Below are 115,067 nucleotides of genomic sequence, written 5' to 3'. Positions count from 1 at the left end.
GCTACGTAAGATCGCTGACCGCGACGAGAAGTCCTGGGTCGACGAACTGGCCCCGCGCAACGACCCGGTGGGCCGGGCCGCGTTCGTGCACGCGCACCCGCGCTGGATCGCCCAGGCCTTCACCGACGCGCTGGGCGCCGACGCCGGTGAACTCGAGGCGGTACTGGCCGCCGACGACGAACGTCCGCTGGTCCATCTGGCCGCCCGCCCCGGGGTGCTGACCGCCGACGAACTCGCCGCACAGGTCAACGGCACGGTCGGCCGGTTTTCGCCGTACGCGGTGTATCTGCCGGGCGGGGACCCCGCGGCGCTGCCGTCGGTCCGCGACGGTCAGGCCCTGGTTCAGGACGAGGGCAGCCAGTTGGTGGCGCGGGCGCTGACCCTGGCGCCGGTCGACGACGACGCCGGCCGCTGGCTGGATCTGTGCGCCGGACCCGGTGGCAAGACCGCACTGCTGGCCGCACTGGGCGCGCAGACGGGGGTCACGGTGACGGCGGTGGAGCCCGCCCCGCACCGGGCGGACCTGGTGGCGGAGAACACCCACGGGTTGCCGGTGGAGGTGGTGCGGGCCGACGGGCGCGAATCCGGCCTGCAACCGGGCTTCGACCGGGTGCTGGTCGACGTGCCCTGCACCGGACTCGGCGCCTTGCGCCGACGGCCGGAGGCCCGCTGGCGGCGACAGCCGTCCGACGTTCCGGCGCTGGCCCGGCTGCAACGGGAGCTGCTGGCCGCCGCGATCGCGCTGACCCGGCGCGGTGGCGTGGTGCTGTATGCCACCTGCTCCCCGCACCTGGCCGAGACGGTCGGCGTGGTCGCCGACGCGCTGCGCCGCCACCCGGTGCAAGCCATGGATACCCGAGCGTTGTTCGAGCCCGTCGAGTTGGGCGAGGGGCCCTACGTGCAGCTGTGGCCACACCGACACGGCACCGACGCGATGTTCGCGGCTGCTCTGCGCCGCCAGTAAGGTGTCGCTCATGCCTGCTACGGGGGGGCCGCTGATCGCGCCGTCGATCCTGGCCGCCGACTTCGCCCGACTCGCCAAGGAAGCCGCCGCCGTGGACGGCGCCGACTGGCTGCACGTCGACGTGATGGACAACCATTTCGTGCCGAACCTCACGATCGGCCTGCCGGTGGTGGAAAGCCTGCTGGCCGCCACCGAGATCCCGATGGATTGCCATCTGATGATCGACAACCCGGACAAGTGGGCCCCGCCGTACGCCGAGGCCGGCGCCTACAACGTCACCTTCCACGCCGAGGCCACCGACAACCCCATCGGCGTGGCCCGCGACATCCGGGCCGCGGGAGCCAAGGCCGGCATCAGCGTCAAACCCAAGACCGCGCTCGAGCCCTACCTGGACATCCTGCCGCACTTCGACACCCTGCTGATCATGTCCGTCGAACCCGGCTTCGGCGGGCAGAGCTTCATCCCCGAGGTGCTGAGCAAGGTACGCATGGTCCGCAAACTGATCGACGCCGGGGAGTTGACGATCCTGGTCGAGATCGACGGCGGCATCAACGAAGACACCATCGAGGAGGCCGCCGAAGCCGGCGTGGACTGTTTCGTCGCCGGATCGTCGGTGTACGGCGCCGAGGACCCGGCCGAAGCGGTCGAAAAGCTGCGCCGGCAGGCCGCGGCCAAGTCACCTCATCTGAGCGGCCGATGACCGGCCCGAACCTCCCCGAGCAGGTCAAAAGCATCGACGAGGCCATGCGGCTGGCCATCGAGCACTCCTACCAGGTCAAGGGCACGACGTATCCGAACCCGCCGGTCGGAGCCGTCATCGTCGACCAGGAAGGCCGCGTCGTCGGGGTCGGCGCCACCCAGCCGGCCGGCGGCGACCACGCCGAGATCATGGCGCTGCGCCGGGCCGGCGGTCTGGCCGCCGGCGGCATCGCGGTGATCACGATGGAGCCGTGCAACCACTACGGCAAAACACCGCCGTGCGTCAACGCGCTGATCGAGGCGCGGGTCAGCACGGTGATCTACGCCGTCGACGACCCGAACGGCATCGCGGGCGGCGGCGCCGGGCGGCTGACGGCGGCCGGGCTGCAGGTGCGCTCCGGCGTCCTGGCCGACGCGGTCGCGGCCGGCCCGTTGCGGGAATGGCTGTTCAAGCAGCGCACCGGGCTGCCCCACGTGACGTGGAAGTACGCCACCAGTATCGACGGCCGCAGCGCCGCAGCGGACGGGTCCAGTCAATGGATCTCCAGCGAGGCCGCCCGCGCGGACCTGCATCGTCGCCGCGCGATCGCCGACGCGATCGTGGTCGGCACCGGCACCGTCCTCGCCGACGACCCGGCGCTGACCGCGCGGCTGCCCGACGGCTCGCTGGCCCCGCAGCAGCCGCTGCGCGTGGTGGTGGGACGACGCGAGATACCGCCGGAAGCCAAGGTGCTCAACGACGACTCCCGCACCATGGTGATCCGCACCCGCGAGCCCGTCGAGGTGCTACGGGCACTGACCGACCGCACCGACGTGCTGCTCGAAGGCGGTCCCACCCTGGCCGGGGCGTTCCTGCGGGCCGGCGCGATCAACCGCATCCTGGCCTACGTGGCGCCGATCCTGCTCGGCGGCCCGGTGACCGCGGTCGACGACGTGGGAGTGTCCAGCATGGCCCAGGCGCTGCGCTGGCAGTTCGACAGCGTCGAGCAGGTAGGGCCCGATCTGCTGCTCAGCCTGGTAGCTCGGTAGCCGCCGGGGCTTCTTCGGGTTCGAGTGTCTTGCGCTCGGGCGCGGCCGGCGGCTCCTCGGCCTGCTCCTGGCGGCCGCTGATCAGCAACCCCAACAACGCCCCGACCACACAGATCACCACGGTGACCTTGAAGATGTCGCCGTACATCAGCGCGAACGCCTGCAGGTAGGACCCGGCTTCGCGCGGCAGGCCGGCCAGGATCTGGTTGAACCGGTAGAGACCCCACGCGCTGAGCGCGGCCACCCCGATCAACATGCCCGTCATCCGGGCCACCACCACCGCCGCCGAGGCGATGCCGTGCTGAGCCGCCGGCACCACCCGCAGCGCGGCCGAGGACAGCGGCCCGATCACCAGGCCCAACCCGAACCCGGCCACCAGCAGGTCGCTGTGCACCGACGGCACACTGACCAGTCCCAGAATGTCGTGGTGACGCGTCGCCAGGTCGGCTCGCCAATACGAGATCAGCCAATAGCCGCCACCGGCGATCAGCAACCCGACGAACACGACAATGCGGTCACCGACCCTGGTGGCAACCCACCCGCCGAGCAGCGCCCCGACCGGCAGGGCGATCAGGAACCACAACAGCATCGCCGCGGCTTCGTTCTGGGTCTTCCCCAGCACGCCCTGGCCGAACAGCTCCACGTTGACCAGCGTCACCATCAGCGCCGCGCCGGCGCAGACCGACGAACCCAGCGCGGACAGGAACGGCCGGAAGTGCACCCCGGCAGGCTCGATGAGCCGGGTGCGCGCGAAGCGCTCCCACACGAAGAACAACGCCGCGGCCACCACCGCGCCGATCACCAGCGGTAATCCGTAGCTGGGCAACACCTGCTTGCCGTCGGGAGTGGGGTTGTACAGGCCGATCACCGCAAGCCCGAGCGACAGGGCAAGCAGCAGACCACCCACCACGTCGATGCGTTCGGGTTTCGCATCGCGATCGTGCGACGGCAGGCTGAAATGGATCATCAGCATGGCGATCAGGGTCAGCGGCACGTTGACCCAGAACACGTCGCGCCAGTCATGGAACAACCACACGATGAAGATCCCGTACAGCGGACCCAGCACGCTGCCGAGTTCCTGCGCGGCACCGATACCGCCGAGCACCCCGGCCCGGTTCCGCTCTGCCCACAAGTCGGCGCCCAGCGCCAACGTGACCGGCAGCAAGGCGCCGCTGGCGACGCCCTGAATGGTGCGGCCGGCGATGAGGATGTGGAACGCGCGGTTCGGATCGGGATTGACCATGTAGTCGCCGAACTCCGGATTCCAGTTGCCGAGCTTCACCGACAGCGCGGTCACCACCGAACCCACGATGAACAGGGCCAGGCTGGATTGCAGGACGAACTTGCGTCCGAACCGGTCCGAAGCCCGGCCCAACAGCGGCATGGCGGCGATGTAGCCCAGCAAATAGAGCGTGACGATCCAGGTGATCCGTTGCAGCTGGTTCACCGGGATGCCGACGCTGTTCATGATGTCGCGCATGATCGTCACCACGACGTAGGTGTCGAGGGCACCCAGCAGAACTGCGAGACTGCCCGCGCTGATCGCTACTCGTCGTCCCGTACGCATTTGCATCATCGGGTCAGCTCCCCGGCTTCGTGACCTGGACGGTCTGGTTCCAGTTCGACAGGGTCATCTGGACCGAGTTGCCCGAGCCCTTGTCGAGCAGTACCTGCGCCAGATGGTGCTCACCGGCCTCCTGAATCCAGACTGTCGTCGGGATCGGTTCTTTCGCGTTCAGCGGTGCGAGCTTGTTCACGGCCTCGGGGCTCACCTTGCCGCTGATGCGGACCGCGGTCTGCCCGTTGATCGAGTCGCGGCCCTCGGCCTTGGGGTCGCTGAGGTTCGCCAGCAGGTTGGCGACGCCGGTATCCGGGCTCAGAATCGCCGACGGGTCGTAATGCAGGAGGTCGTCGATCTTGCCGAAGTTGGTCCATTGACCCGGCGACAAGGCGGTGGTGTACAGCTCGCCGTCCAGGATCACGAAATCGGCCTCGACCTCGTTGCCGAAGACGATGATCCGCGCGTTGCCCTTACCGGCCGTCGTGGGTGTGGTGGTGAGATCGCCGCTGAGCGTCTTGAGGGGGAGTTCGGCGATTTTGCCGTTCACCGTCAGGACCAGGTGCGCGCTCTTGACGCCTTTGGTGACTTCGACGGACTGGTTGACCAGTGTTTTCGCGTCGGGAAGGGGACCGCCCTTGGGTTTCTTGCTGATCGTGCACCCCGAGACGAGCGTGACGGCGACGCTCAGGACGGCGAGGACGGCTAACAGTCGTCGGGGGGTTTGCATAACGTGCATCGTAGAGGGTGACGATCGGCTGCCCGGGGAGCCAGGCGGGTGCGGGTGCCGGCTCACAGTCATTAACCTGGTGCGATGTTCACCGGAATTGTCGAGGAACTCGGGGAGGTGACCGGCCGGGATGTCCTGGCCGACGCCGCGCGACTGACCATTCGCGGCCCGGTTGTCACCTCCGACGCCGGGCACGGCGACTCGATCGCCGTCAACGGGGTGTGCCTGACGGTGGTCGAGGTACTGCCCGACGGGCAGTTCAGCGCCGACGTGATGGCCGAGACGCTGAACCGTTCGAATCTGGGCGAGCTGCAGCCCGGCAGCCGGGTGAACCTGGAACGCGCGGCCGCGGTCAACAGCAGGCTGGGCGGGCACATCGTGCAGGGACACGTGGACGGCACCGGGGTGATCGTCGGCCGCACGCCCTCTGAGCACTGGGAAGTGGTGCGGGTGGAGATGCCGGCGACGGTGGCCCGGTATGTCGTGGAGAAGGGCTCGATCACCGTGGACGGGATCTCGCTGACCGTGTCGGGCCTCGGTGCGCAACCCCGCGACTGGTTCGAGGTGTCGCTGATTCCCACCACCCGAGAGCTGACGACGTTGGGGTCCGCCCCGGTCGGAACCCAGGTGAACCTCGAGGTCGACGTCATCGCCAAATACGTCGAGCGGCTCATCGCGAAGTGACGCGGCTCAACTGCCGTCGCGAATAACGGGGACCCGCCGGTGGTTCATACTGAGTGCAGGCGAACGCTCCTATCAGCAAGGTGACAACGATGACGAGGTTGGACTCCGTCGAACGGGCGGTTGCCGACATTGCGGCGGGCAAGGCCGTCGTCGTCATCGATGACGAGGACCGCGAGAACGAGGGCGACCTGATTTTCGCGGCGGAGAAGGCCACCCCCGAGCTGGTGGCGTTCATGGTCCGCTACACCTCCGGCTACCTGTGCGTGCCGTTGGACGGCGAGGTCTGCGACCGGCTGGGTCTGCTGCCGATGTACGCGGTGAACCAGGACAAGCACGGCACCGCCTACACCGTTACCGTGGATGCGAGAATCGGTGTGGGAACCGGCATTTCGGCATCGGATCGGGCCACCACGATGCGGCTGCTGGCCGACCCGGCCAGCATCGCCCAGGATTTCACCCGCCCGGGGCACGTGGTTCCGTTGCGCGCCAAGGACGGTGGCGTGTTGCGCCGTCCCGGCCACACCGAGGCGGCGGTGGATTTGGCCCGGATGGCCGGTCTGCAGCCCGCAGGCGCCATCTGCGAGATCGTCAGTCAGAAGGACGAGGGCTCGATGGCCCAGACCGACGAACTGCGGGTCTTCGCCGACGAACACGGCCTGGCGCTGATCACCATCGCCGACCTCATCGAGTGGCGGCGCAAGCATGAGAAGCACATTGAGCGGATCGCCGAAGCCCGGATCCCGACGCGGCACGGTCAGTTCCGGGCCATCGGCTACGCCAGCATCTACGAGGACGTCGAGCACGTCGCGCTGGTGCGCGGTGACATCGCCGGACCCACCGGTGACGGTGACGACGTGCTGGTGCGCGTGCACTCGGAGTGCCTGACCGGCGACGTGTTCGGGTCCCGCCGTTGTGACTGCGGGCCGCAGCTGGACGCGGCGATGGCGATGGTGGCCCGTGAGGGCCGCGGCGTGGTGCTCTACATGCGTGGCCACGAGGGCCGCGGCATCGGCCTGATGCACAAACTGCAGGCCTACCAGCTGCAGGACGCCGGCGAAGACACCGTGGACGCCAACCTCAAGCTCGGATTGCCCGCTGACGCACGCGATTACGGGATCGGCGCGCAGATCCTGGTCGACCTGGGTGTGCGCTCGATGCGGCTGCTGACCAACAACCCGGCCAAGCGGGTCGGTCTGGACGGCTACGGGCTGCACATCATCGAGCGGGTGGCGCTGCCGGTACGGGCGAACGCCGAAAACATCCGCTACCTGATGACCAAGCGTGACAAGATGGGCCACGACTTGGCGGGTCTGGACGATTTCCACGAATCCGTCCATCTGCCAGGTGAATTCGGCGGTGCGCTGTGACGCGCCGGCGCCTATGCAGTGGGTGCGCCGCCCACTTGCGGGGGACGCAGCGATGCTGAGGAGCGGCGCAAAATGAGTGGTGGGGCCGGCATCCCGGACATTCCGGTGCTGGATGCGTCCGGTGTGCGGTTGGGCATCGTCGCCAGCACCTGGCACGGCACCATTTGCGACGCGCTGCTGGCCGGCGCGCGCAAGGTCGCAACCGAGTCCGGCGTCGACGACCCGACGGTGGTACGCGTGCTCGGTGCGATCGAAATCCCCGTCGTGGCACAGGAACTGGCCCGCAATCACGATGCCGTCGTCGCACTGGGCGTCGTGATACGCGGTCAGACACCGCACTTCGACTATGTCTGCGACGCCGTCACCCAGGGGCTGACCCGGGTCTCGCTGGACGCCGCCACCCCGGTGGCCAACGGGGTGCTGACCACCAACACCGAAGCGCAGGCGCTGGATCGCGCCGGGCTTCCCTCGTCCGTCGAAGACAAAGGTGCCCAGGCCGCCGCGGCCGCGCTGAGCACCGCACTGACCCTGCGCGACTTGCGCGCCCGATCATGATGGCCAAACCCGAACCGGGCGAGTGGGAACTGGTGTGCCGTCCCCGATTGACGCCGTTGTTCGCCTACGGCGCGGCGCTCGTCATCCTGGTGACCCACATCGGCGGCGGTCTGATGCTGAAGCGGGGAACCAGCGGGGTGGTCTTCCAGACAGCCGACCAGGTGGCGATGGCGCTGCTCGGGACGGTGCTCGCGGGCGCGGTGTTGTTGCTGACACGGCCCCGGCTACGTGTGGGAGCTGCCGGCCTTTCGGTTCGTAATGTGCTGGGCGACAAGCTGGTTCCGTGGTCCGACGTCGTCGACGTGTCGTTTCCCCTCGGCAGTCGGTGGGCGCGCATCGACCTTCCGGACGACGAGTACATTCCCGTGACGGCAATTCAGGCGGTGGACAAGGAGCGCGCAGTCGCTTCGATGGACGCCGTCCGCGCGCTGCTGGCCCGATACCGTCCCGACCTGGTCCGCTCGCCGGACTGACGCGCCGAACCGCCCGAACGCCCCGGCCGAGCACGGGTGACCCGCCTATTAGCCTGGATGGGTGCCAGATCCCGCCACCTATCGCCCCCCGCCCGGGTCCATCCCGGTCGAGCCCGGCGTGTACCGGTTCCGGGATACGCACGGCCGGGTCATCTACGTCGGCAAGGCCAAGAGCCTGCGCAGCCGCCTTACCTCGTACTTCGCCGACGTCGCCGGCCTGCACCCGCGCACCCGGCAGATGGTGACCACCGCCGCCAAGGTCGAGTGGACGGTGGTCAACACCGAGGTCGAGGCGCTGCAGCTGGAATACAACTGGATCAAGGAGTTCGATCCCCGCTTCAACGTCCGCTACCGCGACGACAAGTCCTACCCGGTGCTGGCCGTCACCCTCAACGAGGAGTTCCCGCGTCTGATGGTCTACCGCGGCCCGCGGCGCAAGGGTGTGCGCTATTTCGGGCCGTACTCACACGCGTGGGCGATCCGGGAAACGCTGGACCTGCTCACCCGGGTGTTTCCGGCCCGAACCTGCTCGGCCGGAGTTTTCAAGCGACACAGCCAGATCGACCGGCCGTGCCTGCTCGGGTACATCGACAAATGCTCGGCGCCCTGCATCGGCCGGGTCAGCGCGGAGCAGCACCGCCAGATCGTGATGGACTTCTGCGATTTCCTGTCCGGCAAGACCGACCGCTACGCCCGCGAACTCGAACAGCAGATGCACGCGGCTTCTGACGAGTTGGACTTCGAGCGCGCCGCCCGGCTCCGGGACGACCTGGGCGCCCTCAAGCGGGCCATGGAGAAGCAGGCGGTGGTGTTCGGCGACGGCACCGACGCCGACGTGGTGGCCTTCGCCGAGGACGAACTGGAAGCGGCGGTGCAGGTGTTCCACGTTCGCGGCGGGCGGGTTCGTGGTCAGCGGGGTTGGATCGTGGAGAAGTCGGCCGATCCCGGCGACACCGGCGCCGAGCAGTTGGTCGAGCAGTTCCTGACGCAGTTCTACGGCGAACAGGCCGAATTAGGTGGTGCCGCAGACGAATCCGTCAACCCGGTGCCCCGCGACGTGCTGGTGCCTTGTCTGCCGTCCAACCACGACCAACTGACCGACTGGTTGTCGGGCTTACGCGGCGCCAAGGTCTCGTTGCGGGTGCCGCGCCGCGGCGACAAGAAGGCGCTGGCCGAAACCGTGCACCGCAACGCCAAAGATGCGCTGCAGCAACACAAGTTGAAGCGGGCCGGCGACTTCACCGCCAGATCCGCTGCGTTGCAGAACATTCAGGAAGCCCTCGGCTTGGCCGAAGCCCCGCTGCGCATCGAATGCGTCGACATCAGCCACGTGCAGGGCACCGACGTCGTCGGCTCGCTGGTGGTCTTCGAGGACGGCCTGCCCCGCAAATCGGACTACCGGCACTTCGGGATCCGGGAAGCGGCGGGGGAGGGCCGCTCGGACGACGTGGCGTCCGTCGCCGAGGTCACCCGGCGACGGTTCTGGCGGCACCTCAGCGAGCAGAAGGACCCGAATCTGCTGTCCCCGGAGGGCAAGTCGCGGCGCTTCGCCTACCCGCCCAACCTCTACGTCGTCGACGGCGGCGCCCCGCAGGTCAACGCCGCCAAAGCCGTGCTCGACGAACTCGGCATCACCGACGTCGCCGTCATCGGGCTGGCCAAACGGCTCGAAGAGATCTGGGTGCCCGCGGAGCCGGACCCGATCATCATGCCGCGCAACAGCGAGGGCCTCTACCTGTTGCAGCGGGTGCGCGACGAAGCCCACCGGTTCGCCGTCGCCTACCATCGCAGCAAACGATCCAAGCGGATGACGGCCTCGGCACTGGACTCCGTGCCCGGCCTCGGCGAGCACCGTCGCAAGGCGCTGGTCACCCACTTCGGGTCGCTGGCCCGCCTCAAAGAAGCCACCGTCGACCAGATCACCGCCGTTCCCGGTATCGGCGTGGCGACCGCCACGGCGGTCCTGGAAGCTCTGGCGCCGACACCGCCGGCACCGCAGCCGGAATCCCGATCGGACGAGGAGGGGCCCCCGAATTGACCACTGACGACGCGCCGGCCGGCATCGACGTCGTGCTGGTGACCGGGCTCTCGGGCGCCGGGCGGGGCACCGCGGCCAAGGTGCTGGAGGACCTCGGCTGGTACGTGGCCGACAACCTGCCGCCCCAATTGATCACCCGGATGGTCGATTTCGGGCTGGCCGCCGGATCCCGCATCACCCAACTCGCGGTGGTGATGGACGTGCGGTCCCGCGGCTTCACCGGCGACCTCGACGAGGTGCGTAACGAACTGGCGACCCGCAACATCACTCCGCGGGTGGTGTTCATGGAGGCCTCCGACGACATGTTGGTCCGCCGCTACGAGAACAACCGGCGCAGTCATCCGCTGCAGGGGGAGCAGACCCTGGCCGAAGGGATCGCCGCCGAACGCAGGATGCTGGCTCCGGTGCGCGCCAACGCGGACCTGATCATCGACACCTCGACGCTGTCGGTGCGAGGTCTGCGGGAAAGCATCGAGCGCGCGTTCGGCAACACCACGGCCGCGACCACCAGCGTCACCGTGGAATCCTTCGGATTCAAATACGGGCTGCCGATGGACGCCGACATGGTGATGGATGTCAGGTTCCTGCCGAACCCGCACTGGGTGGACGAACTGCGCCCGCTGACCGGCCAGCACGAGGCGGTCCGCGACTACGTCTTGCGCCAACCCGGCGCGGCGGAGTTCCTGCGGACCTACCATCAGTTGCTGTCGCTGGTGGTCGGCGGCTATCGGCGGGAGGGTAAGCGCTACATGACGGTCGCGGTCGGTTGCACGGGCGGCAAGCACCGCAGCGTGGCGATCGCCGAGGCGCTGATGGGATTGCTGCGGTCGGATCCACAGCTGGCGGTGCGGGTGCTGCACCGGGATCTGGGCCGCGAGTGAGCGCCCCGATAGCGCAGAGCATCGTCGCGCTGGGCGGCGGGCACGGCTTGTATGCGACCTTGTCGGCGGCCCGCCGGCTGACCCCGTACGTCACCGCCATCGTGACCGTCGCCGACGACGGCGGCTCGTCGGGCCGCCTGCGCAGCGAGCTGGACGTGGTGCCGCCGGGTGATCTGCGAATGGCGTTGGCGGCGTTGGCTTCCGACAGTCCGCACGGACGGCTGTGGGCGACCATCATGCAGCACCGCTTCGGCGGCAGCGGCGCGCTGGCCGGGCATCCGATCGGCAATCTGCTGCTGGCCGGGCTGTCCGAGGTGCTGGCCGATCCGGTGGCGGCGCTCGACGAGATCGGACACATCCTCGGCGTCAAGGGCCGGGTGCTGCCGATGTGCCCGATCGCGCTGCAGATCGAGGCCGACGTGTCCGGCCTGGAGTCCGACCCGCGCATGTTCCGGTCGATCCGCGGCCAGGTGGCGATCGCGACGACCCCGGGCAAGGTGCGCCGGGTGCGGTTGCTGCCCGCAGATCCGCCGGCCACCCGGCAGGCCGTCGACGCCATCATGGCCGCCGAGCAGGTGGTCCTGGGACCCGGTTCCTGGTTCACCAGCGTGATCCCGCACGTGCTGGTCCCCGGTCTGCGGGAGGCGTTGCGGGCCACCGCCGCCCGCAAGGCCCTGGTGCTCAATCTGGTGGCCGAACCGGGGGAGACCGCCGGGTTCTCGGTGGAACGCCATCTTCATGTGCTCGTCCAGCACGCCCCGGAGTTCACCGTGGACGACATCATCATCGATGCCGAACGGGTGCCGAGCGATCGGGAGCGCGACCAACTGCGCCGCACCGCGACGCTGCTACAGGCGGAGGTCCACTTCGTCGACGTCGCCAGACCTGGTACACCTTTACATGACCCGGGCAAGCTGGCGGCAGTCCTGGACGGGGTGCGGGTGCGCGGCAAGGCTCGTCTCGAGGACCCCACGGGGCTCGGAGTGGCGGCCACGACAGAGCTGCCGATTGACGGTGACCGTCGGGAACGAACCAAGGGGTGACGACGCGTGGCGATGACGACCGAAGTCAAGGACGAGCTGAGCCGTCTGGTGGTCAAGTCGGTCAGCGCGCGCCGTGCCGAAGTCACGTCGCTGCTGCGGTTCGCGGGCGGGTTGCACATCGTGGCCGGGCGTGTGGTCGTCGAAGCCGAGGTCGACCTGGGCAGCATCGCGCGCCGGCTGCGCAAGGACATCTTCGACCTCTACGGCTACAACGCCGTCGTGCATGTGTTGTCGGCCAGCGGGATTCGCAAGAACACCCGATACGTGCTGCGGGTCGCCAGTGACGGCGAGGCGTTGGCGCGCCAGACCGGTCTGCTGGACATGCGCGGGCGTCCGGTACGCGGGCTGCCGGCGCAGGTGGTCGGCGGCAGCGTCGCCGACGCCGAAGCAGCTTGGCGGGGAGCGTTCTTGGCGCACGGGTCGCTGACCGAGCCGGGTCGGTCCTCGGCGCTGGAGGTCAGCTGCCCGGGGCCGGAGGCGGCGCTGGCGCTGGTCGGTGCGGCGCGCCGGCTAGGGGTCAGCGCCAAGGCGCGGGAGGTGCGCGGCGCCGACCGGGTGGTGGTCCGCGACGGCGAAGCGATCGGCGCGCTGTTGACCCGGATGGGGGCTCAGGACACGCGGCTGGTCTGGGAGGAACGCCGGCTGCGCCGCGAGGTCCGGGCCACGGCCAACCGGCTGGCCAACTTCGACGACGCCAACCTGCGCCGTTCGGCGCGTGCGGCGGTGGCGGCGGCCGCCCGGGTGGAACGCGCCCTGGAGATCCTGGGCGACACCGTTCCCGACCACCTGGCCACTGCCGGGCGGCTGCGTGTCGAGCACCGGCAGGCCTCGCTGGAGGAACTCGGCCGGCTGGCCGACCCGCCGATGACCAAAGATGCTGTGGCGGGCCGTATTCGGCGGCTGCTGTCGATGGCTGACCGCAAGGCGAAAGTGGACGGCATCCCCGACACCGAGGCGGCGGTGACGCCGGACCTGCTCGAGGACGCCTGACCGACGGTTCGCGTCGCGCGAGCGTCCCCAAAATGCCAGAAAACCGGTGCTTTGCCGTACATTTTGGGGCCCCTCGCGGGTATCGGCGTGCTCCACGCCTTCGGTGCGTGACACCGGAAGCCCTCGGACTGACACCGGAAGCCCACGGACTCACGCGAGAGATAAAGTCCGACGCGCTGTGAGATTTGCCGAGGTTGCTGGCTTCGGCGGGTGGCTGCGGGCTACGGTCGTTGGATGAAACGGCTCTCGAGTGTTGACGCGGCGTTCTGGTCGGCAGAGACCGCCGGCTGGCACATGCACGTCGGTGCGCTGGCGATCTGCGACCCAAGAAAAGCGCCTGACTACAGTTTCCAGCGTCTGCGGGAACTGCTCATCGAGCGATTGCCGGAGATCCCGCAGCTGCGCTGGCGGGTCGAGGGTGCACCGCTGGGTCTGGACCGGCCGTGGTTCGTCGAGGACGAGGAACTCGACATCGACTTCCATGTCCGCCGTATCGGTGTCCCGGCGCCCGGCGGGCGGCGCGAGGTCGAGGAGCTTGTCGGCCGGCTGATGTCCTACAAGCTGGACCGCTCCCGGCCGCTGTGGGAACTGTGGGTCATCGAAGGCGTCGAGGGCGGCCGCATCGCGACGTTGACCAAGATGCATCACGCCATCGTCGACGGGGTCTCGGGAGCCGGGCTCGGCGAGATCCTGTTGGACGTCTCGCCGGAACCGCGCCCGCCGCAGAAGGAGACGGTCGGCTTCGTCGGGTTCACCATCCCCGGTCTGGAGCGCCGCGCGCTCGGCGCCCTGGTCAACGTCGGCGTCATGACCCCGTTCCGCATCGCCCGGTTGGTGGAGCAGACGGTGCGTCAGCAGATCGCCGCGCTCGGTGTCAGCACCCGACCGCCCCGCTATTTTGACGCGCCCAAGACCAGGTTCAACGCGGCGGTGTCACCGCATCGGCGTATCACCGGCTGCCGCGTCGAGCTGGAGCGGGCCAAGAAGGTCAAGGATGCGTTCGGCGTCAAGCTGAACGACGTCGTGCTCGCGCTGGTGGCCGGGGCGGCGCGGGAATACCTGCAGAAGCGTGACGAGCTGCCCTACAAACCGTTGATCGCCCAGATCCCGGTGTCCACCCGCACCGAGGAGAACAAGTCCGACGTCGGCAACCAGATCAGCTCGATGACGGCGTCGCTGGCCACCGACATCGACGACCCGGGTGAGCGGCTCCTGGCGATCCACGAAAGCACCCGCAGCGCCAAGGAAATGGCCAAAGCGCTGTCCGCGCACCAGATCATGGGGCTGACCGAGACCACGCCGCCGGGCCTGCTGCAGTTGGCCGCGCGCACGTACACGGCTTCGGGCCTGTCGCGCAATCTGGCGCCGATCAACCTGGTCGTGTCGAACGTGCCCGGTCCGCCGATCCCGCTCTACATGGCCGGCGCCAAGCTCGACTCGCTGGTCCCGCTCGGGCCTCCGGTGATGGACGTCGCGCTCAACATCACCTGCTTCTCCTACCAGGACTGCCTGGACTTCGGGTTCGTCACGACGCCGGAGGTGGCCAACGACATCGACGAGATGGCCGACGCCATCGAACCGGCGCTGGCCGAACTGGAGCGGGCCGCGGGCCTGTAGCTGCCCAGCTAATCCTTCGCCGAGTTCTTCGTCACGTACACCCAGGACAGGAACCGGGCGACCGCCTCGGCGGACTTGTTCGCCCGCGGGGACTCGAAGATGTCGAAGGCGTGTTGTGCGTTGGGTAACTCCGCGTAGGCGACCGGCGACTTGGACACCGCACGCAACTCCTCGACGAACTCGCGGGCCTCTTCCACCGGGATCAGCGAGTCGTCGGTTCCGTGCAACACGAAGAACGGCGGCGCGTCCGGACCCACGTAGGTGATCGGGGACGCGTCGACGTAGATCTGCCGGTGCGTGCTGAGTTTCTTCTTGACGACCAGTCGCGCCAGCACTTCCAGGAATTCGCCCCGTCCCGGCTCGTCGATGGAGAACCAGTCGTAACGGCCGTAGAACGGGACCGCCGCCACCACGGAGGTGTCTGCGTCTTCGAACCCGGGCTGGAACTTCGGATCGTTGGGCGTCAGGGCGGCCAGCGCCGACAGATGCCCGCCGGCCGAACCACCGCTGATCGCAACGAAATTGGGGTCGCCACCGTAGTCGGCGATGTTCTCCTTCACCCACGTCAGCGCCCGCTTGACGTCGACGATGTGGTCCGGCCAGGTGTGCAACGGCGAGACGCGGTAGTTCATCGACACACACACCCAGCCGCGCGAAACCAGGTGTCCCATCAAGGGATACGCCTGCGGACGGCGCCACCCGATCATCCAGGCGCCGCCGGGCACCTGTAGCAGCACCGGGGCCTTGCCGTCCTTGGGCAGGTCGCGGCGACGCCAGATGTCGGCCAGGTTGGCCCGCCCGTGCGGCCCGTAACGCACGATGTTCTCTTTGTCCACATAGCGTCGCCGGGCACCGGTGGACCGAAGCGGCGGATTGCGGCGGCCGGATCGCTCGGCGATCTCGGTGGGCAGGTCGCGAAGTTCGTCGGCGTAATCGGCTCCGAGTTCTTCGGTCAGCGCGGACTCCAGCACCGGTCCGGGAGTCTTGACGCCGCGGTAGCCGATCACGCCCAGCATCACCCAGGACGCGGCCGTCAGCGCCAACGCCAGCTTCCCTTTCGGTCCGGCGAAATCACCGCGACGGCCGCGACGCACCGCGTCCAATGCCGACACTGCGCCGTACAGCGCCGGCACCTCCGAGGTCGGCCAGCCGAACCAGAACACCGTCGGGGCGGCCCAGGGGTTGCGGGTGATCGGCCGTAAACCGTTGGCGGCGTTGACGAATTCGACCGCGCCGCGGGTCAGCGGCCGCGGGCGGCGCAGTTGGGTCAGCAACGGACGGAGGTTCACGAGCCGCTCGCTTTCTCCTTGAGTTCGTTGCGCAGGATCTTGCCGGTGCTGCCGCGTGGCAGTTCGTCGAGCACGGTGATCTCGCGGGGCACCTTGTAGTTGGCCAGGTTGTCCCGCACGTGCTGTTTGAGGGTTTCGACGTCGGCGTTGGCGCCCGGCTCCAGGACCACGAAGGCCGCCAACCGCTGGCCGTACTTTTCGTCGTCCACGCCGATCACCGATGCTTCGGCCACCTCGGGATGGGTGGCCAGCGTCTTCTCCACCTCGATGGGATAGATGTTCTCGCCACCCGAGACGATCATCTCGTCGTCACGGCCGACGACGAACAGCCGGCCGTTCTCGTCGAGGTAACCGACGTCGCCCGACGACATGAACCCGGCGTGGAAATCTTTGGTCTTGCCGGATGTGTACCCGTCGAACTGGGTGTCGTTGTGTACATAGATGGTGCCGGTTTCGCCGGTGGGCAATTCCTGAAAGTCGTTGTCCAGGATACGAATTGTGGTTCCGCCGGCCGGTTTGCCCGCGGTGTCGGGGGCGGCGCGCAGGTCCTCCGGCGTCGCGGTGGCGATCATGCCGGCCTCGGTGGCGTTGTAGTTGTTGTAGATCACGTCGCCGAACTGGTCCATGAACGAGATGACGACGTCGGGTCGCATCCGGGAACCCGACGCCGCGGCGAACCGCAACGAGCGGCCGCTGTACCTGTTGCGGACCTCGTCGGGCAGCTCCATGATGCGGTCGAACATCACCGGCACCACGGCCAGGCCGGTGGCCTGGTGGCGGTCGATGAGATCCAGCGTCGCTTCCGGGTCGAATTTGCGACGGGTGACGATCGTGCAGGCCAGCGACGCGGCGAAGATCAACTGCGAGAAGCCCCATGCGTGGAACATCGGGGCGACGATCACGATCGTCTCCTCAGCCCGCCACGGGGTGCGGTCCAGAATCGCCTTGAGCGTGCCTACTCCGGCGTTTCCGCCAGATTGCTTGGCGCCCTTCGGTGTTCCGGTGGTGCCCGAGGTGAGCAGGATGATCTGGCCCTTGCCGCCGTCGCGCCGTGGTTGTTGACCGATGTGCGCTGTGATCAGTTTCTCGACAGTCACGTCGTGCTCGGAGTCGGTCCACGCCAGGATGCGGACGGTGTCCGGCCGGTCGGCCACCGCGCGGTCGACCGTCTCGGTGAACTCCTCGTCGTAGATCACCGCGTCGACGCCCTCGCGGTTCACCACTTCGGCGAGTGCCGGTCCGGCGAAAGACGTGTTGAGCAACAGCACGTCGGCGCCGATCCGGTTGGCGCCCACGACCGCTTCGACGAACCCGCGATGGTTGCGGCACATGACGCCGACGACCTTGGGCCGGCCCGACGGCAGCTGCTGCAGGGCCGCGGCCAGCGCGTTGATCCGCTCGTCCAGTTGCCGCCACGTCAGCGTGCCCAGCTCGTCGATCAGGGCGGGACGGTCCGGACAGCGCTGCGGTGCGCCGGCGAAACCCGTCGTCATGCCCATGCCCTCGCGACGCATGGCAAGAATCATCTTCACGTAGCGGTCGGGGCGGATCGGCGCGATCATTCCCGCGCGCGTCATGGTGCGGACGACTCCGAGGACCTCTTCGATTCGAGATGCCATGGCTCAGCCCAGGATCGGGAATCGACGCTTGGCGGCGAGCTCGTTGAGACCCGCTTGCATCACCGACCGCACGTGCTCGTCGACGGCCTCGATGTCGGGGTCTTCGCCGAACTCCTTGGTGATGTCGATCGGTGCCAGCACCTGCGTCACGATCTTGGACGGTAGTGGCAGGTTGGGCGGGATCGGACTGGTCAGGCCGAACGGAAAGCCGATGGACAGCGGCAGGATGTCGCTGCGCAGCAGGCGCTTTAACCCGAGTCGCTGGGCCAGCCAGGTGCCACGGGTCAGATACAGCTGGGTCTCCTGGCCCCCGATGGAGACCATCGGGATGATCGGGACTCCGGCTTCGATGGCGGTGCTGACGTATCCCTTGCGGCCGTTGAAGTCGATGACGTTCTCGGCAGCCGTCGGCCGGTAGGCGTCGTAGTCGCCACCGGGGAACACCACCACCACGCCGCCCGAACGCAACGCCTTGGCGGCATTCTCCCGGTTGGCCCGGATGTAGCCGACCTTGCGGAAGAAGTCGCCGGTCGGGCCGGTGAACAGGATGTCGTGGCTCAATGTCAACACCGGACGGTCGTAGCCGAACTTGTCGTAGAAATCGACGCTGAAGATCGGCACGTCCATCGGGAACTGACCGCCGGAATGATTCGCCACCACCAGGCCGCCACCGGGGGGGAACGAATCCAGGCCATGCACCTCGCTACGGAAGTACGTCTTCAACATCGGGCGCATGACCGAGATCATCCGCTGGGTCATGCCAGGGTCGAATTTGCCGATGTCGTCTTCGCTCACTGAGGCTCCTTTGCCGACGAGTTCCTAGATCGTAGCGAGCGCCCCGAGGCACCGGCAGCCACGTCACCGGCATCCCGACGAGCGCGGCGCGCTGGTCACCGCAGCGGGCGGAGCTGCGAGCGGCGAAAACCTTCCCGTCGTGCGCCCGGTGCGGGCACAGTGGTGGTGACGGTTCTGCGGAAGGGGCCCAGAGATGGCTGATCCGGACACCGAATCCCACGGTCAGCTGTCGGTGATCGCGCGGCAGATGGAGATGATTCGCGACGAGTTCGTCACCGAGTTGTTCGCCACGATGAAAAAAGAGATCCCCGGCCTGGACTACGACAGCCGAATGCTGGCGTTGTGGCGGGGGAGCCTGACCGAGAACATGGTTGCGGGCATCCACTACCTGGAGCGAGATCCGCCCGAACCGTTCCTGGAAGCTCCGGCGGCCGCTCTGGCCTACGCGCGGGCCGCGGCACAACGCGATGCCCCGCTGTCGGCTCTGGTTCGAGCGCACCGCATCGGGCACGCACAGTTCCTACAGCAGGCGATGCAGTTCGCTGCCCTGATGGAACCCGCCCAGCGGATGCCGGCGGTGATCGAGCTGGTCAACCGCTGCTCGCGCTTCGTGGATGTGGTCGGTGACCAGCTGATCGTGGCCTACGAGCAGGAACACGACCGCTGGGTGAGCCGCCGTAGCGGACTGCAGCAGCAGTGGGTGACCGACGTGCTGTCCGGCACCCCGATCGACGTCCAGCGCGCCGAGATGGTCTTGGGGTACCCGTTGCACGGCGCGCACCTTGCGGCGGTGCTGTGGGCGGACGCCACCGTGACCGCCCACGACGTGGCGGCGATGTTCGACAAGGCCGGGTCGATGATGGCGGGTGAAATGGGTGCCGCGGGACGCTACCTGATGGTGCCGACCGACGAGCGCGAGGCCCGCCTGTGGTTTTCGCCGCTGCCCACCGGGGAAACCGTCCCGGCCGACCCGGTGCGGCTGCGTGCGGCGTTCGAGTCGGCCCGCATCGATGCGAACCTCGCGTGCGGGCGGGTCGAGCACGGACTGGACGGCTTTCGGACCTCGTTGCGGCAAGCCGAACGTGCCAAGACGGTGGCGCTTGCCCGTGGTGACCATCCCCGCCAACGGGTCGTCTGCTACGGCGACGTCGCGCCGATCGCGTTGATGGCCAGCGACCCAGAAGAGCTGCAACGGTTTGTCGCCGACGCGCTGGGCGCCCTCGACACCGACGACGAACGCAACCGCTGGTTGCGCGAGACGCTGCGCGAATTCCTGGTCCGCAACCGCAGCTATGTGGCCACCGCTGAGGCAATGACCCTGCACCGCAACACAATCCAGTATCGGGTCAGCCAGGCGATGAAGCGCTGCGGACAGGACTTCGACGACCCCGTTGCCGTGTTCAGGGTGCAGATGGCGCTCGAGGTCTGCCGGTGGATGGGTCCGACGGTGTTGCGCGGGTCCACGTCGTGAGCACGTTCGTGCTGCGCGCACAAAAGAGGTGGTGAGCTTCGGCGTCGCGACACATGGTATCGGCACGATAATGGACGTTATCGTTCCTTCGTGGACGTCTCGGCTCTCCTGCGCGCGCACCAGCCCGGTGCGCTGTTCTCGCGGAACGTGGGCGTCCATCAACGCCGGGTCGGTGACGAAAACAATTACCATGCAGAGAATTTCGTGCCGTCACCGCCGCCGCAACCGCCCGGGCCGGCCGCCCCCCGATATGCCGCCGAGCCGCTCGTGGGGGATCGGCGTCAAGGCGAGTATTTTCTCGCCCTGTTCAGGCTGAACCTGCGACGCATCGACTACCGGATCGAGAAATGCCGCGCCGCGATCACCTATTCACAGGCCGCCGGCGACATCGAGAACGTCATCGGATTCCGCGACCTGCTGCGGCTCGAGCAGCAGGAGCGGCGGGCGGTCGAAGCGATGATCGTGAATCTGCAGCGACGCTTCCCCGGCCCACACTCCGAAGCTCCGTGATCTGCCCGGCCGGCCGGTAGTTCCGCCGATCGGGCCGCCGCCGGTCCGAGTAGGCATTGCCCGGCCCGATACATTTGGACCCACTGCGTGCTACCTCGGAATTGGAGCCGTCATGGGATTCATGTCACCAGACCTTCCAGACGTCGATCGCGACACCTGGCCAAGCCTGCCGCGGGCCGAACGCCTGCAGGTGGTGACCCGGCACTGGGCCGAGAACGGCTTCGGCACACCGTATGCCGTGTACCTGATCTACCTGCTGAAGATCATCCTGTACGTCGCCGTGCCCGCCGCCGTCATCTCCCTGACTCCCGGCCTGGGCGGCCTGGGCAACATCGCCCAGTGGTGGACGCAGCCCATCGTCTACCAGAAGTTCATCGTGTTCACCCTGCTCTTCGAGGTGCTGGGTTTCGGTTGCGGGTCCGGGCCACTCACCGGTCGCTTCATGCCACCCATCGGTGGATTCCTGTATTGGTTGCGTCCCAACACAATTCGTCTCCCACCGTGGGGCGACAAGGTCCCGTTCACCCGCGGTGACTCCCGTTCCATCGCCGACATCGTGCTCTACGTTGTCGTACTGGCCAGCGGGGTGTGGGCGATGCTGGCACCCGGAGACGGGCCGATCGGCAACGACGGTGATGTGGGTCTGCTCAACCCCGTCCTGGTGATTCCGATCATCGTCGCGCTGGCACTGTTAGGGCTGCGCGACAAGACCATTTTCCTGGCCGCGCGCGGCGAGCACTACTGGCTGAAGTTGTTCGTGTTCTTCTTTCCGTTCACCGACCAGATCGCGGCGTACAAGCTCATCATGCTGTTGCTGTGGTGGGGAGCGGCGACCTCGAAGCTCAATCACCACTTTCCCTACGTCGTGTCGGTGATGACGAGCAACAACGCCCTGCTGCGCAGCAAACTGTTCACCCCGCTCAAGCATCGGCTCTACCTCGACCCTGTCAACGACCTGCGGCCCACCGTGATACCGAAACTGATGGCCCATGTCGGCGGCACCACCGCGGAATTCGTGGTCCCGACGATTCTGGTTTTCGTCGCCGGTGATCAGCCCTGGCGCTGGTTCCTGATCGGGTTCATGGTGATCTTTCACCTCAACATCCTGTCCAACCTCCCGATGGGAGTTCCGTTGGAATGGAACGTGTTCTTCATCTTCTCGCTGTTCTACCTGTTCGGTCACTACGGCTCGGTCCGGGCCACCGACCTCCACTCGCCGCTGCTGCTGGCGCTGGTGCTGACCGCGGCCGCGGTCGCGGTGGCGGGAAATCTGTTCCCGGCCAAGATTTCCTTCCTGCCCGGCATGCGCTACTACGCCGGGAACTGGGCCACCAGTGTGTGGTGTTTCGGCCCCGGCGCGGAGGAAAAGATCGACGCCGAAGTCGTGAAAAGCTCTGCGCTGGTGGTGAATCAGTTGGCCAGGCTCTACGACCCGGCGACCGCTGAGATCATGGCGGACAAAACCGCCGCGTTCCGTGCCATGCACACCCACGGTCGGGCGCTCAACGGGCTGCTGCCCCGCGCGATCGACAACGAGGCCGACTACAAGATCCGCGAAGGTGAGATCGTGGCCGGCCCGCTGGTCGGCTGGAACTTCGGCGAGGGCCACCTGCACAACGAGCAACTGCTCGAGGCGGTCCAGCGTCGGTGCAACTTCGAGGAGGGCGAGGTCCGCGTCGTCGTCCTCGAAGGTCAACCGATCCAGCATCAGAAGCAGTGGTATCGGATCTTCGACGCCAAGACCGGTCTGATCGAGGCGGGTTACGTCAACGTCGCGGACATGCTCACCCGCCAGCCGTGGCCGGAGCCCGGCGACGAGTTCCCCGTCCACGTCACCACCCAAACATCCTCTCCCGCATGACTTCCGCGGTCGTCGTCGGCGCCGGGCCCAATGGGCTGGCCGCCGCGATACAGCTGGCCCGTCAGGGCGTGGACGTGCAGGTGCTCGAGGCCGACGACACCATCGGCGGGGGAGCGCGCTCTGGTGAGTTGACGGTGCCTGGGGTCATCCACGATCACTGCTCGGCGTTTCACCCGCTCGGCGTCGGTTCACCGTTCTGGCAAGAGATCGACCTGCAGAGTTACGGCTTGACGTGGAAATGGCCGGAGGCCGACTGCGCCCATCCGCTCGACGACGGCACGGCCGGTGTGTTGTACCAGTCGATCACCAAGACCGCCAAGGGACTTGGACCCGACCGCAGACGGTGGCGGGCCGCGATCGGCGGTCTGGCGAAAGGTTTCGACAGCCTGGCCGAGGACCTGCTGCGCCCGGTGCTGCACGTGCCGCGCCATCCGCTGCGCCTGGCGCTGTTCGGTCCGCGGGCGGTGCTGCCCGCGACGGCGGTGGCCGGCTGGTTTCGCACCGAGCAGGCGCGCGCCCTCTACGGCGGCGCGGCCGCGCACGCCTACACCCGGTTGAACCGCCCGCTGACCGCTTCGCTGGGGCTGATGATCCTGGCCAGCGGCCACCGGTACGGCTGGCCGGTCGCCGAAGGCGGGTCCGGTTCGATCACCCGCGCGCTGGGGGCGGCGCTGCAGGCGCACGGCGGTCGGGTGACCACCGGCGTGACGGTGACCAGCCGCCGCGACATCCCCAACGCCGACGTCGTAATGCTCGACCTGAGCCCCGCGCAGGTGCTGCAGCTCTACGGCGATGCGATGCCCACTCGGATCAAGCGGTCGTATCGGCGGTATCGGGAAGGGTCGTCGGCGTTCAAAGTCGACTTCGCGATCGAAGGCGACATCCCCTGGACGAACCCCGACTGCGGGCGGGCCGGCACGGTCCATCTGGGTGGCAGCTTCGACGAGATCGCCGACACCGAACTGCAACGCGCGCAGGGCACCATGGTGCCGCGACCGTTCGTCCTGCTCGGCCAGCAGTACCTGGCCGACCCGTCCCGATCGGCGGGCAACATCAACCCGATCTACGCCTACGCCCACGTGCCGTTCGGCTACACCGGAGACGCCACCGCGGCGATCGTCGACCAGATCGAACGATTCGCGCCCGGATTCCGGGAGCGCATCGTCGCCACCGTCAGCACCGGCACCGCCGAGCTGCAGGCGCACAACCCCAGTTTCATCGGCGGCGACATCATCGGCGGCGCCAACGACCGGCTGCAGATCATCTTCCGGCCGCGGATCGCCCTCGACCCGTATGCGATCGGTGTCCCGGGCATCTACCTGTGTTCACAATCCGGCCCACCGGGCGCCGGCATACACGGATTGTGCGGCTATCACGCCGCCGAATCGGCGCTGCGGTGGTTGCGGCAGCGACACTGACGTTCGCGGTGGCCGAATTGTAACTAATCTTCGGTCGAAAAACACGGGGTGCGCGCTTTTCGAACGGTTCGGCCAACCAGCATCGCTATTGTAAGCCCGCCGAATTGACGCGCAATTGCGACGGTAATGTGATCAATCGCGGTATTGCGCTGCATTTCCGGATGCGCATTTCTTCAGCGCACGCTTCGGCGCGCGAATATGCCGCGACGGCAATTTCTGCGCCTGGTGCAAAAACGGCGGATTTATGTCAGCCGTTAGGTCCGGGCGATAAAGGCTGACCGGGCACCGGTCCACCAGTCGGCGCCGGACGGCTCGGGTCGCCCTTGCCGGTCCTGGACATGTCGGTGATCGGCGCGGTTGCCGCTCCACCCTCCGGACCCAGGGCGATCAACGGGGTACCCGCCGGGATAACCGGGGCGACAGGTGCGCCCACCGGAACCGGGGCGCCCACCGGGACGGGTGCGCCCACCGGAACCGGGGCGCCCACGGGCACGGGTGCGCCGACCGGCACGGGTGCGCCGACCGGGACGGGTGCGCCCACCGGGATGGGGCCACCTATGGGCACCACCGCACCGCCGGGACCAGGCACGACCACCGGAACACCGGCCATGCCGGTGATGGGAGCACTGGCAGGACCGCACACACCGGTGGGCGTGGCGCCGGCCGGTGCCGGGCCGCCACCCGGTGCCGGGCCGCCGGCCGGTGCTGGTGCACCACCGGGAACCGCGCCACCCGCGGCCGGGCCGCCTGCGGCTGCGGGCCCGCCCGCTGCTCCCGCGCCGCCGTATGCACAGCACGCCGCGGCCCCGCCGGCACCGGCAAGCGCCGCGCCGTCGGCTGTGCCCGCCATGCCCTGGATGCATCCGTAGCCGCCTGTTTTCAGCGGGACCGCGGCCGCGGCCGGGCTCAGCGAGAGGGCGGCCCCGCACAACCCGGCGCCGACAGCAATAACTTTGATGTTGAATCGATCAAAGATCGTCATCAACGCCAACTCCTTTATCCGTGCTCACATATTTCCTCGTGGTCCCGCAGAACCGCATAGCCGAAGTCTCCGAACGACCGGCCCAATTGTCAGCCGCCGTTGTTCAACACATGACACACCGCGCCGCGCCGTTTCCAAATGGTGACGTTCGCTCGGATTCAGCCCCCGGGACAGTCTGCAAAGAGAATGGCGCGGACACCGTCAAATCCGCGCTGCCTCCCACCGACAGCATCGCCAGGATTGGAGATGAATGCCGCCGAAACGGCGCCAGTCGCCCGCCGGGTAGGTGAGCCGGCAGTCTTACCGGCCCCAGCGACCCCGGTTGCACTGATCTAGGCTGGCCACGAGCGCTTATCAGCGGACACGAAAGAAGACGAGGAGAGACACCGTGACGGTCCGAGTAGGCATCAATGGGTTTGGTCGAATCGGACGCAACTTCTACCGCGCCCTTTTGACCCAGCAGGAGCAGGGCAAAGCCGACGTCGAGGTGGTGGCCGTCAACGACCTCACCGACAACGCCACGCTGGCGCATCTGCTGAAGTTCGACTCGATCCTGGGCCGCCTGCCTGCCGACGTCAGCCTCGACGGCGACGACACCATCGTCGTCGGCGACCACAAGATCAAGGCCCTGGCCGTCAAGGAGGGTCCGTCCGCGCTGCCGTGGGGTGACCTGGGTGTCGACGTCGTCGTCGAGTCCACCGGTATTTTCACCAACGCCGCCAAGGCCAAGGGTCACCTGGACGCCGGGGCCAAGAAGGTGATCATCTCCGCGCCGGCCACCGATGAGGACATCACCATCGTTCTGGGCGTCAACGACGACAAATACGACGGCAGCCAGAACATCATCTCCAACGCCTCGTGCACCACCAACTGCCTGGGACCGGTGGCCAAGGTGCTCAACGACGAATTCGGCATCGTCAAGGGCCTGATGACCACCATCCACGCCTACACCCAGGACCAGAACCTGCAGGACGGCCCGCACAAGGACCTGCGCCGCGCCCGGGCCGCCGCGCTCAACATCGTGCCCACCTCCACCGGAGCGGCTAAGGCCATCGGCCTGGTGCTGCCGGAGTTGAAGGGCAAGCTGGACGGGTATGCACTGCGGGTGCCGATCCCGACCGGATCGGTCACCGACCTGACCGCGGAGCTGTCGAAGTCGGCCAGCGCCGACGAGATCAACGCCGCGTTCAAGGCCGCGGCCGACGGACCGCTCAAGGGCATCCTGAAGTACTACGACGCCCCGATCGTGTCCTCCGACATCGTCACCGACCCGCACAGCTCGATCTTCGACTCCGGCCTGACCAAGGTCATCGACAACCAAGCCAAGGTCGTGTCCTGGTACGACAACGAGTGGGGCTACTCCAACCGCCTCGTCGACCTGGTCGAGCTCGTCGGCAAGTCGCTCTAGCCGTGAGCATCCCGACCCTCGAAGACCTTCTCGCCGAAGGTGTTTCAGGTCGCGGTGTGCTGGTGCGCTCCGATCTGAACGTGCCTCTCGACGATGACGGCAACATCACCGACCCCGGCCGCATCACCGCTTCGGTGCCCACGCTGCAGGCGTTGCTCGACGCCGGCGCCAAACTGGTGGTCACCGCGCACCTCGGCCGGCCCAAGGACGGGCCGGACCCCAAATACTCGCTGGCGCCGGTCGCCAAGGCGCTGGGCGAACAACTCGGTCGGCACGTCCAGCTGGCCGGGGATGTCGTCGGTACCGACGCGCTGGCCCGGGCCGAGGGTCTGACCGACGGCGACATCCTGCTGCTGGAGAACATCCGCTTCGACAAACGTGAGACCAGCAAGGACGACGACGAACGCCTGGCGCTGGCTAAACAACTCGCCGAATTGGTCAGTCCCGGAGGGGCTTTCGTCTCCGACGGGTTCGGTGTGGTGCACCGCAAGCAAGCCTCGGTGTACGACGTCGCCACCCTGCTGCCGCACTACGCGGGCAAACTCGTCGCCGACGAGATCAAGGTGCTCGAGCAGCTGACCAGTTCCACTGAGCGGCCCTACGCCGTGGTGTTGGGCGGCTCGAAGGTGTCCGACAAGCTCGGTGTCATCGAGTCGCTGGCGACCAAAGCCGACAGCATCGTCATCGGCGGCGGGATGTGCTTCACATTCCTTGCCGCACAAGGTTATTCGGTCGGCAAATCGCTGCTCGAAGAGGAGATGGTCGACACCTGCAGCAAGTTGTTGGAGACCTACCACGACGTGCTGCGACTGCCGGTGGACATCGTGGCCACCGAGAAGTTCGACGCCGATTCGCCGCCGCAGACCGTGGCCGCCAACGAAATTCCCGACGACCTGATCGGCCTGGACATCGGACCCGGTTCGGTGAAGAGGTTCACCACGCTACTGTCCAACGCGCAGACCGTCTTCTGGAACGGCCCGATGGGGGTGTTCGAGTTCCCGGCCTACGCGGAAGGCACGCGCGGAGTTGCCGAAGCGATCGTCGCGGCGACCGGCAAAGGCGCGTTCAGCGTCGTCGGCGGCGGCGACTCCGCAGCGGCGGTCCGCGCGCTGGGCATTGCCGAGGACGACTTCTCGCACATCTCCACCGGCGGGGGCGCGTCGCTGGAATATCTCGAGGGCAAGACACTTCCGGGCATCGAGGTGCTGGGTCAGGCCCAGCCCGAGCAAGACTAAGAAGGGCAAACAGTAGTGAGTCGCAAGCCGCTGATCGCCGGCAACTGGAAGATGAACCTCAATCACTTCGAGGCGATCGCGCTGGTCCAGAAGATCGCATTCGCGTTGCCGGACAAGTACTTCGACAAGGTCGACGTCACCGTGATCCCACCGTTCACCGATCTGCGCAGTGTGCAGACCCTGGTCGACGGCGACAAACTACGCCTCACCTACGGGGCGCAGGACTTGTCGCAACACGACTCCGGTGCCTACACCGGGGAGATCAGCGGGGCCTTCCTGGCCAAGCTGGGCTGCACGTTCGTCGTCGTCGGACACTCCGAGCGGCGCACCTATCACGACGAAGACGACGCGTTGGTGGCCGCCAAGGCCGCCGCCGCGCTCAAGCACGAACTGACCCCGATCGTCTGCATCGGCGAGCACCTCGAGGTCCGCGAGGCCGGAAATCACGTGTCGCACAACGTCGAACAGCTCCGCGGCTCGTTGGCCGGGTTGTCGAACGAGCAGATCGAGAAGGTCGTGATCGCCTACGAGCCGGTCTGGGCGATCGGCACCGGGCGGGTGGCCAGCTCGGCCGACGCCCAAGAGGTGTGTGCGGCGATCCGCGAGGAGCTGGGAAAGATCGCTTCACCGGAGATCGCCGAGGTGGTGCGGGTGCTCTACGGCGGTTCGGTGAACGCCAAGAACGTGGGCGACCTTGTCGCGCAACAGGACATCGACGGCGGCCTGGTGGGTGGGGCGTCGCTGGACGGCGAGCAGTTCGCGACGCTGGCGGCGATCGCTGCCGGGGGCCCGCTGCCCTGACCCCGCTGCCCTACGGCAGCGGGACCCGCCCTACCGGTGCGCGGTCAGCCTGCCGTATTTCCCGGCCCGGACTATGGCGTGCGATCGCCACAATTGGCGCTGCATCGAGTCGAACACGTGGTCCGCAATGGATTTCGCGAGCTGCAACTGCTCGCTGGTGAGCGGCCCGGGCGCGCTGATGACGACACTGTCCCCGTCCGATCCGGTCGGCGGGTCATGCCGGCCGGCCAGATAGTCCAACCGGCCGCCGGTCTCGCTTTCCGCCGCCAACGCCAGCGGGCGCGTCTGGGCGAAGAATTCTTCGCCGGTCGATTCCAGCGCCACCAGCATCCACCAACGCAGTACCGGATCTTCTTGTTGCAGAGCGATTTTGGCGAACTCGATCATGTTCTGCCGGTGCACGTCCATGTCTGGATCGAAGAACAGCCACTCCAGCGCGTCACTGGCGGTGTGGTCGAGTAGGTCGTCGAGTCCGAGCGCATCCCAGTCCGACAAGAAGAGCTGGCTGTGCTCGGACAGTCGCGAAGCCCACGCGTTGACCTCATGCTGCGCCGCGGACGACGGTTCGTCGAACGTCATCGCGTATTTGGTCAGGTCGCGGTAGCCGAGGATGTCCATCACCCACATCGGGATGAATTGACGAAGTTTGTCCGCGGGACCGTGTTGGTCGCTGCGCAGCCAGTCGTAGAACGGGTGCGCGCGCAATTTGTTCTTGTGCTCTTCGATGTAGGACACCAGCTCGGCGTCGCGGTCGTCACGGGGGGCGACGACCAGCGCGGGTGCTGTCCAGTCGTCGCGGGCCAGCGCGGGCGGTTCCGGACGACGCGGGACGGTGCCGTTGTCGAGGTAGGCGTTCGCGTAATGCAGGAATCCGTCGAAGATGTCGTCGAAGATGCCGAACATGCGCTGGCAGGCCTCGGCCGCACGCTCGCGGCGCCCAGGGTCCAGCGAGACCGTTTCGAAGATGCCTTCGGTATTCCCGACGTGCCCCGACTCCAAATCCAGGTGGTACGGGCCGAAATAGCGGTATTCCAGTCCGGTTTTGCTCGACAGCGTGGCCGCGACCCGGGCCGTATTGCTGAGCATGACGTGACCCGTCGCTTCTCCGGCCTCGGAGTGCCCGAACCGGATCAACGCATCGTCACCGTCGTCGACGACCAGCCTGATGAACTCGATTCCACTGCGGCGGAACGGTTCCTGATCCGGAGACAGAAACAACCACCACAGCGTGTCGCTGGTGCGCCAGCCCAAGCGTGTGTCCAATTCGAGCTTGCGCCAATCCTCGAGAAACATCTTGGAATGCTTCTCGTCTTCCAGGGTGCCGAGATTGATCACCCATTCGTATTCGGTGTGCGGCTCGGGGAACCGCAGCACCCACCGGTTCATGTCCCGGAACTGCATGATGAACAGTGCGCCCGCCGGACCGATGGACAACCGGTCCTGGGCTGGGACCCGATCGCTGGTCAGCCAGTCGAAGAACGCGTGTCCTCTGACCGCTTGTTGCCCTGCATCCCGCAGACGCATCACATGTTTCATTGCGAGGTCATTCCTTCGCTGACTTCATCCACCGATTGTTGAACCGCTACGCGCCGCGGACCTTTCGCAAAAGGTGCGGCAATTGTACGTCCGCGCAACGCGAGCCGAACATCGGACAGGAGTCACCCGCGAACGCGGCGGGAACTCGTCGATTCTGTTTACCCCAATTCGCCCATTTCTATGTGTTGCATGAGAAAGTAGCTGTGCAGCGGGCAGCGCTGATCTGGCTTTCTCGGTAGCAACCCGGGGGAGGAGGTGGACTCGGTGGTGATGATCGACCACGACGACAGGCGCGAAGATTCCGCGGGCGATGTGCCCGCCGAGACCAGCCAGCCGACACCTGACGAAAACTGCGCGCTCGAGTCGATGCTCGCCGGACGCGCGAGCGGCCGCGATGCCGAGCTGTTACGCGCCGTGTTCGCGCAGGCCGGAATCGGGGTCGGCCTCTCCGACATGGCCGGCAAGATCCTGGTGGTCAACACCGCATTTGCCCGCATGTTCGGTTACGAGGTCGAAGAATTCGTCAAACTGCACATCACCGACCTCAACCACCCGGACGACACCTCGGAGACCTGGCAGCAGTACGCGGCGTTGATGCGCGGTGACGTCGACCGGGTCAGCCTGGAGAAACCGCACCTGCATCGCGACGGACACACCATATGGAACAGCGTCAACGTCTCGCTGGTCCGGGACGCCAACGGCGTCCCCATCCACACCGTGGCGATGTTCGAGGACGTCACCGATCGTCACCAGCTCGAACAGCAACTGCGCCACCAGGCTCTCTTCGATCCGCTCACCGGTCTGCCGAACCGGGTGCAGTTCTTCGAGCGTCTCGGTGCCGCGTTCGACAATCCGCATTCGCGGGTCGGGATCTGCTACATCGACCTGGACTGCTTCAAGGATGTCAACGACACCCTGGGCCACGACATCGGCGACAAGGTCCTGGTCAAGGTCGCCGACCGACTTTCGTTGTGCCTGCAGCGATCTGAACAGATGGTCGCGCGGCTGGGCGGCGACGAATTCGTGTTCTTCGTACCAGAACCCAGTGGCACCAACGAGGTCACCGAGCTGGCCGACTCGGTGCTGCGGGTCCTGGAGTCGCCCTTCGACATCGACGGGCACCTGATCAACATCTCCGCCAGCGTGGGCGTCATGGAGCAGGAAGTCTCCGAGATGTCCCAGGTCGACCTGATGAAGGGAGCCGACATCACGCTGGCGCGGGCCAAGCAGGCCGGCCGCAACCGATGGGCGCTGTATGACCGCGACCACGACAACACCCCGATCTACAAGGCGCTGGACCGCGGTGAGTTCTTCCTCCTGTACCAGCCGATCGTGCGGCTGTCCGACAACGCCATCATCGGCGCCGAGGCCCTGCTGCGGTGGGCGCACCCCACGCTGGGCACGCTGCTTCCCGAGCGATTCATCAATCTGGCCGAGCGGAACGGGATGATCGTGCCGCTCACCACGTTCGTCGTCGAACAAGCCTGCCGCGACCTGCGTGCCTGGCATGCGGGCGTCACCGCCGACCCGTTGCCGTTCGTCAGTGTCAACGTCTCCGTGCGCAGCATCTGCGCTGCCGGCTTCATCTCGGTGGTCAAGAATGCCGTGCAGGACAGCGGGCTGCCGTCACACGCGTTGCAGCTGGAACTGACCGAGAATGCGATCCTCGGCAAAGACGAGACGTCGGTGACGCGGTTGCAGCAGCTGTCGGCGATGGGCGTGGCGATCGCCATCGACGACTTCGGCACCGGCTTCTCCAGCCTGGCCTACCTGCGCAACCTGCCGGTGGACGTGGTCAAGCTGGCCGGTGAGTTCATCAAGAACATCGGTGGCAACATCCACGGCAGGCTGGCCGACGAGCAGATCACCCGGGCGATGATCGACCTGGCTCACACGCTGGGCCTCAGCGTCACCGCGGAGCAAGTCGAGACCGCCAGTCAGGCCGCCCGGTTGCGGGCCTTCGGCTGCGACGCCGCGCAAGGCTGGCACTTCGCCAGGCCGATGCCCGCCGACGAATTGTTCGGACGCTGAGCGGCGGCGCCGCGAACGTGTCGCTACTGCGAATATCCGGCCCGATTTTCGCAGCCGCAACACACTCGGCGAACCTGCCTGTGGCCCCCTTCGCCGAACGTGTAACCGTTGCCAAATCCAGGCCGAAATTTCGCAACAGCGACACGCTCGGCGCTCACCACCACGCCATGTTGTCTTGACCACTTGACAATGGGGGCCTGATTTTCGCAGCGGCAACACACTCGGCGAGCGGTTGCCGCTAGCTCACTTGTATTTGATCAGCAGCGCCATGCCGATGATCGACACCAGCCAGATTCCGGTGATGAACAGCGTCAACCGGTCCAGGTTCTTCTCGACGACGGTCGAACCGGACAGGCTGGACTGCACTCCGCCACCGAACAGTGTCGACAGGCCGCCGCCCTTGGCGCGGTGCAGCAGCACCAGCAACACGACCAGCACGCTGGTGACCACCAGGGTGATCTGCAGGGCCAACTCCATAACGGGCAGCCTACCGAACGTGGCCGGACGGGCCGCGACCGCCAGGCTCAGTTGGGCGGACCAACCACCAGCGTCACCGGCACGGTGCGACTGACCTGCCCGCCGTCCAGGTAGGTGACCATCACGGTTTCGTCGGGACGACGCCGGTCCAGCACGTCGGTGAGGACGGTTGCGTCGGGCACCTGCGTGCCGTCGATCGCCGTGATGACGTCGCCGCCGTCCAGGCCCGCCGCCTCGGCGGGTGAGCCGCGCAGGACGCCTTCGACGGGGACGCCCCCGCCGCGGCTGTTGCTGACCGCCACACCGAGGATGGCCGTCGGGCCGACATGGATCGACCCGGCAGGCGTGCCGGAGCGGACGGCGTCGGCGATCCCCAGCGCGCGATTGAGCGGGATGGCAAAGCCGCCGGTGCTGACCATCTGGTAGGTCTCCGAGGCGGCGGTGACGATTCCGACGACCTGGCCGTTGCGGTCGACCAGGGGGCCGCCGGAATTGCCGGGCCGGACGTTGGCGCCGAACTCGATGAGGTCGCTGAGTTGCTCGCTGCTGCCGGTGGTTCGATCGTTGGCGACGATGCTCTGGCCGAGCGCCCGGACAGCCCCGCCCGCCGGGGTCAATCCGCCGCCCTCGGGGAATCCGACCGCGGTCACCGGGTCGCCGACTCGCACGCTCGAGGAATCCGTGGTGGGAGCGACGGGCAAGCCGGCCGCACCGCGCAGTTGCAGGACGGCGATGTCACTCTTGCGGTCGTACCCGAGCACGTCGGCCGCGTAGGCCTGCCCGTTGCCCACGTTGGTCACCGTGATGTCCGTGGCGCCCCGGATGACGTGGTTGTTGGTCAGCACGACGCCGTCCGGGCTCAGCACGATCCCGGTGCCGGTGCCGGTCGCCCGTTCGAACGGGATGTTGGTATCGATCCGCACGACGCCCGGCTCGACGCGGGTGGTGTCGACGACGAGGCTCGGTGCCGTCTTGATGCCGTCGTGCGGTCGCCCGCCCGACGACACGTCGGCGGAAGCCTCGGGTGTGGCGGTAGTGAGTCCGGCGGTGGTGAGAACCAGGACGAGCATCAGCAGGTAGCGGCTGATCCGCGCGCGCAGCGCCCCTGCTGGGTGACGCCCATTGGTCGAAAGCATGTCTGGTTCCTTTGGTTACTGGGTCAAAGCGACGGTTGGCGTCCTTTACCCAGGCCCGAGCTGGCTAAACTCCGCGCCAAATGGCCGAGTCGACAGCCGGCACCGATACTTGGACGCATGGTCGAGGTCTCAGACACCGCTTTAGAGCCGATCGGCGACGTCCATCGGACCGCGTTGGGTCGCGAGGCGACCGAGCCGATGCGCGCCGACATCAGGCTGCTGGGCGCCATCCTCGGTGACACCGTGCGCGAGCAGAACGGCGAAGAGATCTTCGACCTCGTGGAGCGGGCCCGGGTGGAATCCTTCCGGGTGCGACGCTCGGAAATCGACCGCGCCGAGGTGTCGCAAATGTTCGACGGCATCGACATTCACCAGGCCCTGCCCGTCATCCGCGCGTTCACCCACTTCGCGTTGTTGGCCAACGTGGCCGAAGACATCCACCGCGAACGTCGCCGTAGCGTCCACGTCGCCGCCGGGGAGCCGCCGCAGGACAGCAGCCTGGCGGCGACCTATCTGAAACTCGAAGAGGCTCAACTCGATTCGCAGACGGTGGCCGACGCGCTGCGGGGGGCGCTGGTGGCTCCGGTGATCACCGCCCATCCCACCGAGACCCGCCGGCGCACCGTCTTCGTCACCCAACACCGGATCACCGAACTGATGCGGCTACACGCGGAAGGACACACCGAGACCGACAGCGGGCGCAGCATCGAACTCGAATTGCGCCGCGAGATCCTCACGCTGTGGCAGACCGCCATCATCCGGTTGTCCCGGTTGCAGATCAGCGACGAGATCGCCGTGGGTTTGCGGTATTACCCGGCCTCGTTCTTCGAGGTCATCCCGAAGGTGAACGCCGAGGTCAGGGCGGCGCTGCGGGCCCGCTGGCCGGACGCCGAGCTGTTGTCCGGGCCGATCCTGCGGCCGGGCTCCTGGATCGGCGGCGACCGCGACGGCAACCCCAACGTCACCGGCGAGGTGGTGCGGCTTGCCACCGGCAGCGCCGCTTACACCGCACTGGCTCATTACCTGGCCGAACTCGACCACCTCGAGCAGGAACTGTCGATGTCCTCGCGATTGCTCACGGTGACACCCGAACTCGCCGAACTCGCCGGCGGGTGCGAGGACAAGGCCCGCGACGACGAGCCCTACCGGCGGGCGTTGCGGGTGATCCGCTCCCGGTTGAGCGCCACCGCCGTCCAGATCTTGGACCGGGAGCCACCGCACCTGCTCGACCTGGGCCTACCGGCCTACGACGCGCCTGCCGAGTTGCGTGCCGATCTGGACATCGTCGATGCTTCGCTGCGCCGCCACGGCAGTGCGGTGCTGGCCGACGACCGGCTGGCGCTGCTGCGAGAAGCCGTGCACGTATTCGGATTTCACCTCAGCGGATTGGATCTGCGGCAGAACTCAGACGTGCACGAGGAGGTGGTGGCCGAACTGCTGGCCTGGGGCGGAGTGCACCCCGACTACGCCTCGCTCCCGGAAGAAGAGCGGGTGGAATTGCTGGTGACCGAACTGGGCACCCGGCGTCCTTTGGTGGGGGACCGGACGCAACTGTCCGATCTCGCGCGCAGCGAACTGGAGATCGTCGGCGCCGCCAGGCACGCCGTCCAAACCTACGGCCCCGCATCGGTTCCCAATTACGTCATCTCCATGTGCCGGTCGGTGTCGGACATGCTGGAGCCGGCGATCCTGCTCAAAGAAGTTGGCCTGCTGGACGCTTCGGGTGACGAACCGTACTGCCCGGTGGGTATCTCCCCGCTGTTCGAGACGATCGACGACCTGCACAACGGCGCGTCGGTGCTGCAGTCGATGCTGGAACTCCCACTCTACCGGGCCATGGTGGCGGCCCGCGGCGACGAGCAGGAGGTGATGCTGGGCTACTCCGACTCCAACAAAGACGGCGGATACATGGCCGCCAACTGGGCCGTCTACCGTGCCGAGCTGGCCTTGGTCGAAACGGCCCGCGACAACGGAATCCGGTTGCGGCTCTTCCACGGTCGCGGCGGCACGGTGGGCCGCGGTGGGGGCCCGAGCTACCAGGCCATCCTGGCGCAGCCGCCGGGGGCGGTGAACGGGTCGCTGCGGCTCACCGAGCAGGGCGAGGTGATCGCGGCCAAATACGCCGAACCCCGTACCGCCCGGCGCAATCTGGAGAGCTTGGTGGCCGCGACCCTGGAGTCCACGCTGCTCGACGTCGAGGGGCTCGGTGACCGCGCCGAGCCCGCCTACGCAGTGATGGACGAGATAGCCGACCTGGCGAAGCGGGCATACGCCGAATTGGTGCACGACACAGAGGGTTTCGTCGAATACTTCAAGGCGTCCACGCCGGTCGGGGAGATCGGTTCGCTGAACATCGGCAGCCGGCCCAGCTCGCGCAAACCCACCGAGTCCATCGCCGACCTCCGCGCCATCCCGTGGGTACTGGCTTGGAGTCAGTCGCGGGTGATGCTGCCCGGCTGGTACGGCACCGGCACGGCCTTCGAGCAGTGGATCGGCGCCGGGCCGGAAAGCGAAGAGGACCGGCTTGCGGTGCTGCACGAACTGTATGAACGGTGGCCGTTCTTCAGCAGTGTGCTGTCCAACATGGCGCAGGTGCTGGCCAAGAGCGATCTCGGGCTGGCCGCCCGGTATTCGGAGTTGGTGGACGACGAAGCGTTGCGGCGCAGGGTGTTCGACAAGATCGTCGACGAGCATCGCCGGACCATCGCGATGTACAAGCGCATCACCGGCCAGGACGACCTGTTGGCCGACAACGCCGCGCTGGCGCGTTCGGTGTTCAACCGGTTTCCGTATCTCGAGCCGCTCAATCACCTTCAGGTGGAACTGCTCCGGCGCTACCGCTCGGGTGAGGACAACGAATTCGTGCAGCGCGGAATCCTGCTGACGATGAACGGTTTGGCCAGCGCGCTACGGAACAGCGGCTGAAACGGCGGCTCACCCCGGAGCGTCAGACTGAACAAGGTGCTCACGACGCGGTGCGGCGGCGGGCTCGGCGCGCAGTGACTTCCATTTTGGTGTTGATCGGTTCGACGGCCGCGGCCAGGCGCGGATAGGCGATCGCCGGCCCGACCCAGCGGGCCAGGAAGCGGCGCAATTCAGCCGGACCGCGCGAATCACGTTCGGTGAGAAACGAATACAACACGCGGATGCTGAACTCGGAAAGTTCGTCCAGCGCCGCTTCGTCGAAACCGTGTGCCTCCCAATCGACGTCGAACCTATGCAACATGGAGCGACTGAACGTCAACGCGGTGTCGGAGGCCAGCGAGGTGGTGACCTTGCCGCCCGGCCGGTTCGTCAGGATGAAGTTGATCCGCTGGTCGTCGGCCAGCGTCTCCACGGCGAATGCCATGCCTTCGACGATCGCGTCGACCGGTTCGGTCAATCCGCGCACGCGCGCGGCCAGTCGCTCCAGGAATCCGTCGCCGGAGCGCATGGAGGTGGTCAGGATGAGCTGTTCGGCATTGGGGAAATAGCGATACACGGTCTGGCGCGTCACGCCGAGTTTTCGCGCCACATCGGCGATGCGCAGCGAAGGACCGCGTTCGACGAGCAATTGTTCGGCTGCGTCGAGGATTCGGCTGATCGCTTCTTCGTCAGATGCCGGGGTATCGCCTGACCACCCGTGGCTACGCATCGCTACCCAGCCGCTTCTGCAGACATATCCGGATCATAAAGGGTGCTGTCGCCTGCGACTTGAGTCGTTGACTCAGCGCAGAATCATCACGTTCTAGTGGACGGTGCGATTCCGCAGCCGGTCCAGCACCCCGCGCATCACGTGCTCGGTCGCGTTGATCGGCGTCATCATCGTCTCGCCCCAGCTGACGATGTTGTCCATCCGCTCGAGAATGGCTTCCACCGGCTGCAGCACTCCCAGCAGGCGTTTCGCCAGATCGTCGAGGCTGGACAGGGTGCGGTCCAGATGGTTGAGGGCGTCTTCCATCCGTTCCACGGTGGTGTTGAGCGCCTCCAGCGACGTGTTGAGTTGCTCGAGGGAACTGCTGAGCCCGTCGAGGACATCCTCCACCTGCTCTACAGTCTTGTCGGCATTCAACGCCGCTTGGGTAAGCGTCTTCACCCTTTGCCTAGCGGGCGGGCGGCCACCGCTTCTGTCTGCCATGTTGGTCATTATTACCAGCTGGCCAGTCAGCTTCCTACCCTCGGGAGAGTTTGCTCGCGGCGCCCTCGTCGAGTAGCCACAGCGTAGCCTCGCGACCGACGGCCCCGGCGGCCGGCAGCGACACCGGTTCGGCACCGCCGATCGCCGTCGCCACCGCGTCGGCTTTGCCTTCCCCCGACACCATCAGCCAGACCTCGCGGGAACGCTGAATTGCGGGCAACGTCAACGTGATTCGCAGCGGCGGCGGCTTGGGGCAGTCTTCGACCGCGACCACCATGCGGTTGGTCTCGCGCACCGCCGGAGTGTCCGGGAACAGCGAGTTGACGTGGCCCTCGGGTCCCATTCCCAGCAGGTGGACGTCGAAGGTGGGTGCCGGTTCTCCGTCGGTGGCGTTGGCGGCCAGGATCTGCTCGTAGGCCAGGGCGGCGGCGTCGATGTCGGAACCGAATTCGCCGTCGCCGGCGGCCATCGGGTGCACCTGGCTGGCCGGGATCCCGACGTGGTCGAGGAGCGCCTCGCGGGCCTGTTTCTCGTTGCGTTCGTCGTCGTCCTCGGCGACGTAGCGCTCGTCGCCCCAGAAGACGTGCACCTTCGACCAGTCGATCTGTCCGTCCCGGGTCGCCAGATAGCGCAGCAGCCCGATCCCGTTGCCGCCGCCGGTCAGCACGATCAGGGCCTGACCGCGCGCCGCTACCGAGTCCTGCACGACTTTGATCAGCCGCTCGCCGGCGGCTTCGACGAGCTTGTCGCCGTCGGCAAACGTCTGGATTTCGGTGCTCATGCGTACTGCACTTTCTTGATGCCCTCCAGTGCCGACAGATAGATCTCGTCGGCGTCGAGTCGGCGCAGGTCTTCGGCCAGACATTCCCCGGTCACCCTGCGCGGCAACGGGACCAGTGCGTCGGGCTTGGCGGTGCGGCTCAGGGTTGCGGTCGTTCCGTCCTGCGGGCGGCTGAGCGAGATCGTCTCGCTGTCACGCACCAGTTCCACCTTGAGGTCGCCGACCTCACGGCGCACCGGACCGTCGATGCGGCTGGCGAGCCAGCCGGCCAGCACATCGAGCGCGGGTTCGGTACGTAACCCGGAGATCAGCGCCGATTCGATCGGTTCGTGCGGCGGCAGATCGACGGCTGAGGTCAGCAGCGCTCGCCAGTAGGTGATGCGGCTCCACGCCAGATCGGTGTCCCCGGCGGTGTATCCGGCCAGCCGGCTCTTGATCGCCGACAACGGGTCGGCACCGTTGGTGGCGTCGGTGATGCGACGAATCGCCAACTTGCCCAATGGGTCTCGAGCCGGCACTGCCGGGGCGATGTCGGGCCACCAGGCCACCACCGGGATGTCGGGCAACAGGAAGGGGACGACGACGCTGTCGGCGTGACCGGACAACGCACCGGACAGACGCAGGATCAACACCTCACCGGCACCCGCGTCGCGACCCACCCGGATCTCGGCATCCAAGCGTGGCTTGTCCGCGTACGGGTCTCCGCGCATGGCCACGATGATCCGGCTGGGGTGTTCGTGGCTGGCGTCGTTGGCGGCCTGGATGGACTCTTCCAGTACGGCGTCGCTGTCGGGCGCGATGATCAGTGTCAGAACCCGGCCCATCGTGACGATGCCGGCCTCTTCGCGAAGCTGGTCCAGCTTCTTGTTGATCGCGGTCGTGGTGGTTTCCGGTACGTCGACGATCATCTGCGCCGCTTCCCTCCGCGAGCCGGTGGTGCCTGCATCGTCGCGGCGCGGATCACGGCCGCCGCCATTCCCGGCCGGTGCGGCGCAGCATCTCGAACGCCGAATCCGGACCCCAGGTGCCGGCCTCATAAGGATCGGGTTTGCCGTGGGCTGCCCAGTTGTCGAGCACCGGATCGAGTATCTGCCAGGCCAATTCGACCTCTTCGTTGACCGGGAACAGCGACGGCTCACCGAGCAGCACGTCGAGGATGAGCCGCTCGTAGGCCTCGGGTGACTCTTCGGCGAAAGCCGAACCGTAGGAGAAGTCCATGTTGACGTCGCGGACTTCCATTGCGGTGTCAGGGACTTTGGACCCGAACCGCAGGGTGATGCCCTCGTCGGGCTGCACCCTGATGACCATGGCGTTGGCTCCGAGCTCGTCGGTCATGGTGGCGTCGAACGGCAGATGCGGGGCGCGCTTGAACACCAGGGCTATCTCGGTGACCCTGCGGCCGAGGCGCTTTCCGGTGCGTAGGTAGAACGGCACCCCCGCCCAGCGGCGGGTATCGACCTCGAGGGTGATCGCGGCGAAGGTCTCGGTGGTGGAGTCTTTGGCGAACCCCTCCTCCTCGAGCAGGCCGACCACCCGTTCCCCGCCCTGCCACCCGGCGGTGTACTGGCCGCGGCTGGTGGTCTCGTCGAGGGGTTCGGCCAGCCGTACCGCCGAGAGCACCTTGATCTTCTCCGTCTGCAACGACTGCGGGGTGAAGCTGACCGGCTCTTCCATCGCGGTCAGCGCGAGCAGTTGCATCAGGTGATTCTGGATCACGTCGCGGGCGGCGCCGATGCCGTCGTAATAGCCTGCGCGACCGCCCAATCCGATGTCTTCGGCCATCGTGATCTGCACATGGTCCACATAGTGCGCATTCCAGATCGGGTCGAACAACTGGTTGGCGAAGCGCAGCGCCAGGATGTTCTGCACCGTCTCCTTGCCGAGGTAATGGTCGATGCGGAAGACCGCCTCCTCGGGGAAGACCGCGTTGACCGACTTGTTGAGGTCCTGCGCGCTTTCCAGGTCGTGGCCGAACGGCTTCTCGATCACCACCCGGCTCCACTGGTCACCGTGCGGGCGGGCCAGTCCGGACTTGTGCAGTTGATCGCACACCACCGGAAACGATTTGGGCGGGATCGCCAGGTAGAACGCGTGATTGCCGCCGGTGCCCCGATCGGCGTCCAGCTTCTCCAGGGTCTCGGCCAGGCGCGCGAAGGCGTCGTCGTCGTCGAAAGTCCCAGGGACGAACCGGAATCCCTCGGAAAGACGGTCCCAGTTCTCCTGCCGGAAGGGGGTGCGACAGTGTTCCTTGACGGCCTTGTACACGACGTCACCGAAATCCTGGTGGCTCCATTCGCGGCGCGCGAAACCGACCAGAGAGAAGGTCGGCGGCAGCAGGCCGCGGTTGGCCAGGTCGTAGATCGCCGGCATCACCTTCTTGCGGGCCAGGTCGCCGGTGACCCCGAAGATCACCATGCCGCACGGACCGGCGATGCGGGGGAGCCGTTTGTCCCGCTTGTCGCGCAACGGGTTCTGCCATTGCGCGGCTTCGGAGCGGGTCATTTGTCGGCGGAGTCCAGCTGCTTCTGCGTCTCCTCGAGCAGTTCCTTCCAGGAATCCTCGAACTTCTCCACACCTTCGTTCTCCAGCACGACGAAGACGTCGTCGAGGTCGATCCCGATCTCGTCGAGCTTGTCGAACACCTGCTGCGCCTCGGAGGCGGTGCCGGTGACCGTGTCGCCCTTCACCTCCCCGTGGTCGGCGACGGCGTCAATCGTCTTCTCCGGCATGGTGTTCACCGTCTTGGGGGCGACCAGCTCGGTGACGTAGAGCGTGTCGGAGTAGTCCTCGTTCTTGACTCCGGTGGATGCCCACAGCGGGCGCTGCACCCGGGCGCCGTCGGACTTGAGCGCCTCGAAACGCTCACCGCCCTCGAACACCTCCTGGTACGCCGCGTAGGCCAACCGCGCGTTGGCAACCGCGGCCTGACCGAGCAACTTGCGCGCGTCTTCGGAGTCGATCTTCTCCAGCCGCTTGTCCACTTCGGTGTCCACCCGGGACACGAAAAACGATGCGACAGAGTGGATCTTGGACAGGTCGTGGCCAGCCTGCCTGGCCTTCTCCAGTCCGTCCAGGTAGGCGCCCATCACCGCGCGGTAGCGCTCGACCGAGAAGATCAGCGTGACGTTGACCGAGATGCCTTCGGCCAGCGTCGCGGCGATCGCGGGAATGCCCGCTTCGGTGGCCGGAATCTTGATCAGCAGGTTGGGCCGGTCGACGATCTTCCACAACTCGATCGCCTGCTGGGTGGTCTTGTCGGTTTCGTGCGCCAGCCTCGGGTCCACCTCAATGGACACCCGCCCGTCGACACCGTCAGAGGCCTCCCACTGCGGCCTCAGCACGTCGCAGGCGTTGCGCACGTCGTCGGTGGTCACGGTGCGGATGGTGGCGTCGACGTCGGCGCCGCGCTCGGCCAGTTCGGAGATCTGGTCGTTGTAGGTGTCGCTGTCCGCCAATGCCTTCTGGAAGATGGACGGGTTGGTCGTCACCCCGACGACACTCTTGGTGTCGATCAGTTCCTGCAGGTTCCCGGACTTGATCCGGTCCCGCGACAGATCGTCCAGCCACACCGACACCCCTGCGTCGCTCAGTGCGGCGAGGTTTGGATTCTGGGTCATCTTCAATCACCTTTTCTCAGTTATCGAGCGCTTCTTCCGCGGCGGCAGCGACGGCTTCCGCTGTGAAGCCGTACTCACGGAACAACGTCTTGTAGTCAGCGGACTCGCCGTAGTGCTCGATCGACACGATCTTGCCGGTGTCACCGACCAGCTTGTGCCAGGACTGCGCGACTCCGGCTTCGACCGCCACCCGGGCCGAGACCGTCGGCGGCAGCACGCTGTCGCGGTAGTCCTGCGGCTGGGACTCGAACCACTCCACACACGGCATCGACACCACCCGGGCGAGAATGTCCTTGTCCGCCAACAATTTCTGGGCAGCCACGGCGAGCTGCACCTCCGAACCGGTGCCGATGAGGACGACGTCCGGTTCCTCGTCGCCCGGGTCGCCGACCACATAACCGCCCCGGGCGACCCCGTCGGCGCTGGTGCCTTCCAGGATCGGGACGTTCTGCCGGGTCAGTATCAATCCCACCGGGCCGCTGCCGTTGCCCCGCGCCAACACGGTGCGCCACGCGTACGCGGTCTCGTTGGCGTCGGCGGGGCGCACCACCGACAGGTTCGGGATGGCGCGCAGCGCCGACAGGTGCTCGATCGGCTGGTGGGTCGGGCCGTCCTCACCCAGGCCGACCGAGTCGTGCGTCCACACGTAGATGGTGTCGATGTCCATCAGCGACGCCAGTCGCACCGCCGGGCGCATGTAGTCGGAGAACTGCAGGAACGTGCCGCCGTAGGCCCGGGTCGGCCCGTGCAGCACGATGCCGGACAGGATCGATCCCATCGCGTGCTCGCGGACCCCGAAATGCAGCGTCCTGCCGTACCAGTCCGCGTCGTAGTCCTTGGTCGAGATCGACGGCGGCCCAAAGGATTTGGCGCCATCAATGGTGGTGTTGTTGCTGCCCGCCAGGTCGGCCGAACCGCCCCACAACTCCGGCAGCTTCGGTCCGACCTTGTTCAGCACCTCGTTGGAGGCTTTGCGAGTGGCGATGTCGTCGTCACCGGCATCCCAGTGCGGCAGATCGTCGTCCCAGCCGTCGGGCATCTCCTGCGCGGTGAGCCGGTCCAGCAGCGCCTTGCGCTCGGGTTCGCGCTCCGCCCAGGAATCGAAGTCGGTCTGCCACTTCTCGTGGGCTTCCTTGCCGCGGTCCACCAGCTTGCGGGTGTGGGCGATCACCTCGTCGCGGACCTCGAAGTTCTTCTCCGGGTCGAAACCGAGGATCTTCTTGACCTCGGCTACTTCGTCGTCGCCGAGCGCCGCGCCGTGCGCCTTGCCGGTGTTCATCAGGTTGGGTGCCGGGAAGCCGATGATGGTGCGCAGCGAGATGAACGACGGCCGGCCGGTCTCGGCCTTGGCGTTGGCGATGGCTTCTTCGATGCCGACGACGTTCTCGCCGCCCTCGACTTCCTGCACGTGCCAGCCGTAGGCGCGGTAGCGGGCGGCGGTGTCCTCGCTGAGCGCGATGTTGGTGTCGTCCTCGATGGAGATCTCGTTGCGGTCGTAGAAGACGATCAGGTTGCCCAGCTGCTGGACTCCGGCCAGCGACGAGGCTTCCGAGGTCACCCCTTCTTCGATGTCGCCGTCGGAGGCGATCACGTAGATGAAGTGGTCGAACGGGCTGGTGCCTGGTTCGGCGTCCGGGTCGAACAGGCCGCGCTCGTAGCGCGCTGCCATCGCCATGCCGACCGCGGAGGCCAACCCCTGACCGAGCGGGCCGGTGGTGATCTCCACGCCCTTGGTGTGCCGGAACTCCGGGTGCCCCGGTGTCTTGGACTTCCAGGTGCGCAGCGCCTCGATGTCGTCCAGTTCCAGACCGAATCCGCCCAGGTAAAGCTGCAGGTAGAGGGTCAGGCTGCTGTGTCCGGCCGACAACACGAACCGATCGCGGCCCAGCCAGTGGACGTCGCTGGGATCGTGCCGCATGGCCCGCTGAAACAGCGTGTAAGCCAGCGGAGCCAGGCTCATCGCCGTCCCGGGATGCCCGTTACCGACCTTCTGAACGGCATCGGCGGCCAGCACGCGGATCGTGTCGACCGCGGCCGAATCGATCTCGGTCCAATCGTCGGGGTGGTGCGCTTGGGTAAGGGCGGAGATCTCTTCGGTAGTGGTCAATTCATTCCTCAGTTCAGTGCACAGGCCGGTGTGGTCAAACTGATCAATCCCACCCTAGTGCGGGATCGTGGGTCGTTGCAGGTCCCAGATTTGGGTGTACCCGGGTGGGACCTCTGTGAAAATATCGCGTCGGGGGCAAAAGCGGCCGAACCGACCCTGCGGGCCAGTGGTCGGGCGTGCGCGGTCTACCATCGTGCGTAGTAGAAGCTGCGCGCGGCTGCGATTTCACCGAGGAGTTAATGCGTGAGCGTTCGCGGGCATGTCGCGCCCGGCCGGACATCAAGCCGGTTACGGGGACGGGTAACCGGCACCATGCTGGCCTATCTGGCGTTGACCAAGCCGCGTGTGATCGAGTTGCTGCTGGTCACCGCGATACCGGCGATGCTGCTGGCGCACCGCGGCACCGTCGACCCGCTGCTGATCCTCAACACGCTGGTCGGCGGGATCATGGCCGCCGGCGGCGCCAACACGCTGAACTGCGTGGCCGACGCCGACATCGACAAGGTGATGAAGCGGACCGCGCGACGGCCGCTGGCCCGGGCCGCGGTGCCGACCCTTCATGCCCTGATTTTCGGGTTGGCGCTGAGCGTGGGCTCGTTCTTCTGGCTCTGGTGGACCACCAACCTGCTTTCGGGTCTGCTGGCCGTGGCCACCATCGCGTTCTACGTGTTCATCTACACGCTGCTGCTCAAGCGGCGCACCTCGCAAAACGTGGTGTGGGGCGGGGCGGCCGGCTGCATGCCGGTGATGATCGGCTGGTCGGCGGTCACCGGCACCATCGGTTGGCCGGCGCTGGCGATGTTCGCGGTGATCTTCTTCTGGACGCCGCCGCACACCTGGGCGCTGGCGATGCGGTACAAGGAGGACTACAAAGTCGCCGGGGTGCCGATGTTGCCGGCCGTGGCGACCGAGCGTCAGGTCACCAAGCAGATCCTGATCTACACCTGGCTGACGGTGCTGGCGACGCTGGCGCTGGCGCTGGCCGCCGGCTGGCTCTACGCGGGGGTCGCCGTGGTGGCCGGGGTGTGGTTCCTGGCGATGGCCCACCAGTTGTACTCGGGGGTGCGCGGTGGCGATGAGATCAAGCCGCTGCGGCTGTTCCTGCAGTCGAACAACTACCTCGCGCTGGTGTTCTGTGCGCTTGCCGTCGACTCGGTGATCGCGCTGCCCACGCTGTTCTGATTTTTCCTTCCGCGAGGGCGCCCAAATGTACGCCGAAACCCGACAATCCTGGCATTTTGGGGACGCTCGACGCTCAGGGCAGCAGCACGATCGAGCCGCTGGTCTTGCGGCCCTGTAGGTCGGTGTGCGCACGCGCGGCCTCGGCCAGCGGATAGCTCCCGCCGACCGTGACCCGGACCGCACCGCTGCCGATCACGTCGAACAGTTCGGCGGCGCGCCGACTGAACTCCGGTCCGGTGCGGATGAAGTGGGCCAGCGACGGCCGAGTCAGATACACCGACCCGGCGTAGTTGAGGCGCTGTGGGTCGAACGGCGGCACGGGACCGCTGGCGGCCCCGAACAATGCCAGCGTCCCGCGCACGGCCAAGCTGGCCAGGCTCGCGTCGAAGGTGCTCGCGCCCACGCCGTCGTACACCGCGGCCGCGCCCGCGCCGTCGGTGAGTTCGCGCACTTGGCGGCCGAATGCGTCGGCGTCCTCGGGGTAGGGGAGCACTTCGGCCGCGCCCGCCTCCCGCGACAACCGCTCCTTTTCCGGGGTCGACACCGTGGTGATCACCCGCGCGCCCAGCGCGGTGGCCCACTGGGTCAGGATCAGTCCCACACCCCCCGCGCCGGCATGCACCAGCACGGTGTCTCCGCTTTGCACCGGGTACACCGACTTCACCAGGTACTGCGCGGTCAGCCCCTTGAGCAAGACCGACGCGGCGACATCAGAGGCGATCCCGTCGGGCACCTTCGCCGTCAAAGAGGCTGGCGCAGTACAGAATTCGGCGTAACCACCGTTGGCCGACGCGCTCACCACCCGGTCGCCCACCGCGATGCCGTCTCCCGCGCCCGGGCCCAGGTCGACCACCGTCCCGCACACCTCGGACCCGAGCACGAAGGGCAGTGGACGCGGGTACTGGCCGGAGCGGAAGTAGGTGTCGATGAAGTTGACGCCGATAATTTCGGACTCGATCAGCAGCTCACCCTGACCGGGCTCGGGCTGGGGCAGTTCGGTGTAGTTCAGAACTTCGGGGCCACCGGTTTCGCCGACTTCGATCGCGCGCATGAGAGATATCATGCCCGGGCATGAAACTAGCCCGACCGGACGTCTTCCATCCGCGCATCGTGCTGGCGGGTCGCCGGCACGGTGACGACGCGGGTCTGGCGGCCGCGCTCCGACAACGCGGCTTGCACGCCCGGTGGTTGTCCTGGGACGACCCGGACGTCGCCGATGCGCATCTGGTGATCCTGCGCGACACCCCGGACTACGCGGAGCGCCTGGACGAGTTTCTGGCCTGGACGGTCCGCGTGCAGAACCTGCTCAACCCGCCCGCCGTCGTCGCATGGAACGCCGACCGGCGCTACCTGGACGATCTGGCGCACCAGGGCGTGCCGACCGTGCCGGGTTCGCAATGGGCGCCCGGCGCGACCGTGCCCAGCGACGGCCACGTGTTCGTCGGCCCCGCCGTCGGCAGCGGGACGCGGCGATTCAGCGATCCCGCCGAGGCGACCACCTACCTCGCCGAGCAACCCGAGACCGTCTTCGTGCAGTCCGCTTCGGGGCCGGAAACAGTGCTGATCTTCGTCGGCGGCAAACCCTCGCATGCGTTCATCACCAGGGACAACGGCCTACACCACGGGGAGGCCGACTTCGGACTCTGGGATGTCGGTGCCGCCGCTCTGGACGTCGCGCCCGGGGACTTGCTCTACGGGCGGGTCCATCTGGTCGGCGACCGGGTCCTGGAATTGCAGCTAATCGACCCGCCGCTGGGCTGGCTGCGGCTGGACGTCCGCACCCGCGACCTGGCCCAACGGGAATTCGCGCTGGCCGTCGAATCGGCCTGCGAGCGCCTCGGTTTGGGCCCGTTCTCGCATCGACGCCCATAACGCCGCGGTGGCCGCGGTGCATGCCGCCGCACCGGCGACGTGGATAGCGACCAGCACCGCGGGCACTCCGTTGTAGAACTGGGCGGTACCCACGGCGGCCTGGGCGAAGACCAGCGCCAGCAGCACGCCGAGCCGCCGCATGGTGGCCCGGCCCGCGTGTAGCGCCGCCAGTCCGAAGCCCAGGCCCACCAACAGCGACAGGTAGGACACCAGCAACGACGAGTGCAGGTGCACCAGGGTGGTGATCTCGATCTCGAGTCGCGGCACGGTGCGGCTGGGGCTCTTGTCGCCGGCGTGCGGGCCGGCCGCGGTCACCAGCGTGCCGGTGACCAGCACCGCGGCCAGATTCACAGCGCTGAGCACGGTGAGCATGCGCAGCGGCTTGGCAACCGGGTGATGCGCCTCGCCGTCGTCGGGTTCGCCGACCTTGACGAAGAGCAGCACCGACAACCACACCATCGTCATCGACGCCAGCAGATGGATCGCCACCGTCCACCACAGCAATCCGGTCCGTACGGTGATGCCGCCGATGACGGCCTGCACGACCGTCGAGGCCGGCATCAGCCAGGCGTAGAACAGCACCTCACGGCGCCGACGAGCCCTGGTGACGGCCAGCACGGCCAGCGCGGCGGTGACGACCACGGCAAAGGTGACCATCCGGTTGCCGAATTCGACGGCCTGGTGGATGCGGGGGACCTCGGCGTGCGCGACGGGGGTGAAGCTGCCCGGGAAGCACTGCGGCCAGGTGGGGCAGCCCAGGCCCGACGCGGTGACCCGAACAATCGCACCCGTGACGGCGATGCCGCCCTGGGTCAAGATCACCGCGGCCGCGATCAGCCGCTGGACACGCAGACTCGGCTCGGGCAGCTTGTCCACCACCCGGAGCAACGCTTGTCCGACAGCCACCGCCCGATCGTATCGACAACTACGTCACGTAGTAGAAGCGGCTCCGGGTTGCAGGCCCACTCAGGTGAAGCGGAACCACCGCCGCGCCGCCACCGCGGCCACGGCGCCCCAGGCGGCCAGGACCGCGATACCGAACCAGTCCACCCGCAGGCTCATCGCCTGCGACAGCGCCTCGGTCAATGCCCCGGACGGTGTCACCCGCGCCGCCCACTTGATCGCCGTCGGGACGACGTCCGTCTCGAGGGTCAGCGCGCCGAACCCGGCGAAGACGAACCACAACAGGTTCGCCAGCGCCAGCACGATCTCGGCCCGCAACGTTCCGCCGAGCAGCAGGCCCAACGCGGCGAAGGCCGAGGTGCCCAGCCCGATCACCACCGCGCCCAGTGCCAGCGCCGCCGGTGCCGGTCGCCATCCGACCGCAAAACCTATGCCGCCCAAGATGATTGACTGCAAGAGCACGGTGAAGACCACGGCCAGCGACTTGCCGGCGATGATGCCCCACACCGGCAGCGGGGTCGCTCCGAGCCGCTTCAGCGCGCCGTAACGGCGGTCGAAGCCGACCGCGATCGCCTGCCCGGTGAACGCGGTGGAGATGACGGCGAGCGCCATGATGGCCGGCACGAACACGTCGGCGCGGCGCGGACCGAAGGAACCCAACGGCAGCAGCGTGAGCCCGACGAGCAGCGTGATCGGGATGAACATCGTCAACAACAACTGCTCGCCGTTGCGCAACAGCAGCTTGGCCTCCAGATTCGACTGCGCGGCCAGCATCCGGGACACGGGGCTGGGCCGCGGGTCCGGGGTGAAGGTGCCGACCGGGAACGCATCAGCACTCATGACCGCAACCTCCTGCCGGTCAGGTCCAGGAAAACGTCCTCGAGGCTGCGTTGTTCGACGCGCATGTCGGTGGCCAGCACGTCGATCTGGGCGCACCAGGACGTGACCGTCGCCAGCACCTGGGGTCCGACCGGGCCGGCCACCAGGTACTCGCCGGGGGACAGCTCGCTGGCCTGGTAGTCCTCGGGCAGCGCCGAGGACAGCAACGAAAGATCGAGTCGCGGCGGCGCACTGAACCGCAGCTGGTTCTTCGCGCCGCTGCGCATCAGTTCGGCCGGGGTACCGGATGCGACCGTTTCGCCGTGGTCGATGATCACCAGCCGGTCGGCCAGTTCCTCGGCCTCCTTGAGCTGATGGGTGGTCAACACCACGGTGACCCCGTCGCGGCGCAGCGCGTCGATCAATTCCCACACCAGCAGCCGCGCGTGCGCGTCCATCCCGGCGGTGGGTTCGTCGAGAAACACCAATTCGGGTCGGCCGACCAGGGCGCAGGCCAGCGCGAGTCGTTGCTGCTGCCCGCCGGAAAGCCGCTTGTAGGTGGTGCGGGCGGCTTCGGTCAGGCCCAGGATGTCCAGCAGCCAGGCCGGGTTCAGCGGGTCGGCGGCGTAGGAAGCCACCAGTTCCAGCATCTCGCCGGCCCGCGCTGCCGGGTAGCCGCCGCCGCCCTGCAACATCACCCCGATGCGGGGCCGCAGCCGCGCGTTGTCGGCGATCGGGTCCAGTCCCAACACCTCGATGGTGCCGCCATCCGCGCGCACGAAGCCCTCGCACATCTCGACGGTGGTCGTCTTACCGGCGCCGTTGGGACCCAACAGCGCGAACACCTCGGCGGCATGCACGTCCAGATCGAGACCTGATACCGCCTGGACGGACCCGTACCTTTTGGACACCCCGCGTAGCCGCAAAACAATTTCGCGGTCTTGGGGGACTGAGCTCACGTGGAATCAGCGTAGGCGTCGGGCGTCGTGGCTGCTTCCGAGGGCCGGTTTGAGGTGGTTGGACTCCCCACAGTCTCGGCGACTTCGGGCGAGGGTGCGCGGTCTTCGTCCTCATCCGGCAGCGGTCGCCACGGCAGCCGGTGATAGGTCAGCGAAATGAGCAACACCACGATGAAAGCGCTGGCCAGCGTCGCGTCGACGATCTGGAACAGCGCGAAACGGTCGCCGTTGGCGGTGGGTCCGAAGATGCCGACGACCAACGTGATGGCGATCGCGGCGGCCCGAAAGCCGGTGCGGGTCGCCCAGGCGGCCAGCGGGATGATCGCCCACAGCAGATACCACGGCTGCACGACGGGAAACAGCAGCACCGTCAGGCCCAGCGCCACGCCCAGTCCGCCGATCGGGTGCAACCTGCCGCGGAAGACGGCCAGCAGCAGCCAGCAGACGATCACCATGATCAGCAACACGCCGATCCCACGGGTCAGCGACAGGATCGCGGTGGTGTGATCGCCCAGGCCCAACAGGATGCCGACCTGCCCGGTGCCCAGCGCCAGCAGCGTGGGCGGCGACATCCAGCTGCGCACCACGTTCGCGGTGCCCAGGGTGTAGATCCAACCGAATCCGAGCCCGCTGGCCGAGCCGACGAGCCCCATCACGGCCAGCGCCAACCCCGCCATCGCAGAGCTCGCCACCAGCAGCGCCTTGAGGGTGCCGCCCCACCGGTAGGCCAGCGCCCCGGTGACAAAACCCAGCGCCAGCAGCGACGGCAATTTCACCTGAGAGGACAGCACGATCAGGATCGACCCGCCGACCAGCATCCCCAGCGGCTCCCAGTCCGGTCCTAACCGCCACGACGCGGGTTTGAGGCGGTCGGCGTCCAGGCCACGCAGCGCGAATTCGGCGCCGGTCAGCATCAGCCCCAGCATCAGGGCCTCGTTGTGGATGCCGGCGACCAGGTGCATGAACAGCAGCGGGTTGGCCGCGCCCAGCCACAACGCGCTGACTTCGGCCACCCCGCAGCGCCGCGCCAGCCGTGGCGTCGCCCACACGATCAGCGCCACACCCAGCAGCACCACCAACCGGTGACAGAGCACGGCTGCGACGATGTTCTCCCCGGTCAGCGACGAGATGCCGCGTCCGATCCACAGGAACAGCGGACCGTAGGGCGCCGGCGTCTCGCGCCACAGGCTGGGCACCGACAGGGTGAACACGTGGCCCAGGCCCAGCCCGGAGGCAGGCCCCACCCGGTATGGGTCCAGTCCTTCCAACGAGATCTGGCTCTGCGCCAGGTAGGAGTAGACGTCCTTGCTGTACATCGGCGGAGCGATGAGCAGCGGCAGCATCCACAACACCAGGGTGCGGTCCAACTCGCCACGCGACATTCGCCGCTTACCGGAGGCGAACCGGCCCAGCATCAGCCAGGCGAGTGCCATCATCACCGCACCGGTGGTGGTCATCGTCAGCGAGACCGTCTGGATGCGGGAAGGCAGATTGAGCAGCCGAACCCCGAAAGTGGGGTCCTGCACGACCGGTCTGGCGCCGTCACCCAGCGCTCCGATCGCCATCAGGACGGTGCCCGTGGCACCGAACAGCCGGGTGCGTTTGAGTGCGGACAGTTCGGTGGCGTTGAGTGGCTTGCCGACGGTCTGCTCGTCGCCGTGCAGCGCGGCGATCGACGAGCTCAACGTGTGGTGGCGGCCTGCCATGCGAGCAGCGTAGCCCCGGCGACGACGCGGGCTGTTGGATGCGGCCCGTGGAGGAGCGGGGCCATTGGTGTAGCCCCGGCGACGACGCGGGTTGTTGGCCTCGTCACGTAAGGGGACCCTTGCTGGACCGAGGCTCGGAATTGCGACACACTGGTGTTGTGAAAATCCGATCCGAGCTTGGCCTTGCCGTGCCTACGGCCGGTGCTGCCGGGTCGGACGGTCACACGAGGCGTGCGATCGTGCGACTGCTGCTGGAATCGGGATCAATCACCGCCACCGATATCAGTGAACGGCTCGGGTTGTCGGCCGCCGGGGTGCGACGCCATCTCGACGCACTCATCGACGCCGGGGACGCCGAATCCGTGGCTGCCGCGTCCTGGCAGCAGGTGGGCCGCGGCCGGCCCGCCAAGCGCTACCGCTTGACCGCTGCCGGACGCGGCAAGCTCGACCACGCCTACGACGACTTGGCCTCTGCCGCAATGCGACAACTGCGCGAGATCGGCGGCGACGACGCGGTGCGCACATTCGCGCGCCGCCGCATCGACTCGCTGCTGTCCGATGTCGCACCCGCCGACGGTTCCGACGAAGCGTCCGTCGAAGCCGCGGCCGGCCGGATAGCCGACGCGCTCACCGATGCCGGCTACGTCGCCACCACCACCCGGGTGGGCGGGCCCATCCACGGTGTGCAAATCTGCCAGCATCACTGCCCGGTCTCGCACGTGGCCGAGGAATTCCCGGAGCTGTGCGAAGCCGAGCAGCAGGCCATGTCGCAGGTGCTCGGCACCCATGTGCAGTTGTTGGCGACGATCGTCAACGGTGACTGCGCCTGCACCACCCACGTACCACTCGCCCCGGCGCCCAGCCCGCGCCCGCCGATCACCCACACCAGAGGAGCGTCCCGATGACACTCGAAGCGCCGCTGACCCAGGAACAGACGATCGAGTCGCTGGGCCGGTACGGCTACGGCTGGGCCGACTCCGACGTCGCGGGTGCCAGCGCCCGGCGCGGGCTGTCCGAGGCCGTGGTCCGCGACATCTCGGCGAAGAAGAACGAGCCCGAGTGGATGCTGAAGACCCGCCTGAAGGCGCTTGGCATCTTCGACAAGAAGCCGATGCCCAACTGGGGGTCCAATCTCGAAGGCATCGACTTCGACAACATCAAGTATTTCGTGCGGTCGACGGAGAAGCAGGCGGCGTCTTGGGAAGAGTTGCCAGAGGATATTAAAAACACTTACGACCGGTTGGGCATCCCGGAGGCGGAGAAGCAGCGCCTGGTTGCCGGTGTGGCCGCGCAGTACGAATGCTTGGCGGGGGACACCTTGGTGTGGACGGCCAACCGAGGCCAGGTCCCGATCAAGGAAATCGAGTACGGCGACCGAATTTTCGCCTATGACGAGGACGCCGAGCGGTTCGTCGTCGCACCGGTCAGAGCCTCCGCTCAAACCGACACGAGGTTGACGCACGAGATCAAGACCACCCGGCGCGCTATCCGGGCTACCGACAATCACCCGATGTTGGTGTTGCGCGATGAGCGCAAGCAAGGGCGCCAGCGCGCCCGCTTCGCTCGTCGTTGGGTCACTGTCGGCGAGATCAAGGCGGGCGACTTCATCGCGGTGCCGCGGCGGGTGCCCGAGTTCGGCGTCGCCGCCGAGCTTCCGACCGTGGCGGGGCTGAAGACTCCGGCCTCGAGTTCTGTCGACCTGATGTGGCTGTTGGGCCTGTACATCGGTGACGGCAATCTGCATCTGTCGACGAAGACTTATCGGGTCCAATTGGCCATTCCCGCAACCGATGTCGAGTTGCGAGCCGAGGTGACGCGCGTAGTCAAGGAGTTGTTCGGGCTGCGGTGCATCGAGGCCGACGAGTACCGGATCGTCGTCAACTCGAAGGCGTTGACGGAGTGGATCGTCGCGCTGGGATTCAACGGGCTGTCGTTGACCAAGCGGGTGCCTGACTGGGTCTACGGGCTGCCGGTCGACCAGCGACTAGCCTTCTTGGGCGGATGGGTGGACGCCGACGGGTACGTGAACCCGGACAAGAGCGGTTCGATCCTGCTGACCAGCGCCAATGAACCCCTGATTGGTCAGGCGCGGGAGCTGGCCGAACTGTCCGGACTGCGCGCCGCCGGGCCGTGGTCGTTCACTCAGCCGTACCGGCATGCGCCCGACCGCATCCAAACCGCTTGGCGGCTCGGTATTTCCGGTGACTTCGAGCGCCTGGGCTGCCGTAATATCAAGCGCACCAGCCGCTTCGGGCGCCGTCGTTACATGCACTCGTCGAACAGCTCCCACGGCACCACGATCCGGGCGCACGTCAACGAGTGGCTCGGTTTCGAGCGGGTCAAATCGGTCGAGCCCTACGCCGTCGAGCCCGTCTACGACATCGAGGTGGACGGACCGCACAACTTCGTCGCTGCAGGCCTCGTCGTGCACAACTCCGAGGTGGTTTACCACCAGATTCGGGAGGACCTCGAAGCCCAGGGCGTCATTTTCCTCGACACCGACACCGGCCTGCGTGAGCACCCGGAAATCTTCCAGCAGTACTTCGGTACCGTGATTCCGGCCGGGGACAACAAGTTCTCGGCGCTCAACACCGCCGTATGGTCGGGCGGCAGCTTCATCTACGTGCCGCCGGGCGTGCACGTCGACATCCCGCTGCAGGCCTACTTCCGGATCAACACTGAGAACATGGGCCAGTTCGAGCGAACCCTGATCATCGTCGGAGAGAACGCTTACGTTCACTACGTGGAGGGCTGCACTGCTCCCGTTTACAAGTCGGATTCGCTGCACTCGGCGGTGGTCGAGATCATCGTAAAGCCCGGTGGCCGTTGCCGTTACACGACAATCCAGAACTGGTCGAACAACGTCTACAACCTGGTGACCAAGCGCGCGCGAGCCGAGGCCGGCGCCACCATGGAATGGGTCGACGGCAACATCGGCTCCAAGGTGACCATGAAGTACCCGGCGGTCTGGATGACCGGTGAGCACGCCAAGGGTGAGGTGTTGTCGGTGGCGTTCGCCGGCGAGGACCAGCACCAGGACACCGGCGCCAAGATGCTGCACCTGGCGCCCAACACGTCGAGCAACATCGTGTCCAAGTCGGTGGCGCGCGGTGGCGGCCGCACGTCCTACCGCGGCCTGGTCCAGGTGAACAAGGGTGCGCACGGCTCCAAGTCGAGCGTGAAATGCGATGCGCTGCTGGTCGATACGATTAGCCGCAGCGACACCTACCCCTACGTCGACATCCGCGAGGACGACGTCACGATGGGCCACGAGGCCACCGTGTCCAAGGTCAGCGAGAACCAGCTTTTCTACCTGATGAGCCGCGGGATGACCGAGGACGAGGCGATGGCGATGGTGGTGCGCGGGTTCGTTGAGCCGATCGCCAAGGAACTCCCGATGGAGTACGCGCTGGAGCTCAACAGGCTGATCGAGTTGCAGATGGAGGGCGCGGTCGGATGACCGCACCTGCAGCACTCAACAAAGGCGAGCTGTTCGCGTCCTTCGACGTCGACGCGTTCGAGGTACCGCACGGCCGCGACGAGCTCTGGCGGTTCACCCCGCTCAAGCGGTTGCGCGGCCTGCACGACGGTTCGGCGAAAGCCACCGGCAGTGCAAAGATCACCGTCAGCGAGCAGCCCGGCATCCGAACCGAGACCGTGCGCCGCGGCGACGAACGACTCGGCGAGGGCGGCGTTCCCGCGGACCGCGTTGCGGCGCAGGCTTTTTCGTCGTTCAACGCGGCCACGTTAGTGACCGTCGGGCGCGACACGCAGATCGCCGAGCCGGTCAACATCACCGTCACCGGGCCCGGCGCCGGCGCGGTCGCCTACGGGCACCTGCAGATGCGGGTCGAAGAACTCGGCGAGGCCGTCGTCGTCATCGATCATGACGGCAGCGGAACCTACGCCGACAACGTGGAATTCGTTGTCGGGGACGCTGCCCGGCTCACGGTCATCTGGCTCGCCGACTGGTCCGACGACACCGTGCATCTCAGCGCGCACCACGCGCGGCTGGGCAAGGACGCGGTGCTGCGCCATGTCGCCGTCACGTTGGGCGGCGAGGTGGTGCGGACGGCGACCAACGTGCGCTTCGCCGGACCCGGCGGCGACGCGGACCTGCTGGGTCTGTACTTCGCCGACGACGGTCAGCATCTCGAGTCGCGGCTTCTCGTCGACCACGCCCAGCCGGACTGCAAGTCCAATGTGCTGTACAAGGGTGCGCTGCAAGGGGATCCGACGTCGAAGTTGCCCGACGCGCACACGGTCTGGATCGGCGACGTGCTGATCCGTGCCGAAGCCACCGGCACCGACACCTTTGAGATGAACCGCAACCTGGTGCTCACCGACGGGGCGCGCGCGGACTCGGTGCCCAACCTGGAGATCGAGACGGGGGAGATCGCCGGCGCCGGACACGCCAGTGCTACCGGACGATTCGACGACGAGCAACTGTTCTACCTGCGCTCGCGCGGCATCCCCGAAGAGCAGGCCCGCCGGCTGGTGATCCGCGGCTTCTTCGGCGAGATCATCGCCAAGATCGCAGTGCCCGAGATCCGGGAACGCCTCACCGCAGCCATCGAACACGAACTGGAAATCACGGAAAAGATCTCATGACAACTCTGGAAATCAAGGATCTACACGTCAGCGTCGCCAACCCGAACGCCGCCGACGGCGAACGCGAGATCCCCATCCTCAACGGCGTCGACCTGACCGTGAAATCCGGTGAGACGCATGCCCTGATGGGCCCCAACGGCTCCGGGAAGTCGACGCTGTCCTACGCCATCGCGGGCCACCCCAAATACGTGGTCACGTCCGGGTCCATCACCCTGGACGGCGAGGACGTGCTGGCGATGAGCGTCGACGAACGGGCCCGGGCCGGGCTGTTCCTGGCCATGCAGTACCCCGTCGAGGTGCCCGGCGTGTCGGTGTCGAACTTCCTGCGCTCGGCCGCGACGGCCATCCGCGGCGAGGCACCCAAGCTGCGGCACTGGGTCAAAGAGGTCAAGGCCGCGATGGCCGCGCTGGACATCGACCCGGCCTTCGCCGAGCGCAGCGTCAACGAGGGCTTCTCCGGCGGTGAGAAGAAGCGCCACGAGATCCTGCAGCTGGAACTGCTCAAGCCCAAGATCGCCGTCCTCGACGAAACCGACTCCGGCCTGGACGTCGACGCGCTGCGCGTGGTGAGCGAGGGCGTGAACCGTTACGCACAGGCCGAGCATGGCGGGCTGCTGCTCATCACCCACTACACCCGGATTCTGCGCTACATCCACCCCGAACACGTGCACGTGTTCGTCGGCGGTCGAATCGCCGAATCCGGCGGCCCGGAGTTGGCCGACGAGCTCGAGCAGAACGGTTACGTGCGCTTCACTCAGGCCGCCACCACCGGTGCCTAGCATGCTGGACCTGACGGCTGTCCGGGCCGATTTTCCGATCCTCAAGCGCACCATGCGCGGCGGAAACCAGATGGCGTACCTCGATTCCGGTGCGACGTCGCAACGTCCGCTGCAGGTGCTCGACGCCGAGCGCGAGTTCATCCTGACCTCCAACGGCGGAGTGCACCGCGGGGCGCACCAGTTGATGGAAGAAGCCACCGACGCCTACGAGCAGGGCCGGGCGGACATCGCCGAGTTCGTCGGTGCCGACGCCGACGAACTGGTATTCACCAAGAACGCCACCGAAGCGCTCAACCTGGTGTCGTATGTGTTGGGGGACAACCGGTTCGAGCGCGCCGTCAGACCCGGTGACGTCATCGTCACCACCGAACTCGAGCACCACGCCAACCTGATCCCGTGGCAGGAACTGGCGCGCCGCACCGGTGCCACCGTGAAGTGGTATGGCGTGACCGAGGACGGCCGTATCGATCTGGACTCGCTCCAGCTCGACGACAACGTCAAAGTCGTTGCCTTCAGCCATCATTCGAATGTCACCGGCGCGCTGGCGCCGGTGGGCGAACTGGTCGCTCGCGCCAGCGCCGTCGGCGCGCTGACCATTCTGGATGCCTGCCAGTCAGTACCCCACCACCCGGTCGACTTCCATGAGCTCGACGTCGACTTCGCCTCGTTCTCCGGCCACAAAATGCTCGGACCCAACGGGATCGGAGTGTTGTACGGCCGCCGGGACCTGTTGAACGCCATGCCGCCTTTTCTTACCGGCGGGTCGATGATCGAAACGGTCACCATGGAATCGGCCACCTACGCGCCGGCGCCCCAGCGCTTCGAAGCCGGCACCCCGATGACCTCCCAGGTGGTCGGATTAGCTGCCGCCGCACGCTATCTCGAAGCGATCGGCATGGACGCCGTCGAGGCGCACGAACGGGAGCTGGTCGCCAAGACCATCGACGGCTTGTCCGGCATCGGGGGTGTCCGCATCGTTGGTCCCACGTCGATGGAGAACCGCGGATCGCCGGTGTCGTTCGTCGTCGACAGCGTGCACGCCCACGACGTCGGCCAGGTGCTCGACGACGAGGGTGTGGCGGTGCGGGTCGGTCATCATTGCGCGCTGCCCCTGCACCGTCGGTTCGGCCTCGCGGCCACCGCACGCGCGTCGTTCGCGGTGTACAACACCGACGAGGAAGTCGACCGGCTGGTGCGTGGCGTGCGACGGGCCGTGGATTTCTTCGGGAGATCCTGAGTTGCGGCTCGAGCAGATGTACCAGGATGTGATCCTGGACCACTACAAGCACCCGCATCACCGCGGGCTACGGGAGCCCTTCGGGGCCGAGGTGTTCCACGTCAACCCGGTGTGCGGCGACGAAGTGACGTTGCGGGTGGCGTTGTCCGCCGACGGTGAGACCGTCGCCGACATCTCCTATGACGGCCAGGGCTGTTCGATCAGTCAGGCCGCGACATCGGTACTGACCGATCAGGTGATCGGGCAGAGTGTGCCGCAAGCGCTGCGGACCGTCGACGCATTCAGCGAAATGGTGTCGTCGCGCGGAAAGGTTCACGGCGACGAGGATGTCCTGGGTGACGGAGTAGCGTTTGCAGGAGTGGCCAAGTATCCGGCGCGGGTGAAATGTGCGTTGCTCGGCTGGATGGCATTCAAAGATGCACTCGCGCAGGCCCACGCAGCTCTCGAGGAGGTCGACAGATGAGCGAAACCACGGTGCCCGGCAGCGGACAGAGCGCTTCGGACGAGGAGTTTCTCGCCGACATCGAGGAGGCGATGCGCGATGTCGTCGACCCGGAACTGGGAATCAACGTCGTCGACCTCGGTCTCGTCTACGGGTTGAACCTGGAAGAAGGCGACGCGGGCACTGTCGCCGTGGTCGATATGACCCTGACGTCTGCGGCCTGCCCGCTGACCGACGTCATCGAGGATCAGTCGCGTTCGGCGCTGGTGGGCAGTGGCCTGGTCGACGAGATCAAGATCAACTGGGTCTGGAACCCGCCGTGGGGTCCGGACAAGATCACCGAGGACGGCCGCGAGCAGCTGCGTGCCCTCGGTTTCACCGTCTGAGGTCAGAAGGCGTCTTCGGGGATCCGCATGACCTCGTCGTCGAGGTGCTCCAGGACGGCTCGTAAGCCGGCCAGCTTGGGCAGCATGTTCTTGGCGAAGAAACCCGATACCGCGACCTTGCCCTGATAGAACGCCCGGTCCGCTTGGGGCGGCTCACCGGCCAACGCCGCCTGCGCCACGTCCGCCTGCGCGAGCAGGCGCCACCCGATGAGCAGGTCGCCGACGGCAAGCAGGAAGCGCACCGAGCCGAGTCCGACCTTGTAGATGTCGCCGGGGTGTTGCGCGGCCGACATCAGGTAGCCCATCAACGCGGCGGTCATGCCCGTGACGTCGTCCAACGCGGCCTGCACCAGCTCCGCCTGGTCTTTGAGTGACTCGTCGACACTCTCGATCGTCTTGTTGATCTGAGTCGTCACATGCTGCAGAGCCTGGCCATGGTCACGCACGATTTTGCGGAAGAAGAGGTCCAGCGCCTGGATGGCCGTGGTGCCCTCATAGAGCGAGTCGATCTTGGAATCACGGATGTACTGCTCGATGGGATAATCCTGCAAGAAGCCCGAACCGCCCAGCGTCTGCAGTGACTCGGTCAGGACCTCGTAGGCGCGCTCGGAGCCCACGCCTTTGACGAGTGGTAGCAGCAAGTCGTCGATGCGGTGCGCCAAGTCGTGATCTGCACCCGAAACATGTTGTGCGACAGCATCGTCCTGATGGGCGGCGGCGTACAGATACAACGCCCGCAGTCCCTCGGCGTAGGCCTTCTGGGTCATCAGGCTGCGGCGCACATCCGGATGGTGCATGATCGTGACCCGCGGGGCCGTCTTGTCCGTCATCTGGGTCAGGTCGGCGCCCTGCACGCGTTCCTTGGCGTACGCCAGCGCATTGAGATAGCCGGTGGACAGGGTGCCCGCAGCCTTGACACCGATTGTCATGCGGGCGTTTTCGATCACGGTGAACATCTGCGCGATCCCGTCGTGCACGCCGCCGACCAGGTACCCGACGGCGGGTGTGTCGGTGGCGCCGAAAGTGACTTCGCACGTGGGGGAGGACTTCAGGCCCATCTTGTGTTCCAGCCCCGTGACATACACCCCGTTCCGGTCGCCGAGTTCGCCGGTGTCGGGGTCGAACAGGAAGTTGGGCACGTAGAACAGGCTCAGGCCCTTGGTCCCGGGTCCGGCGCCTTCCGGGCGGGCCAGCACCAGATGAAAGATGTTTTCCGCAGTGTCGCCGACGTCGCCTCCCGAGATGAACCGCTTCACTCCTTCGATATGCCAAGTGCCGTCGGGTTGTTCGATCGCTTTGGTGCGTCCCGCGCCCACATCGGATCCGGCGTCCGGTTCGGTCAGCACCATGGTGGCCTGCCACCCGCGCTCGACTCCCATTGCCGCCCAACGCTTTTGCTCGTCGTTGCCCTCCACGTACAAGGACTGCGCGAATACCGGCCCCAGGTTGAAGAAGCAGACCGACGGGTTGGCGCAGTAGATCATCTCGTTGACCGCCCACGTGAGCGGCGCGGGAGCGGCCATGCCGCCGATATCCTCGGCCATGCCCAGGCGCCACCATTCGGCGTCTTTGATCGCCTGCACCGTCTTGACCAATTCCGGCGCGACGCTGATGGTGTGCGTGCTCGGGTCGAAGACCGGGGGGTTGCGGTCGGCGAACGCGAATGTCTCGGCAATCGGCCCTTCGGCCAGCCGCGCCGCCTCGGACAAGATCGTGCGCGCGGTGTCGACGTCGAGATCGGCGTAGCGCCCGGTTCCCAGGACAGCGCCTACGTCGAGCACCTCGAACAAGTTGAACTCGAGATCGCGGACATTGGCGATGTAGTGCCCCACAGCGGTTCCTTCCACTCAGACCGGTGGGTCCTAAGTGTCTCCGACGTCGGAAAACGTACGCAACCGTAAGTAAGGGGCTCGGTGCGGCAGCTGACCGCCCGCTATGTTCCGTTCGCCCCTGGTGCGCCGAACAACAACCCGCCCCTGCCGCCGAGTCCACTGACGCCGGTCAAGCCACCGCCGTCGCCGCCCGCGCCGCCGTTGCCGATCAGCTGGGCGTTGCCCCCACCGCCGCCGTTGCCGTTCAGCGTCCCGCCGTCGCCACCTTCGCCGCCGTTGCCGATCAACCCGGACTGGCCGCCTGCCCCGCCGTTGGCGCCCGACAGCAGGCCCGCGCCGCTGCCGCCGGCGCCGCCGTTGCCGTAGAAGAATCCGGCGCTGCCGCCTGCGCCGGCGGTTCCGGCGGAAAGCGCAGCCCCGCCTGCGCCGCCGTCGCCGAACAGGAAGGCCCTGCCGCCCGCGCCACCGCCGCCGAGGAAACTGCTGTTCCCTGCGCCGCCGTTGCCGAAGAACAACCCGCCGTTGCCTCCGCCGCCGCCGGCTCCCGAGCCGTTGGGGCTGATACCGCCCGCGCCACCTGCCCCGAACAGCAGAGCGGAGCCACCTAGACCGCCGGCACCGCCACCGCCACCGCTGGCCCCACCGGCACCGCCGTTGCCGAACAGCCACCCGCCGCCGCCGCCGGCCCCGCCGTTCGCTCCGGCCCCGCCGACCCCGCCGACCCCGCCATTCCCGAGTAGTCCGGCGGCCCCGCCGTTACCGCCCGCCACGCCGGCCATACCTGGCGAGAACCCGTTGCCGCCGTTGCCCCACAGGATTCCGCCGGCCTGACCGTTCGGGCTCGCCGCCGTGCCGTCGGCACCGCTGCCGATCAAAGGGCGCCCCAGCAGAAGGTTGGTAGGTGCGTTGATCAGGTCGAACACCGGCTGTAGGGGGCCGAAGTTGGTGGCCTCGGCAAGGGCGTACGACTGTGCGCCGCCGGCCAAAGCCCGCACGAACTGCTCGTGGAACGCGCTGGCCTGTGCGCTGAGGTTCTGATAGCCCTGCGCGTGCGCGCCGAATACCGCGGCGACCGCTCTGGAAACTTCGTCGGCACCGGCGGCCAGCACGCCGGTGGTCTGTGCCGCTGCCGCGGAATTGGCTTCACTGATGAGCGAGCCGACCCGGGCCAGATTCCCGGCGGCTTGCGAAACGAAGTCTGTGTTGGCGACCACGAACGACATCTCGCACCTCCACATTGAGACAGCGACCCAAGAATCCTATCCCCATTTCGCACGGATGAATCCATCTACGGACCACCAATTTCGCAGCCGACCAGTCCGGACGTGCCGACATCGATTCGGCGGGCCCGCACAATGTCGTGCGGGTCTGGTCGCACTGGACGTAATCTCGGCTCGATGGACAACGCGCCGACGCGAGACCTCACCGCCGCCGACTTCCGGCAGGCGGTGCTGGGCAACGACAACGTGCTGGTCTACTTCTGGGCGCCGCTGTGCCAACCGTGCGACGTGTTCACCCCGACGTACGTGAAATCCGCCGAAACCTGCCCGGACATCGTGCACGGCAAGGTCAACTTCGAAACCGAGAAGGAGCTGGTCGAGACCGCCGGGGTGAAGCTGTTGCCCACCCTGATGGCCTTCAAGAAGGGCAAGTTGGTGTTCAAGCAGGCCGGGGTCGCCAATCCCAGGGTGATGCTGGACCTGGTCACCCACCTCAGGGCCTACCGGTTGACGCCCAGCGGCAGTTTGCTGGACCGGGCGTGAGTCCGCGCGGGCCGGGAACAAAGGTGCCGGCGGTGGCGTTACCGCAGACGTGACTACCCGAGACCTCACTGCTGCACAGTTCAACGACACAATCGCCGAAAACGACATGGTGCTCGTCGACTTCTGGGCGTCCTGGTGCGGCCCGTGCCGGGCGTTCGCACCGACCTTCAAGGCGGCCTCGGAGAAACACCCCGATGTCGTCTTCGCCAAGGTGGACACCGAAGCCGAGCAGGAGTTGGCGGCGGCCGCTCAGATCCGGTCCATCCCGACCCTGATGGCGTTCAAGAAGGGCCAGCTGCTGTTCAACCAGGCCGGTGCGTTGCCGCCGGCGGCGTTGGAGGACCTGGTCCAGCAGCTCAAGGACTACGAGATCGAGGCCACCGAAGTCTGAGCCCCGACGGATCGCCGGCCGGCTGCGATACCGTTCACTGGTGAGTCTGGTCCTCCTCGAACATCCGCGACCCGAGATCGCCCTGATCACCCTCAACCGTCCCGAGCGGATGAACTCCATGGCCTTCGACGTCATGGTTCCGTTGCGCGAGACCCTCGAACAGGTCGGGTCGGACAACTCGGTGCGGGTGGTGGTGCTCACCGGCGCGGGGCGCGGTTTCTCTTCGGGGGCGGACCACAAGTCCGCGGGCACCGTCCCGCACGTCGACGGGCTGACCCGGCCGACATACGCGCTGCGCTCGATGGAGATCCTCGACGACGTCATCCTCAAGCTGCGTAGGTTGCACCAGCCGGTGATCGCTGCGGTGAACGGCGCGGCTATCGGCGGCGGGCTGTGCCTCGCCCTGGCCGCCGACATCCGGGTGGCCTCCACCAGCGCCTATTTCCGGGCGGCCGGCATCAACAACGGTCTGACCGCCAGCGAACTGGGCCTCAGTTACCTGCTGCCCCGGGCAATCGGGTCGTCGCGGGCGTTCGAGATCATGCTGACCGGCCGCGACGTCAGCGCCGAGGAAGCCGAGCGGATCGGCCTGGTGTCCTGTCAGGTGCCCGGCGCGCAGTTGCTGGACACCTGTTATGCGATCGCCGCGCGCATGGCGGCGTTCTCCCGCCCCGGCATCGAGTTGACCAAACGCACACTGTGGAGTGGACTCGACGCCGGTAGTCTGGAAGGGCACATGCAGGCCGAGGGCCTGGGACAGCTTTTCGTCCGTCTTCTCACCTCCAACTTCGAAGAAGCGGTTGCCGCACGTGCGGAGAGACGCCCGGCGGTGTTCACCGACGACAAGTAGGTCCGACGACGATGCGAGCTAGGAGCGAATGTGATCACGGCTACGGACCTGGAGGTCCGCGCTGGTGCGCGCATCCTGCTCTCACCGGACGGTCCCGATCTGCGGGTTCAGCCCGGGGACCGGATCGGGCTGGTCGGGCGCAACGGCGCCGGTAAGACGACCACACTGCGCATCCTGGCGGGGGAGGGCCAGCCCTACGCCGGTTCGGTGGTGCGCAAGGGGGAAATCGGTTATCTGCCACAGGATCCCAAAGAAGGCGACCTCGACGTGCTGGCGCGCGACCGGGTGCTGTCCGCCCGCGGGTTGGACGTGCTGCTGACCGATCTGGAGAAACAGCAGGCGCTGATGGCCGAAGTGGCCGACGACGACGCCCGGGATCGCGCCATCCGCCGTTACGGCCAACTCGAGGAGCGCTTCGTCGCGCTGGGCGGATACGGCGCCGAAAGCGAGGCGGGCCGCATCTGCGCCAGTCTGGGCCTGCCCGATCGGGTATTGACCCAGCAGTTGCGCACCCTGTCCGGCGGTCAGCGCCGACGGGTGGAGCTGGCCCGCATCCTGTTCGCCGCATCGGACAGCGGAGCCGGGTCGTCCACCACCTTGTTGCTGGACGAGCCGACCAACCACCTGGACGCGGATTCGGTTGGCTGGCTTCGGGATTTCCTGCGCGCCCATACCGGCGGCCTGGTCATCATCAGCCACAACGTCGACCTGCTCGCCGCGGTCGTCAACAGGGTGTGGTTCCTCGACGCCGTCCGCGGCGAGGTCGACGTCTACAACATGGGCTGGCAGAAATACCTCGATGCCCGCGCCACCGACGAGCAACGGCGCCGTCGGGAACGCGCCAACGCCGAACGCAAGGCCGCGGCATTGCGCACCCAGGCCGCCAAGTTGGGCGCCAAAGCCACCAAAGCTGTTGCGGCGCAGAACATGTTGCGTCGCGCCGACCGGATGATGGCTGCGTTGGACGAGGAACGCGTCGCCGACAAGGTGGCCCGCATCAAGTTCCCGACCCCCGCCCCGTGCGGGCGTACCCCATTGGTGGCCAAGGGTCTGAGCAAGACCTACGGCTCCCTCGAGGTTTTCACCGGCCTCGACCTGGCCATCGACCGCGGTTCCCGCGTGGTGGTGCTCGGGCTCAACGGCGCCGGCAAGACCACCCTGCTGCGGTTGCTGGCCGGGGTCGAGACCCCCGACACCGGCGGCCTGGAACCCGGACACGGGATGCGGATCGGGTATTTCGCGCAGGAGCACGACACCCTCGACGACGACGCGACGGTCTGGGAGAACATCCGGCACGCCGCGCCCGAAACCGGTGAACAGGATCTGCGCGGCCTGCTCGGTGCGTTCATGTTCAGCGGTCCGCAACTCGAGCAACCCGCGGGCACCCTGTCCGGTGGGGAGAAGACGCGGCTGGCACTGGCCGGTCTGGTGGCGTCGACGGCCAACGTGCTGCTACTCGACGAACCGACCAACAACCTCGACCCGGCCTCGCGTGAGCAGGTGCTCGACGCGCTGCGCAGCTACCAGGGCGCGGTGGTGCTGGTGACCCACGACCCCGGCGCCGCCGAGGCGCTCGACCCGCAGCGGGTGCTGCTGTTGCCCGACGGCACCGAGGACTACTGGTCCGAGGAGTATCGCGACCTCATCGAACTGGCCTGACGCCGGTCAGCTGCGGGTCGAAGCCGGTCTGCGCACCGAGTTCTCCACCAGGTCCAGCACGACGGCCAGCCGCTGCGGATCCTCGCCCGACGCCAGTCGTGCCACCAAACCGTCCAGCACCAGATCCAGATAGCAGTGCAGCGCGTCGGTGGGTACGTCGTCGCGGACCCGCCCGGCCTGCTTCTGGCGCTGCAGCCGCTCGGTGGTCGCCGCCGCCAGCTCGGCCGAACGCTCGGCCCAGCCGCGGCTGAACTCCGGGTCGTGGCGCAGCTTGCGGGCGATCTCCAGCCGGGTGGCCAACCAGTCGAACTGCTCCGGCGCGGCCAGCATGTTGCGCATCACCTGGATGAGCCCTTCGCGCGAGGCGACCTCCGCCATGCGCTGGGTGTCTTCGCGCGCGAGAGCGAAGAACAGGGCGTCCTTGTCCCGGAAATGATGGAAGATCGCACCGCGCGACATCCCGATCTCTTTTTCGAGCCGACGCACGGTCGCCTGGTCGTAGCCGTATTCGGCGAAACAGCGGCGGGCGCCGTCGAGGATCTGACGACGGCGGGCCTCCAGATGGTCCTCGCTGACCTTTGGCATCGACGGGCTTGAGTCGTCAGTTAGCCAGACTTGAGCATGTTGCGCAGCACGTACTGCAGGATGCCGCCGTTGCGGTAGTAGTCGGCTTCCCCGGGGGTGTCGATGCGTACCTTCGCGTCGAACTCGATCGGGTCACCGCCGGTCTCCTTACTGGCCTTGACCTTCACCGTCTTCGGCGTCTTGCCGTCGTTGAGCTCCTCGATGCCGGTGATGTCGAAGGTCTCGGTACCGTCGAGCCCCAGTGACTCCGCCGATTCCCCGTCGGGGAACTGCAACGGAATCACGCCCATGCCGATCAGGTTGGAGCGGTGGATGCGCTCGAACGACTCGGTGATCACCGCCCGCACACCCAGCAGTCGGGTGCCCTTGGCGGCCCAGTCCCGCGACGAGCCGGAGCCGTACTCCTTGCCGCCCAGCACCACCAGCGGGATGTCCTGCTCCGCATAGTTCTGCGCCGCGTCGTAGATGAAGGCCTGCGGCGCATCGTCTTGGGTGAAGTCGCGGGTGTAGCCGCCCGACACGTCGTCGAGCAACTGGTTGCGCAACCGGATGTTGGCGAACGTGCCCCGGATCATCACCTCGTGGTTGCCGCGGCGCGAGCCGAAGGAGTTGTAGTCCTTGCGTTCCACGCCGTGCTCGTCGAGGTACTTCGCCGCCGGAGTGTCGGGCTTGATCGCGCCGGCGGGGGAGATGTGGTCGGTGGTCACCGAATCTCCAAGCAGCGCAAGCACTCTGGCGCCCTTGATGTCGGTCACCGGCTCCGGTTCCTCGGACATGCCGTCGAAGTACGGGGGCTTGCGCACGTAGGTGGATTCCTCGTCCCACTCGAAGGTGTTGCCCTCGGGGGTCGGCAGGTTCTGCCAGCGCTCGTCGCCCTTGAACACGTCGGCGTAGTTCTTGGTGAACATCTCCTGGTTGATCGCCGAAGCGATGGTGTCGGAGACCTCTTTCTGCGACGGCCAGATGTCCTTCAAGTAGACGTCGTTGCCGTCCTCATCCTTGCCCAGCGGGTCCTCGTCGAAGTCGAAGTCCATCGACCCGGCCAGTGCGTAGGCGACCACCAGCGGCGGCGACGCCAGGTAGTTCATCTTGACGTCGGGGTTGATGCGTCCCTCGAAGTTACGGTTGCCCGACAGCACCGCCGCGACGGCAAGGTCGTTGTCGTTCACCGCTTTCGAGATTTCCTCGGGCAGCGGTCCGGAGTTGCCGATGCAGGTGGTGCAGCCGTAGCCGACCAGGTAGAAACCGAGCTTCTCCAGGTACGGCCACAGACCGGCTTTGTCGTAGTAGTCGCTGACCACCTGCGAGCCGGGCGCCATAGTCGTCTTCACCCAGGGCTTGGACGCGAGTCCCTTGTCGACGGCGTTGCGCGCCAGCAGGGCGGCCCCCAGCATCACCTCGGGGTTGGAGGTGTTGGTGCACGAGGTGATCGCGGCGATCACCACCGCGCCGTGATCCAGCACGAACTCGCCGTACTCCTCGGATTTCACTTCGACGGGGTTGCTCACCCGACCGTTGGCATGTACCGCGGCGGACTCCACGTTCGGCCTGTCGTCGACGCTGCCGTTCTCCGGCGAACCGGGATCGCTGGCCGGGAACGAGTCTTCTACGGTCTCGTCCAGCTTCGAGTAGTTCTTGTCGCCGTCGCCGTCGCCGACGTAGTTCGGGATCTGTTCGCGGAAGGTCGATTTGGCGTCGGAGAGCGCGATGCGGTCCTGCGGTCGCTTGGGCCCGGCGATCGAGGGCACCACCGTGGACAGGTCGAGTTCGAGGTATTCGGAGAACTTCGGCTCGTTCTCCGGGTCATGCCACAAACCCTGTTCCTTGGCGTAGGTCTCGACCAACGCCAGTTGCTCCTCGCTGCGCCCGGTGAACTTCAGGTACGAGATGGTCTCGTCGTCGATCGGGAAAATCGCTGCGGTGGAACCGAATTCAGGACTCATGTTGCCCAGCGTGGCCCGGTTGGCCAACGGCACCTCGGCCACGCCCTCGCCGTAGAACTCGACGAACTTGCCGACGACGCCGTGCTCGCGCAGCATCTCGGTCACGGTCAGCACCACGTCGGTCGCGGTCACGGCCGATTGGATCTCACCGGTCAGTTTGAAGCCGACGACCCGCGGGATCAGCATCGATACCGGCTGGCCGAGCATCGCGGCCTCGGCTTCGATGCCGCCTACGCCCCAGCCCAGGACGCCGAGGCCGTTGACCATCGTGGTGTGCGAGTCGGTGCCCACACAGGTGTCGGGGTAGGCCTGCCCGTCGCGCTCCATCACCACACTGGCCAGGTATTCGATGTTGACCTGGTGCACGATGCCGGTTCCCGGCGGCACCACCTTGAAATCGTCGAAAGCGCCCTGGCCCCAACGCAGGAACTGGTAACGCTCGCCGTTGCGTTCGTACTCGATCTCGACGTTGCGCTCGAAGGCGTTGGCGGTGCCGAAGAGGTCGGCGATGACGGAGTGGTCGATGACGAGGTCGGCCGGCGCCAGCGGGTTGACCTTCTCGGCGTCGCCGCCCAGGTCGCCGATGGCCTCACGCATGGTGGCCAGGTCGACGATGCAGGGCACGCCGGTGAAGTCCTGCATCACCACGCGTGCGGGGGTGTACTGGATTTCGATGCTGGGCTCGGCCTCGGGATCCCAATTGGCGATGGCCTCGATGTGCTCTTTGGTGATGTTGCTGCCGTCCTCGTTGCGCAGCAGATTCTCGGCCAGCACCTTGAGGCTGTAGGGGAGTTTCTTGGTTTCCGGGACGGCATCGAGTCGGTAGATCTCGTAACTCTTGTCACCGATCTCGAGGGTGTCGCGGGCTTCGAACGAGTTCACCGAACCTTTGCTAGTCACATCAACTCCCAGGAATTAAGTTCTTTCCGCCGACGGGCCGTGCCGACGGAGTCGTGCCACTTTAACAGTACGCTTGTCCTGCATTAGCACGGCACACGCACTCTCCAGTCTTGTCCGGTGAGGCCGATGACGAAACCCCCAAGGGAGGTGGGTGTCGAGATGCCCCGTGCACGCGTCTGCAGGTGCGCAATCGTGCGACAGGTACGGTGCTGCTAGCACTTCGGGAGGAGCGACACCATGACCGGTCGGGAACAGTTGACCGAACTGCCGTTGCCGCAGACCATCCCGTTCCTGCCCGCATACATTCCGCAGGACGTCGACATGACCACGATCAAGGCTGAGGTCAAAGCGGACGGTGTCGCGTCGGCGCCGGGTCCCGAACCGGGTCTGCTCGACATCGTCAACCAGGCCCGCAGCCACGGCATCAGCCTCAAGATCGTCCTGCTCGACCACAATCCGCCCAACGACACCCCGCTGCGCGACATCGCGACCGTCGTGGGCGCCGACTACCCCGACTCCACCGTCCTGGTGCTGAGCCCCAGCTACGTCGGCAGCTACAGCTCACACTTTCCGCGGGTGACGCTGGAGGCGGGTGAAGACCATTCCAAGACCGGTAATCCGGTGCACTCCGCACAGAACTTTCTCAACGAACTGAGTACTCCGGAGTTCCCCTGGACCGCATTCACCATCGCGGTCTTGATCGGGGTATTCGCCGCGGCCGCCGGCACCCGGTTCCTGCAGCTTCGCCGTCGGTCGGTAGCAACGTCCGCCCCGCTCGCCGAAACAGTGTCCGGCGAAGACGTCTGACCTATCTTCCCAGGTCTTAACCTCGCGTCGAGGCGATAGCCGGCGCTGACGCGCCGTATTCGGCAAACCCTGCAGGTCACCGTTCGGTCACAGTAAACGCACTTCCCGAGTGCGATTTGTGGCGTGCGTTTCGTCAGGGACAAGTGTGACGTACGGTGCGAATGATGCTTGTGATGCTTTTGGCGCTTTTCCCGAAAACCGGCGCCGTCCGTCCGATTTAAGCCCTAGGAGATCCAAGTCGAATGAGACGGACACGCCCTGGCTCCGCTTCCCGAACCACCGCACGGCTGGTACGCCCCGCCGTGCCGGCGATGCTGAGTGTGGCGATGTTGTTCTGCACCCCCGAGCTGGCGGGCGGAATAGCCCACGCCGAGCCCGCCGCGGACTCCATGGCAGTGCTGATCGCCAACGTCGCCAAGGCCAACCAGCGCCTCGAGGACCTGAGCAACACCGTCGAAATCGAACAGGAAAGCGTCAACAAGGCACTGGTCGCGGTAGAGGAAGCGCGTGAGCACGCCGACACCGCCGGCCGCGAACTCGAAACCAGCCAGCAGGCCGTCAAGGATGCCACTGCGGCCATCGCCGCGGCCCAGCATCGGTTCGACACCTTCGCGGCCGCCACCTATATGAATGGGCCGTCGGACGGTTACCTGACCGCGCGCAGTCCCGAAGACATGATCGCCGCCGCTACCGCCGCCCGAACCATGGCCGCCAGCTCGCAAGCTGTGATGACGAAGCTGCAGCGCGCCCGCACCGAACAGGTGAACAAGGAATCGGCATCGCGACTGGCCAAACAGAAGGCCGACCGAGCCGCGGCCGACGCCAAGTCCAGTCAGGACGCGGCCGTGAACGCGCTGGCCGACACCCGCCGCAAGTTCGACGAGCAACGCGAGGAAGTCAATCGCCTGGCCGCCGAGCGCGACGAGGCCGAGAACAAGTTGCAGCAGGCGCGGTTCGTCGCCTGGACCCAGGCGGGCGGGCAGGGCACGCCGCCGAACATGTGGGACACCGCACCCGGCGCCAACGGCGGCCGTCGCTGGGACGGGTGGGACCCTTCGCTGCCGCAGATCCCCAGTGCCAATGTTCCCGGCGACCCGATCGCGGTGGTCAATCAGGTGCTGGGTTACTCGGCGACCTCGGCACAGGTCACCGCTCAGATGGGCAAACAGTTCCTGCAGGGGTTGGGCATCCTCAAGCCCGACGACACTGGAATCACCAATGTGCCGACCGGCGCGACGTCGGGACGGATTCCGCGGGTCTACGGGCGGCAGGCTTCCGAGTACGTGATCCGCCGCGGCATGGCACAGATCGGCGTGCCCTACTCCTGGGGCGGGGGAAACGCCGCCGGGCCCAGCAAAGGGATCGATTCCGGGGCCGGCATCACCGGGTTCGACTGTTCGGGGCTGGTGCTCTACTCGTTCGCCGGGGTCGGCATCAAACTGCCGCACTACTCGGGTTCGCAGTACAACCAGGGCCGCAAGATCCCTACCGCCCAGATGCGGCGCGGCGACGTCATCTTCTACGGTCCCGGCGGCAGCCAGCACGTGACGATCTACCTCGGCAACGGCCAGATGCTCGAGGCGCCCGACATCGGTTTGAAGGTGCGTACCGCACCGGTTCGCACCAGCGGCATGACACCCTTCGTGGTCCGCTATATCGAGTATTAACGAGGTCACATGCGCCACAAGCGATTTCATCTGTCCCTAGCCTGGATCATCCCGTTGATTCTGGGGTTGGTGAGCGGGCTCGTGATCGCTGTGGCGCCGCCCGCCGCAGCTGAGGGCGAGTGGGATCCAACCCTGCCGGCCGCGATCAGCGCCGGTGCTCCCGGCGATCCGCTGGCCGTCGCCAACGCCTCGCTGCAGGCCACCGCGCAAGCCACCCAGACCACCCTGAACCTGGGTCAGCAATTTCTCAGCGGGCTGGGCATCAACCTGGGCGGCCCGGCCGCGCCGGCCGCCGGCAACACCAGCGGTAGCCGCATTCCGCGGGCAAACGGTCGTCAGGCCATCGAACACGTGATTCGCCGCGCCGGATCGCAGATGGGCGTGCCCTACTCGTGGGGCGGCGGGTCGCTGGAGGGCCCCAGCAAGGGCGTGGATTCCGGTGCCGGCACCAACGGCTTCGACTGTTCGGGTCTGATGCGCTACGCCTTCGCCGGCGTCGGGGTGCTGATCCCGCGGTTTTCCGGCGACCAGTACAACGCCGGACGTCACATTCCGCAGAACGAAGCCAGGCGCGGCGACCTCATCTTCTACGGTCCCAACGGCAGCCAGCACGTCACCATGTATCTGGGCAACGGTCAAATGCTGGAGGCGTCCAGCCTGGCCGGCAAAGTCACCATCAGCCCGGTGCGCAAGCCCGGCATGACGCCTTATCTGACTAGGATCATCGAGTACTGAGCCGAACAGGCGGGGCAACGGCAGCCCGCCAGCGAACCCGGTGACGTCGACGGATCCCAGGACGCCTGGAATAGTTGAACGCGGGCACGTCGCTGCCCCGCGACATTGGTCGTGACGGCAGTCGTGTCCGAATGAGCTGTGGAGGGTTATTGATGACAACAGCAGGTGGCGGTTTCCCGGGCCAGGGTGCCCCTTCGGGCCCACCCACCCAGGAGGCGCACGGCGGCGGGGCCGACGGGCTGGCCGCCGAGGTACACACGCTGGAGCGGGCCATCTTCGAGGTCAAGCGGATCATCGTCGGCCAGGACCAGCTCGTGGAGCGCATGCTGGTCGGTCTGCTCGCCAAAGGTCACGTACTGCTGGAAGGTGTTCCCGGTGTCGCCAAGACGCTGGCGGTCGAGACCTTCGCCCGGGTGGTCGGCGGGACCTTCGCGCGTATCCAGTTCACCCCCGACCTGGTGCCCACCGACATCGTCGGTACCCGCATCTACCGCCAGGGCAAAGAGGAGTTCGACACCGAACTCGGCCCGGTGGTGGTCAATTTCCTGCTGGCCGACGAGATCAACCGTGCGCCGGCGAAGGTCCAGTCGGCGCTGCTCGAGGTGATGGCCGAGCGCCACGTGTCCATCGGCGGTAAGACGTTCCCGCTGCCCAACCCGTTCCTGGTGATGGCGACGCAGAACCCGATCGAGCAGGAAGGTGTCTACCCGCTGCCCGAGGCGCAGCGCGACCGCTTCCTGTTCAAGATCAACGTCGGCTACCCGACGCCCGAAGAGGAACGCGAGATCATCTACCGGATGGGTGTCACCCCGCCGCAGCCCAAGCAGATCCTCAACACCGGCGACCTGCTGCGGTTGCAGAACGTCGCGGCCAACAGCTTCGTACACCACGCGCTGGTCGACTACGTGGTCCGCGTGGTGATGGCCACCCGTCACCCCGAGCAGTTGGGGATGAACGACGTCAAGACCTGGATCGCGTTCGGCGCCTCCCCGCGTGCCTCGCTGGGCATCATCGCCGCGTCGCGGGCACTGGGTTTGGTGCGCGGGCGCGACTACGTGATCCCGCAGGACATCATCGACGTCATTCCCGACGTGCTGCGTCACCGTCTGGTGCTCACCTACGACGCCCTCGCCGACGAGATCACCGCGGAGACCGTCATCAACCGCGTGCTGCAGACGGTCGCGCTGCCGCAGGTGAATGCCGTTCCGCAACAAGGACATTCGGTCGCACCGGTGATGCAGGGTGCCACCGTGGCGGCTGGCGGTCGGTGACCGACCCGAAACCCGCCGCGGACAAGAAATCCGCGGTGCGTCATCCGCCCTCGATGATGCGTGGCACCATCGACGACCCGAAGTTGTCGGCGGCGCTACGCACCCTGGAGTTGACCGTCAGCCGCAAGCTGGACGGCATCCTGCACGGTGATCACCTGGGCCTGATCCCGGGACCGGGTAGCGAACCGGGTGAGTCGCGGATCTACCAACCCGGTGACGACGTGCGCCGGATGGATTGGGCGGTCACCGCCCGCACCACCCACCCGCACGTCCGGCAGATGATCGCCGACCGCGAACTGGAGACCTGGCTGGTAGTCGACATGTCGGCCAGCCTGGACTTCGGAACCTCGGTTTGCGAGAAGCGCGATCTGGCCGTGGCCGCCGCGGCGGCCATCTGTTATCTCAACGTCGGCGGCGGCAACCGGATCGGTGCGCTGGTCTCCAACGGCCAGAACACAATTCGGGTGCCGGCCCGGGCCGGCCGCGAGCACGTGCAGACCTTGTTGCGCACCATCGCCACCACCCCCAAGGCGCCAGTGGGTGTGCGCGGCGACTTGGCCGCAGCCATCGACGCATTGCGCCGACCGGAACGCCGTCGCGGCATGGCCGTAATCATCAGCGACTTTCTGGGACCGATCAACTGGATGCGTCCGCTGCGGGCGATCGCGGCCCGGCACGAGGTGCTGGCCATCGAGGTGCTCGACCCCCGCGATGTGGAACTGCCCGACATCGGGGATGTGGTGTTGCAGGACGCCGAGTCGGGTGCGGTTCGCGAGTTCACCATCGACGCGCAGTTGCAGACCGATTTCTCCCGGGCCGCGGCGTCGCATCGCGCCGACGTGGCCCGCACCATCCGCGGTTGCGGTGCGCCGGTGATGACGCTTCGCACCGACCGTGACTGGATCGCCGACATCGTCCGTTTCGTCTCCAACCGCCGCCGCGGCGCGATGGCGGGGCGTCGGTGACGGACAGACTGACTATGACGGGTTTGTGATGAAGTTGCCGTTGCTGGGCCCGATGTCGCTGACGGGCTTCGAACATTCGTGGTTCTTCCTGTTCCTGTTTGTCGTGGCCGGCCTGGTCGCGCTGTATGTGGTGCTGCAGCTGGCGCGGCAGCGGCGCATGCTGCGATTCGCCAACATGGAATTGCTGGAAAGCGTTGCGCCCAAACGTCCTTCGCCGTTGCGGCACGTCCCGGCGATCCTGCTGGTGGGCGCGCTGGTGCTGTTGACGATCGCGATGGCAGGACCGACCAACGACGTCCGTATCCCGCGTAACCGCGCGGTGGTGATGCTGGTGATCGACGTGTCGCAGTCGATGCGCGCCACCGACGTCGAACCCAACCGGATGGTCGCCGCGCAGGTCGCCGCCAAGCAGTTCGCCGACGAGTTGACCCCTGGGATCAACCTCGGACTGATCGCCTACGCGGGTACCGCGACGGTGCTGGTGTCGCCGACCACCAACCGCGAGGCGACCAAGGCCGCGCTGGACAAGCTGCAGTTCGCCGACCGTACCGCCACCGGGGAGGGCATCTTCACCGCCCTGCAGGCCATCGCCACCGTCGGTGCGGTGATCGGTGGCGGTGACACGCCGCCGCCGGCGCGCATCGTATTGTTCTCAGACGGCAAAGAGACGATGCCGACCAACCCGGACAACCCCAAGGGCGCCTTCACCGCCGCGCGGACCGCCAAGGACCAGGGTGTGCCGATCTCGACGATCTCGTTCGGCACCCCGTATGGGTTCGTCGAGATCAACGACCAGCGTCAGCCGGTGCCGGTGGACGACGAGACCCTGAAGAAGGTCGCGCAACTCTCGGGTGGGAACGCTTACAACGCAGCCACTTTGGCTGAGCTGAAGGCGGTCTACTCCTCGCTGCAGCAGCAGATCGGCTACGAGACCATCAAGGGCGACGCGAGCGTGGGCTGGCTGCGGCTCGGCGCGCTGGTGCTGGCGGTGGCGGCGCTGGCGGCGTTGCTGATCAACCGCCGCCTGCCGACCTAGTCAGGCCGCACTCGGCGACCGGTTAATCGGCGGCAATGACCGCCGACGGCGGATACGACGCCGGGATCGGATTGAGATTCGGCACGATCGGCGTGCCCGGCGGCGGCGGCAGCACGCGACTGAGCGTGAACCGTGCCCCGTCCGCCAATTCTTCAGGCGTGCACATGAACTCGGTGGTGGTCCGCAACCGCCAGCGGTCCTGAGTCAGGCAGGCGCGCTTGCCGTCCCGGCTGACCGCCAACGCCAACGCGAGCGCGTCCGCCCACGATTCGTCGGTGCGTGTCTCCAGTAGGACCGGTCGGCCGTGGGCGTGGGCGTCGATGTAGCTCAGGGCGGCGGGCACCCCGGCCAGATCGTCGTGGTCCCTGCGCAATCCGGGGGTGTTCAGGGCCAGCACCAGGCCCACCGCTACGACACCGACCGGCAGTCGTCGTATCCAGGAGTGACGCCGCGCGGTAGTCAGCACCACCAGTGCCGACGATCCGAGCATCAGCAACGTCAGCGGCAGCGCGTAGGAGAAGATCCCGATGTAGGACGCGAAGAGCTGATCCACCCCGTACCAGCAGTACAACCCGAACAGCACGGTGGCCGCGGCGGTCACCCGCAACAGGTGCCGGGAGAACTGGTGGGGATCGTCACTGTCGAGGCGCGCCAAAGCGCGGACCAGGAAGAGATTCCCGACGAACAACACGATCAAGAACAGCGTGCCCAGCGCGGGATTGGGACCCCAGAACTGCACGAGGAACTTGGCCGCGTCCAGCGGCGGGTTCGGCGCGCGATGCCCGTACTCGATGTACTTCGGGATCTCCCCGGGCCAATTCAGCACGATCGGCAGCAAGAAGATCCCCAGCACGCCCGCGGCAATGAAAACCTCACGCCGGTGGGTGGACAAATTGCGCCCCTGCGGGATCAGCGCGACCACCGCGAGCAGCGGAACCAGCACCAGGAACTCCGCGTGCCCGTGCACCAGCAGGCCGCCGGCCAGCACCATGATCCACAGATGACGCAGCCGCCCGGCCGACACGGAGGCGGCCGCGAACAGCAGCAACACGAACGGCGCGAAGCAGGCATGCGGGATCCAGGTCGAGCAGACCAGTTGCTTGTGCTCAGCCAGGAAGATCAGCGCGACGCCGGCCGCGGCGAGCACGCCCCACGACGAGCCCAGCCAGGTGTACAGAATCGTCAGCGCCAGTCCCAGCAACGCCGCGTTGAGCGCCATGACCGCGACGACCTGGCCGTTGTAAGCCGCCGGGACCACGTGCAGCACGTCGTGCAGCAGCCATTCGCCGGCGGCCTGCAGGTAGAAGTACGCCGGTCCCGGATGGTGAAAACCGACCCTCGAGTAGTGGCCGGTCAACAGGGAGAAGTGCTTGGCCTGAATGGTGAGCATCGAGTTCGACGCGGGATCCCCGGCCTCGTAGATGGCCCGGGTGAACAGGTCCGAGTTGCGTAACAACAGCAGAATCAGCAAACCGCCGCCGCAAGCGGCGAAGATCGCTCGGGCGGACGGTGCGTTGGTACGGGTCGACGGGTCGGCCATGCAGCCCCGATCGTAAGCAGCCGAGCCGATTGCAGTGAAATCGTGGCGGGGCGATAAGTTGGCGGGGTGACAGGAGCAGCCACCGAACTCGCATCCGAGCCCGCGGCTAACGGGGGCAAACCCCCTTTCGTGTCCCGATCGGTGCTGGTCACCGGCGGAAACCGGGGGATCGGGCTGGCCATCGCGCAGCGACTGGCCGCCGATGGACACAAGGTCGCCGTCACGCACCGCGGATCGGGGGTGCCCGAGGGCTTGTTCGGGGTCGTCTGTGACGTCACCGACACCGACGCCGTCGACCGCGCCTTCAAAGAGGTCGAGGAGCATCAGGGTGCGGTCGAGGTGCTGGTATCCAACGCCGGGATCTCCGCGGACGCCTTCCTGATCCGGATGACCGAGGAGCGGTTCCAGAAGGTCATCGACGCGAACCTCACCGGGGCGTTCCGGGTGACCCAGCGCGCCTCGCGCAGCATGCAGAAGAAGCGGTTCGGCCGGATCATCTACGTGGGCTCGGTCTCGGGCAGCTGGGGGATCGGCAACCAGGCCAACTACGCCGCCTCCAAGGCCGGTCTGATCGGCATGGCCCGCTCGATCTCGCGGGAACTGTCCAAGGCCGGGGTGACGGCGAACGTGGTCGCACCCGGTTACATCGACACCGAGATGACCCGGGCGCTGGACGAGCGGATCCAGGCCGGCGCGCTGGACTTCATTCCGGCGAAACGGGTCGGCACCGCCGAGGAAGTCGCCGGGGTGGTCAGCTTCCTCGCCTCCGAGGATGCGAGTTACATCGCCGGCGCGGTCATTCCTGTCGACGGCGGCATGGGTATGGGGCACTGAGGGTCAGAGGGAAAAGGACAAACATGACAGGACTGCTCGAAGGCAAACGAATCCTGGTCAGCGGGATCATCACCGACGCGTCGATCGCGTTCCACATCGCCCGGGTCGCCCAGGAGCAGGGCGCGCAACTGGTGCTGACGGGATTCGACCGACTCCGGCTGATTCAGCGCATCGCGGACCGGTTGCCGGAGAAGGCGCCGTTGATCGAACTCGACGTCCAGAACGAAAAGCACCTGGACACCCTCGCCGACCGGGTCGTCGAGGTGATCGGCGAGGGCAACAAACTCGACGGCGTGGTGCACTCGATCGGCTTCATGCCGCAGTCCGGCATGGGGATCAACCCGTTCTTCGACGCACCTTATGAGGACGTCTCCAAAGGCATCCACATCTCGGCGTACTCGTATGCCTCGCTGGCCAAAGCGGTGCTGCCGATCATGAACCAGGGCGGCTCGATTGTCGGGATGGACTTCGACCCGAGCCGGGCCATGCCGGCATACAACTGGATGACGGTCGCCAAGAGTGCCCTGGAATCGGTGAACCGGTTCGTGGCGCGCGAGGCCGGCAAGCACGGCGTGCGGTCGAATCTGGTTGCGGCCGGCCCGATCCGGACGCTGGCGATGGCCGCGATCGTCGGCGGCGCGCTGGGCGAAGAGGCAGGTGCCCAGATCCAGTTGCTCGAAGACGGTTGGGATCAGCGCGCTCCGGTCGGCTGGAACATGAAAGACCCGACGCCGGTCGCCAAGACGGTGTGCGCGCTGCTGTCCGATTGGCTGCCGGCCACCACGGGTGACATCATCTTCGCCGACGGCGGCGCTCATACCCAATTGCTCTAGGACACAATGAACTTCGACGCCGTCCTGCTGCTGTCTTTCGGTGGGCCGGAAGCGCCCGAACAGGTTCGCCCATTTCTGGAGAACGTCACCCGCGGACGTAACGTGCCGCCGGAGCGGCTCGATGACGTCGCCGAGCACTACTACCATTTCGGCGGTGTGTCCCCGATCAACGGCATCAACCGCGCGTTGATCGCCGAATTGGAAACCGTGCAGCCGCTGCCCGTTTACTTCGGCAACCGCAACTGGCAGCCGTACGTCGAAGACACAGTAAAACTCATGCGAGACAACGGCGTTCGTCGGGCGGCGGTGTTCACCACGTCGGCGTGGAGTGGCTACTCCAGCTGCACGCAGTATGTCGAGGACATCGCGCGGGCGCGGGAGGCGGCCGGTCCGCAGGCGCCCGAGTTGGTCAAGCTGAGAACGTACTTCGACCATCCGCTGTTCGTGGAGATGTTCGCCGACGCCGTCGTCGCCGCCGCCGACACCGTGCCACCGGATGCCCGGCTGATCTTCACCGCGCATTCCATCCCGATCGCCGCCGACCAGCGGTGCGGGCCGAATCTCTACAGCCGCCAAATCGGATATGCCGCAAGGCTTGTAGCGGCGGCAGCGGGCTTCAGGGATTACGACGTAGTGTGGCAGTCCCGGTCGGGCCCGCCGCAGGTTCCGTGGCTCGAGCCCGACGTCGCCGATCACCTCGCTGCGCTGTCCGCTTCCGGTGTCAAGTCCGTAATCGTGTGTCCCATCGGCTTCGTCGCGGACCACATCGAAGTGGTGTGGGATCTCGACCACGAACTACGCCTGGAGGCCGACGCTCTCGGTGTCACGTTCGCCCGCGCCGCCACGCCCAACGCAGACCGCCGATTCGCCCGGCTGGCAGCGGATTTGATCGACGAACTACGCGATGGCCGCGAACCCGCGCGCGTCACCGGCGCCGACCCGGTCCCGGGATGCCTGGGCAGTCGAGACGGCCAGCCGTGCCGGCCACCGCACTGCGCGGCGACCTAGCCGCTCAAGCGCGAGGCCTGGGCTTTGGGCGTGAGCCCTGGGTTTTGAGTGTGAAGCCTGGGTTTTGAGTGTGAAGCCTAGGTCTTGCGCGTGAAGCCTGGGTGGGATTGCGCCCGGTTTCCCGCCCTGAGCTCACAACGAAAGCCGTTGATTCACACTCAAAGCCAAGGATTCACCGTGCAGACGTAAAGCACCCATACGTTGCCCACGGGCGACTTCGCGGACGCCGCTCAGTCCGTCCAGGCGGACTGCAGAATCGCGGTGACCGCGGCCATCCGTGCCGAGCGGACCACGGCGCTCAGCGGCCGCAGCGCATCGTTGGCGATCTGCCCCTCCGAAGACGATTGCGTCCCCGTCATTTCCGGTGCGGCAGTCCCGCGATCAGGCAGACGGCTCAGTCCGGCGCTGACCGCGATGATCGCATCGACGTGTGCCGCGTTCTCCAGCACCCGCAGCGCGCGGGTCGGCGCATGATCCGGGATCCGGTGCTGCCGTGCAGATTCCAGCATCTGCTCGACGAGTCCGCGCGGATTGTCAACGCCGCTGGCCGATTCCAGGCCCATGGAGCTCAGCGCGTCGGCGGCCGAGCGCACCGCTGACCGCAGCGTGTATTCGGCGTCTCCCAGTTCGTGATGGTCGAACACCGGCGCGCCCGGCAACGAGTAGACCATCCAGGTCAGCGCGCACAGTTCGGGCTCTTCGGCCTCGTCGTCGTCGCTGTAGGAATATTCGGGGACGAGTCCGATCGCGGTGCCGGGGTCGTCGGCCTTCGTGACGATCACCGCCTCGCCGGCGGCCAGCGCGTCGCGCTCGAACTGGGTCCCCGCTGTCAGCCCCCGGACGTCGCCGGGCACCGGCAGCACCACGTTGATCGTTCCCCGGCCCTCGCGGCCGACCGCACCCCGCAACGTCTGCAGCAACGAAACCGTCCCGGCGTCGTCCACGTCCGGCCACGGCAGACCGGTGTGGCCCGCGGCGACGGCGTCGTATGCGGCAACGGATTGCCTTGGCGCCCAGAGTGATAACGCATCAAGAACGTCGTCGGGCGCGGCCTTGCCTGCGAGCCAGGCGTTGGCCCACATCGACAGCGAAACACTCGGGCACCACATGGTCTCGCAGTGTAATGGCTCGCCGCCTTGGACGCGGTTTGTCACCGATCGCGCGTATTCTGTGCCCATGCCCGTCGCGCTGATCTGGCTCATCGGGGCCTTGGTGCTCATCGGGGCGGAGGCCTTGACGGGCGACATGTTCCTGCTGATGCTCGGCGGCGGCGCGCTGGCCGCCTCCGGTGCCAGTTGGTTGACGGACTGGCCAATCTGGGTCGACGGTGTGGTGTTTCTGATCGTCTCGGTACTGCTGCTGACACTGGTTCGGCCGCCGCTGCGTCGCCGACTGACCCCGCACACCGGGTTGAAGATCGGCGTCAAGGCCCTGGAGGGCAAGAGCGCACTGGTGCTCGACCGGGTGGCCAGCGATGCCGGTCAGGTCAAATTGGACGGTCAGGTGTGGACGGCCCGCCCGCTCAACGACGGCGACGTCTATGAGCCCGGCCAGTCGGTCACCGTCGTGCACATCGACGGCGCCACCGCCGTGGTGTTCAAAAACGCATAGCGCTTCGAGAGAGGAGTCCCGGTGGACGGTGCGGTAGCCGGTTTGGTTCTGCTGGTCGTTCTGGTGGTCTTCGCCATCATCGTGGTGGCCAAGTCCGTGGCGTTGATACCGCAGGCCGAAGCCGCGGTGATCGAGCGGCTGGGCCGGTACAGCCGCACAGTCAGTGGGCAGCTGACCCTCCTGGTTCCGTTCATCGACCGCATCCGCGCCCGGGTGGACCTGCGGGAGCGGGTGGTGTCGTTCCCGCCGCAGCCGGTGATCACCGAGGACAACCTGACGCTGAACATCGACACGGTCGTCTACTTCCAGGTCACCGTTCCGCAGGCGGCGGTCTACGAGATCAGCAACTACATCGTCGGCGTCGAGCAGTTGACCACCACCACGCTGCGCAACGTGGTCGGCGGCATGACCCTGGAGCAGACGTTGACCTCGCGCGATCAGATCAACGCGCAGCTGCGCGGCGTGCTCGACGAGGCGACCGGCCGCTGGGGCCTGCGGGTGGCGCGGGTCGAGCTGCGCAGCATCGATCCGCCGCCGTCGATCCAGGCGTCGATGGAAAAGCAGATGAAAGCCGATCGGGAGAAGCGCGCGATGATCCTGACCGCCGAGGGCACCCGGCAGGCGGCCATCATGCAGGCCGAAGGTCAGAAGACCTCGCAGATCCTGGCCGCCGAGGGCGCCAAGCAGGCCGCGATCCTGAGCGCCGAAGCCGACCGGCAGTCCCGGGTGCTGCGCGCCCAGGGCGAGCGGGCAGCCGCGTACCTGCGGGCGCAGGGTGAGGCCAAGGCCATCGAGAAGACGTTCGCCGCGATCAAGGCCGGCCGGCCGACCCCGGAGATGCTGGCCTACCAGTACCTGCAGACGCTGCCGCAGATGGCGCGCGGCGACGCCAACAAGGTGTGGGTGGTGCCCAGCGACTTCAACGCGGCATTACAGGGCTTCACCAGACTGCTCGGCAAACCCGGTGAGGACGGCGTATTCCGCTTCGAGCCGTCCCCGGTGGACGACGCGCCCAAGCACTCCGCGGATGACGACGACGCCGAGGTCGCGGACTGGTTCGCCACCGAGAACGGTCCGGCGATCGCATCGACCCCGACGACGGAGGTTTTGTCTCGCAACCCGCTGACCGGGCCGCCGGAACTGCGCCAATAGGATTGCGTGATGAGCACTTTGACGTCTCCGAAAACCTACGCCGGGCTGGCCGCGTTCCATGCCGTCGATGCGGTGTTGTGTGCGGTTCAGGTGCCGCCCATCAAGAAGGCGTTGGACACCGTCGAATGCCCGGAAAGCATCCGCCCGGTGTTGCCGGTGGTGAAGGTCGCGGCCGCGGTCGGGCTGGCGTCGGTGAACCGGTTTCCGGGCTTGGCCAGGCTGACGACAGCTCTGTTGACGCTGTACTTCATCTTGGCGGTCGGCGCACATATCCGGGTACGTGACAAGGTGGTCAACACACTGCCGGCGGCGACGTTTCTGACGGTGTTCGCCGCGATGACGGTGAAGGGGCCGGACACCTCGCGCTTCGCGTAATACCCCTCGCTCGGCTGGCGTCGGGCGGCGGCTCGGCTCGTATCGGCGGGAGTTTGGTCTCGCGTCGCGAGGGTGCGCAGATGTACACCGACACGCCGGTGCGGCCGGCATTTTGCGCACCCTCGCGACGGCCCACTACCGCGGCGGAGTCGGCGAAGCGCTGGGCCCTGCCGAGGGCGACGGCGACTGACCCTGCCCAGGCGCCTGCTGCGCACCCGGCGAGCCCGGCGCACCGGGTCCACCCGGCCCCATCGGAGGAGGTCCGCCGGGGAACGGCGGCGGCGGCATCATGCCGTGCGGGCCGTGTGCTCCGGGTCCGCCAGGTCCCGGGAAGCCGAAGTGCGATGCCGCCGGAGGCGGCCCGTGGCCCGGTGGCGGCGGGGGAGGACCGAAGAAAGTGATCGCCAGCACGGCCGCGCCCGCGGTGAATACCGAACCGATCAGGCCGCCGAGTACCCCGGCGCCCAGGACCGCTCGGCCGGGATAGCGCCGTTTCTCAGCTACGACCGGCGCAGGCACGACAGGCGTCTGGTCGGATGTGTCGTCGGAGGTCATGTGACTCCTCGCGTCGTTGGATTGTTGCCGAGCGCGACGGTAGGAGTCGAACTTGAAACGAAGCTGAAGAAGTCAGCGCGGCCCGGGTAGCGGCGGTACCGGCACGATGCTCGGCGCCGGAGCGGACGGGACGGTCGGCACGGCGCTGGAGCTCGGCGGCGGGGGAGACGGCAAGCTCACCGTCGGTGTCGAAGACAGCTGCGGGTAGGGAGGCGGCGGCAGTTCGACGCGAACCGTGAAGACCAGACCGGTCACGGCGAACGCGGCCGCAGCGCCGAGCACCGCACCCGCGAGTCCCGCGCCGACCACCGCCGCGGTGGAGTGCCGTCCGACAGCGGTCTTGTTGGAGGCGTCCGAGACCATTTCGCTTCCCCTCTGATCGGTTCGTGCGCGCTGAGCGTAACCCGCTCCCGGTGCGGCGAGAGCCGACTGAACAGCAACGCGTGAACAATGGAGGCCATGACTCGCGCGGATCGCACCGGCAGAGTGACCGACCAATTCAGCGTCGGCACACCGCGGGTACTCGTGGTCGAGGACTCCGAAACGATTCGGGAGATGGTCGGCGAGGCGCTCGCCGACGTCGGCTATCACACCGACACCCGTTGCGACGGAAACGGATTGGAAGAGGTGCTGGAAGGTCTGCGACCGGACCTCGTGGTGCTCGACGTGATGTTGCCCGGCCGCGACGGCTTCGAGCTCATCGATGTGGTCCGCGAATGGGGCGACATCGGGATCGTGTTGATCACCGCCCGCGACGGGTTGACGGACCGGTTGCGCGGGCTCGACGGGGGTGCCGACGACTACGTCGTCAAACCGTTCGAGCTCGCCGAACTCGTGTCGCGGGTAGGTGCGGTGTTACGACGCCGGGGACGGCTGCCCAAGGTGGTGCAGTTGGGCGACGTGATCCTCGACGACGATGCGGGCGTGGCGGCACGCAACGGCCACCCGCTGGACCTGACCGCCACCGAGCTGAGGCTGTTGGGATTCCTGATGGAACAGCGGGGCCGGATCGTCAGCGCGAACCAGATCCTCAATGCGGTATGGGGCTACGACGCCTATGACCCGAATCTGGTGCAGGTGCATGTCAGCGGGTTGCGTCGCAAGCTCGAGGCGCACGGACCCCGGATACTGCACACCGTGCGCGGCATCGGCTACCGGTTGCAGCCCCAGCAGCGCTCGTGACGGACGCGGTCACTGCCACCCCGTCCCTGCAGCGACGGGTGATCCTGCTGGTCGTGGCATTGCTGGCGGTGCTGTTGGTGGTGCTGGGGGTGACGGTCGACGTCAGCCTGGGCATCCAGGCCCGGCGCAACCTGCACGACCGACTGCTGGCCGCCACATCGCGCGCCGACGCGCTGGTCGCCGCGCACACCTCCCCGGAACTGCTGGCCGCGCAACTCAACAGCGGCAGCGTGCGGGCATTGGTGGTGATGGCCGACGGCGTCACCTACGGCGATCCCGGGATCAGCGCCGACACCAAAGCCGGCTCCACGGTCCCGCCCCCCTTTCCGCCGCCTCCGGGCCGCCGACCCGGGCCGATGCCGTCGGGTGTGCCGCCCAGGCCGCCGCCCCCGCCGCCGGGTCCGCTGCCGGACGCGACGGCGACCGTGGTGGTGCACCCGCTGCCCGACGGCGCCCGGCTCATCCTGGTCGCCGACACCACCCAGACCACGCAGGTGACCCGGCAGCTGCGGCAGCTGATGATCGGTGCTGGTGTGGCGACGTTGCTGTTGGCCGCGCTGCTGCTGGTCGCGGTCAGCCGCACGGCATTGCGGCCATTGGACCGGCTGACCGCGCTGGCCAAGGACATCACCACCGGTGACCGCGGCAAGCGACTCCGACCATCCCGAACCGACACCGAATTAGGGCGCGCCGCAACCGCTTTCGACACGATGCTGGATGCGCTGGAGGATTCGGAGTCGCGTGCTCAACAGGCGGCCGACGCCGCGCAACGCGCCGAAGCCGCCACCCGGCAGTTCCTGGTCGACGCCGCACACGAGCTGCGCACCCCGATCGCGGGCATCCAAGCGGCCGCCGAGCAGCTTGCCGCCCATGAGGTCGACCCGGAGTCGAGCGCGCAGCACCGCCGGGCCGGCCTCCTGCAATCCGATGCCCGACGAGCCGGGCGCCTGGTCGCCGACATGTTGGATCTGAGCCGCATCGACGCCGGATTGTCGCTGGACGTCGGAGACACCGACCTCGCCGCCATCGTGGACGCCGAAGTGCAGCGCGCCGCCATGCTGGCCCCGCAGCTCTCGATCGTCCGCACGGGTCTACCGGAATTGATGGCGGTGGCCGACCCCACCCGGGTGGCGCAGATTCTGTCCAACCTGCTCGACAACGCCCGCCGGCACACACCGGATGGCGGCTCGATCACCGTAGAACTCGGCGGCGACCCTGCGACGGCCGTCGTCACCGTCACCGACACCGGCCCGGGCATCCCCGACGACGAGCGCTTCCGCATCTTCGAGCGCCTGGTCCGGCTGGACGCCGATCGTGCCCGCGATCACGGCGGTGCCGGACTGGGACTCTCGATCGCGCGTGCGCTGGCTCGGGCGCACGGGGGCGACCTGGTTTGTGTGCGGCACGACGGGGGTGCGCAGTTCCGGCTGAGTTTGTCGAGGGGTGAATGGTGACGTGCGCGTTGCGCGCGTCCAGGTGGTGCGACCCGTCTTCCGCGAGCGACGGCTTTACGGATGGCACGGTATCTGGAGCAGCGGGCAGGGCGATAACTTCAAACGGGATCGAGCCGAGGTCCCTGCTGCCACTTCACGCGAAACCACTCGGCCGCCTTCGTCAGGGTGAGATCGGGACGCGTCTCGTCGGTGTCGAATACCTCCTGTGCCACGGCCTGTACGAAGGTCTCGGCTTCAATGTCAGCGACTTTGGGCAGGGGAAACCCGTTGACCTTCAAGAAGACGACCGCAGCAAACCAGCCGGTGCGCTTGTTGCCGTCGGAGAAATACTGCGGCCCAGCGATGCCGTGGACGTAGGCTGCGGCTTTCGTCCAGATGTCAGGAAAAAGCTCGACTCCGAAATACTCGGAACTCGGACGGTGCGCTGCTGACTCCAAGCCGGGCAGATCGAGCGCGGTGCCGCCACTCTGATCAGCATTTATTTCGATGATTTGGCTCAGCGTCAGGTAGACGAAATCGGTCACTTCAGGCGTTCAGAGAGCCCAGCCCACCTGGTCTTTTCCTCCTCGTACGCAGCGCGAAAAACGTCATCAGCCACCTTGGTGGTTGGAGGGGTCTTGATTTCCTCGCCCGCCTCTTTGGGGGTGGAGTTGCTTCGTGTTCCCGCCATAACGGTCAGGATACGGCCAAACCGCAGATGCCGTAACTCATGATGTGGGTAGGCGTTCTCAATACGACATCACCCCGTCACCACGCTCAGTCCCCACCTATCAAGCCACGGCTGCACCAGCTCAGCCACCGAAAACGTTGCGGCAGTTGAGCAACTCGGGTTCGGGTCGTCGGGACGCCCGCCCCGGATGTGGATGCCGACGGCTACCGCACCCTCCTTGCGAATGAGGTAGACCGGGCCGCCCGAGTCTCCGCATTGGCTGGCCGCCAGGAACACCACCTTGCTCTCGGTGACGTCGGTGATCTGCCCGCATTCCACCCGGGCCGTCTTCATGCCGAATTTGCACAACTGCTGGCCGATCTGGAGTTCCCCGGCGACCCCGCTGACCGGCATCGACGCGCGTATCGCCGATGTCTGCGGAACCACGTCCGCATCGAGCATGATCAGCCCGATGTCGTGGGCCTCGCCGCGGGTTCCTTCGCTGACGGTCTGATCGAACGTGCCCACGGTGACGTAGGACTCGGCTGCGGAGTTGATGCTCACCTTGCTCGCCTCGCCGGGCTTGTTGCAGTGACCGGCGGTGAGCACCCCGGTCCGGCCGTCCCCGGTGCGCACCAAAAACCCTGCCGTACATGCCATTCCGCCGCTGCCGTCGGTATAGCTGACCGCGATCGCGGTGCCCGGACCGATCGTGCTGGCCGGCGGCAACGGGAACGGGATCACGATGGGAGGCTGGCCGGGCTGCAGGAAAGCTCTGTTCGGGACGGGCAGGAACATCGCGAACACGAACGACGCGGCACTGAGCAGCGCGAAGAACGAGAGCCGCCAACTGTAGGTGCGACCGAGACCACGTGCGGCCAACGGCCAGGCTGCCACCATCAGACACACCAACGCCCCGACGCCGAACATGACCGAGCGCACCAGGGACGCCTGCGACATGACGTCGATCTTTCAGGGAACGGTGGATGCGCTCAAACCGAGCGCGCAGGCTCCGGCTCGACCGTCTGGTGCGGCTTCGCGTGCTCCCGCCGGTATTTGCGGACCTCGTAGACCAGCCCGCCCAGCCCCAGTGCGCCCGTGCACACCGATACCGCAATCAGCAGCGGGTTGCCGTCCCCGACGACGGCGTTGCCCAGGATCACCACGGCGGCGGTACCGGGCAGCAACCCGACAACAGTGGCCCATGTGTAGGGCATCACCCGCACGGCCGAGGCGCCGGCGGCGTAGTTGATCGCGGCGAACGGCACGGCCGGAATGAAGCGCAACGACAGAATCGCCGGCCAGCCTCGTTCGCCGAGTCGCTCGTCCAGCCGCATGATCGCGCGCCGGTGCTCAAGCCGGGACAACCGCCACCCGGTCCCGCGGACCACCAGCAATGCCAGCACCGCGCTGGCGGTGCTGGCCGTCACCGCGATGGCTATCCCGATCACCGGCCCGAACAACAGTCCCGCCGCAATCGTGAACGCGGTGCGGGGGAAGGGCGGCACCGTCACCAGGGTGTGCACCAGCCAGAACGCCAGCGGGAACCAGGGACCCAGTGATTGCGCCCAATCGCGCATTTCGATCGCGGTGGGCAGCGGGACCCACACAGCTACCGCCACCAGGACTGTGATTCCCAACACGGTGGCCACCAGCCGCGGCAGCGACGTGCCGCGCACCGCGGCGCGCACGGCGGCTGCAAACCCGCGCACCGTATCGGTGCTTTTGCAGATGGCGGGAGCTGTCACGGGTCCCAAGGGTACGGGGTGCAGGTGAATACCGAGTTTCCCTCGGCTGGCGTTTCGCGTCACAGTCTGGCGCCGATAATCGCATCTCGATTCCTGATTTGCGGACCCGATCAACTAGCCTGATTTGCGAGTTGCATCCCTCAAGCAAACTCGATGGTGCTGGGAAAACAGGAGCAATCGGTGTCCATTGACGTACCCGAGCTGGCGGACCTAGAACAGGTTCGCGGGCGTTGGCGCCACGCCGTCGCCGGTGTGCTGTCCAAGAGCACCCGTAGCGACCCGGCCGAGCTGGGTGACGAACCCGAGCATCGGCTGGACACGCCGACCTACGACGGTTTCGCGATCAGGCCGCTCTACACCGCGTTCGACGAGCTGCCGGAGCCGCCGCTGCCCGGCCAATGGCCGTTCCTACGTGGCGCCGACCCGCTGCGCGACGTCAAGTCCGGTTGGAAGGTGGCAGAGGCGTTCCCGCTGCCCGGCCTCGCCGTCGACGAGGCGAACTCGGCTCTGCTCGCCGCGCTCGGGGAAGGGGTCAGCGCGCTGCTGATCCGGGTGGGGGAGTCGGGGGTAGCTCCCGCCCAACTCGGAGCCCTCCTCGACGGGGTGCACTTGAGCATGGCGCCGGTGATTCTGGATGCGGGCGCTGACTTCGTCGCGGCCGCCGACGCGATGCTGTCGCTGGTGGACGCGGTCGCCGAAGACCAGCGCGCCACCGTGTCGGTCGATTTGGGAGCCGACCCGCTGACCGCGTCGCTGAGCGACCGCAACGCCGCGCCGCTCGACGACGTGTGCGCCGTTGCCGGCCGCGCCGCTGGCAAACACGGGGTGCGGGCCATCACCGTCGACGGACCGGCATTCCACAATTTGGGTGCCACCGCTGCGTGGGAACTTGCCGGCACGATCGCCGCGGCGGTGGCCTACCTGCGGGCGCTCACCGAAGCTGGGCTGTCAGTTCCGGATGCGTTGCGCCAGATCAGTTTCCGGCTCGCCGCCGACGACGACCAGTTCATGACGCTGGCAAAGGTGCGCGCGGTGCGGCAGCTGTGGGCGCGCGTTGCCGAGGTGGCAGGTGACCCGGACGGCGGCGCCGCGGTGGTACACGCCGAGACGTCGTTGCCGATGATGACCCAGCGTGACCCGTGGGTGAACATGCTGCGCTGCACCCTGGCGGCCTTCGGGGCAGGCGTCGGTGGCGCCGACACGGTGCTGGTCTACGCGTTCGACGTGGCCATCCCCGGCGGCTGGCCCGGCACGGCAACCAGTTTCGCGCGGCGCATCGCCCGCAACACCCAGTTGCTGCTGCTCGAAGAGTCCCACGTGGGGCGGGTGCTCGACCCGGCCGGCGGGTCGTGGTTCGTCGAGGACCTCACCAAACAGCTGGCCGAGCAGGCGTGGGCGCACTTTCAGTCCATCGAATCCGAAGGCGGGTTCGTCGACGCCCAGGATTACCTGAAGGATCAGTTGAACGAGCTGGCCGCTAAACGAGCCGACGACGTCGCGCACCGACGGGTCGCGATCACCGGTGTCAACGAATTCCCCAACCTCGGTGAAGCGCCGCTCCCGCAGGGTGATTCGTTGGGCCGGGCCGGCCACGTCGTGCGTTACGCCGCTGAATTCGAGGCGCTGCGCGACCGTTCGGATGCCTACTTCGCCGAACACGAGATCCGGCCGCAAGTGCTGCTGCTGCCGCTGGGACCGTTGGCCGAGCACAACATCCGCACCACGTTCGCGACCAACCTGCTGGCCTCGGGCGGCATCGACGTGGTCAATCCGGGAACGGTCGACGCCGCCGGGGTCGGCAAAGCCGTAGAGGCGTCCGGGTCGCTCGGTGTCGCGGTGATCTGCGGCACCGACAAGCGCTACGCCGAGGAGGTGTCCGACGTCGTCAAGGCGGCACGTGATGCGGGGATCGAGCGGGTGTACCTGGCCGGGCCGGAAAAGGCCGTCGGGGAGAGCGAGCATCGGCTCGACGAGTTCCTGACCATGAAAATCAATGCGGTACAAGCGCTTTCGGATCTGCTCAACCGGTTGGGAGCCTGACGTGACTGCCACAGTCCCCACAATCGGCAACTTCGCCGAGATCCCCCTCAACGGCGATCGGACCGTGCCCAAGCCCACCCCGGAGGCGGTCGAGACGTACGTCGAGGCGGCCGCGAAAGCCCACTGGTACACCCCCGACCAGTTGCAATGGCAGACGCCGGAAGGCATCGACGTCAAGCCCGTCTACATCGCCGAAGACCGGCGCGATGCCGGAGAAGCGGGTTATCCGCTCAACAGCTTTCCCGGCGAGCCGCCGTTCGTGCGCGGCCCCTACCCGACGATGTATGTCAACCAGCCGTGGACGATCCGCCAGTACGCGGGCTTCTCCACCGCCGCGGAATCCAACGCGTTCTACCGCCGCAACCTGGCCGCCGGCCAGAAGGGGCTGTCGGTGGCCTTCGACCTGGCCACCCACCGCGGCTACGACTCCGACCACCCGCGCGTGCAGGGTGACGTCGGAATGGCCGGTGTGGCAATCGATTCCATCTTGGACATGCGGCAGTTGTTCGACGGCATCGACCTGTCGGCGGTGTCGGTGTCGATGACGATGAACGGTGCGGTGCTACCGATCCTGGCGCTGTATGTCGTTGCGGCCGAGGAGCAGGGGGTGCCGCCGGAGAAGCTGGCCGGCACCATCCAGAACGACATCCTCAAAGAGTTCATGGTGCGCAACACCTACATCTATCCGCCCAAGCCGTCCATGCGGATCATCTCCGACATCTTCGCCTACACCAGCGCCAAGATGCCGAAGTTCAACTCCATCTCGATCTCCGGCTATCACATCCAAGAGGCCGGCGCCACAGCGGATTTGGAGCTGGCGTACACGCTGGCCGACGGGGTGGAGTACATCAAGGCAGGCTTGGACGCCGGCTTGGACATCGACAAGTTCGCCCCGCGGCTGTCCTTCTTCTGGGGCATCGGGATGAACTTCTTCATGGAGGTCGCCAAGCTGCGGGCGGGGCGGCTGCTGTGGAGCGAGCTGGTCGCCAAGTTCGACCCGAAGAACGCCAAATCGCTGTCGCTGCGCACTCATTCGCAGACCTCGGGGTGGTCGCTGACCGCTCAGGACGTGTTCAACAACGTCGCCCGCACCTGCATCGAGGCCATGGCCGCGACCCAGGGCCACACCCAGTCGCTGCACACCAACGCCCTCGACGAGGCACTGGCGCTGCCCACCGACTTCTCGGCCCGCATCGCACGCAACACCCAGCTGGTGCTACAGCAGGAGTCCGGCACCACCAGGCCCATCGACCCGTGGGCGGGCTCGTATTACGTGGAGTGGCTGACCCATCAGCTCGCCCAGCAGGCCCGCGCTCACATCGAAGAGGTCGCCGAACACGGTGGCATGGCCCAGGCGATCAGCGAAGGCATCCCGAAGCTGCGCATCGAGGAAGCCGCCGCCCGCACCCAGGCCCGCATCGACTCCGGCCAGCAGCCGGTGATCGGGGTGAACAAGTACCAGGTGGTCGAGGACCAAGAGATCGAAGTGCTCAAGGTCGAGAACAGCCGGGTGCGCGCCGAACAACTCGCGAAACTGCAAGAGCTGCGGGCGAATCGGGACTCCGATGCCGTCGAGGCCGCACTGGCCGAGCTGACCCGGGCGGCCGGCGCGCAGGGTCCGGCCGGTGAGGACGGACTCGGCAACAACCTGATGGCGCTGGCGATCAACGCGGCCCGGGCCAAGGCCACCGTGGGGGAGATCTCCGATGCGCTGGAGCAGGTCTACGGTCGGCACCAGGCCGAGATCCGCACCATCGCAGGCGTTTACCGTGATGAAATCCAGGGAGGCGACAACATCACCCCGCTTTCCAAAGCCACTGACCTAGTGGAGAAGTTCGCCGAGGCCGACGGCCGCCGGCCCAGGATCCTGATTGCCAAGATGGGCCAGGACGGCCACGACCGCGGCCAGAAGGTGATTGCGACCGCGTTCGCCGACATCGGTTTCGACGTCGACGTCGGGTCGCTGTTCTCCACCCCCGAGGAGGTGGCCCGCCAGGCCGCCGACAACGACGTGCACGTCGTCGGGGTGTCGTCGCTGGCGGCCGGCCACCTGACCCTGGTGCCGGCGTTGCGCGACGCGCTGGCCGAGGTCGGCCGGCCCGACATCATGGTCGTGGTCGGCGGCGTCATACCCCCCGGCGACTTCGACGAGCTGTACGAGGCGGGGGCGGCCGCGATCTTCCCGCCGGGGACGGTGATTGCCGACGCGGCAATCGGCTTGCTGGGCAAGCTCGCCGAGCGCCTGGGGTACGAGCTGGGCTGAGGATAGATTCCGGTGAGATACACGCCCGTCGCTGACAAGCGCGGTCGGGTCTATGCCCTATTGGCGGTCGGCCTGGGTCTGTGGACCCTCGTTTGCCTGTACTTCGTGGTGGCCGTGTACTCGACGGCGATCTATTCGTTGTCGTATTACGGCGTCAACTACCGGTTCGGGTTCGTGCGCCGCGGACTCGCCGGCCAACTGATCGAGTTCTTTCCCCGCGACGACTATTTCACCGCCGCTTACGCGGTGATGTGGGCACCCGCGGTGATATGGGCGGTTGCCGTCGGTGGGCTTGTTTGGGTGATTCTTTTCAGCGGAACCCGGTCGGAGCGTCGGGTAATGCTTGCGCTGCTTGTCCCGATTTTGCCGTTCTCCCTTGCCTTTTACCTGTTTTCGCCGCGTCCGGAATTGTGGGGAATGGCCGCGTTGGTGGCGTTGGCGATTTTCCTCAGGTCATCCCGAAATGTCCGGTCGACGTCGGTCGCTTGTGCACTGTACGGGCTCGCACTCGCGGTGCTGGCCTTGATGCACGAGGCGATTCCCATCGTCTTCGCGCTCGGGGCTGTGCTGGCAATCCTGGTGCTGGTCAAGGATGTAACGCCGCTTCGGCAGTGGAGCTACGCGGGTCTGGCGGTGGGACCTGGTTTCATCGCGACGCTGCTGGTCGCAGCGCTGGGACGACGAAACATCGCACCGCAGTTGTGTGCTCAACTTCCGCACCGGATGATCGACGACCCCTTTGCGATCTCGGCCTCGCCGGAGAAGACAGCGAATTTCATCCTCGGTCACGAGGAGAGCAAGTCCGACTACCACGATTTCGTCTGCAACGTGATCAAGCAGGTCGATCTCGATTTCGTTGACGCCGTTCGCAGTACGACGCAACTCGGCGCCGCCTCACTCGTCGCGTCCTTCCTACTCGGATTGGTGATCTTCGTCGCCGTCATCGGGGTGCTCCGATTCTTCTCGGGCGTGCCGTTGAAGGTGTTCTTCGGTGAGCTGTCCGGCAAGACAGCGCTGCCCGTTCTGGCGCTCGCAGCGTTTGTTCCGTTGTTCATGACGGGTTGTGACTGGACGCGCTGGTGGGTGTTGATCACGTTCGACGTCGTCGTTGTGTACCTCCTGTACGCGATTGACCGGCCAGAGCTCGAACAACCGCCGTCGACAAGAACGTTCCGGATATTCGTCGCGGCCGTCGTTCTGCTTGCCATACCGATTGGCCATACCGCCCACGTCGGAGGTCCGGCGCTCGGGGTGCCCAACGCTGCGGGCGCACACACCGTCGGCGCGAGACCCTAGATGGCATCGCGATCCAACGAGACCGTCGAGGCGCTCGCCGACGCCGTCCGCGGCGGTGACCGCGCGGCTCTGCCCCGGGCCATCACGCTGTTGGAGTCCACCCGCAAGGATCATCGGGAACGGGCCCAGCAGCTACTCCTGCAGTTGTTGCCCGACTCGGGCAACGCTCACCGGGTCGGCATCACCGGAGTGCCCGGCGTCGGCAAGTCGACCAGCATCGAAGCCCTCGGCATGCACGTGATCGACCGCGGCCACAAGGTCGCGGTGCTGGCGGTCGACCCGTCCTCGACGCGTACCGGCGGTTCGATTCTGGGGGACAAGACCCGGATGGCACACCTGGCGGTGCACCCCGACGCCTACATCCGGCCGTCTCCGACCTCGGGGACCTTGGGCGGCGTGGCAAAGGCGACCCGGGAAACGGTCGTGCTGCTGGAGGCCGCGGGTTTCGACGTGATCCTGATCGAGACCGTGGGCGTCGGCCAGTCCGAGGTGGCGGTCGCCAACATGGTCGACACGTTCGTGTTGCTGACCCTGGCGCGGACCGGGGATCAGTTGCAGGGCATCAAGAAAGGCGTGCTGGAGCTGGCCGACATCGTGGTGGTCAACAAGGCCGACGGTGCGCACCTCAAGGACGCCAAGATGGCCGCCCGCGAACTCTCCGGGGCGATCAGGTTGATCTATCCGCGTGAAACGCTTTGGCGGCCACCGGTTCTCACCATGAGCGCACTCGAGGCGACCGGATTGGCCGAGCTGTGGGAGACCGTCGAAAAGCACCGCGCGGTACTTACCGAAGCCGGGAGGTTCGAGGAGCGCCGCCGTGACCAGCAGGTCGACTGGACCTGGCAGATGGTCCGTGACGCCGTGCTGGACCGGGTGTTGTCCAACCCCGACGTGCGCAAGATCCGCCGCGACGTCGAACGTCGGGTTCGCGAGGGTGAGCTGACTCCCGCGTTAGCCGCCCAGCAAATACTTGGGATAGCGACGAGTTAACGGATCGGTAAATATGTCGGGGTTTGCCCGCAAGCAGTTAGACGGGTGAAGTAAATTCGGATTCGTGACGGTAGACATCGGAGTCAATCGCCGCGCTGTTCCTGCCCACGATGCCCCTGACGCAGGGCATGGTGTGTTCGGCGCCGCGGACTCCCACTTCGGCTGCGTTGTTCGTGCGTTTTCCACCATGTGGCCCGGTCACCGCTTCGGCGGCGGCGCGCTGGCCGTCTATCTCGACGGGCAACCCGTCGTCGATGTCTGGAAGGGCTGGGCCGACCGGGACGGCGACGTGCCGTGGTCGGCCGACACCGCTCCCATGGTCTTCTCGGCAACCAAGGGCATGGCCGCCACGGTCATCCACCGCCTGGCCGATCGCGGCCTGATCGACTACGACGCACCCGTCGCCGAGTACTGGCACGCCTTCGGCGCCAACGGCAAAGCCGACATGACGGTCCGCGACGTCATGAAGCACACCGCCGGCCTGTCGGGTCTGCGCGGGGCCACGCAGGCGAACATCTTCGACCACGTCGAGATGGAGGAGCGGCTGGCAGCGGCGTCGCCGGGACGCCTGCTGGGTCAACCCGCCTATCACGCGCTGACGTTCGGCTGGCTGATGTCGGGGCTGGCCCGCGCGGTCACCGGCAAGGACATGCGGGTGCTGTTCCGCGAGGAACTCGCCAAGCCGCTGGGCACCGACGGGTTCCACCTCGGCCGGCCGCCAGCTGATTCGCCGACCCGCGCCGCCGAGATCATCATGCCGCAGGACATCGCCGGCACCCCGATCGTCAACTACGCGATCCAGAAGATCGCCAATAGCTTCTCCGGCGGTTACCGCTCCATGTACTTTCCGGGTGTCATCGCCTCGGTGTCGGGGAACATGGCGATGCTGGACGCCGAGATCCCCGCTGCCAACGGCGTGGTGACCGCGCGGGCGCTGGCGCGGATGTACGGTGCGATCGCCAACGGCGGCGAGGTCGACGGCACCCGGTTCCTGTCGCGGCGTCTGGTCGCCGGGTTGACCGGGGAGCGGATCAGGCAACGCGACCGCAACATCTTCGTGCCGATGGCCTTCCACCTCGGCTACCACGCGCTGCCCATCGGGAACGTGATGCCGGGGTTCGGCCACGTGGGTCTCGGCGGCTCAGTCGGATGGGCCGACCCGGAGACGGGACTGGCGATCGCCGTTGTGCACAACCGGCTGCTTACGCCGCTGGTGCTGACCGATCACGCCGCCTTCGTCGGTCTGTACGCGCTGATCCGTCAGGGCGCGGCGAAGGCGCGCAAGCGCGGCTACCGGCCGGTGCACGGACTGGGGGCGCCGTACTCGGAGCCGGGGGCGGTCGCGGGGTAGCCCTCCCTACGAATCTTCCAGTCGGAAGCCGACTTTCATGGTGACCTGGTAGTGCGCAACGTTGCCGTCTACCAGGTGACCACGAACCGACTGCACTTCAAACCAGTCCAGGTTCCGCATGGTCTCCGATGCCCGAGCCAGGCCGCTTTTGATTGCGGCGTCAACTCCGTCGGGTGGGTGCCGACAATTCCTGACGCGGTAGGTGTGATTGGTCATCGCGTCCCTTCGCTGCGCTGGTACCGCGACTCTATATGTGCGGAACGGTCAACGGAGGCCCTCGAAAGCGGCGATTTGCTGTTGGGTCAATTCCAGTGCATCGGCGCCCTCATGCACCCGACGTTCCCAATCGATGGTCCAGGCGATCGCCTCGCGGAAGTCCAGGCGGTTGCGCCAACCAAGTTCGCGTTGCGCCTTGGTGGCGTCGAGGGCGAGCAGGTTCGCCTCGTGGGGATGGTCGCCGGGTTGCTTCTGCCAGTCGGCACCGCCACCCCAGAGGTCGGCAGCCAACGTGGCGACTTCTCCGACTTCGACGAAGCTGTCCCGGCCCGGTCCGATATTCCACTGTCCCAGCCCCGATCCGGCCAGCAACGCGTCGACAATTGTCAGATAACCGTTGAGGCAGTCGAGTACATGCTGCCAGGGCCGCACCGCATGGGGAAACCGCAGCAATGGTGCTCGGCCTGACGAGTAGGCGCGCACCAGGTCGGGCATCAGGCGCTCAGGGCTGACGTCGCCGCCGCCGATCACGTTCCCGCCTCGGGCGATCGCGGTGGGACAGCCGGGGTAGCTGCGGATCCAGGATTGGGTAAGCAGGTCGGCCATCGCCTTGGAGGCGCTGTAGGGGTCATCGCCGCCAAGGGAGTCGGTCTCGACGTAGCCGGCTTCCTGGTCGACGTTGCGATACACCTTGTCGGTGGTGATCACTAGCTGAGCCCGAACCGATGGACATGTGTTGACCGCCTCTAACACGTTGAGTGTGCCCATGGCGTTGGTCTCATAGGTGTAGCGCGGTTCCCGGTATGACTCACGGACCTGCGACTGGGCGGCCATATGGATCACGACGTCGGGGGCGGTGTCCTGGATCGCTGCCTTCGTTGCCTCGGCGTCGCGGATGTCGACGCGATGGTCGGTCGCCAGCAGTTCAGTGAGGAGGACCCGCTCGAAAAGGCTGCCTTCGGGGGGAGCTAGCGCCAAGCCCGCTGATTGATGACCGCGACTTTGCAGGAGCAAGCTTAGCCACGGGCCTTTGAAGCCGGTGTGGCCGGTGATTAGGTAGCGCATGGTCTAAGCAGGTGCCCGAGACTCCTGGTTTGCGGACGTGACGGATTGAGCCCCCGCGTTCCGCCTAACAACTTCGAACCCAGAGATGTAGGTCCCCCTCGAGGTAGTGAGTGACCTACCCATGCTATCGGCCGCTTGAGGCGCGTCTCTGCGGGCTCACGCAGCGTGCGCGTTGACGCCCGGCTGCTTGAAAAGCCATCGGTCGAGGACATAGAAGCGGCCGACCCATACCAGACCGAACCCTAGAAGCTGTGCGAAGAGTACGGCAATGCCTCGAAGGAGGGTGACGTGTTCAGCAATCGCCTTCTCGACAAGGTAGGTGAACAAAGTGGCCAGCGTGACGCCCAGCATCACAGCTAGCCAGAAGCACAGCACTTGCCGGTGCAAATGACGATCCGACTTTACGCGCCAGACCAGGTGTTTGTTTGCGAAGAAATTTGGGATCGTCGCGATGGAAGCTGCCAGAATTGATGCGGTGACGTAGTCATTAAGCCATGGCCCCATGAGTTGCAGCAGACCTTGGCCGAAAGGCAAGAACAGCAGCGACACCCACGCGTAGCGGAGCTTCTTCCGGGTCGCCTCACCATCTGCGTAGGCGATTAGGCCCGATACCGAGAGGTCCATGCAAACCCAAATTACTTGTTCAGCAGCCAGTTGGGGCTGAAATCAGCCAAACTCGCCAGGGATTAGCAGGTAACGGCCCGAGGCCTACTCGTCGTCCGTAGGCTTTCCGCAGTCGAAGCACGCGCTAACAGTCGAGGGAGGTACATGCGTGCCCGCTGAGGATGAATCGACACCGGACGTCGCCGGCCGTGTCTCCCGACAGCACCAGGCCGCATCAACCGCGGACGGCCAACCGGGACGGACTAGAGAGTTCGCTCTACTGACCGCGATCGCATGCACGGTTTTCGGTGCGAAACTGCTGATTATCGCGAAACTTGGCTCGCCCATGCCAATACTCGACCAATGGGACGGGGAGGGGGTCGTTACGTATGTGCCTTACTTGCATGGCACGTATTCCGTAAGCGACCTGTTACGCCCGCATAACGAACACCGCATCGTCTTCACCCGGCTACTCACGTTGTTGCATCTTGAGTTGGCCGGCGAGTGGAACACGCGCTTAGAGATGATCATCTGCGCAATCGTGCATACAGCGCTGATCACCTGGCTTGCGGCCCTATTGATGCCGCTCATCGCCCCACGTCGGCGCATCCTGTTCGCAGGCTTCATCGCAGTTGTTTTTGCACTTCCCATTGGATACGAGAACGCGCTGCTGGGTTTCAACTTTCACTTCTACTTCACGTTGTTGTTCGGCGTTGCCACTATCGTCGCTTTTGCTCGGGCACGCCCGTTTTCTCCGCTTTGGTTTGCCGGCTTGATAGCCGCTACTTGCAGCTACTTGTCCTTTTCATCGTCAGGGATTGCCGCAATTTTGACCGTTGTGGTATTGGCATGCCTGCAACTGGCGACGAAAGTGCGAAGCCGCGGCGGTCGCGAATATGCCGGGGTGGCCGTCCTGACCTTAACTGCTGTGGCCATGCTGCTATGGGAAATGTCGGTCACTACAGGTTCGAAGGTTGGCCTGTTATCGTTTGTTCTCGGATTTCTTTTCCTGGCGGGCCCCACCGTTTTTGGAGTGATCGGCATCCAAGGACCTGCGGTTTGGTTCTGCCGGCATACGTTGACCAAGCGCCCTGGCGTTAGCGACCGGGCATGGGTAGCAGTGGGTATCGTCGGGTGGGTCGCAGTTCAGCTTGCGATCGTCGCGTATGGTCGTGGGACCATTATCGGGGTGCGGTACATGGACATACTACTTCCTGTCTACCCAGTGGCCTTGACGGCTGTATTCACACTGGCTGACGCATCATCTGGTCGGCGGCTGAGTCGCTATGCGCAACCGGCTGCTGTGGCATGGGTGTTCACTGTCGTGGCATTGATATCCACGCTGGGCTATTATATGGCCGTCCTTCAGGCGGGCGATTGGAACAAATCGGCGCATCAGCAGATGTTGAATGCCACGGCATATATGGCGACTAATAATAACGAGTTTCTTGACGTTAAAGATAAACGTTTACTTGTAGATGTGACATTTCCAAATAAAGATGAGTTCGCCCATATTTTGGATGATCCTGATGTCAGGAGTATCATGCCGTCTGAAATGCGACCCGCTGATGCGGACAACACGGGAGCGCGGAACCGCATGTGGTTAAATGGGTCGCTCGTTCAGGCCACGTCTACCGCGGTTCGCGGCATGCTTGCGATCGGGCCGGCGTTGCTTGCCGTGGGCCTAGGCCTGTTTTTCGGAGTAGCGACACGCAGGACCAATCAATCAGAACGCTTCGCCGCAACGTCGAAAGGCGCGAGTGACAGCTGTCGCGGTACCGACTCTGACACCATGGGGTCGTAGTTGGCAGTGTGGTCATTCGTCTGAGAATCACGTTGCCTGGCAATGCACACTCTCTGTTAGGCGCCCGCTTAACACAGCACGGCCCGAGCTCGACCTGAGGAGCGTTCCGCATTCTGGTGGGCCGTCTCAGTCTTGCTGTCGCAGGGACTGCCATCAGTCGATTCCCAGTTTTGAAGGTTTGTCGTTGCTAGGATGACCAAGTTGACGGCGATCCAGGTGGTAGGGGCGTTCGGTTAGCGGAAGTGCTGGTTTGATCAGCGGGCGGAGTCTACGGAGGGGTCGGAAAGTGTTGTGCCGCATCTGCAACTGCAGTACCCGGATGGAGTTCAGTCAGAAGGTTCTCCGCAAATACGAGGCCCAGTTTTACTTTTGCACCAGCTGCGGTGCTTTGCAGGTGGAGCAGCCATACTGGCTCGATGAAGCCTATGAAAGTCCGGTGGCATCGGCGGACACAGGCATCCTCCAGCGGAACCTGGACCTCGCTCGGCTGACGTCACCGGTCCTGTTGTTTCTTTTCGACCGCCGCGGTCGATTCCTCGACGCAGCTGGAGGCTATGGTATTTTTACTCGCCTGATGCGTGACCTCGGTTTTGACTTTTATTGGTCGGACAAGTACAGCCCTAATCTGATTGCGCGGGGCTTTGAGGTGGACGATGCGAAGGACGTTTCTTATACCGCAGTTACGGCCTTTGAGGTGATGGAGCACCTTCCGGACCCAATGGACTTCGTCGCGGAGCTGCTGCGCGGCACTAACACCGACACGATCCTTTTCACGACTGAACTCTTCACTGGGCAACCACCGGCTCCGGAGAATTGGTGGTATTACTCTTTCACTGCCGGCCAGCACGTCACGTTCTACCAGAGTTCCACGTTGGAGTTCATCGGTAAGACATTCGGGATGAATTTTTATACTTCGGGGGCGCTGCACATCTGGACGAGAAAGAATCTGAACAAGGCTGCCCTGCGGCTGCTTACCGCGCCACGAGTCTCTGGAATTCTCCGCACGTTGCCGCCGCGCGTCCTTGGTTCGCGAACCTGGAACGACCACCGGAGTTTGATTGGTGCCGACGGGGTTTAGTCCATTCGGGGTATTGGCACGCTCGCATTTCGACTTTGAAGCGGGATAGGAGCCAGTCGACATACAAGCGCGAACCGTAAAATCACTGGCCAAGGCGGTGCCTTGTTGGGCGCGTCTGGTGTTGATGAGAGAGTACGAGCCATTTGGCATGTGGCGCGATGCGGAGCTCTGTTGCCGACCTCATGCGGCCAGAAATACACGGCCGCGCCCCCAGTTGGAGTCCGTGGTGCCGACTGACTTTTGCAGCGTCCTCAACGTGCTGCGGCGAACCGAGCCCGAACAGACCTACAACATGCCGAGGCAAACTTCGGTAGTTTTGTCGTACGGTCTCCGCATCGGGACAGATCCTCATCTCCCACCGCTTTTCAAAACACAAGGATTGCCGTCTTGAGCCAGTATCGAATTCCCATATACCAACCCGACTTGAACGGTAATGAGAAAAAGTATGTCATGGAGTGCCTGGACACTTCGTGGATCTCTTCCCGTGGCCTCTTCGTCAATAAATTCGAGTTTCGGTTCGCCGAGCGAATCGGCGTAAAGCATGCAGCCTCCGTGTGCAATGGCACCGTGGCACTACACGTTGCATTGATGGCGCTGGGTATCGGACCGGGTGACGAGGTTATCGTGCCTACGCTGACTTACATCGCTGCGGTCAACGCCATTGCCTATACGGGCGCGACTCCTGTATTCGTCGATTCGTTGCGGTCTACCTGGCAGATTGATCCCGCAGATATTCGCCGCCACATCACCGCGCGTACCCGCGCCATTCTGCCGGTGCATCTCTACGGACATGCCTGCGACATGGACTCGATCGCCGCCATCGCTGAGGAGCACCGCCTATTCGTGGTGGAGGACTGCGCCGAGGCCTTTGGTGCGCTGTACAAAGGCCGCCACGTGGGCACGTTCGGTGATGTCGCGACATTTAGTTTTTTCGGCAATAAGACCATTACCACTGGCGAAGGGGGGATGGTGGCATCCAACGACAAGACGCTTATTGAACGAGTGCGTCACCTGAAAGGCCAGGGTTTGGCCGCGCATCGTGAGTACTGGCATGACGTAGTCGGCTACAACTACCGCATGACCAACATAGAAGCGGCGATCGGGCTGGCCCAGCTAGAACGTGCCGACCATTTTATTGCGCGTAAGCGTGATCTTGCTGCGCGCTATACCGCCGCCTTGCGCCACCTGCCGGTCGAAGTCCATAGAGAATCGCCGGATGCGATCCACAGCTACTGGATGTTTTCCATTCTCGTCGAGCAAGCAGACCAGCGCGAAGCACTGCGCCAGCATCTCACCGCCTCCGGAATCGAGACGCGACCGTTGTTCTATCCAGTGCACACCATGCCCATGTATGCCCAAAATTATCGCAAGCATCGGGTAGCCGAGGACCTAGCTTGGCGCGGAATAAATTTGCCCAGCTGGCCTGGGCTGCAGCAGCAGCATGTGGAGGAGATCGCCGCGGCGATCGACGACTTCTACGCACATGCCACGTGATTTGCTGATCGCAGGAGCCGGCGGGCTGGCCAAGGAAGCCGCGCAGTTAGCGCGGCGCATCGACCCGATGAAAGAAAGGTGGTCGCACATCCGCTATGTCACCGATAGTGCGGGCAAGCTAGGCATGATCCTGCCGTTCGGCCAGGTGGAGCTGCTGGATGAGCAACTATTGAATCGAGACGTCGAAGCCGATGTCGTTGTTGGTGCAGGCTATCCCGGGATACGCCGCCGTATCGCGAGCAAGTTGCTTGCTAACCCGGCGCTGAGGTTTCCAAATCTCGTGCACCCGGCGCTGGAGATCGATCTGCGTCTAGTCCGGCTGGGCCAGGGCAACATGATCACCCAGGGTACGGTCATGACCTGCGATATAGACATTGGCGATTTCAATCTATTCAACTGGAACTGCACTGTCGGCCACGACGCTCGGATAGGTTCTTACAATGTCATCAATCCCGGCGCTGGCATTTCGGGGCGCGTCACTCTTGGCGACGCGTGTCTAATAGGCACCGGTGCACGCATTCTGGAAATGCTGAGTATCGGCTCGGATACTGTCATTGGGGCTGGAGCCGTTGTCACGCGGTCCATCGCCAATCCCGGTGTATACGTTGGGGTTCCGGCTCGCCTTCTTAAGGACCGACCTGCATGAAGATTGGCGTCCTTGGGCACAAGTTCATCGAGTGGGAGGGCGGTATCGACTTCCTGCGTACAATTTGCGAAAGTTTGGCGGCGGCCGATCGCTCCGTCGAGATCCATATTCTTATCCCGACCCGAGGTCCGCGCGTCGCCATTCACGCCCTCGAGGCGAGGTTGTATCGCATTGCCAAACATCTCCGGGGCCAATCTGTGGCACCACCGCGTGCGCCGGAATTGCACGATCTGTCGGCGCCAATCGCTAATACTGGTGCAACAATTCAGCTCCATGAAATCGACTCAGGTAGCGCTGCGATCCGTCGCGCCTTTTGGCAGCTGCAACTCGATATTTTGTTGCCTTCGTTCGAGACTCTGACATTCGACTCCGAGATTCCCTGGCTCGGCTACCTGTACGATATGCAACACAAATATCTGCCGCACTTTTTTTCGCCGCTGGAGGTGGCGCAACGTGACCTTGCCATGGGGTGCATGCTGCGAGACGCTGAAGCGGTAATCGTCAACTCTCGTAGCGTGGCGAGCGACGTCCGGACCTACTTTCCAGCCGCTTCTGCACAAGTCGTAGCTCTCCCCTTCAGCGCGGCGCCCCGGCCGGCCTGGTTTGAGCTTGAGCCGGACGTCGCTCGCGCGAAGTACTCGGTGGACTCAAATTACTTCATCATCTGCAATCAGTTCTGGAAGCACAAGGACCATGGCACGGCCTTTACGGCGTTCGCGACCCTAGCCCGTGCCCATCCGGAGCTCCAATTGGTCTGCACTGGGGACACATCCGACTATCGGGACCCCCATCACTTCCCGAGGTTGGAGCAACTATTAAGAGAACGAGGCATTGAGGACAGGGTGATGATCTTGGGCCGCATCCCAAAGCCGGATCAAATTGCGCTGCTGCGCGGGTCAGTGGCACTGATCCAGCCGACGATGTTTGAGGGCGGGCCGGGCGGCGGTGCCGTTTACGATGCCGTTGCCCTCGGCGTACCCTGCATTGTCTCCAATATCCCCGTCAATCTCGAGCTCGACGAGCCCGGGGTGCGCTACTTCAAGTCGAGGGATCCAGCCTCATTGGGAGAGGCCATGTCGTCAAGCTACGCGGAGTTCGATGCGTCGGTCCCGCCCCATCCGGCCGAACTCCTGGCCAGAGGGCATAGCCGCCGTAACAGGTGCGGCAATGTGCTGGTTCAGGCTGCCATTTCGGTCATGGAGCGCCGGCAGTCACCTCGATGAAATAAGACTGACTCAGGGGTGACGTGCTCAACTCGGAGATCAACGATATTCGGGCTTATAGAGGAACGCAAATGTTTCCGACATCGATAACTGGTTTAGAAAATGCTCACAGAATGTTTTAGTATGTCGGAACGTGAGCTCGGTCCGAAGCTACCAGAATTTTCAATGCGGACGGATTGGGGGTGCGATTTATAGCTTTTCGGTGGTGCCCGTCCGGGTGTTGAACACTGGCAATCCACGAATGGAAGCTAGCCGACTCTCACCGCGGAGATATGTCAGCCGGCCTTTACTATCTCTGGATTCCGCAAATCTGGACTTTACGTAGCCCTCTGCGGCTGTGAGGGGCTTGAGACCGTGATGCAAATCGGATCGGACGAAATAGGCGTTATTTCCCGCGCTGTTGCTTCCGACGAAGTCATATCCCATGGACTGGGCTAGGTCGCAGAGGGCGGACAACGAGGCGCCACAGTACAGAACGCTGAATGGCTGCCCTCTCCTGAAATTCACATCGTAGGGGATGGTGATCGACCGCTCTACTCCGAACACGCTGTTGTATTCGATGATGGCGATTGCGGGGCGTATCGCTGTGAGAGCACGCCACACCCAATAGTCGTTGCCGTCGATGTCGATATTTAAAAGTCCAATGTCACCTTCGAATCCATGTTCCCGTAGTAATTGATCGATATTTTCGGCAGTCACGAACGCGCACGTGCTCTGAAGTTCGTGGCGCCAGGAAATCTCATCACGCCTGATGGCATCGATGTTCTGCTTGGAGCCGTCCATAACCAAGCCGCTCCAGTTGTTGTTTACGAGCAGAAATCTGGTGTTGGCCTCCTGATAAGACTCCACCCCGAATTCGACGAACGTCTCTTGGAGGCCGGGAAGACGGTGGATGAGCCACTGGATGATGCCGTCGTCCCCGAACTGGCTGAACACCGAGAATTCTACGTCCGAGAACGTGTTGATTGATTCAAACTCCCGCACACGCCAGGCCAACTCCCGGCCGGTCAAAGTGAGCTGCTTGACCTGACCACTGTTCAGTCGCTCTGCGAGCTCTACGACTCTGCTGAGGAGACTCAAGTTCGTCCTTCTCCGGCCTTCCGTCAGCGTCCCGCGCCGGGCTCAGGCCACAAGCGATGGCTGTGATTATCCAGGATTAAGATAGCCTATCTTGACCGCGACCCGGTCGCCCTGAGCTGACCTCGTAAGCAGTGGTCTAGTTGATTGTGTCCAATGTATCGAGCTTACTTGCGCGAGTGGAGGGATCGAATGGGCGGACGCCCCAGGTTGTTTCGAACTCTCCGTTGAGCTGATGTTATTGAGCCCGAGTAGGGTCGCCAGGCTTGTTCACTGCCGCACGGTGCTCGCGTTCTCCCGGTACCACGCCACCGTGCTCTCGATTCCCTGGCGCAGTGTGATTCTGTGTTGCCAACCAGTCCTGTGGAGCACTGAAACATCCAACAGCTTGCGCGGTGTTCCATCGGGTTTGCTTGCATCCCAGCGGGTTTCGCCACAATAACCCACCGCTGCGGCCACCAGTTCGGCGATTTCACGGACGGTGTGGTCAACGCCGGTGCCGACGTTGACTTGATCAGGGCCGTCGAAGTGTTCCAGCAGGTGTAAACACGCGCTTGCCAGATCATCGACATGCAGCAACTCGCGACGGGGCTTTCCAGTGCCCCAATTAGCCACCTCTGGCGTGGCGCTGGATCGCGCCTTCTCATACCGGCGGATCAGAGCTGGCAGTAGATGGGAGCCGGAGGGAGAAAAATTGTCACCCGGCCCGTAAAGGTTAGTCGGCATCGCCGAGATCCAAGGCAGGCCATGTTGGCGCCGCACCGCCTGGACTTGGATTATGCCAGCGATTTTCGCGATCGCATAGGCATCGTTGGTGGGCTCGAGCGGTCCAGTGAGCAGGGCAGTTTCCGGGATGGGCTGCGGGCTAAACTTCGGATAGATGCACGACGAGCCGAGGAACAGTAATCGCGGGACCCTCGCGGCAACCGCGGCATCTAGCAAATTGACCTGGATCTGCAAGTTTTTTGAGAGGAAATCAGCGGGATAGGTGTCGTTGGCCATGATGCCACCGACCATGGCTGCTGCGTCGATCACGACGTGCGGGCTCGACTCAAGGACGAAGTCGAATGTCGCGGCCCGATCTGTCAAATCGACTTCGCTGCTCGACCTAAGTATCAGGTTGGTGAAGCCTTCGCCAGCGAAATTGCGCACCAGAGCAGACCCGACCAATCCGCGGTGACCAGCAATGTATATTGGGCTGGCGCGGTCGAGTTTGCCGACGGCAGTGTCCACAGTCATGTCAGACCCGAAACAACTGGCGTGTCTATCCATGGTCTGCCCTCGTACTCGAGCGCAGCGACATCGGCGTCGACCATGATTCGTGCGAGTTCACCGGTGTGCACGGAAGCCTGCCACCCTAGGACATCGGCCGCCTTTGACGCGTCTCCGATAAGCGAATCAACTTCAGTTGGCCTGAGATAACGCTCGTCGAACTTCACGTGCTCCTGCCAGTCGAGTCCGGCATGCTCGAACGCCGTCTGCGCAAATTCCTGCACGGTGTATCCGCGTCCCGTCGCCAGGACGTAATCATCGGGCTCTGAAGCCTGCAACATTCGCCACATGCCTTCGACATATTCAGGCGCGTAACCCCAGTCGCGGACGGCATCGAGGTTGCCCATATAGACGTCAGACTGGATGCCCGCTTTGATTCGGGCCACAGCTCGCGTGATCTTTCGCGTCACGAATGTTTCGCCGCGGCGTGGTGATTCGTGATTGAACAAGATGCCATTCACCGCGAACAGTCCGTAAGCCTCGCGATAGTTTCGGGTTACCCAGTAGGAGTAAACCTTTGCTGCACCATACGGTGACCGCGGATAGAACGGCGTCAGCTCATTCTGCGGCGGTGGGGACGCGCCAAACATCTCCGACGATGACGCCTGGTAGAAGCGGCACTGCACGCGGGACAGTCGAACCGCTTCGAGCAAACGCATGGACCCCGTGCCAGTCGTATCCCCAGTGTGTACGGGTTCGTCGAAACTGACGCGGACATGCGACTGTGCCGCGAGGTTATACACCTCATCGGGTTCGATCGTGCTCAGCAGGGTTACCAGTCGGGTCCCGTCAATGAGGTCTCCGTAGTGCAAGAACAGTTTTGCGTCCGGATCGTGTGGGTCCACGTACAGATGGTCGATTCGCGAAGTGTTGAACGTCGAAGCCCGGCGGATGAGGCCGTGAACCTCGTAGCCTTTGCTCAGTAACAGTTCGGCGAGGTAGGAGCCATCCTGTCCCGTAATTCCAGTTATCAGCGCTCGCTTCATCTGATTCCTACAGGTCCCATGGTGGCTGTCTCGCTCCTAGTGTTGCTGTAGCCGGCTTGTCGCTGGCGTGGCTTCATTTTAGATGTTGCAGCCGGGTAGCTCGAAGGAATCGACGGCTGATGTAACCTTGCCAATGCAGCATAGTTGGTGACTGTGGTAAGCAATGCATCAATTGAAATCGATGAGATGCGCTGTGGTGCAGACCTTTTCTAATTTATATCAAACTGATCCTGCTGTGTTGGTCTCCGAGCCAGGAGGCCCTGCGGGGACTGTTAAGTACAGGTCGCAGGTAGTGTCGGCGACGAGGCTGCCCGGCGACACGGCCGCGATCAGCAACGAAAGCTACCTGCGGATCGCGGCTGCGCCGAGCTTCCGCGATGTGTCGATCCGGTCGCTGGAACTTAGCAATCCCCGAGGCGCGAGCCGGACCTCCAACGCGCCAATCGGGCTGCCCGATTCCAACAACGTGTACTCGGCACTCAATTTGGCTGGCAAAGCTCTGGTTCAGCGAGCCGGTACCGACCTCGAGCATGACTCTAGTTTGCGGGCCAGCTTCACCGAAGACCTTTGCTTCGTCTGAGTCGGTTGAGCCGAACCAGTTTTCGATTCAAGGTTTCAATAGCCGACGCCTTGAGATAGAGGGGTAGGCGCTTTTCCATCTCCCTATCTCTGCCGTTGCTTAACCCGGAAACGTCGTTAAAGTTCGCGACGACGAGGTCCATGTACTGGATATCTAGTGCGGGATTCGAGAAACAACGGATATTGAAATCCCAGTCCGCCCAACGCCGGTAGCGAAGATTGTAGGGTCCGATGCCAGCGAAAAGCTCACGGCGGTAAAACATCGATTGATGGCAGATATTTTTCTCGAAAAGGAGGCGGTCGAGGTCGAAAGCGCCGGCATAGCGGGAGGAGGTGGAACGCATGACTACATCGCCATACACGAGATCGCTCGTCTGGTTTTGACCAATGAACGCAGCCACGTTTGCGAGCGTCTCGTCGTCGTGCAAGGTGTCGTCGCCGCCCAAGAAGAATACCCACGCACCGCTACACTCATCGACACCGCGGTTCATGGCGTCGTAAACACCGTCGTCAGGAGCACTCCGAACTATCAGCCTCTGTGATAAGCGGGGCCGAAAGCTCTCCGCGATATCTACGGTGCCGTCGGTCGAACCGCCGTCCATTACGATCAGTTCGTAGTCGCCGTAGGTCTGACGGGCGACGCTGGCGAGCGTGTCAGACAAACTCGACGCGACATTGAACGTCGGGACAATAAGCGAAAACATGGTCTCGGCCACGGCGCGATGCTAGCAGTGGACGCAGGTGTCCAGCGGCGATTGCTGTGTCCGGACTGCATCGACGTATGGCCTCGGTCGGAATTGCTTCGCGCGAGCCGCAGCCAATGTACGGTTACTTCGTGTCGTTGCTCATCGCCGTGCCGGTGTTTGGCCAACACGAGTACACGCACGCCCTTGTCGACGACCTAGAACGCGAAGGCGCCGACTACGTGATCGTTGACAACCGAGGTGACTACCCTAAAATCGGCAACGAGCGGGTCACAACACCCGGTGAAAACCTAGGCTGGGCCGGAGGTAGCGACCTAGGCTTCCGAATTGCGTTCTCCGAGGGCTACTCCCACGCGATGACCCTCAACAACGATACCCGCCTCTCGAAAGGCTTCGTCGACGGCCTGCTCCATCCGAGCCTTCCGGCCGACGCGGGCATTGTCGGCCCAATGATCGATCAGGGGTTTCCCTGTGCTATACCTGAGCAACGACCCGGCGCGGCCAATTACCTACCCCGAGAACAATATCGGGCAGTGCCAGCCGTTGAGGGAACGGCGCTGATGATGTCTTGTTTGTGTTGGGACGCCCTCGACGGTATGGATCTGCGCAGCTTTGGGCGCTACGGGTGGGGGATTGATCTGGACTTGGCCTTGCGTGCCCGAAAGGCCGGCTATGGCGTTTATGTCACCGAAATGGCGTACATAAACCACTTCGGCGGCAAGACCGCGAAGGCCAATTTCGGAAGTTGGAGATACGAGTGGAACGCCAATTTCGCGCTGGTGCGCGGTTTGGGTCGGGTTCACGGTCGCAAGTGGCGTGACGAGTTCCCAGGAGCGCTGATGGGCGAGGGCCCGTCAGGATGGCGCGCGAAGGCCATGCTGACAGCTGCCATGGCGGGGGAGAGCGCCGCACTGGTCGACCGAGGGCGCAGCCTTCGCAGTACCAAATTCGGGAAGCGATAACTCGACCCGCGATGCTTTGACATACTCACCGGGTGAGTCTTCGCGCGAGAGTCAGATCCAGCCCGTTCGTCATGAAAGCCGTAGCCAAGTACGGCTATCCGATCGGAACCCGCCTGATGGGCGGCGACGAAATGTTATTCATCAACTTCGCCTACGAAGAAGAACCGCCGCTGGGAATTCCCTTGTCGGCGTCGGACGAGCCTGATCGCTATTGCATCCAGCTCTACCATCAGACAGCTACCCAGATCGATCTCGCCGGACTGCGCGTGCTTGAGGTGAGCTGCGGCCATGGTGGGGGCGCCTCCTACCTGACGCGCACGTTCAAGCCGGCTTCCTACACCGGCCTGGATCTGAATGCAGCGGGGATTGCGTTTTGCCGCAAGCGGCATCAAATCCCAGGGCTTGACTTCGTGCAGGGCGACGCCGAGGACCTACCCTTTGATGACGAATCCTTCGATGCAGTAATTAACGTCGAAGCCTCCCATCACTACCCGCACCTTTCGCGGTTTTTTGAAGAAGTTGCACGCGTGCTGCGTCCCGGCGGACATCTCCTGTACACCGACTTCCGCGTGTCCCACTTGGTAGACGACTGGGAAACGGTGCTGGCTGAGGTTCCGCTGCGGCTCGTCTCGAAACGGGTCATCGACGAAGAGGTGAAGCGGGGAATGAAAGAACGTTCTCCGAGGATAGAAGCCGTGATCAGTCGGCGGCTACCCAAGTTCTTGCAGCGCTACGCGCGTGATCAGGCCGGCATTCCCGGAGGAAGTCTCTACGACTGGGCGCAGGCGGGAGTTTTTTCGTACCGCATTTACCAATTCGTTAAGGACTGAAACCGCGAGCTTGACCGATCTTAGGCTGGTGGCAACCCCTGAGATTGGTCGAGGTCCAGTCAGACCGCAGCGGCCGAGCCAAGCTGGGGGCGCCGATCGCGTCAGCTCAGCTCACGCGCTGCACTCAGCGGCGGCCCTATACCCGCGGACCGCCAGCGGAATGAACAACGCAATCAAGGCGATCGCCCAGCCGAGAGTCAGCACCAGCGGCAGCAGCAGCGGGCCTTCGTTGGCTAACGCGCGCATCACCTCGATGGGTGGCGACATCGGCTGCATCCGGACAACCGGCTGCAACCAGTGCGGGAAGAGCGCGACGGGCGTAGTACCGGAACTGATGAAGACCAGCGAGGTGATTGCGGCCGCCAGATACGTCACAATGGCGCGTCCGTTGCTGCGAACTGCCAGAGTCAGCACCAAGGCGGTGAACCCGACCACCACGAGCGGCGGAATGATTATGTACGCCAGAGCGGTATGCCAGCCATGCGCAAAGCGCAGACCCATCGCAGATCCGACGGCGGTGATGAGGATGGTGCCCAAGAATGCGCGCGCTGCTTCGGCGATCAACCGTCCGCCGATCGCGCTCGCTCGGTGCACCGGCAGCACCCACATGCGGCTGAGCAACCCGGACGACCGCTCCATCGGGATGCCGACGGCGCCGCCCAGCGCGCCGAACATCCCGGCCAGCACGGCACACATCGGGACCAGCCCGTAGATGCTGTCGACACCAGTGACTTTGTGGATCTGCTCGCCCAATACAGCCTTATAGACCACCAACAGGCAAATGGGCAGAATCACCGTAGCCAGCACCGCCGCCGGTTCACGCCGCCACCGAATCATGATCCGACCGGCGTGCAGCCAACTCTGGCTCAACAGAGCGTTCAGGGCGCCCATCTTTGAGTTCATCGGCAGCGCCTCTGCATCCGCAGGGTGATTGCGCCGAAGACCAACAACATGCCCAAACACCATCCCAAGGCCGCCTTCGCATGGTCGACAGGTATCTGCCCGCTCGCCAGACCGCGCAGTGTTTCGGCGGTCTGCGAGACGGGTTGATTTCGCACGAACGGCCGCACCCACTCGGGAAAGGTCTTCTCCGGTGCGACTCCGGTGGACAGCAGGATGAGCATCAGCTGGGGGATCAGCAGCATTTGACTCGTTGTTTCGATGCTGCCGCCGCTGGACCCCAAAGCGTCAGCCCCCAACGAGACGGCCAGGCATAGGACCAAGGCGAGCACAATGAAAGCCAATCCATAGACAGGTCCGCCTGCCATCCGAAAACCGAATGCATGTCCAGCGAGCATGGTCGCCGTCAGGGCGATCGACGCCCGCACGAGCGTGGCAGTGATACGCGCGCCTACCGGTGCCATGGCGGTGATCGGCATGGTTCGCAACCGTGTGCCCAGCCCGAACCAGCGATCACGGCCCGCGCGGTCTGCGGTGAGCGCCGCGGCCATGATCATCGACTGGACAACTACCGCAGGCAATACGTACTGCGGATACGTCAGACGGCCGGTATCGATGAGCCCGTGAGTAGCCATGGTCAGCCCGATAAGGCTGATGATGGGCACGAATATCTCAAAGATGATTCCGGCATCGCGCAGCGTGTTGCGCAGCGATCTCTCGGTGAGGGCAACCAGCGCGGTCATGCTTGCGGGACGGTCTGACTAGTCAGGTGCAAGAACGCCTCGTCGAGCGAAGGTTTACGCAAGGAGATGTCGGCGATCTCGATGCCGATGGAGTCAAGCCGGCGGAATACCTCACCCAGGGTCGCCACGCCATCGCGGGCAAGCACCGAGACCGAGTTGTTGTCGGCGTCCAGGTCGATGCCGTCGAGACCGGCCAGCGCCTCGGCGACCTGCGGCAGGTCCGTCGGATTGGCGGGCGTGACCTCGCAGTAGCTCATGCCTACCTGGCGCTTGAGGTCCGCGGCGGTGCCGTTGGCGATCACCTGTCCATGGTCGAAAACCACGATGGAATCGCTGAGTACGTCGGCCTCTTCAAGGTACTGGGTGGTGAGCAGCACTGTGACGTCCTGCTCGGCCAGCGAACTGACGATGCTCCACACGTCGCGGCGGCTACGCGGGTCGAGTCCCGTGGTGGGTTCGTCGAGGAACAGCACCTTGGGTGTCACCACCAGCGCGCTGGCTAGGTCGACCCTGCGCCACATGCCGCCGGAGAACGTTGATACTCGTCGATCGGCCGCCGCGACGAGGTCGAACTGGCCGATCAGCTCGTCAGCGCGGGCCTTGGCGTGTCTGCGACCGAGTCCGCGCATACGTCCGAACAGGACTAGATTCTCCCGCGCGGTCAGCATCGGGTCGACCGCGGTGAACTGGCCGGTGATCCCGATCTCCGAGCGTACTTTGGCCGATTGGCGGGCGACGTCGTACCCGGCGACCAGCGCGCGGCCCGAGGTGGGGCGGAGCAGTGTGCACAGGATGTTCAAGGTGGTCGTCTTGCCGGCGCCGTTGTGGCCCAGGATGGCGCACACTGAACCCGCGGGAACGGAGAAATCGACCCCACGCAGCGCGTGAGCGTTTCCCCCGAATGTCTTTGTGAGGCCATCGACCTCGACCGCATGTTGGGCCACCGGGCGAGTATTTCATGACCGGTGCTCCCACGCTGGGTTATCACCACAATCGTCAAGATTTTGGCGTCCCCGCAGGTCGGCAACTCTGGACGGGTTCGGATGGGGAAAAAAGTTGCACGCTGGTGCCTGAATCCGGCCTGCCACCAGCAACTGGACTGATAATCTACGACGTTCATAGCCCCAGCGAATGGAACGAGATGACCGCCCTCCAACGCACTTTCACCAAAGATGGTCCACAGCTGGACCGCCGCGCCAGGTTGCGACGCGCCGGGCGGCGAGCGCAGGCCACCGTCATGCCGTGGTCCCCTCGGGTGCTGGGGAAGCGGCTGGAAAGCCAGGCCCGGACGCTGGGTGACCACATCAATCGCGGCGACACAGTCTTGGACGTCGGATGTGAAACGGGACACCTCTGCAAATACCTCACCGAGATGCACGGGGCAGCTGCATCCGGCATAGACGTCCACGACGCGACGACCATCCCGATCGACTTCAAGGTGTTCGACGGCAGATCAATTCCATTCGAGGACAAAGCCTTTGACCACGTTGTACTCAGTTTCGTGCTGCACCATGCCAACGACCCGCTGGCGTTGATCAAAGAATGCCAGCGAGTGGCGCGCCGCAGCATCATCGCGTTCGAGGATCTGCCCGAGACTCGGGTGGAGAAACTACTGACCAAAGGCCATATAGGCCTGTTCAAACTGGCCTACCGCCTCGAAGAGGCCGGCGACTACCGCACAGCGCTCCAGTGGATCAAGGAAAACGCCCTTGAGGTGTCCGAAACGCCGCTGCCACTGGACTGGTTCGACGTGTTGTACCGGGTTCCGCATGTCATGTTGACCTACAAGCTTGCGAATGACTAACGGCCGATGAAATTCGTCCTGGCGAGCTGCGGGACGCGTGGCGACGTCGAGCCTTGCGCGGCGGTGGGGCTAGAGCTGCTGCGTCGAGGTCATAACGTCGTGATGGCGACCCCACCTGACCAGGTCGGCTTTGTTCAGAAGATGGGGTTGGCGGCGGTCCCAATGGGTCCGCCCACCGGAGAGATCCCCGATGTCTTCGTAACCCCGTGGACCATCAAAGACCCCGTCAAACCTGCACGGGATGCGATGGAGCACATCACCCAGCGCTGGGCCGACGTGAGCGATACCCTGAAGTTGCTGGCCGCCGGTGCCAACCTGCTTTTCACCGGCGTCTCGTATCAGGAATCCGCTGCTAACGTTGCCGAGCATTACGACATTCCGGTGGCTGCATGGCATCACGTCCCAATGCGCCCGAATGGCCATCTGATCTCTATCGTGCCGGCGCCGTTGCTGAGATCCGCGATGCGGGTCACCGACTGGGCGCAGTGGCGATTAGTCAAGCGTCCAGAAGACGCGCAACGGCGCGACCTCGGCATACCCAAGGCCACCGCACCTGCATCACGGCGAATGGGCGAGCGCGGATCGTTGGAGTTACAGGCTTATGACGCCCTGTGTTTTCCAGGCCTGAGCGAGGAATGGACCGCACGGCGCCCGTTTGTTGGAGCTCTTACGGCGGAGTTGCCAACCGACTTGGACGAAGAGACGCTGGCGTGGATTGCTTCCGGTACTCCGCCGATCTACTTCGGATTCGGCAGCATGCCCGTCGAATCGCCATCCGACACGGTGCGGATAATCACGACAGCCTGCCACGAGCTAGGCGAGCGGGCATTAATCTGTTCCGGCGCAACCAGTTACACCAACATCCCTGATTCGGATCGTGTGAAGGTCGTGCGCGGGGTCAGTCACAGCGTCGTATTCCCCGCCTGCCGGGCCGTGGTCCACCATGGCGGCGCCGGCACCACTGCAGCGGGCCTGCGGGCAGGAGTCCCCACGCTGATTTTGTGGGTCGCCTCCGACCAACCGATTTGGGCGACCGTAGTGCGGCGGCTCAAAGTTGGTACAGCTCGGCGTTTTTCACGGA

The 115,067-nt window shown here is 65.7% G+C and carries 100 protein-coding genes and 6 pseudogenes (2 of these 106 cut by a window edge); 64 read left to right on the top strand and 42 right to left on the bottom strand.

Going from position 1 to position 115,067, the window contains the following annotated elements:
- The 3 genes in view from AC5Y4D_RS07560 to ribD are tightly spaced (at most 1 nt apart) and all read left to right on the top strand, a layout consistent with a single transcriptional unit that may run on beyond the window.
- A protein-coding gene (locus AC5Y4D_RS07560) for an RsmB/NOP family class I SAM-dependent RNA methyltransferase (RefSeq protein WP_499944509.1) crosses the window boundary here: on the top strand, positions 1–964 show its 3' portion. Its footprint begins 461 nt before the window's first position; the window shows 964 of its 1,425 coding nt (coding positions 462–1,425); its start codon lies off the left edge, out of view; the stop codon is at positions 962–964.
- A gap of 1 nt (position 965) precedes the next feature.
- A complete protein-coding gene (gene rpe / locus AC5Y4D_RS07555) occupies positions 966–1,664 on the top strand; it encodes a ribulose-phosphate 3-epimerase (protein WP_499944510.1) in 699 nt (232 codons plus the stop codon).
- Positions 1,661–2,692: a bifunctional diaminohydroxyphosphoribosylaminopyrimidine deaminase/5-amino-6-(5-phosphoribosylamino)uracil reductase RibD gene (ribD, locus tag AC5Y4D_RS07550; protein WP_499944511.1), complete on the top strand. Its 1,032-nt coding sequence runs from the start codon at positions 1,661–1,663 to the stop codon at positions 2,690–2,692. The genes rpe and ribD overlap by 4 nt, the downstream gene beginning before the upstream one ends.
- Here the strand turns inward: ribD and AC5Y4D_RS07545 are convergent.
- Entirely contained in the window at positions 2,673–4,259 is a 1,587-nt protein-coding gene (locus AC5Y4D_RS07545) for an MFS transporter (RefSeq protein ID WP_499944602.1), read from the bottom strand. The genes ribD and AC5Y4D_RS07545 overlap by 20 nt on opposite strands.
- Before the next feature lie 13 nt (positions 4,260–4,272).
- Positions 4,273–4,980 (bottom strand): LppX_LprAFG lipoprotein, encoded by a 708-nt coding sequence (locus tag AC5Y4D_RS07540; protein ID WP_499944512.1) that lies wholly within the window; start codon positions 4,978–4,980, stop codon positions 4,273–4,275.
- 84 nt (positions 4,981–5,064) lie between these two features.
- Between AC5Y4D_RS07540 and AC5Y4D_RS07535 the strand changes: the two genes are divergently transcribed.
- From AC5Y4D_RS07535 to AC5Y4D_RS07495, 9 genes and pseudogenes are all read left to right on the top strand, one after another.
- Positions 5,065–5,664 (top strand): riboflavin synthase, encoded by a 600-nt coding sequence (locus AC5Y4D_RS07535; RefSeq protein WP_499944513.1) that lies wholly within the window; start codon positions 5,065–5,067, stop codon positions 5,662–5,664.
- An 89-nt stretch (positions 5,665–5,753) separates the two neighbouring features.
- Positions 5,754–7,031 carry a bifunctional 3,4-dihydroxy-2-butanone-4-phosphate synthase/GTP cyclohydrolase II gene (locus AC5Y4D_RS07530; protein ID WP_499944514.1) on the top strand — a complete coding sequence of 426 codons (1,278 nt, stop codon included), beginning with the start codon at positions 5,754–5,756 and terminating at the stop codon, positions 7,029–7,031.
- A gap of 72 nt (positions 7,032–7,103) precedes the next feature.
- Positions 7,104–7,586: a 6,7-dimethyl-8-ribityllumazine synthase gene (gene ribH / locus AC5Y4D_RS07525; RefSeq protein WP_499944515.1), complete on the top strand. Its 483-nt coding sequence runs from the start codon at positions 7,104–7,106 to the stop codon at positions 7,584–7,586.
- Positions 7,586–8,059 carry a PH domain-containing protein gene (locus AC5Y4D_RS07520; RefSeq protein ID WP_499944603.1) on the top strand — a complete coding sequence of 158 codons (474 nt, stop codon included), beginning with the start codon at positions 7,586–7,588 and terminating at the stop codon, positions 8,057–8,059. The genes ribH and AC5Y4D_RS07520 overlap by 1 nt, the downstream gene beginning before the upstream one ends.
- Before the next feature lie 61 nt (positions 8,060–8,120).
- Positions 8,121–10,097, top strand: a complete 1,977-nt coding sequence (gene uvrC / locus AC5Y4D_RS07515) for an excinuclease ABC subunit UvrC (protein WP_499944516.1) — start codon at positions 8,121–8,123, stop codon at positions 10,095–10,097.
- Entirely contained in the window at positions 10,094–10,978 is an 885-nt protein-coding gene (gene rapZ / locus AC5Y4D_RS07510; RefSeq protein WP_499944517.1) for an RNase adapter RapZ, read from the top strand. The genes uvrC and rapZ overlap by 4 nt, the downstream gene beginning before the upstream one ends.
- Before the next feature lie 8 nt (positions 10,979–10,986).
- Positions 10,987–12,037, top strand: a pseudogene (yvcK, locus tag AC5Y4D_RS07505) (uridine diphosphate-N-acetylglucosamine-binding protein YvcK).
- Positions 12,034–13,011, top strand: a complete 978-nt coding sequence (whiA, locus tag AC5Y4D_RS07500) for a DNA-binding protein WhiA (protein ID WP_499944604.1) — start codon at positions 12,034–12,036, stop codon at positions 13,009–13,011. Before yvcK ends, whiA begins: the two are co-directional and overlap by 4 nt.
- 234 nt (positions 13,012–13,245) lie before the next feature.
- Positions 13,246–14,628 carry a WS/DGAT/MGAT family O-acyltransferase gene (locus tag AC5Y4D_RS07495; RefSeq protein ID WP_499944518.1) on the top strand — a complete coding sequence of 461 codons (1,383 nt, stop codon included), beginning with the start codon at positions 13,246–13,248 and terminating at the stop codon, positions 14,626–14,628.
- Positions 14,629–14,636: 8 nt separating this feature from the next.
- Here the strand turns inward: AC5Y4D_RS07495 and AC5Y4D_RS07490 are convergent, their stop codons facing one another.
- From AC5Y4D_RS07490 to AC5Y4D_RS07480, 3 genes are read right to left on the bottom strand one after another with little or no spacing between them, the layout of a single operon-like run.
- Positions 14,637–15,917, bottom strand: a complete 1,281-nt coding sequence (locus AC5Y4D_RS07490) for an alpha/beta hydrolase fold domain-containing protein (RefSeq protein ID WP_499944519.1) — start codon at positions 15,915–15,917, stop codon at positions 14,637–14,639.
- Positions 15,914–17,536, bottom strand: a complete 1,623-nt coding sequence (gene fadD12 / locus AC5Y4D_RS07485; RefSeq protein WP_499944520.1) for an acyl-CoA ligase FadD12 — start codon at positions 17,534–17,536, stop codon at positions 15,914–15,916. Before fadD12 ends, AC5Y4D_RS07490 begins: the two co-directional genes overlap by 4 nt.
- Positions 17,537–17,539: 3 nt before the next feature.
- Positions 17,540–18,295 (bottom strand): 1-acyl-sn-glycerol-3-phosphate acyltransferase, encoded by a 756-nt coding sequence (locus tag AC5Y4D_RS07480; RefSeq protein ID WP_499944605.1) that lies wholly within the window; start codon positions 18,293–18,295, stop codon positions 17,540–17,542.
- Positions 18,296–18,524: 229 nt separating this feature from the next.
- Between AC5Y4D_RS07480 and AC5Y4D_RS07475 the strand changes: the two genes are divergently transcribed.
- The 4 genes from AC5Y4D_RS07475 to AC5Y4D_RS07460 all read left to right on the top strand — a co-directional run bounded on the left by AC5Y4D_RS07475 (position 18,525) and on the right by AC5Y4D_RS07460 (position 23,591).
- Entirely contained in the window at positions 18,525–19,802 is a 1,278-nt protein-coding gene (locus tag AC5Y4D_RS07475) for a PucR family transcriptional regulator (protein WP_499944521.1), read from the top strand.
- Positions 19,803–19,892: 90 nt separating this feature from the next.
- Positions 19,893–20,312 carry a hypothetical protein gene (locus AC5Y4D_RS07470; protein WP_499944522.1) on the top strand — a complete coding sequence of 140 codons (420 nt, stop codon included), beginning with the start codon at positions 19,893–19,895 and terminating at the stop codon, positions 20,310–20,312.
- 112 nt (positions 20,313–20,424) lie between these two features.
- Positions 20,425–22,173 carry a DUF3556 domain-containing protein gene (locus AC5Y4D_RS07465; protein ID WP_499944523.1) on the top strand — a complete coding sequence of 583 codons (1,749 nt, stop codon included), beginning with the start codon at positions 20,425–20,427 and terminating at the stop codon, positions 22,171–22,173.
- Positions 22,170–23,591: a phytoene desaturase family protein gene (locus tag AC5Y4D_RS07460; protein ID WP_499944524.1), complete on the top strand. Its 1,422-nt coding sequence runs from the start codon at positions 22,170–22,172 to the stop codon at positions 23,589–23,591. Before AC5Y4D_RS07465 ends, AC5Y4D_RS07460 begins: the two co-directional genes overlap by 4 nt.
- A 247-nt stretch (positions 23,592–23,838) precedes the next feature.
- On the opposite strand, the gene AC5Y4D_RS07455 is transcribed toward AC5Y4D_RS07460, so the two are convergent.
- Positions 23,839–24,573, bottom strand: a complete 735-nt coding sequence (locus tag AC5Y4D_RS07455) for a beta-xylosidase (protein WP_499944525.1) — start codon at positions 24,571–24,573, stop codon at positions 23,839–23,841.
- A gap of 388 nt (positions 24,574–24,961) precedes the next feature.
- Here AC5Y4D_RS07455 and gap point away from each other — a divergent pair, with 388 nt between their 5' ends.
- From gap to tpiA, 3 genes are read left to right on the top strand one after another with little or no spacing between them, the layout of a single operon-like run.
- Positions 24,962–25,981, top strand: coding sequence for a type I glyceraldehyde-3-phosphate dehydrogenase (gap, locus tag AC5Y4D_RS07450; protein ID WP_499944526.1), 1,020 nt, complete (start codon positions 24,962–24,964; stop codon positions 25,979–25,981).
- Between the two features lie 2 nt (positions 25,982–25,983).
- The gene (locus tag AC5Y4D_RS07445) at positions 25,984–27,216 is read left to right on the top strand and encodes a phosphoglycerate kinase (RefSeq protein WP_499944527.1); all 1,233 of its coding nucleotides are present in this window, start codon (positions 25,984–25,986) and stop codon (positions 27,214–27,216) included.
- Between the two features lie 15 nt (positions 27,217–27,231).
- Entirely contained in the window at positions 27,232–28,017 is a 786-nt protein-coding gene (tpiA, locus tag AC5Y4D_RS07440) for a triose-phosphate isomerase (RefSeq protein WP_499944528.1), read from the top strand.
- A 30-nt stretch (positions 28,018–28,047) separates the two neighbouring features.
- Here the strand turns inward: tpiA and AC5Y4D_RS07435 are convergent, their stop codons facing one another.
- On the bottom strand, positions 28,048–29,541 hold the full coding sequence (locus AC5Y4D_RS07435; RefSeq protein WP_500036878.1) for a hypothetical protein: 1,494 nt from the start codon (positions 29,539–29,541) through the stop codon (positions 28,048–28,050).
- 282 nt (positions 29,542–29,823) lie between these two features.
- On the opposite strand from AC5Y4D_RS07435, the pseudogene AC5Y4D_RS07430 reads away from it, so the two are divergent.
- Positions 29,824–30,309 (top strand): annotated as a pseudogene (locus AC5Y4D_RS07430) (PAS domain-containing protein); the annotation flags it as partial.
- 9 nt (positions 30,310–30,318) lie between these two features.
- The gene (locus AC5Y4D_RS07425; RefSeq protein ID WP_500036910.1) at positions 30,319–31,584 is read left to right on the top strand and encodes a putative bifunctional diguanylate cyclase/phosphodiesterase; all 1,266 of its coding nucleotides are present in this window, start codon (positions 30,319–30,321) and stop codon (positions 31,582–31,584) included.
- 243 nt (positions 31,585–31,827) lie between these two features.
- On the opposite strand, the gene secG is transcribed toward AC5Y4D_RS07425, so the two are convergent.
- Both secG and AC5Y4D_RS07415 read right to left on the bottom strand, forming a co-directional pair.
- On the bottom strand, positions 31,828–32,061 hold the full coding sequence (gene secG, locus AC5Y4D_RS07420; protein WP_499944530.1) for a preprotein translocase subunit SecG: 234 nt from the start codon (positions 32,059–32,061) through the stop codon (positions 31,828–31,830).
- A gap of 47 nt (positions 32,062–32,108) precedes the next feature.
- On the bottom strand, positions 32,109–33,197 hold the full coding sequence (locus AC5Y4D_RS07415; RefSeq protein ID WP_499944531.1) for a S1C family serine protease: 1,089 nt from the start codon (positions 33,195–33,197) through the stop codon (positions 32,109–32,111).
- A 117-nt stretch (positions 33,198–33,314) separates the two neighbouring features.
- Between AC5Y4D_RS07415 and ppc the strand changes: the two genes are divergently transcribed.
- The gene (gene ppc / locus AC5Y4D_RS07410) at positions 33,315–36,122 is read left to right on the top strand and encodes a phosphoenolpyruvate carboxylase (RefSeq protein ID WP_500036877.1); all 2,808 of its coding nucleotides are present in this window, start codon (positions 33,315–33,317) and stop codon (positions 36,120–36,122) included.
- Between the two features lie 40 nt (positions 36,123–36,162).
- Here the strand turns inward: ppc and AC5Y4D_RS07405 are convergent, their stop codons facing one another.
- The 7 genes from AC5Y4D_RS07405 to tkt all read right to left on the bottom strand — a co-directional run bounded on the left by AC5Y4D_RS07405 (position 36,163) and on the right by tkt (position 43,819).
- Complete coding sequence (locus AC5Y4D_RS07405; RefSeq protein WP_500036876.1) at positions 36,163–36,831, bottom strand: TetR/AcrR family transcriptional regulator; 669 nt, start codon at positions 36,829–36,831, stop codon at positions 36,163–36,165.
- A 93-nt stretch (positions 36,832–36,924) separates the two neighbouring features.
- Complete coding sequence (locus AC5Y4D_RS07400; RefSeq protein ID WP_499944534.1) at positions 36,925–37,323, bottom strand: plant Invertase/pectin methylesterase inhibitor family protein; 399 nt, start codon at positions 37,321–37,323, stop codon at positions 36,925–36,927.
- Between the two features lie 25 nt (positions 37,324–37,348).
- Complete coding sequence (gene pgl, locus AC5Y4D_RS07395; protein ID WP_500036875.1) at positions 37,349–38,095, bottom strand: 6-phosphogluconolactonase; 747 nt, start codon at positions 38,093–38,095, stop codon at positions 37,349–37,351.
- The gene (gene opcA / locus AC5Y4D_RS07390; protein ID WP_500036874.1) at positions 38,092–39,003 is read right to left on the bottom strand and encodes a glucose-6-phosphate dehydrogenase assembly protein OpcA; all 912 of its coding nucleotides are present in this window, start codon (positions 39,001–39,003) and stop codon (positions 38,092–38,094) included. The genes pgl and opcA overlap by 4 nt, the downstream gene beginning before the upstream one ends.
- 52 nt (positions 39,004–39,055) lie before the next feature.
- On the bottom strand, positions 39,056–40,597 hold the full coding sequence (gene zwf / locus AC5Y4D_RS07385; RefSeq protein WP_500036873.1) for a glucose-6-phosphate dehydrogenase: 1,542 nt from the start codon (positions 40,595–40,597) through the stop codon (positions 39,056–39,058).
- Positions 40,594–41,712, bottom strand: a complete 1,119-nt coding sequence (gene tal, locus AC5Y4D_RS07380) for a transaldolase (protein ID WP_500036872.1) — start codon at positions 41,710–41,712, stop codon at positions 40,594–40,596. Before tal ends, zwf begins: the two co-directional genes overlap by 4 nt.
- Before the next feature lie 16 nt (positions 41,713–41,728).
- Positions 41,729–43,819: a transketolase gene (tkt, locus tag AC5Y4D_RS07375; protein ID WP_500036871.1), complete on the bottom strand. Its 2,091-nt coding sequence runs from the start codon at positions 43,817–43,819 to the stop codon at positions 41,729–41,731.
- Positions 43,820–44,062: 243 nt separating this feature from the next.
- Here tkt and AC5Y4D_RS07370 point away from each other — a divergent pair, with 243 nt between their 5' ends.
- On the top strand, positions 44,063–45,001 hold the full coding sequence (locus AC5Y4D_RS07370; protein ID WP_500036870.1) for a heme o synthase: 939 nt from the start codon (positions 44,063–44,065) through the stop codon (positions 44,999–45,001).
- A gap of 73 nt (positions 45,002–45,074) precedes the next feature.
- Here the strand turns inward: AC5Y4D_RS07370 and AC5Y4D_RS07365 are convergent, their stop codons facing one another.
- Positions 45,075–46,052: a quinone oxidoreductase family protein gene (locus AC5Y4D_RS07365; protein ID WP_500036869.1), complete on the bottom strand. Its 978-nt coding sequence runs from the start codon at positions 46,050–46,052 to the stop codon at positions 45,075–45,077.
- 20 nt (positions 46,053–46,072) lie between these two features.
- On the opposite strand from AC5Y4D_RS07365, the pseudogene AC5Y4D_RS07360 reads away from it, so the two are divergent.
- Positions 46,073–46,252, top strand: a pseudogene (locus tag AC5Y4D_RS07360) (DcsG N-terminal domain-containing protein); the annotation flags it as partial.
- A 486-nt stretch (positions 46,253–46,738) separates the two neighbouring features.
- Here AC5Y4D_RS07360 and AC5Y4D_RS07355 read toward each other — a convergent pair.
- From AC5Y4D_RS07355 to mptB, 4 genes are all read right to left on the bottom strand, one after another.
- A complete protein-coding gene (locus AC5Y4D_RS07355) occupies positions 46,739–47,752 on the bottom strand; it encodes a COX15/CtaA family protein (protein ID WP_500036909.1) in 1,014 nt (337 codons plus the stop codon).
- Positions 47,753–47,839: 87 nt separating this feature from the next.
- Positions 47,840–48,616: an ABC transporter permease gene (locus AC5Y4D_RS07350; protein ID WP_500036868.1), complete on the bottom strand. Its 777-nt coding sequence runs from the start codon at positions 48,614–48,616 to the stop codon at positions 47,840–47,842.
- Positions 48,613–49,554 carry an ABC transporter ATP-binding protein gene (locus AC5Y4D_RS07345; protein ID WP_500036867.1) on the bottom strand — a complete coding sequence of 314 codons (942 nt, stop codon included), beginning with the start codon at positions 49,552–49,554 and terminating at the stop codon, positions 48,613–48,615. Before AC5Y4D_RS07345 ends, AC5Y4D_RS07350 begins: the two co-directional genes overlap by 4 nt.
- Entirely contained in the window at positions 49,551–51,260 is a 1,710-nt protein-coding gene (gene mptB, locus AC5Y4D_RS07340; RefSeq protein ID WP_500036866.1) for a polyprenol phosphomannose-dependent alpha 1,6 mannosyltransferase MptB, read from the bottom strand. Before mptB ends, AC5Y4D_RS07345 begins: the two co-directional genes overlap by 4 nt.
- A gap of 158 nt (positions 51,261–51,418) precedes the next feature.
- Here mptB and AC5Y4D_RS07335 point away from each other — a divergent pair, with 158 nt between their 5' ends.
- The 7 genes and pseudogenes from AC5Y4D_RS07335 (at position 51,419) to AC5Y4D_RS07305 (ending at position 58,715) form a co-directional block, all read left to right on the top strand.
- Positions 51,419–52,165: a helix-turn-helix transcriptional regulator gene (locus AC5Y4D_RS07335; RefSeq protein ID WP_500036865.1), complete on the top strand. Its 747-nt coding sequence runs from the start codon at positions 51,419–51,421 to the stop codon at positions 52,163–52,165.
- Positions 52,162–54,720, top strand: coding sequence for a Fe-S cluster assembly protein SufB (gene sufB / locus AC5Y4D_RS07330; protein ID WP_499944546.1), 2,559 nt, complete (start codon positions 52,162–52,164; stop codon positions 54,718–54,720). The genes AC5Y4D_RS07335 and sufB overlap by 4 nt, the downstream gene beginning before the upstream one ends.
- Positions 54,717–55,871, top strand: coding sequence for a Fe-S cluster assembly protein SufD (gene sufD / locus AC5Y4D_RS07325; protein WP_499944547.1), 1,155 nt, complete (start codon positions 54,717–54,719; stop codon positions 55,869–55,871). Before sufB ends, sufD begins: the two co-directional genes overlap by 4 nt.
- The gene (gene sufC, locus AC5Y4D_RS07320; protein WP_499944549.1) at positions 55,868–56,650 is read left to right on the top strand and encodes a Fe-S cluster assembly ATPase SufC; all 783 of its coding nucleotides are present in this window, start codon (positions 55,868–55,870) and stop codon (positions 56,648–56,650) included. The genes sufD and sufC overlap by 4 nt, the downstream gene beginning before the upstream one ends.
- A 1-nt stretch (position 56,651) precedes the next feature.
- Complete coding sequence (locus tag AC5Y4D_RS07315) at positions 56,652–57,887, top strand: cysteine desulfurase (RefSeq protein ID WP_499944550.1); 1,236 nt, start codon at positions 56,652–56,654, stop codon at positions 57,885–57,887.
- A 16-nt stretch (positions 57,888–57,903) separates the two neighbouring features.
- A pseudogene (gene sufU / locus AC5Y4D_RS07310) lies at positions 57,904–58,357 on the top strand (Fe-S cluster assembly sulfur transfer protein SufU); the annotation flags it as partial.
- Positions 58,347–58,715, top strand: coding sequence for a metal-sulfur cluster assembly factor (locus AC5Y4D_RS07305; protein ID WP_499944551.1), 369 nt, complete (start codon positions 58,347–58,349; stop codon positions 58,713–58,715). The pseudogene sufU and the gene AC5Y4D_RS07305, both read left to right, overlap by 11 nt.
- A gap of 2 nt (positions 58,716–58,717) precedes the next feature.
- Here AC5Y4D_RS07305 and AC5Y4D_RS07300 read toward each other — a convergent pair whose 3' ends face one another.
- Both AC5Y4D_RS07300 and AC5Y4D_RS07295 read right to left on the bottom strand, forming a co-directional pair.
- Positions 58,718–60,547 (bottom strand): acyl-CoA dehydrogenase, encoded by a 1,830-nt coding sequence (locus AC5Y4D_RS07300; RefSeq protein WP_499944552.1) that lies wholly within the window; start codon positions 60,545–60,547, stop codon positions 58,718–58,720.
- Between the two features lie 101 nt (positions 60,548–60,648).
- The gene (locus AC5Y4D_RS07295) at positions 60,649–61,770 is read right to left on the bottom strand and encodes a PE family protein (RefSeq protein ID WP_499944554.1); all 1,122 of its coding nucleotides are present in this window, start codon (positions 61,768–61,770) and stop codon (positions 60,649–60,651) included.
- 174 nt (positions 61,771–61,944) lie between these two features.
- Between AC5Y4D_RS07295 and AC5Y4D_RS07290 the strand changes: the two genes are divergently transcribed.
- The 4 genes from AC5Y4D_RS07290 to AC5Y4D_RS07275 are packed head-to-tail and all read left to right on the top strand — an operon-like array spanning position 61,945 to position 65,210.
- The gene (locus tag AC5Y4D_RS07290; protein WP_499944555.1) at positions 61,945–62,310 is read left to right on the top strand and encodes a thioredoxin family protein; all 366 of its coding nucleotides are present in this window, start codon (positions 61,945–61,947) and stop codon (positions 62,308–62,310) included.
- Positions 62,311–62,359: 49 nt separating this feature from the next.
- Positions 62,360–62,701 carry a thioredoxin gene (trxA, locus tag AC5Y4D_RS07285; RefSeq protein WP_499944556.1) on the top strand — a complete coding sequence of 114 codons (342 nt, stop codon included), beginning with the start codon at positions 62,360–62,362 and terminating at the stop codon, positions 62,699–62,701.
- 10 nt (positions 62,702–62,711) lie between these two features.
- Entirely contained in the window at positions 62,712–63,551 is an 840-nt protein-coding gene (locus AC5Y4D_RS07280; RefSeq protein ID WP_499944609.1) for an enoyl-CoA hydratase, read from the top strand.
- Positions 63,552–63,581: 30 nt separating this feature from the next.
- Complete coding sequence (locus AC5Y4D_RS07275) at positions 63,582–65,210, top strand: ABC-F family ATP-binding cassette domain-containing protein (protein ID WP_499944557.1); 1,629 nt, start codon at positions 63,582–63,584, stop codon at positions 65,208–65,210.
- 6 nt (positions 65,211–65,216) lie between these two features.
- Here the strand turns inward: AC5Y4D_RS07275 and AC5Y4D_RS07270 are convergent, their stop codons facing one another.
- Both AC5Y4D_RS07270 and AC5Y4D_RS07265 read right to left on the bottom strand, forming a co-directional pair.
- Positions 65,217–65,795: a TetR/AcrR family transcriptional regulator gene (locus AC5Y4D_RS07270; RefSeq protein WP_499944558.1), complete on the bottom strand. Its 579-nt coding sequence runs from the start codon at positions 65,793–65,795 to the stop codon at positions 65,217–65,219.
- 20 nt (positions 65,796–65,815) lie between these two features.
- Positions 65,816–68,638: an aconitate hydratase gene (locus AC5Y4D_RS07265; protein ID WP_500036864.1), complete on the bottom strand. Its 2,823-nt coding sequence runs from the start codon at positions 68,636–68,638 to the stop codon at positions 65,816–65,818.
- Between the two features lie 237 nt (positions 68,639–68,875).
- Between AC5Y4D_RS07265 and AC5Y4D_RS07260 the strand changes: the two genes are divergently transcribed.
- From AC5Y4D_RS07260 to AC5Y4D_RS07235, 6 genes are all read left to right on the top strand, one after another.
- Entirely contained in the window at positions 68,876–69,445 is a 570-nt protein-coding gene (locus AC5Y4D_RS07260) for an Rv1476 family membrane protein (protein ID WP_500036863.1), read from the top strand.
- Positions 69,446–69,687: 242 nt separating this feature from the next.
- A complete protein-coding gene (gene ripA / locus AC5Y4D_RS07255; protein WP_500036862.1) occupies positions 69,688–71,112 on the top strand; it encodes an NlpC/P60 family peptidoglycan endopeptidase RipA in 1,425 nt (474 codons plus the stop codon).
- Between the two features lie 9 nt (positions 71,113–71,121).
- Complete coding sequence (gene ripB / locus AC5Y4D_RS07250) at positions 71,122–71,847, top strand: NlpC/P60 family peptidoglycan endopeptidase RipB (RefSeq protein WP_500036861.1); 726 nt, start codon at positions 71,122–71,124, stop codon at positions 71,845–71,847.
- 152 nt (positions 71,848–71,999) lie between these two features.
- On the top strand, positions 72,000–73,118 hold the full coding sequence (gene moxR1 / locus AC5Y4D_RS07245; protein WP_499944563.1) for a chaperone MoxR1: 1,119 nt from the start codon (positions 72,000–72,002) through the stop codon (positions 73,116–73,118).
- 53 nt (positions 73,119–73,171) lie between these two features.
- The gene (locus tag AC5Y4D_RS07240) at positions 73,172–74,083 is read left to right on the top strand and encodes a DUF58 domain-containing protein (protein ID WP_499944610.1); all 912 of its coding nucleotides are present in this window, start codon (positions 73,172–73,174) and stop codon (positions 74,081–74,083) included.
- Positions 74,084–74,111: 28 nt separating this feature from the next.
- Positions 74,112–75,119: a VWA domain-containing protein gene (locus AC5Y4D_RS07235; RefSeq protein WP_499944564.1), complete on the top strand. Its 1,008-nt coding sequence runs from the start codon at positions 74,112–74,114 to the stop codon at positions 75,117–75,119.
- Positions 75,120–75,141: 22 nt separating this feature from the next.
- On the opposite strand, the gene AC5Y4D_RS07230 is transcribed toward AC5Y4D_RS07235, so the two are convergent.
- The gene (locus AC5Y4D_RS07230) at positions 75,142–76,659 is read right to left on the bottom strand and encodes a hypothetical protein (RefSeq protein ID WP_500036860.1); all 1,518 of its coding nucleotides are present in this window, start codon (positions 76,657–76,659) and stop codon (positions 75,142–75,144) included.
- A gap of 66 nt (positions 76,660–76,725) precedes the next feature.
- Between AC5Y4D_RS07230 and fabG1 the strand changes: the two genes are divergently transcribed.
- Genes fabG1 through AC5Y4D_RS07215 form a run of 3 tightly spaced genes read left to right on the top strand, consistent with a single transcriptional unit; the run spans position 76,726 to position 79,334 of the window.
- Positions 76,726–77,493, top strand: a complete 768-nt coding sequence (fabG1, locus tag AC5Y4D_RS07225) for a 3-oxoacyl-ACP reductase FabG1 (protein WP_499989810.1) — start codon at positions 76,726–76,728, stop codon at positions 77,491–77,493.
- Positions 77,494–77,516: 23 nt separating this feature from the next.
- Complete coding sequence (inhA, locus tag AC5Y4D_RS07220; protein ID WP_499944567.1) at positions 77,517–78,326, top strand: NADH-dependent enoyl-ACP reductase InhA; 810 nt, start codon at positions 77,517–77,519, stop codon at positions 78,324–78,326.
- Between the two features lie 6 nt (positions 78,327–78,332).
- A complete protein-coding gene (locus tag AC5Y4D_RS07215; protein WP_499989811.1) occupies positions 78,333–79,334 on the top strand; it encodes a ferrochelatase in 1,002 nt (333 codons plus the stop codon).
- 230 nt (positions 79,335–79,564) lie between these two features.
- On the opposite strand, the gene AC5Y4D_RS07210 is transcribed toward AC5Y4D_RS07215, so the two are convergent.
- Positions 79,565–80,443: an Rv1486c family protein gene (locus AC5Y4D_RS07210; RefSeq protein ID WP_499944569.1), complete on the bottom strand. Its 879-nt coding sequence runs from the start codon at positions 80,441–80,443 to the stop codon at positions 79,565–79,567.
- Positions 80,444–80,510: 67 nt separating this feature from the next.
- Between AC5Y4D_RS07210 and AC5Y4D_RS07205 the strand changes: the two genes are divergently transcribed.
- Genes AC5Y4D_RS07205 through AC5Y4D_RS07195 form a run of 3 tightly spaced genes read left to right on the top strand, consistent with a single transcriptional unit; the run spans position 80,511 to position 82,472 of the window.
- A complete protein-coding gene (locus AC5Y4D_RS07205; protein WP_499944570.1) occupies positions 80,511–80,945 on the top strand; it encodes an NfeD family protein in 435 nt (144 codons plus the stop codon).
- Between the two features lie 21 nt (positions 80,946–80,966).
- A complete protein-coding gene (locus tag AC5Y4D_RS07200; RefSeq protein ID WP_499944571.1) occupies positions 80,967–82,097 on the top strand; it encodes an SPFH domain-containing protein in 1,131 nt (376 codons plus the stop codon).
- A gap of 9 nt (positions 82,098–82,106) precedes the next feature.
- Complete coding sequence (locus tag AC5Y4D_RS07195) at positions 82,107–82,472, top strand: DoxX family protein (protein WP_499944572.1); 366 nt, start codon at positions 82,107–82,109, stop codon at positions 82,470–82,472.
- 135 nt (positions 82,473–82,607) lie between these two features.
- On the opposite strand, the gene AC5Y4D_RS07190 is transcribed toward AC5Y4D_RS07195, so the two are convergent.
- Positions 82,608–83,027, bottom strand: a complete 420-nt coding sequence (locus tag AC5Y4D_RS07190; RefSeq protein ID WP_499944573.1) for a hypothetical protein — start codon at positions 83,025–83,027, stop codon at positions 82,608–82,610.
- Between the two features lie 72 nt (positions 83,028–83,099).
- Positions 83,100–83,390 (bottom strand): hypothetical protein, encoded by a 291-nt coding sequence (locus AC5Y4D_RS07185; protein WP_499944574.1) that lies wholly within the window; start codon positions 83,388–83,390, stop codon positions 83,100–83,102.
- Between the two features lie 87 nt (positions 83,391–83,477).
- Here AC5Y4D_RS07185 and AC5Y4D_RS07180 point away from each other — a divergent pair, with 87 nt between their 5' ends.
- Positions 83,478–84,209: a response regulator transcription factor gene (locus AC5Y4D_RS07180; RefSeq protein WP_499944575.1), complete on the top strand. Its 732-nt coding sequence runs from the start codon at positions 83,478–83,480 to the stop codon at positions 84,207–84,209.
- Positions 84,206–85,663, top strand: a complete 1,458-nt coding sequence (locus tag AC5Y4D_RS07175) for an ATP-binding protein (RefSeq protein ID WP_499944576.1) — start codon at positions 84,206–84,208, stop codon at positions 85,661–85,663. Before AC5Y4D_RS07180 ends, AC5Y4D_RS07175 begins: the two co-directional genes overlap by 4 nt.
- Before the next feature lie 98 nt (positions 85,664–85,761).
- Here AC5Y4D_RS07175 and AC5Y4D_RS07170 read toward each other — a convergent pair whose 3' ends face one another.
- The 3 genes from AC5Y4D_RS07170 to AC5Y4D_RS07160 all read right to left on the bottom strand — a co-directional run bounded on the left by AC5Y4D_RS07170 (position 85,762) and on the right by AC5Y4D_RS07160 (position 88,060).
- Entirely contained in the window at positions 85,762–86,187 is a 426-nt protein-coding gene (locus AC5Y4D_RS07170; protein WP_499944577.1) for a type II toxin-antitoxin system death-on-curing family toxin, read from the bottom strand.
- Positions 86,188–86,402: 215 nt separating this feature from the next.
- The gene (locus AC5Y4D_RS07165) at positions 86,403–87,272 is read right to left on the bottom strand and encodes a S1 family peptidase (RefSeq protein WP_500036859.1); all 870 of its coding nucleotides are present in this window, start codon (positions 87,270–87,272) and stop codon (positions 86,403–86,405) included.
- A gap of 32 nt (positions 87,273–87,304) precedes the next feature.
- Complete coding sequence (locus AC5Y4D_RS07160; RefSeq protein WP_500036858.1) at positions 87,305–88,060, bottom strand: TVP38/TMEM64 family protein; 756 nt, start codon at positions 88,058–88,060, stop codon at positions 87,305–87,307.
- A 180-nt stretch (positions 88,061–88,240) separates the two neighbouring features.
- On the opposite strand from AC5Y4D_RS07160, the gene mutA reads away from it, so the two are divergent.
- The 5 genes and pseudogenes from mutA (at position 88,241) to lipL (ending at position 96,000) form a co-directional block, all read left to right on the top strand.
- Positions 88,241–90,100, top strand: a complete 1,860-nt coding sequence (mutA, locus tag AC5Y4D_RS07155; protein ID WP_500036857.1) for a methylmalonyl-CoA mutase small subunit — start codon at positions 88,241–88,243, stop codon at positions 90,098–90,100.
- Position 90,101: 1 nt separating this feature from the next.
- Positions 90,102–92,363, top strand: coding sequence for a methylmalonyl-CoA mutase (scpA, locus tag AC5Y4D_RS07150; RefSeq protein ID WP_500036856.1), 2,262 nt, complete (start codon positions 90,102–90,104; stop codon positions 92,361–92,363).
- Positions 92,364–92,375: 12 nt separating this feature from the next.
- Positions 92,376–93,659, top strand: coding sequence for an Rv1490 family membrane protein (locus AC5Y4D_RS07145; protein ID WP_500036855.1), 1,284 nt, complete (start codon positions 92,376–92,378; stop codon positions 93,657–93,659).
- Positions 93,660–94,660, top strand: a pseudogene (gene meaB / locus AC5Y4D_RS07140) (methylmalonyl Co-A mutase-associated GTPase MeaB).
- Positions 94,661–94,713: 53 nt separating this feature from the next.
- Positions 94,714–96,000: an esterase/beta-lactamase LipL gene (gene lipL, locus AC5Y4D_RS07135; protein ID WP_499944583.1), complete on the top strand. Its 1,287-nt coding sequence runs from the start codon at positions 94,714–94,716 to the stop codon at positions 95,998–96,000.
- Positions 96,001–96,006: 6 nt separating this feature from the next.
- Here the strand turns inward: lipL and AC5Y4D_RS07130 are convergent, their stop codons facing one another.
- The 3 genes from AC5Y4D_RS07130 to AC5Y4D_RS07120 form a co-directional block, all read right to left on the bottom strand.
- Positions 96,007–96,216: a dodecin gene (locus tag AC5Y4D_RS07130; RefSeq protein ID WP_500036854.1), complete on the bottom strand. Its 210-nt coding sequence runs from the start codon at positions 96,214–96,216 to the stop codon at positions 96,007–96,009.
- A 48-nt stretch (positions 96,217–96,264) separates the two neighbouring features.
- On the bottom strand, positions 96,265–97,281 hold the full coding sequence (gene rfbG / locus AC5Y4D_RS07125) for a CDP-glucose 4,6-dehydratase (protein ID WP_500036853.1): 1,017 nt from the start codon (positions 97,279–97,281) through the stop codon (positions 96,265–96,267).
- 156 nt (positions 97,282–97,437) lie between these two features.
- On the bottom strand, positions 97,438–97,905 hold the full coding sequence (locus AC5Y4D_RS07120) for a GtrA family protein (protein ID WP_500036852.1): 468 nt from the start codon (positions 97,903–97,905) through the stop codon (positions 97,438–97,440).
- A gap of 148 nt (positions 97,906–98,053) precedes the next feature.
- Here AC5Y4D_RS07120 and AC5Y4D_RS07115 point away from each other — a divergent pair, with 148 nt between their 5' ends.
- The 5 genes from AC5Y4D_RS07115 (at position 98,054) to AC5Y4D_RS07095 (ending at position 104,129) form a co-directional block, all read left to right on the top strand.
- Positions 98,054–99,688 (top strand): hypothetical protein, encoded by a 1,635-nt coding sequence (locus AC5Y4D_RS07115; protein ID WP_500036851.1) that lies wholly within the window; start codon positions 98,054–98,056, stop codon positions 99,686–99,688.
- Between the two features lie 319 nt (positions 99,689–100,007).
- A complete protein-coding gene (locus AC5Y4D_RS07110; protein WP_500036850.1) occupies positions 100,008–100,766 on the top strand; it encodes a class I SAM-dependent methyltransferase in 759 nt (252 codons plus the stop codon).
- A gap of 387 nt (positions 100,767–101,153) precedes the next feature.
- Positions 101,154–102,260 carry a DegT/DnrJ/EryC1/StrS family aminotransferase gene (locus AC5Y4D_RS07105; RefSeq protein ID WP_500036849.1) on the top strand — a complete coding sequence of 369 codons (1,107 nt, stop codon included), beginning with the start codon at positions 101,154–101,156 and terminating at the stop codon, positions 102,258–102,260.
- Positions 102,250–102,906, top strand: a complete 657-nt coding sequence (locus AC5Y4D_RS07100; protein WP_500036848.1) for an acetyltransferase — start codon at positions 102,250–102,252, stop codon at positions 102,904–102,906. Before AC5Y4D_RS07105 ends, AC5Y4D_RS07100 begins: the two co-directional genes overlap by 11 nt.
- Positions 102,903–104,129, top strand: a complete 1,227-nt coding sequence (locus tag AC5Y4D_RS07095; RefSeq protein WP_500036847.1) for a glycosyltransferase — start codon at positions 102,903–102,905, stop codon at positions 104,127–104,129. Before AC5Y4D_RS07100 ends, AC5Y4D_RS07095 begins: the two co-directional genes overlap by 4 nt.
- Before the next feature lie 189 nt (positions 104,130–104,318).
- On the opposite strand, the gene AC5Y4D_RS07090 is transcribed toward AC5Y4D_RS07095, so the two are convergent.
- The 3 genes from AC5Y4D_RS07090 to gmd form a co-directional block, all read right to left on the bottom strand.
- Positions 104,319–105,209 carry a hypothetical protein gene (locus tag AC5Y4D_RS07090; protein WP_500036846.1) on the bottom strand — a complete coding sequence of 297 codons (891 nt, stop codon included), beginning with the start codon at positions 105,207–105,209 and terminating at the stop codon, positions 104,319–104,321.
- Positions 105,210–105,476: 267 nt separating this feature from the next.
- Positions 105,477–106,445, bottom strand: coding sequence for a GDP-L-fucose synthase family protein (locus AC5Y4D_RS07085; RefSeq protein ID WP_500036845.1), 969 nt, complete (start codon positions 106,443–106,445; stop codon positions 105,477–105,479).
- Positions 106,442–107,464 (bottom strand): GDP-mannose 4,6-dehydratase, encoded by a 1,023-nt coding sequence (gmd, locus tag AC5Y4D_RS07080; protein ID WP_500036844.1) that lies wholly within the window; start codon positions 107,462–107,464, stop codon positions 106,442–106,444. The genes AC5Y4D_RS07085 and gmd overlap by 4 nt, the downstream gene beginning before the upstream one ends.
- 292 nt (positions 107,465–107,756) lie before the next feature.
- Between gmd and AC5Y4D_RS07075 the strand changes: the two genes are divergently transcribed.
- Complete coding sequence (locus AC5Y4D_RS07075) at positions 107,757–108,044, top strand: hypothetical protein (RefSeq protein WP_500036843.1); 288 nt, start codon at positions 107,757–107,759, stop codon at positions 108,042–108,044.
- Here AC5Y4D_RS07075 and AC5Y4D_RS07070 read toward each other — a convergent pair.
- Positions 108,019–108,747, bottom strand: a complete 729-nt coding sequence (locus AC5Y4D_RS07070; RefSeq protein ID WP_500036908.1) for a glycosyltransferase family 2 protein — start codon at positions 108,745–108,747, stop codon at positions 108,019–108,021. The genes AC5Y4D_RS07075 and AC5Y4D_RS07070 overlap by 26 nt on opposite strands.
- A 116-nt stretch (positions 108,748–108,863) precedes the next feature.
- Between AC5Y4D_RS07070 and AC5Y4D_RS07065 the strand changes: the two are divergent.
- A pseudogene (locus tag AC5Y4D_RS07065) lies at positions 108,864–109,577 on the top strand (glycosyltransferase family protein); the annotation flags it as partial.
- Positions 109,578–109,780: 203 nt separating this feature from the next.
- Positions 109,781–110,539 carry a phthiotriol/phenolphthiotriol dimycocerosates methyltransferase gene (locus AC5Y4D_RS07060; RefSeq protein WP_500036907.1) on the top strand — a complete coding sequence of 253 codons (759 nt, stop codon included), beginning with the start codon at positions 109,781–109,783 and terminating at the stop codon, positions 110,537–110,539.
- Positions 110,540–110,650: 111 nt separating this feature from the next.
- On the opposite strand, the gene AC5Y4D_RS07055 is transcribed toward AC5Y4D_RS07060, so the two are convergent.
- The 3 genes from AC5Y4D_RS07055 to AC5Y4D_RS07045 are packed head-to-tail and all read right to left on the bottom strand — an operon-like array spanning position 110,651 to position 113,126.
- Positions 110,651–111,442, bottom strand: coding sequence for an ABC transporter permease (locus AC5Y4D_RS07055; protein ID WP_500036842.1), 792 nt, complete (start codon positions 111,440–111,442; stop codon positions 110,651–110,653).
- Positions 111,439–112,182, bottom strand: a complete 744-nt coding sequence (locus tag AC5Y4D_RS07050; RefSeq protein ID WP_500036841.1) for an ABC transporter permease — start codon at positions 112,180–112,182, stop codon at positions 111,439–111,441. The genes AC5Y4D_RS07055 and AC5Y4D_RS07050 overlap by 4 nt, the downstream gene beginning before the upstream one ends.
- A complete protein-coding gene (locus AC5Y4D_RS07045; RefSeq protein WP_500036840.1) occupies positions 112,179–113,126 on the bottom strand; it encodes an ATP-binding cassette domain-containing protein in 948 nt (315 codons plus the stop codon). The genes AC5Y4D_RS07050 and AC5Y4D_RS07045 overlap by 4 nt, the downstream gene beginning before the upstream one ends.
- A gap of 14 nt (positions 113,127–113,140) precedes the next feature.
- Between AC5Y4D_RS07045 and AC5Y4D_RS07040 the strand changes: the two genes are divergently transcribed.
- Entirely contained in the window at positions 113,141–113,986 is an 846-nt protein-coding gene (locus AC5Y4D_RS07040; RefSeq protein ID WP_500036839.1) for a class I SAM-dependent methyltransferase, read from the top strand.
- Between the two features lie 6 nt (positions 113,987–113,992).
- Positions 113,993–115,067, top strand: partial view of a glycosyltransferase gene (locus tag AC5Y4D_RS07035; protein ID WP_500036838.1) — the 5' portion only. 161 nt of this gene lie beyond the right edge of the window; 1,075 of the gene's 1,236 nt are visible here — the first part of the coding sequence; it begins with the start codon at positions 113,993–113,995; its stop codon lies off the right edge, out of view.

This window comes from Mycobacterium sp. NGS67 (genome assembly GCF_059812185.1).
The sequence above is the reverse complement of the archived record's forward strand: the minus strand, read 5'-3'. Positions and strand labels throughout refer to the sequence as shown.

Coding starts and splice junctions, on each gene's coding strand:
- AC5Y4D_RS07095 (WP_500036847.1), top strand. CDS start 102,903: ATGAAGATTGGCGTCCTTGGGCACAAGTTCATCGAGTGGGAGGGCGGT.
- AC5Y4D_RS07190 (WP_499944573.1), bottom strand. CDS start 83,027: ATGACCTCCGACGACACATCCGACCAGACGCCTGTCGTGCCTGCGCCG.
- ripB (WP_500036861.1), top strand. CDS start 71,122: ATGCGCCACAAGCGATTTCATCTGTCCCTAGCCTGGATCATCCCGTTG.
- AC5Y4D_RS07230 (WP_500036860.1), bottom strand. CDS start 76,659: ATGGCCGACCCGTCGACCCGTACCAACGCACCGTCCGCCCGAGCGATC.
- AC5Y4D_RS07085 (WP_500036845.1), bottom strand. CDS start 106,445: ATGACTGTGGACACTGCCGTCGGCAAACTCGACCGCGCCAGCCCAATA.
- AC5Y4D_RS07455 (WP_499944525.1), bottom strand. CDS start 24,573: ATGACGATCTTTGATCGATTCAACATCAAAGTTATTGCTGTCGGCGCC.
- zwf (WP_500036873.1), bottom strand. CDS start 40,597: ATGACCCGCTCCGAAGCCGCGCAATGGCAGAACCCGTTGCGCGACAAG.
- AC5Y4D_RS07120 (WP_500036852.1), bottom strand. CDS start 97,905: ATGGACCTCTCGGTATCGGGCCTAATCGCCTACGCAGATGGTGAGGCG.
- AC5Y4D_RS07520 (WP_499944603.1), top strand. CDS start 7,586: ATGGCCAAACCCGAACCGGGCGAGTGGGAACTGGTGTGCCGTCCCCGA.
- AC5Y4D_RS07435 (WP_500036878.1), bottom strand. CDS start 29,541: ATGCGTCTGCGGGATGCAGGGCAACAAGCGGTCAGAGGACACGCGTTC.
- fadD12 (WP_499944520.1), bottom strand. CDS start 17,536: ATGGCATCTCGAATCGAAGAGGTCCTCGGAGTCGTCCGCACCATGACG.
- AC5Y4D_RS07110 (WP_500036850.1), top strand. CDS start 100,008: ATGGAGTTCAGTCAGAAGGTTCTCCGCAAATACGAGGCCCAGTTTTAC.
- pgl (WP_500036875.1), bottom strand. CDS start 38,095: ATGAGCACCGAAATCCAGACGTTTGCCGACGGCGACAAGCTCGTCGAA.
- AC5Y4D_RS07350 (WP_500036868.1), bottom strand. CDS start 48,616: ATGAGTGCTGATGCGTTCCCGGTCGGCACCTTCACCCCGGACCCGCGG.
- moxR1 (WP_499944563.1), top strand. CDS start 72,000: ATGACAACAGCAGGTGGCGGTTTCCCGGGCCAGGGTGCCCCTTCGGGC.
- whiA (WP_499944604.1), top strand. CDS start 12,034: ATGACGACCGAAGTCAAGGACGAGCTGAGCCGTCTGGTGGTCAAGTCG.
- AC5Y4D_RS07240 (WP_499944610.1), top strand. CDS start 73,172: ATGATGCGTGGCACCATCGACGACCCGAAGTTGTCGGCGGCGCTACGC.
- gmd (WP_500036844.1), bottom strand. CDS start 107,464: ATGAAGCGAGCGCTGATAACTGGAATTACGGGACAGGATGGCTCCTAC.
- AC5Y4D_RS07365 (WP_500036869.1), bottom strand. CDS start 46,052: ATGCGCGCGATCGAAGTCGGCGAAACCGGTGGCCCCGAAGTTCTGAAC.
- AC5Y4D_RS07295 (WP_499944554.1), bottom strand. CDS start 61,770: ATGTCGTTCGTGGTCGCCAACACAGACTTCGTTTCGCAAGCCGCCGGG.
- AC5Y4D_RS07530 (WP_499944514.1), top strand. CDS start 5,754: ATGACGAGGTTGGACTCCGTCGAACGGGCGGTTGCCGACATTGCGGCG.
- AC5Y4D_RS07180 (WP_499944575.1), top strand. CDS start 83,478: ATGGAGGCCATGACTCGCGCGGATCGCACCGGCAGAGTGACCGACCAA.
- AC5Y4D_RS07130 (WP_500036854.1), bottom strand. CDS start 96,216: ATGACCAATCACACCTACCGCGTCAGGAATTGTCGGCACCCACCCGAC.
- sufB (WP_499944546.1), top strand. CDS start 52,162: ATGACACTCGAAGCGCCGCTGACCCAGGAACAGACGATCGAGTCGCTG.
- opcA (WP_500036874.1), bottom strand. CDS start 39,003: ATGATCGTCGACGTACCGGAAACCACCACGACCGCGATCAACAAGAAG.
- AC5Y4D_RS07400 (WP_499944534.1), bottom strand. CDS start 37,323: ATGACCAACATGGCAGACAGAAGCGGTGGCCGCCCGCCCGCTAGGCAA.
- ppc (WP_500036877.1), top strand. CDS start 33,315: ATGGTCGAGGTCTCAGACACCGCTTTAGAGCCGATCGGCGACGTCCAT.
- AC5Y4D_RS07535 (WP_499944513.1), top strand. CDS start 5,065: ATGTTCACCGGAATTGTCGAGGAACTCGGGGAGGTGACCGGCCGGGAT.
- AC5Y4D_RS07070 (WP_500036908.1), bottom strand. CDS start 108,747: ATGTTTTCGCTTATTGTCCCGACGTTCAATGTCGCGTCGAGTTTGTCT.
- AC5Y4D_RS07055 (WP_500036842.1), bottom strand. CDS start 111,442: ATGAACTCAAAGATGGGCGCCCTGAACGCTCTGTTGAGCCAGAGTTGG.
- ribD (WP_499944511.1), top strand. CDS start 1,661: ATGACCGGCCCGAACCTCCCCGAGCAGGTCAAAAGCATCGACGAGGCC.
- AC5Y4D_RS07540 (WP_499944512.1), bottom strand. CDS start 4,980: ATGCAAACCCCCCGACGACTGTTAGCCGTCCTCGCCGTCCTGAGCGTC.
- AC5Y4D_RS07040 (WP_500036839.1), top strand. CDS start 113,141: ATGACCGGTGCTCCCACGCTGGGTTATCACCACAATCGTCAAGATTTT.
- AC5Y4D_RS07405 (WP_500036876.1), bottom strand. CDS start 36,831: ATGCGTAGCCACGGGTGGTCAGGCGATACCCCGGCATCTGACGAAGAA.
- AC5Y4D_RS07495 (WP_499944518.1), top strand. CDS start 13,246: ATGAAACGGCTCTCGAGTGTTGACGCGGCGTTCTGGTCGGCAGAGACC.
- AC5Y4D_RS07195 (WP_499944572.1), top strand. CDS start 82,107: ATGAGCACTTTGACGTCTCCGAAAACCTACGCCGGGCTGGCCGCGTTC.
- sufD (WP_499944547.1), top strand. CDS start 54,717: ATGACCGCACCTGCAGCACTCAACAAAGGCGAGCTGTTCGCGTCCTTC.
- AC5Y4D_RS07415 (WP_499944531.1), bottom strand. CDS start 33,197: ATGCTTTCGACCAATGGGCGTCACCCAGCAGGGGCGCTGCGCGCGCGG.
- AC5Y4D_RS07475 (WP_499944521.1), top strand. CDS start 18,525: ATGGCTGATCCGGACACCGAATCCCACGGTCAGCTGTCGGTGATCGCG.
- AC5Y4D_RS07270 (WP_499944558.1), bottom strand. CDS start 65,795: ATGCCAAAGGTCAGCGAGGACCATCTGGAGGCCCGCCGTCGTCAGATC.
- inhA (WP_499944567.1), top strand. CDS start 77,517: ATGACAGGACTGCTCGAAGGCAAACGAATCCTGGTCAGCGGGATCATC.
- ripA (WP_500036862.1), top strand. CDS start 69,688: ATGAGACGGACACGCCCTGGCTCCGCTTCCCGAACCACCGCACGGCTG.
- mptB (WP_500036866.1), bottom strand. CDS start 51,260: ATGGCAGGCCGCCACCACACGTTGAGCTCGTCGATCGCCGCGCTGCAC.
- tal (WP_500036872.1), bottom strand. CDS start 41,712: ATGACCCAGAATCCAAACCTCGCCGCACTGAGCGACGCAGGGGTGTCG.
- AC5Y4D_RS07100 (WP_500036848.1), top strand. CDS start 102,250: ATGCCACGTGATTTGCTGATCGCAGGAGCCGGCGGGCTGGCCAAGGAA.
- AC5Y4D_RS07545 (WP_499944602.1), bottom strand. CDS start 4,259: ATGCGTACGGGACGACGAGTAGCGATCAGCGCGGGCAGTCTCGCAGTT.
- secG (WP_499944530.1), bottom strand. CDS start 32,061: ATGGAGTTGGCCCTGCAGATCACCCTGGTGGTCACCAGCGTGCTGGTC.
- AC5Y4D_RS07235 (WP_499944564.1), top strand. CDS start 74,112: ATGAAGTTGCCGTTGCTGGGCCCGATGTCGCTGACGGGCTTCGAACAT.
- sufC (WP_499944549.1), top strand. CDS start 55,868: ATGACAACTCTGGAAATCAAGGATCTACACGTCAGCGTCGCCAACCCG.
- AC5Y4D_RS07060 (WP_500036907.1), top strand. CDS start 109,781: ATGAAAGCCGTAGCCAAGTACGGCTATCCGATCGGAACCCGCCTGATG.
- AC5Y4D_RS07210 (WP_499944569.1), bottom strand. CDS start 80,443: ATGTGGTGCCCGAGTGTTTCGCTGTCGATGTGGGCCAACGCCTGGCTC.
- AC5Y4D_RS07480 (WP_499944605.1), bottom strand. CDS start 18,295: ATGACCCAGCGGATGATCTCGGTCATGCGCCCGATGTTGAAGACGTAC.
- AC5Y4D_RS07205 (WP_499944570.1), top strand. CDS start 80,511: ATGCCCGTCGCGCTGATCTGGCTCATCGGGGCCTTGGTGCTCATCGGG.
- AC5Y4D_RS07315 (WP_499944550.1), top strand. CDS start 56,652: ATGCTGGACCTGACGGCTGTCCGGGCCGATTTTCCGATCCTCAAGCGC.
- AC5Y4D_RS07165 (WP_500036859.1), bottom strand. CDS start 87,272: ATGTCGCAGGCGTCCCTGGTGCGCTCGGTCATGTTCGGCGTCGGGGCG.
- AC5Y4D_RS07260 (WP_500036863.1), top strand. CDS start 68,876: ATGACCGGTCGGGAACAGTTGACCGAACTGCCGTTGCCGCAGACCATC.
- AC5Y4D_RS07465 (WP_499944523.1), top strand. CDS start 20,425: ATGGGATTCATGTCACCAGACCTTCCAGACGTCGATCGCGACACCTGG.
- AC5Y4D_RS07185 (WP_499944574.1), bottom strand. CDS start 83,390: ATGGTCTCGGACGCCTCCAACAAGACCGCTGTCGGACGGCACTCCACC.
- rfbG (WP_500036853.1), bottom strand. CDS start 97,281: ATGCGCTACCTAATCACCGGCCACACCGGCTTCAAAGGCCCGTGGCTA.
- AC5Y4D_RS07215 (WP_499989811.1), top strand. CDS start 78,333: ATGAACTTCGACGCCGTCCTGCTGCTGTCTTTCGGTGGGCCGGAAGCG.
- ribH (WP_499944515.1), top strand. CDS start 7,104: ATGAGTGGTGGGGCCGGCATCCCGGACATTCCGGTGCTGGATGCGTCC.
- AC5Y4D_RS07460 (WP_499944524.1), top strand. CDS start 22,170: ATGACTTCCGCGGTCGTCGTCGGCGCCGGGCCCAATGGGCTGGCCGCC.
- AC5Y4D_RS07305 (WP_499944551.1), top strand. CDS start 58,347: ATGAGCGAAACCACGGTGCCCGGCAGCGGACAGAGCGCTTCGGACGAG.
- AC5Y4D_RS07050 (WP_500036841.1), bottom strand. CDS start 112,182: ATGACCGCGCTGGTTGCCCTCACCGAGAGATCGCTGCGCAACACGCTG.
- AC5Y4D_RS07290 (WP_499944555.1), top strand. CDS start 61,945: ATGGACAACGCGCCGACGCGAGACCTCACCGCCGCCGACTTCCGGCAG.